Origin of the sequence: Streptomyces sp. PKU-EA00015, from assembly GCF_013387495.1 — a bacterium.
Lineage (GTDB): Bacteria > Actinomycetota > Actinomycetes > Streptomycetales > Streptomycetaceae > Streptomyces.
In genome coordinates, this window is record NZ_JABZEE010000004.1 from 57,672 (window position 1) to 172,168 (window position 114,497).

A 114,497-nucleotide genomic window follows, 5' to 3' on the forward strand; every position below is an offset into this window, starting at 1 on the left:
CCAGCCGCAGAGTGGTGTCCCACGTGGCCTCGGTGTCGTGGATGACGATGTACTCCACCGACTGCGACGCCGGCCGATCCGCCTTGTCGTGGTTGCCGTAGTCGCCCTGGCCGAACTCCTCGTACGGCGCCGGGATCCATTCGCAGGCCACCGAGCTCGGGCACTCCGTCCGGGCGGCGTCGGCGGTGCGCAGACCGAGGCCCGCCACCTGCGCACGGTCCGGCGCCACGCCGGGATCGGCCGCGAGCACCATGCGCTGACCGCTGTCCGTCGTGCGGGCCTGGCCCGTGCGGATCACGTCGAACACGTCGTCGGCGTACGTCGTCGCCGTCGCCACGTCGTCCGCACCCGAGAACCGCGCCACCGCGCCGTACCACTGTGCCGGATCGTCGCTCGGCGGACGGCCCAGCGACTTCTGCGCGTCGGCGAGCAGCGCCGCGCCGCCGCGCACGTTCGCCGCCGGGCTGTCGCGCAGTTCTCCGGGGTCGATGCCCGACACCTGCGCCGCCTGCTCCAGCGTGCGCAGCCGCGGCGGAAGCGACGCCGTCTCCGGCGGTGCCGCCTCGTCCACCGCGCGCACCGCACGCGCGTCGTCACCCCGCGCGTCCTCCGCGCCGTGCGAATGGTGCGGCGCCTCGGCCAGCGCGGTCCGCGCGTCGGTCAGATGCATGGGGCCGTAGCCCCCGGTCACGCTGGCGGCCCCGCCGTGCGCGTCCCAGCGGGACTGCAGGTACGACACACCGAGGAGCACGCTCTGCGGCACGTCGAACTCATCGGCCGCCGCGGCGAATTCACGCTGCAGCGCGGAGGGGGAAGGGCGCACGTCGGCCGTCGCCGACGGCCCGGAGGAGAGCAGGGGCAGGAGCAGCGCGGCAGTGGCCACCGCCGCGCCCGCTGTCCACGCCTGCCGGCGGGTGCTTCTGGAACGCGCGAGGGCGAATCCTTGCAAGGCAGCCTCCCAGGACGGATGGTGCGCGGGACCGTTAAGGGGTATCGGCTTCCGGACGATCCGTCAATCATGCTCCAGAGTGGGGAATTTGCACGTCATCCCATGTGTCGGCGAGTTTCGCGACGGCAGTACGCGGGCCTGCGGCGTGTCAGTGGCATGGACCAATGTCCGGGCTCGCCCGCCACCCGGACCACCACGCGACACACGTCCCCCGAGGGGCCCACGACAGCGCGAACGGAGCAGAGCGGTGGACCCGATGGGCCCACGACAGCGCGCTGCGCTCCCGGTGTTCGACACCGGGCGCGCAGCGCGCTTCCCCCTCGTCCGGCGGTCAGCGGGTGCCGACCGCCGCGCGCACGGCCCTGCGGGCCAGTGCGCAGTCGTCGTGCAGTCGGCGCAGCAGCAGCCGCTGTTCCTCCCCGGCCGCGAGCCCCGCCGGGGGCGCCTGGCCCCCGACGACGGGCGGCGCCTCCCGCATCGTGCGCTGCACGGCCGTCTCGTACGTACGGATCTCCCGCGTCAGCACGAGCATCAGATTCACCAGGAACGCGTCCCGTGCCGCCGTCCCGGCCTGCTGGGCCAGCTGGCTGATCTGACGGCGTGCCACCGGGGCGTCCCCGAGGACCGCCCACAGCGTGGCCAGGTCGTATCCGGGCAGGTACCAGCCCGCGTGCTCCCAGTCCACGAGGACCGGACCGGTGGGGGAGAGCAGGATGTTCGACAGCAGCGCGTCACCGTGGCAGAACTGGCCCATGCCCTGCCGGCCGCCCGCCTGGGCGAGACCGTGGAGCAGCTTCTGCAGGTCGCCGAGGTCCCGGTCCGTGAACAGCCCCAGCTCGTGGTAGCGGGAGATCCGCGAGCCGTAGTCGAGCGGCGCGTCGAACATCCCGGCGGGCGGTCGCCACGAGTTGAGTCTGGCGACGGCGCCGAGCGCCGCCCGCACGTCCGCCCTCGGCGGCGCCTCGAGAGGATGCCGGGCGAGAGCCGCGGGCCGGCCGGGCATCCGCTCGATCACCAGCGTGCAGTTCTCCGGGTCTGCGGCGATGAGCCGGGGCACCCGGACCGGCGGCCGGTGCCGCACGAACGCACGGTAGGAAGCTATTTCGTGGCGCAGCGACTCCGCCCAGGCGGGAGAGTGGTCCAGTAAGCACTTGGCGACCGCGGTGGTACGCCCTGTCGTTCCGACGATGAGCACGGAACGTCCGCTGCGGCGCAGCACCTGCACCGGATTGAACTCCGGGCAGATCCGGTGCACCGACGCGACAGCCTTGCGCAGCTGTGCGCCCTGAGGGCCGGACAAGTCGATTCTCCCGCTGACGGGGTGGCCGACCGCACCGGCGGGCATGCGTGCCCGGCCGGCGTGGGCGGGGGCGAGATACGGTCCGGAGCCGGCCGGGACAGCCGGACGCTGCGGCCGGGACGGGGCGGACACGGAGGACGATGCTGTGTACATGGGAGATACAGATCCCTTCGTGTGCCGACAAGTTGCGTGCGCTGCCCCGCTCCGGACGTACCGGAGGCAACACCCTGGGGAATGTGCCCCTGGCAGCCGGAGCGAGGTGGCGCGTTCCTACCTGACACCGGACCGCGGGTGGCACACCATCTGGCGGACCCTGGCGAACCCTGGCGAATGGTCGCCGGCCCCATGACAGCGGGTTACTGTCAACTCAGCCGAGAACCTGGGGGCTTGACGTGAGCGGAGAACCCAACACCCGCCTGAGCGACCTGTTCGGCCTGGCCGGCTGGTCCAAGGGCGAGCTCGCGAGACTCGTGAACCGGCAGGCGGCGGCCATGGGCCACCCCCAGCTGGCGACCGACACCTCGCGCGTACGGCGCTGGATCGACATGGGCGAGTCCCCGCGCGATCCCGTGCCGAAGGTGCTGGCGGCCCTGTTCACCGAGCGACTCGGTCGTGTCGTGACCATCGAGGACCTCGGGTTCGTACGGAGCGGGCGAGCGGGGAAGCGGCGGGACGTCCAGGGCACTGACAACCCTGACGGTCTGCCGTGGGCGCCCGACCGTACGGCTGCGGTCCTCACCGAATTCACGGGAATGGACCTCATGCTCAACCGACGCGGCCTGGTGGGCGCCGGCGCGGCACTCGCCGCGGGCTCAGCACTCAGCAGCGCCATGCACGACTGGCTCAAGACCGAACCCGGCACCTCCCAGGATCCCGCCTTCACCTACGATCCGCTGCACGCCGACCCCGTTGGGTACGACCGTTACGAGGCCGCCCCCATCGGGTCGCAGGAGATCGAGGCACTGGAGCGCTCTGTCGAGGTGTTCCGCGCCTGGGACGCCGCCCGCGGCGGCGGACTGCAGCGCAAGGCGGTCGTGGGCCAGCTGAACGAGGTGGGCGGCATGCTCGCCTACCGCCACCCCGACCACCTCCAGCGGCGCCTGTGGGGCGTCGCCGCCAATCTCGCCGTCCTCGCGGGCTGGATGTCCCACGACATCGGCCTGGAGCCCACCGCTCAGAAGTACTTCGTCATCGCCGCACATGCGGCGCGCGAGGGCGGCGACCGCCCCCGTGCCGGCGAAGCGCTGTCCCGTGCCGCCCGCCAGATGGTGCACCTGGGCCGGCCCGACGACGCCCTGGACCTGATGAAGCTCGCCAAGGCGGGCTCGGGGGAGCAGACCCTGCCCCGTACCCAGGCCATGCTGCACACCATCGAGGCGTGGGCGCAGGCGTCCATGGGCCGCGGGCAGGCCATGCGCCGCACCCTCGGTGAGGCCGAGGATCTCTTCGTCTCCGACAAGGGCGATGTGCCGCCGCCGAGTTGGATGCAGATGTTCGACGAGGCGGACATGCACGGCATGCAGGCGCTGGCGTACCGCACGCTGGCCGAGCACGACCCGTCGGCCGCGAGTATCGCCCAGCGGCACGCCAAGCAGGCGCTCCAGCTGCGCGAGGGCGGGCGTCAGCGCTCCAAGATCTTCGACTACATCTCGCTGGCATCGGCGTGCTTCATCGCCGACGACCCGGAGCAGGCCGACCGTTACGCCAGGCTCGCGCTGGTGTCGATGGGGGAGACCTCCTCGCACCGGACGTGGGACCGGCTGCGCGAGATGTACCGGCTCACCGGGCAGTACGCGGGCTACGCGAAGATCGAGGACCTGCGCGAGGAGATCCAAGTGGCGCTTCCCGCCGCCCCGTCGACGAAGCGCAGAAGCACGCGGATCTGACACGAGGGAGCGCGCAACCAGCGGGCCCGACGGCGGGCGCGCGGAAGCTTTCCACGTGACGGTGCTCGTGGCCGACGGCGGTTGTGCCGAAGCCTCCGCCCCTGACGGCGGGTGCGACGTCTCCGGAAAGGCGGTCGGGCCCAGGGGGCATCCGCCTCGCCCGTCCTACGCGTTCACCTTCGCCACCAGCACACAGGCGTCGCCCTGGCGCTCACCCTGACCGAATTCCTCCACCACGACCCTGACGCCTTCCTGTGCGTCACGCGTCCCGGTGAGCCGCGCTGCCAGTGCCGTCAGCCGGTCCGCCGCAACTTCGGCGTCCTGGGGTCCCGAGCTCGTACGCGTCAGCCCGTCCGTGTGCATGACCAGCACGTCGCCCGGCTGCAGGGTCAGTTCGCCCTGCTCGTACGATGCACCGCTGGTGGCTCCCAGCAGCACCCCGTCGAGCCTCGACAGCGCGCGCCCCGTCCCGTCGCGGAACAGCAGCGGGGCGGGGTGTCCGGCCTGTGCCCAGGTCACCACGCGGGTGGTGGGGTCGTAGCGGCAGCACACCGCGCTGCCGAGGGCGGACTGGGTGGAGGTGTCCAGCAGCCGGTTCAGATGGGCCATGAGCTGCCCCGGGCGGACGCCCGCCACGGCCATGCCCCGCAGCGCCCCCAGCAGCATGGCCATCGACGACGTCGCCGCCACTCCGTGACCGGTGAGGTCGCCGACGCCCAACAGCGATGCCCCGTCGGGCAGTTGCAGCGCGTCGTACCACTCACCGCCGATGAGGGCGCCGTCGGGCGAGGGAAGATAGTGCGCGGCGACGTCCAAGGACGTGGGGCTGCCGGGCGGGAACTGGAGCGAGCCGCGCCACGACGGCAGCACGGCCTCCTGCATCTCGACGGCGAGCCGGCGCTCGGTCCGCTCGATGTGCTGGTGCCGTTGCAGCGAGTCCCGGGTCTCACGAACAGCCCGCTGACTGCGCCGCAGCTCGCTGACGTCGCGGAGGACGGCCCACATGGAGGCCGTCGAGCCGTCGGAGTCGAGGACCGGCTCGCCCATCATGTGCACCGTGCGGACGCGCCCGTCGGGCCGCACCATGCGGAACTCGCCGTCGATGGGCCGGCCGTCGACCAGACAGTCCGTCACCATCGCCGTGAGAAGGGGCTGGTCCTCGGCGAACACGACCGAGGGCAGCTCGTCCAGGGACATGGGTCCGGCCGCGGGGTCGCGGCCGAGGATCTGGTACAGCTCGTCGGACCAGCTCACCTCGTCGGTGAGCAGGTTCCACTCCGCGCTGCCGACCCGGCTGAGCAGCGAGCCGCTGCCGGCCGCGCTGTCCGCCTCGTACGCGGCGAGCTCGTCGGCGAACGCGTCGGCCGTCGCGGGCGGCAGGCCCTCCTTGAGCTGGTCCAGGTGCGCGCCCAGGTCGTCCAGGTGATGGACCGCGAGATCGCAGAGCGCGCGCTGCCATCGTCCCTGCGGGTCGTCGTCGGCGTCGCCCACCGTGTCCTGGCGCACCGCGTCCACGTCGCCGCGCAGCCTGCGGGTGCGGGTGATGAGGGCGTCGACGGCGCCACGCTCGGGCGGCTGGGCGGGACGGTCCGCGAACACATGGGGCGGCATGTCGAACTCCGATACAGGCGCGGCCACAAGCCAGGACTGATACAGGGACCGGGTACGACTGTTGCACAGGCGGCGACAGGCCGTAAGCCGTTTGGCAACACTCGATCCGGTGGTGCCTTTGGCATGTGCCAGCGGCTCTCCGCTCCTTCGTCCTCCAGTTCGGACGGCTTCTGTCGCAGCGTACCCGCATGGGCGCGCGGTATCCGTGGCTGATGTGATGCGTGTGACGGAAGCCGCCTCGCGTGGTCATGGCATATGCCCGTGGCCGGACACGCGTGCGCCGGAAGCGGTCGGGCGTGCGACGCCGAGCAGCGACCGGGAAGAGGAAGGGGACACGATGAGCGTGGTTCTGCGGACCGGTGCCACAGCGACCGCGGCGCCGCTCGTGCTGCGGCCCTGGCGCGAAGAGGACGTCACCGCCCTCGTGGAGGTGTACCGGGGTGACGAACTCCTTCGGCGCTACACCAGAGTTCCCGTGAACAGCGTCGAGGACGGACTCCGCCGGCTCGACGTGCGGCGGCGTGGCTGGGAGACCGGAACCTACCTCGGATTCGCCGCGTTCGAGGAACTGTGCGGCGCCGCCGAAGGGCGGCTCGTCGCGAATGTCGCGCTCAAGCGCCCGGAGGCCGGCGCGCCTGCCGCCGAAGTCGGGTACTGGACCGCGCCGGCCGCCCGAGGGCGGGGCGTCGCGCCCATGGCGATCGAGGCGCTGACGAACTGGGCCTTCCGCACGTACGGGCCCGAGGGCCTGAGCCGACTGGAGCTGCTGCACCAGGTCGACAACACCGCGTCCTGCCGGGTGGCGGCGAAATGCCGATTCCTCTACGAGTCGACTCTTCCGGCCCGGCCGCCCTTCCCGAAGGACGGGCATCTGCACGTCCGTCTGGCCCCCGGCGCCGTGCCGGGGGCGTTGTCAGTGGTGGGCGGCAGTATGTGAGACATGACGACATCACCTGCCGTTTCCGCTGCTCCTGCCGCTGCTACCGCTTCTGCCGCGGCCATCGCCGGCCCCGCTCCCGCCGCGGCCGTCGCCGGCCCCGCTCCCGCCGCGGCCGTCGCCGACGCCGCGGCGTATGCCGAAGCGGTCGAGACAGCGGCCAAGGCCGCCGCCGCGTACTACGGGACGGGGGAGAGCACTCTCGACGACGACACGTACGACCGCCTGGTGCGCGGCATCGCGGCCTGGGAGGCCGGCCACCCCGACGAGATCGCGGCCGGCTCTCCGACCGGCAAGGTCGCGGGCGGAGCCGTCACCGGAGATGTGCCGCATACGGTTCCCATGCTGTCCCTGGACAACGTGTTCTCGGCCGAGCAGCTCGTGGCCTGGACGGCATCGGTCGAGCGGCGGATCGGCAGGCCCGTCGAGGAGTGGAGCGTCGAGCCCAAGCTCGACGGCCTCGCCGTCGCCGCGCGGTACGAGGAGGGCAGGCTCATCCGGCTCGTCACCCGAGGTGACGGCACCGCCGGTGAGGACGTCTCGCACGCGATCGGCACCGTCGTCGGCCTCCCCGACCGGCTCTCCGAAGCCGTGACGCTGGAGATCCGCGGCGAGGTCCTCATGACGAACGACCAGTTCGAGCAGGCCAACACGGCCCGTACGGAGCACGGCGGAGCGCCCTTCGCCAACCCGCGCAACGGCGCGGCGGGGACCCTGCGCGCCAAGGACCGCCAGTACACGGTGGAGATGACGTTCTTCGGCTACGGGGCCCTGGCACTGCCCGCCACAGGACCGGAGTTCGCGGGCCGCCTGGCGCAGTGGTCGCACAGCCGGATCATGGGCTACGTCGCGGACCTCGGCGTGCACACCGCCGCCGGCACCGTGGTCGCGCCGCGGACGCTGAGGACGACCGAGGAGATCCAGGCCCGTATCGAGGAGATCGCCGCGGCGCGTCCGGACCTGCCCTTCGGCATCGACGGCATCGTCGTCAAGGCGGACCGCGCGGCCGACCAGGCCGCCGCGGGCTCCGGATCACGGGCGCCCCGCTGGGCCATCGCCTACAAGCTGCCCGCGGTGGAGAAGGTGACCACGCTGCTCGGCGTCGAGTGGAACGTCGGCCGCACCGGCATCATCGCGCCCCGCGCCGTGCTGGAGCCGGTGGAGATCGACGGCTCCACCGTCACGTACGCGACCCTGCACAACCCCGCCGACATCACCCGGCGTGACCTGCGCATCGGCGACCGCGTCATGGTCTACAAGGCGGGCGACATCATCCCCCGCATCGAAGCGCCCGTCGCCCATCTGCGCACAGGGGACGAGAAGGCCATCGCGTTCCCCGAGGTCTGCCCGCAGTGCGGGTCGGACATCGACACGTCCGAGCAGCGCTGGCGGTGCGTGCGCGGCAGGAACTGCCGGGTCGTCGCCTCCGTCTCCTACGCCGCCGGGCGCGACCAGCTCGACATCGAGGGACTCGGCGGCACCCGCGTCGTCCAGCTCGTCGACGCCGGTCTCGTCACCGACTTCGCGGACCTCTTCTCGCTCACCCGTGATCAGCTGCTGGAGCTGGACCGCATGGGCGAGACCAGCACCGACAATCTGCTCGCGGCCATCGCGACGGCCAAGTCCCGCCCTCTGTCACGGGTGTTCTGTGCCCTGGGCGTGCGGGGCACGGGCCGCTCCATGTCCCGGCGCATAGCCCGCCACTTCGCGACGATGGAGCACATACGGGCCGCAGACGCCGACGCCCTGCAACAGGTCGAGGGCATCGGCGTGGAGAAGGCGCGCACCGTCGTCGCCGAACTCGCCGAGCTGGCCCCGCTGATCGACCGGCTCACCGCCGCCGGCGTCAACATGACCGAGCCCGGCGCGACCCCGCCCACCGCACGGGCGGAGGCGGACGCGGAGGGCGGCGAGAGCGACGGCGCGGACCTCGGCGCCGCCGTGGAGGCGGGGCCCCTGGAGGGGCTGACGGTCGTCGTCACCGGCGCGATGACGGGCCCCCTGGAGGGGCTGACGGTCGTCGTCACCGGCGCGATGACGGGCCCCCTGGAGAAGCTGTCGCGCAACCAGATGAACGAGCTCGTCGAGCGCGCCGGAGGCAAGTCGTCCTCCAGTGTCTCCCCGCGCACCTCGCTCCTGGTCGCCGGGGCGGGCGCGGGCTCCAAGCGGGACAAGGCGGAGCAGCTCGGCACCCGGATCGCCACGCCGGACGAGTTCGCCGCCATGGTCGCCGGGTTCCTCGACGCGTGAGCCCGGGGGCTGCCAGGGGGCGTGTCATACTCGTACTATGAATGAGCCCCTTACCGTCACGGCTCGTGGTCCGGGCGGCAGGCGGTGCCGTGAGGTGGTACGGATCGTCCGGGCGACCGCGCGGGACGCCGGGCGGCTGACCCGTATGGTGCGCGGTTCCCGTGCCTACGAGGGGCATTACGCGGCCATGGTGGCCGGATACCGCGTCGGCCCCGACTACATCGAGTCGCACGAGGTTCATCTCGCGGTCGGTGACGAGGGTCGGCTGCTCGGCTTCTACGCCCTCGTCCTGTCGCCGCCCGAGCTGGACCTGATGTTCGTCGCCGACCACGCCCAGGGCCTCGGTATCGGACGGCTGCTCATCGCCCACATGAAGGACCGGGCCCGCGCGGCCGGCGTCCGATCCGTCCGCGTGGTGTCCCATCCGCCCGCCGAGGGCTTCTACCTGAGTGTGGGCGCCCGCCGGGCGGGCACGGTGCCGGCCGCGCCGCCGGCGGTGCTGTGGGACCGGCCGGAGCTGCTGTTCACGGTGGAGTGACCGCGTGCGCGGCCCGGATCACTCCAGGAGCCGCTCGCGCAGTCGCGTGATCACCTCCTCCTCGAGGCCGACGTGTCCGGTGACGTAGGAGCGCAGTGAGCCGTACGTGCCGGTCAGATCCGCGAGGAACAGCCGGATGACGTCCTCGGGAGCCCGGCCGTAACCGGGCCAGCGCAGCTCCCGCCCCGGGTGGGCGGCCCGCCAGTCCGCGATCAGCCGCCCGGTGGCCAGCTCGGTGAGCGCGAAGTCCGACGCGATGTCGTCGTCGCCGACGCCCAGCAGCCCGAGCAGCACGGCGGCGAGCAGTCCCGTGCGGTCCTTGCCGGAGGCGCAGTGGAAGACGAGCGGGCCCTCGTCGTCGGCGATGATCTCCAGTGCCCGGCGCAGTTCGTCCGTGCCGTCGAGGGCGACTTCGGCGAACCGGTCCGCCAGGTAGCGCCAGGGGTCCACCGCGGGGGAGATGTCCGCCTGGTCGTAGGGCCGGTGCTCCACGCTCAGGTTGTGGTAGGCGCCGACATCGCCGTGCGGGACGCGGCCCTTGGCGTCGATCTCCCACGGGTAGCGCAGATCGATCACGGTGCGTATGCCCAGGGAGCGGAAGCGTTCGCGGTCCGCGCCCGCCAACTTGCCGAGCGAGTCGGAGCGGTAGAGCAGGCGCCACTTGACGGTTCGGCCGTCGGCGGCCCGATAGCTGCCCAAGTCCCGGAAGTTGTGCAGCCGTTCGAAGGTCACATGTCTGTCCACGCCGTCACCTTATGATCACCGGCCGCCGCTCCGGGGGCGGACTGTGCAGGATGGGAGCGCTCCCGTACCAGGGGGCGGGTGCGGCTGTCCTCCCCGCTTCGTGAGGCCCGGCGTCATGATCCGGGCGTAATGTGACAAAAAGCGGGCCGGTCCCGCCGGCGCGCAGCAGTCAGGCCCGGTGGAAGGGAGCGGCCATGCCGAGCACCGAGACACAGCCTGTGACGGACCCGGCGAAGCAGGAGGCGTTCGCCGCGGAAGTGGTCGACGTGCTGAACAAGGGCGCACTCGCGCTTTTGGCCAGCGTCGGTCATCAGACGGGGCTCTTCGACACCCTGGCGGGGTTGCCTCCCTCGACCAGCGACGAGATCGCCGAGGCGGCGGGTCTCGACGAGCGGTACGTGCGCGAATGGCTCGGCGGCATGGTCGTCGGGGGCTTCGTCGAGTACGACCCCGGCGGGCACACGTACCGGCTGCCGCCCGAGCACGCGGCCTCGCTGGTCAGCGCGGCCGGACCGGACAACCTCGCCGGCATGATGCAGTACATCGCCCTGATGGGCGAGGTCGAGCAGCAGGTCGTGCGCTCCTTCCGCGAGGGCGGCGGCGTGCCGTACTCGGCGTACCCGCGCTTCCAGGCCCTCCAGGCGGAGGAGACCGCCCGCGTCTACGACCACGGCCTCGTCGACACCATCCTCCCGCTCGTTCCCGGCCTCACCGACCGGCTGACCTCCGGGATCGACGCGCTCGACGTGGGCACCGGTCAGGGGCACGCGCCGATCGTGATGGCCCGGGCGTTCCCGGCGAGCAGGTTCCACGGCCTCGACCTGTCCGAGGCCGGCATCGCCGCCGGACGCGCCGAGGCCGCCGAGCTGGGGCTCGGGAACGTGGAGTTCGTGCTCGGCGACTCGACGGAGGTCACCGGGCAGTACGACCTGATCACCGCGTTCGACGTGATCCACGATCTGGCGAAGCCCGCCCGCACGCTGGCGGTGATCGCGAAGTCGCTGCGCGAGGGCGGTACGTTCCTCATGGCGGACATCGCCGCTTCCAGCAGGCTGGAGAAGAACGTCGGCCATCCGTTCGGGCCCGCGCTCTTCGGCTTCAGCGTCTTCTACTGCATGACGACCTCGCTCGGCACCGGCGGAGCGGGCCTGGGCACGGTCTGGGGACAGGAGACGGCCGAACGCATGCTGACCGATGCCGGCTTCCGGTCCGTCGACGTGCGGTTCGTCGACGGCGATCCGCTGAACGTCTACTACATCGCCAGGACGAGCTGAACGGCAGGAGCCGAAGGGGCCGTTGTGGCCGCGAGGAACGGCTGCGGCGCGCGCCGCAGCCGTACGCGAAACCGGCTTCTGAGAGGCCGTCGAGGTGGCGGCCGGCGGTTCAGGCGCGGTCGACGAGTGCGGGCACGCCCGGCGACAGGGGCTGCTCCGTCCAGATCACCTTGCCGTCCGCGGTGTACCGCGTACCCCAGCGCTTCGCGAACTGGGCCACGAGAAACAGCCCCCGGCCCCCCTCGTCCGTGATCGCCGCCTGCCGCAGATGGGGCGAGGTGCTGCTGCGGTCCGCCACCTCGCAGATGAGGCTGCGGTCCCGGATCAGCCGTACCTGGATGGGGCCGTCGGCGTAGCGGATCGCGTTGGTCACCAGCTCACTGAGGATCAGTTCCGTGGTGAAGGCCTCCTCGCCGAGGTCCCATTCGGCCAGTTTCCGCGAGACCGCGGCCCGGACCCTCCGCACGGCGGCGGGCTCCGGCGGCACGTCCCACTGGGCCACCCGGTCCGACGTCAGGACGCGGGTACGCCCCACGAGCAGCGCGATGTCGTCGCGGGGGCGCTCGGGAACCAGCGCCGCGAGGACCACCTCGCAGGTCTCCTCGGGTGTCCGGCCGCCGTCCTGGTCCAGGGTGCGGCGCAGCAGCTCCAGGCCCTCGTCGATCTCACGCTCGCGGTCCTCGACGAGCCCGTCGGTGTAGAGGACCAGCCGGCTGCCCTCGGGCAGCCGCAGTTCCAGGGTCTCGAACGGCATGCCGCCCAGCCCCAGCGGCGGACCGCCCGGCACGTCGGCGAACTCGGCCGTTCCGTCCGGGAGGACGATCGCGGGCTGGAGATGGCCGGCCCGCGCGATGCTGCAGTTCCCGGAGACGGGATCGTAGATCGCGTAGATGCAGGTGGCCCCGGTGACCGAGGCGTCCACCCCGTCGTCCGTCTCGTCCTGGTCGATACGGGCCACCAGTTCGTCGAGGTGCCACAGCAGTTCGTCCGGCGGCAGGTCCAGACTGGAGAAGTTGTGCACCGCGGTGCGCAGCCGCCCCATCGTCGCCGCCGCGTGCAGTCCGTGGCCGACCACGTCCCCCACCACGAGCGCCACGCGCGCTCCCGGCAGCGGGATGATGTCGAACCAGTCGCCGCCCACCCCGCCGAGGCCACCGAGCCCGGCCTGTGCCGGCCGGTAGCGGTAGGCCATGTCCAGCGCGGTCTGTTCCGGCAGGCCCCGGGGGAGCAGGCTGCGCTGCAGCGTCACCGCCATGGTGTGCTCGCGCGAGTAGCGGCGTGCGTTGTCGACGCTCACCGCGGCACGCGCCACCAGCTCCTCCGCGAGCGACAGGTCCTCCTCCTCGAAGGGCTCCGGCGTCCCTGCCCGCCAGAACATCGCGACACCCAGCACCACACCCCGGGCCCGAAGCGGCACCGCGATCATCGAGTGCATCCCGTAGCCGACGAGTTGCGGCGCCCGCACCGGGTCCTGGCGCTGCCAGCCGGTGAAGGCGGACAGATCCGTCTCCAGGACCGCGTCGCCCTTGGAGAGTCCCGAACCCAGCGGCGTCGTGGGCAGGAAGCGGATCGCATGACCGAGCGGGTACAGAGCCGTCTCGTCGGGGCCGCTGAACGCCGTGCGCCGCATGTCCACGTCCACACCGGTGGCGGTCGGCTCCTCGCCGCGCAGCACGGCCTCCACCAGGTCGACGGTGGCGAAGTCGGCGAACCGGGCGGCGGCGAACTCGCACAACTCCTCACAGGTGCGCACCACGTCGAGCGTCGTGCCGATCTCCGTGCCCGCGTCGTACAGCAGCTTCAGCCGGCCCCGGGCCACATCGACCCGTCCGGTCAGCGCCTGGAGTTCCGTGGTGTCCCTGAACGTCGCGACCGTGCCCGGCGGCCCGCCCGCCTGGTCCGTCGAACGCTGGTTGACGGCGAGGAGGCGGTCGCCCACCGGGACGATCTCGTCGGTGGCGATGCGGCCGGACGCCAGGAGACGTGCGGTGCGCGGCTCGAGACCCAGGTCGCGGACCGGGGAGCCGTCCACGTCGGCCGGCAGGCCGAGCAGCCGGCGTGCCTCGTCGTTGGCCAGCAGCAGCCGGCCGTCCCCGCCCACGATGACGACCCCCTCGCGGACGGCGTGCAGGACGGCGTCGTGGTGTTCGTACATCCGGGTCATCTCGGCGGGCCCGAGGCCGTGGGTCTGGCGGCGCAGTCTGCGGGTGACCAGGGCGGTGCCGCCGGTCGTGAGCATCAGAACCCCCGCCGCGGAGCCGAACAGCAGGGGGAACTGGTCCTCCACGACGCCGCTGACGCGTGCGATCGTGATACCCGCGGACACCATGCCGACGACCTCGCCGTCACTCGACCTGATCGGGACGACGGCCTGGACGAGCGGGCCGATCGTCCCGGTGATCTTCTCGGTGACGACACCGCCGGCCAGGGCCGGAGCGTAGTTGCCGACGAATCTCTTGCCGATGCGGTCGGTGAAGGGGTGCGTGTAGCGGATGCCCTCGGTGTCGAGGACGACGATGAAGTCGACCTCCGAGCGTTTGCGGGCCTCCTCGGCCCGCGGCTGGAGCACGGCCGTCGGGTCCGGTCCGGTGAGGGCCTCGACGATGCCGGGCGCGTTCGCGAAGGTTTCGGCCACGGCGACGGACCGGTTGCGGGCCTCCCGTTCGCTGTCGGCGCGGGACTGGAGCACGAGAGCCGCCATGGCCGCGGCGACGAGCAACACCACGATCGCCACCTGCAGGAGAAAGACCTGACCTGCGACAGTTCGCATCCGCAGAACCGAGCGCGGGCGGCCGTAGCGTCCGGCCATATGCTCTTTCTACACCTCCCGCACAAGGTGGGCGAACCGCGCAGAGCAGAGTGAAGCGCCCGCGTTCAGGCGGCTGTGCCGCGGGTCGCTCAAGCATGCCAACCCGGCCGGTTGTGACCAAGGTCTTCGCACAACTCCGTGTGCAGGGGCCACCGCAGGGCCTGTTGGGGAGCGTCGTTGTGGGTGGTCGTGTCACGGTACGGAGTGCTTCGTCACTCCCGCTCCGTGACGAGGCGTGCCGCGGCCTGCCGGGCGTTCAGGGCGGCGTGCGGGTCACCGGTGATCCCGGCGGTCACCATCGCGCCTTCGGCGAGCAGCCGCAGATGCTCCGCGGTGTCGCCCGGCAGGCCGGCATCGCTCACCAGGCCCGTCAGGTAGTCCTTGAACGCCTGCTTGTGCGCCTTGACCCGGGCGGCGACCGAGGGTGACGTCGCGCCGAGTTCCCCGTAGCCGTTGATCCAGGCACAGCCGCGGAAGCCGGGCTCGCGGAACCATGCGTACAGCCAGTCGAAGACCGCCAGGATCCGCTCCCGGGGGTCCGCCGAGCGCTCGACGTGGGAGGCGAGCCCTTCCCGCCAGCGGAGGTCGCGACGCTCCAGGTAGGCGTCGACGAGCTGTTCCTTGTTGGGGAAGAGCTGGTAGAGGCGCTTGAGGGAGACGCAGGAGGCCGTGCGGATCGCGTCCATGCCGACCGCCTGTACGCCCCGGGAGTAGAACAGCTCCTCGGCCGCGTCCAGCGCCTGCTTCCTGGCCGTCGCGCTGTCCATGACGACTACCCCTCCTTGACCCGAGAACCATCGTTCTCTACGGTAGCAGCGCCGAGGGAGAACGCTCGTTCTCCGCCTGTGGGGCACCTGCTCGCACCGGCGCCGTGCCGATGGAGGAACCATGACCACCCGCCCCCCGCTGCCGCCCTTCACCGCCCAGACAGCGGCCATGAAGGTCCAGGCGGCCGAGGACGCCTGGAACACCCGCGACCCGCACCGCGTCGTGCTCGCCTACACACAGGACTCGGTCTGGCGCAACAGGGACGCCTTCGTCACCGGACGCGCGGCCATCACCGAGCTGCTGGCACAGAAGTGGGACCGCGAACGTGACTACGCGCTGCGCAAGGAGCTGTGGGCGTACGACGGCAACCGGATCGCCGTCCGCTTCCAGTACGAGAGCCGCGACGCCGGCGGCCAGTGGTGGCGGTCCTACGGAAACGAACTGTGGGAGTTCGACGCCGCCGGTCTGATGGCGCGCCGGGAGGCGAGCATCAACGACGTCGCCATCACCGAGGGGCAGCGGCGCATCTTCGGGCCGAGGCCGCCCGCCGAACACGGCGTGCCGTTCCCGCCGGCCTGAAAACCAGCGGACGCAGAGCCCCTACGCCAGCAGAATCTGCGGACTCGCCTCCTTCAGCTTCGCCTGAGCCCAGCGCGCCTGGCGCAGTGTGTCCGGGCGGCATGTGGCGGCGAGCCGCAGCAGATCCTGGTCGTCGAGCGCCTGCGCCGCCTGTGCGAGCATCTCCCAGTCGGCGGCCACCCCCGTCGCCTGAGTGCACACCTTCCGCAGGTCGCGCAGCATCAGCAGCTCGGCCTGCCCGTGGCGGCCCGCCAGTTCGCTCGCCCGCTCCCGTATCTTCGCCGCCGGCGAGATCTCACCCCGCCCGACGGGATCGAGCCGGGCGCCGTACGCCGGGGCCGTCTCGGCCAGTGCCCGTATGTGCCGGTGCGACCAGCCCGCCAGGTCACGGGCCATGTAGTAGACCTCATGGTCCGTGCGGTGACGCTCGGAGACCACCATCAGATGGTGCGCCAGGGCGTTCTCGTCGTGGTGGAGTTCGCGCAGCAGCAGTCCGATCCTCATGGCGTGGCCTCCTGGTCGTCGTCGCCGGCGGGAGGGCGTGCCTCCTCCGCCTCGGCCGCGGGCCCGCCGCGGGTGGGCGCGATGCCCTCGGTCAACGGGGCGGAGGCGGTGTTCGTCGGAACGGTCTGCGCACCGTCGCCCGCGCCGATGCGCCGGATCCTGGCCGCGGCCGTCTTGAACAGCGGTTGTTTGGACGCCGGGTCCCAGTCGGTCGGGGTCAGTTCGTTCGCCGCCCGTGGCGGCCGGCCGGCGCCGTGCCCGTCGCCGTCGTCCCAGTAGCCGTAGTGGAAGGGCAGGAACAGCACCCCCTCCCGGATCGCCGTGATCCGCGCCGTTGCCCGCACACTGCCGTGCGGGGTCGTCGCCTCCACGAGGTCGCCCTCGGCGACACCGGCGGCCTCCGCGTCGTGCCGGGACAGCTCGATCCACATCTTGGGCGCGGCCGCCTGGAGTTGGGGCGCGCGGGCGGTCTTGGTGCGGGTGTGGAAGTGGTACAGGGTCCGGCCCGTCGTCAGGAGGAGCGGATAGCCGTCCGAGGTCTGCTCGTGCGGCGGCAGGTACTCGGCCGCCTTGACCATGGCCTTGCCGGACGGATTGAGCGCGCGGTACTCGGGCTCCTCCAGCGGTGCGCCGGTGACGAGATCCCGGCCGTAGCTCTCGCAGGACGCGGGGTCGCTGAAGAACCGGCCGTCGGCGTAGAGCCGTTCGGTGCCGTCGGGACGCTCGTCGTCGCACGGCCACTGGATGCCACCGTGCTCGCGGAGCCGGTCGTAGGTGATGCCCGTGTAGTCGCACGGCCGCCCCCGGCTGCACTCCTGCCACGCCGCGAACGCCGACTCGGGACCGTCCCAGGGGATCAGGGGCCCGCCGTCCTTGTCCCGCAGATCCAGGCGGGCGGCGTAGTCGAGGAAGATGTCCAGGTCGGAGCGGGCGTCGCCGGGCGGATCGACCGCCTTCTCGGACAGATGCACCGTACGGTCGGCGTTGGTGAACGTGCCCGTCTTCTCGCCCCACGCGGCGGCCGGCAGCACGACGTCCGCCAGCTGGGCCGTCTCGGTCAGGAAGATGTCCTGCACGACCAGGAACAGCCGCTTGCGGCCCAGCACCCCGCGGATGCGGTGCAGTTCGGGCAGTGACACCGCCGGATTGGTGCCCGACACCCACAGCATGCGGATCGAGCCGTCCTCCACGTAACGCATGATCTGCATGGCGTGCGTGGGCGGCCCGTAGTGGGGGATGCGCTCCGGTGCGACGTTCCATATCCGGGCCAGCTCGGCGACGTGCTCGTCGTTGTTCCAGTTGCGGAAACCGGGCAGGTCGCCGTCGGCGCCGCACTCACGGGTGTTCTGGGCCGTCGGCTGGCCGTTCATCTGCAGCACCCCGCAGCCGCGCCGCCCGAGCATGCCGCGGATCAGATGCAGATTGTTGACCTGGACCGCGGCGGCCGTCGCCTGGTGGGACTGGTAGAACCCCTGCAGAACGGTGGACATCAGCCGCTCCGCACCGCCCAGCAGTTGTGCGGCACGCCGGATGTCGTCGGCCGGTACCCCGCAGATCTCGGCCGCCCGCTCGGGGGGATACTCCGCGACGCACCGCTGGAGGTCGTCGAAGCCGACCACGTGCGCGTCGATGTAGTCGCGGTCGATCCGGCCCGTCCGCACGATCACATGGAGCAGGGCGTTCATCAGGGCGACATTGGTGCCCGGCTTCGGCGCCAGGTGGATCGTCGCCGCCCGCGCGACCGGGGTCGGCCGGGGATCGACACAGACCAGCGCGGGCGGATGCGGCCCCGCCAGCCGGTCGAGGACCCGGCTCCACAGGACGGCCTGGCTCTCGGCCATGTTGTGTCCGAACAACGCGATCACGTCCGCGTGGTCGATGTCCGTGTACGAGCCGGGCTGGCCGTCGCAGCCGAACGACGACTTGAGCGCCTCGGCCGCCGTCGCCGTGCACAACCGGGTGTTGCCGTCCAGGTGGTTGGTGCCGATCCCGCCGCGGGCGATCAGGGAGAGCGCGTAGTACTCCTCCAGGAAGAGCTGCCCGCTGGTGTAGAACCCGATGGCCGAGGCGCCCTGTTCGTCCATGAGCCGGCGGGTGCGCGTGACGACACGCGACATCGCCGTCTCCCAGTCGCTCTCCACCAGCTCGCCGCCCTCCCGCACCAGCGGGCGGGTCAGCCGGTCCCGTGAGGCGTTCGCCTGCCAGGCGAAGAGGTCCTTGGGATCGAGCCGCCCGTGGTTGACCCGGTCGTCGGGCCGGCCGCGCACGCCCACGATCTCGCCCTCGCGGACGGCGAGGTACAGGGCGTCGCCGTTGGAGTGCATCACCGAGGCGCTGGGCACCCAGCGTTCCACGTCGTCGGCGCCGATCCCCTCGGCGAGGTGCGAGTCGACCCGCACCGGCCAGGTACCGCCGCGGTCGTAGGGCGTGCGGGTGCCCCAGGGCTCGGCGATGCGGTCCGTTCGTTTCATGAGCGCCTCCTCCGGCTCACGCCGCGAAAAACCCCTCCATGGCATCGGCCGGGGGCGGACGGCCGCCGGCCTCGGTCGCTCCGGCCGTCACCGTGCGGACGCCGGCGGACCCGCGGACGCCGCGGCCCGCAGGATGCCGATCACTTCCTCGTCGCCTACCTGGCCGAAGTCCTCGTACCACTGGCCGACCGAGTGGAACGCCTCCGGCGTGTACAGGCACACGAGGTCGTCGACCTCGGCCCTGAGCACGGCGGCGGGCTCCGTCGCGCAGACCGGCACCGCGAGCACGATCTCCGCGGGGTCCATGCCCCGCACGGCGCGCACCGCGGCCCGCGCGGTCACGCCCGTGGCCAGTCCGTCGTCGACGACGACTGCCGTGCGGTTGTGCAGGGCGGGTGCGGGCCGCTTGCCCCGGTAGAGATCCTCGCGCCGGTGCAGCTCCGTACGTTCCGCCGCGACCTGCGCGCCCAGGCGGTCGGCGGTCAGATCGAGCATGGCCATGGTCCGCGCGTCGTACAGCGGAGGGTCCTCGCCCGCCAGCGCACCGACCCCGAGCTCCGGATTGAACGGCGCACCGATCTTGCGGGCCACGACGACGTCGAGCGGTGCGCCGAGCGCCCGGGCGACCTCGTCCGCCACCGGCACCCCGCCGCGCGGCAGCGCCAGGACGAAGGGGGCGCGCAGCCGCTCCTCCCGCAGTCTCTCGACCAGCAGCGCCGCCAGTTCCCGTCCGGCTGCCCTGCGATCATGGAAACGCATGAGTGTGCCTCACTCCCGCCCGGCTCCCGGCTCGTCACCGGCTCCCGGTTCCTCGTCGGCGCCCAGCCGGTCGTCGGACGTGACGTGCATGGCCGCCTCCTCGGCGGAGGCCGCACCGCCGTCGATACCGACGTCACGGGCGACCACGTCGCTGGGCCTGCGCGGCGAGGGATCCTCGGCGGGAGCCAGCCGTCCGGCCCGTTCCTCACCGGCCAGTTCGTCCACCGGTTCACCGTCGCCGCCCACCTGGTCGCCGATGCCGTTGCCCTCGGGCGGAGCCACGTCCGGCGTCTCCTGGGCGAGGCGCTGGTCCAGCGTCTCGCCGGCCTGCTGCTCCTCGCCCGTGGTGCCGTACCGGCCGACGGCGAGGGGTCGCTCCGGCGGGGAGTAGCCCTCGGCCATCATGTCGTCCAGGTCGCGCTCGCCGATCACGTTCTGCATGTCGAGCTCATCGCTCGGGCGGTTCTGCGCGTCCGAGTGCGTGGGCTGGTACACGTCGTCGCCGCGGGCCTCGTCGTCCCGGGCCCGGTCGCCCTGTTCGGTGCTTTCGGACATGGCGCACTCCCTTCTCGGCCGGTCCCGGGCGCCGTCGTTCCCGTGCCCGGGACTCTCGGACGGATACGCGGGTCTTCGGAGGTCCCGCTGCCGGTCATGCCCTCACAGCAGCATGACGAGCGCGAACGCGAGGAAGAACGCCGCGCACAGGACCACCACGATGCCGATGATGAACAGCGGTCCCTTCGTCCAGCCGCGTGTGAGGTCTTCCCGCGGCCCGGCGCCGGAGCCGGCGCTCGTCTCCGCGGGCGGGGTCTCGCCCGGGGGCACTCCGCCTCCGGGTTCGAGACCTGGGGTGGTGCGTGGATCGGGGTCTGGGCTGTTGCTCTTCATACGGGGCGAGTGCCCGCAATCGCCCGGATCAACAGCCCGGATTCGGATCGCTCGCCGGAATCCTCGCCGCCTGTCGGTACCGGGTGTCCGCGCGAGTACGGCGGGTCCGGAGGGGTAACCGGGCGACAAGGACCACGAACCCCGCACGGCGGGAGGCGAGAGCGGTGACCACCAGTGAAGAGCAGAGGCCGGGGGAGGGCTACGACGCCGAGCCGTTCGTGCCGCGGCGCGGCGGTCTGCCGACGCTGCGGCGTGCCGCCGCCGGCTGCGAGGGCTGCCCCCTTTTCCGCAACGCGACCGGCACCGTGTTCGGCGCGGGGACCTCTTCGGCCAGGGTCGTGATCGTCGGAGAACAGCCGGGCGACCAGGAGGACCGGCTCGGGGAGCCGTTCGTCGGCCCGGCGGGCAGGCTGCTGCGCAAGGCCCTGGAGGAAGTGGGCATCGACGAGAGGACGGCGTACTTCACGAACGCCGTCAAGCACTTCAAGTTCGAGCCCGCACAGCGCGGCAAACGCCGGATCCACAAGGCTCCCAGCCTGCGGGAGATGACCGCGTGCCGCCCCTGGCTCGCCGCCGAACTGCGCGTGGTGGACCCCGACCTCGTGATGGCCCTCGGCGCGACCGCGGGCAAGGCACTGCTCGGCGGCACGTTCCGGGTGAGCGAGCAGCGCGGCCTGCTGCTGCCCATGCCGCCCTGGGACGGGCTGGGGCAGGTCGACGTGTCCGGGGAGAAGGTGATGCCGCCCGAGCGGGCGGCCGCCGAGGGCTGCGTCATCGCCACCGTCCATCCTTCGGCGGTCCTGCGGGCGGACGACCGGGAAACGGCGTACAAGGGGCTCCTCGCCGATCTGCGCGTGGCCGCCGACGTACTGGCCTGAGACACCGGCCGGGCCCGGGGGCCGAGGCCCCGACGGCGGGGCTTACGACGGCCCAGGGGCGTGCTCGTCGCCATGATCGCCCCCTGTGGGCCATGACCGTCGTCGTGTTGACCGTGCACACCGTCTGGAAGATCGGCGTGGACTCGGCGGTCGCCTCCGCGGTCGTGGCGCCGGCGGCCGCCGTCCACGCGCCGTGGTGGCCGGCCTGCCCGACGGCCCTCGCCGTGTGCCGGTCGCGCGTCGCCCTCGGTCACCACACGACCCCGCAGACAGCGGCCGGAGCGGCACTCGGCGCGGCCACCGGGGCGGCGGTCCTGATGGGACAGCCGCGCCCGGGCCCGGACCGAGCAGTCCGGGCCCCGCGACACCGGCGGTCAGGCGGGCAGGCGCCGGACCCTCAGCACGTTGTCGGTCCGCGTGGCGGGCCGGCCCTCGGGGTCGTTCTGCGCGCGCTCGAACTCCTCGCAGCGCTGCACCTCCCAGCCGCCCGGGGGCAGGTCCAGCGCGTCGAGAACCTCCTGCGGCGTCGGCAGCGGCACCCCCTCGTGCGCGGTGGGCTCCCACGGGGCGGGCCCCGCGTGTCCGACGATCAGCAGCACACCTCCGGCAGCGACCGTCGAGGCCGCCCTGCGCAGGATCTCCTCGCGCGGCAGGTCGCCGGGGGAGTGCAGGTAGTGGGCCGAGACCAGGTCGAACTCCCCGTCCGGGAACGACACGGAGAGGTCCGCCCGCTGCCACTCGACGGCGTCGGCGACCCCCGCCTCCTCTGCGTGACGGGTCGCGCGTTCCAGCGCGACGGCGGAGATGTCGGTCGCCGTCACCCGCCAGCCGCGCTGCGCGAGCCAGATCGTGTCGGCGCCCTCGCCGCATCCCAGGTCGAGCGCGGTGCCGGGCCGCAGACCGGCGACTTCACGGACGAGCGCGGTGTTCGGATCGCCGCTCCAGATCCGCTCGCTCTCGCTGTAGCGGGCGTCCCAGAACTCCGCGCCCCCCTCATCGCTCTCGATCACCGGTGTGTGCTCCTCGTCCTCGCGCTGTGCCGTGCCGGAAGACCCAGCGGTCCCGTCTCTTCTGCGCATGCCGTCATGCCTCGTACCTCCGTTCCACCGGCGATACTCCGCCCGCGCCGAGCGGGGGGCAAAGAAGCTTGCCGACTCCGCAAAAACCGGTGGCCGGCCCGCTCCCGGAGAGCCGAGCCGCTTCCGGCTCAGCCCGAGTCGTCGTCGGACGCCACCACCCAACGGCCCTGCCCGTAGTCGTAGTCGTGGACGGGGCGTCCCCGCACGCCGCTCGTACGGAACGGCCTGCCGCCGTCGTCGATCCGTACCGTGCCGCCGCGTTCACCGCTGCTCCACCGCAGTTCCAGGTACCAGTCGCAGTCGCACCCGGCCGTACGGCCGCTGACGAGCAGCGACTCCGGATCGGAGGAGGAGACGGTGTACGGGAACGACACGGCCGGAATCGGCTCCCCGGAGTCGTTGCCGGGCACCGGGCGCGCCACGGGGCGGGACGCGTCGAGATCGACGTCGAACAGACGCGGCGTCAGTGCTCCTCCGCATCCGGAACTCGTGCGGAACGCGCCCTGCTCGGGCGGGGCCCGGCGTTCCACCACGCGCACGTGCAGCGACTCCAGCACGACGGCTTCGGCGCCCCTGCCTCGTACCGTGATGCGCACCTGCGTCTCGCCCCCGTGAACCGCGCCCAGCGACGTGGCCCATGACGCCGCGTCGGCCTGCACGGGCGGCGGCGGCGCGGTGGCGGGGTCGCGGTCCAGCAGATACGTGTGGTCGCAGCCGTTGCGCCAGACGTGGTCGTCGACGGTCCAGGCGAACGGCGTCCCGGTGGTGGGCGCACCGCCCGTGCGCCCGGGAGCCGCCGCGCCGGGCCGACCGCTCGCGTCGCCGGAGCGAGGACGCGGACCGGCGGTCTGGGACTCCGTGGCCGACGGAGGACCGGGCGGGGAGGTACGGGGGCGGACCGACGGCGGGGAGACGGCCGGTTCCCCGCCCGGCCCGCGGGAGGCCGTGGGGGCGTCGTCGCCGGAGCCGGGGGTGAGGTCGCGGAAGCCGACCAGCACGGTGAGCACGGCGAGCAGGAAGAGCGCTGCGGCGGACGCGCCGACGAGGACGGGGCGACGGGAGCGCCGCGGCACTCGCGTCGCCCCGGCGGGCCGTGGCACCTCCGGGGCCTCCTGCTCGCCGGGAGCGGCGCCGGCCAGGGGCGCAGCGGGGACGGCGGTGGCCTCCGGCGATGCGCCGTCGACGGGAGCGGCGCCGGCCGGGCGTTCCGCGGACGCGTCAGGGACGCGAGCCGCCTCAGGGGGTGCGCCGGCGGCCGCGCACACTTCGGCCCCGACGGACGGCTCACGTGACGTGCCCGTCGCACGGGCGGCGCTCGCCACCGCCCCCGGGCCCCCGTCGGCGGCCGCCTCCGGCTCCGTTGCGCCGGCCTCCCCGCGTACCCCGCGGTCAGCATCCGCCAGGACCCACAGCCGGTGCAGCTCCGCCAGTTCGTCACGTCCGCAACCGCACAGCCGCGCCAGCCGTTCCACCGGCGCGAAGTCCAACGGGACCGTCTGCCCCGAGCAGTAGCGGTACAGCGTCGCCGTGCCGACACCCACGCGCCGTGCCAACGCCCCGTACGAGCGCCCCGACCCGCCGCGCAGCTCGTGCAGCCGCCGTGCGAAAGCCTCGGTCGACGCTCCTCTCGGTGTGTCCGTCACTCTCGGTCCTCCAGTCGGTCCGCCCGGGAGGCGTTTCACCCCACTACGGAAGCCCCACGTCAGCCGGGGTGGAACGGTTCCCCGTGTGCGCCGGGCAGGTGACGCTCCGGAACTTATTCGACGGCTCGCCGAGCAGGACCCGCTGATCGGCCTGCGCCGGGACGAACGGCGCCAGGAGATCTCGGTGTCGCTCTACGGCGAGGTGCAGAAGGAGGTCGTCCAGGCCACCCTGGCCGACGACTTCGGCCTCGACGTCGACTTCCGCGAGACGACGACGATCCATGTGGAACGCCTCGTGGGGGCGGGCGCCGCCGCGGAGTTCCTGAAGGTCGACCCGAATCCCTTCCTCGCCACGGTCGGTCTGCGGGCCGAACCGGCGCCCGCGGGCTCGGGCGTGGAGTTCAGGCTGGAGGTCGAACTGGGCTCGATGCCGTACGCGTTCATCAAGGCTGTCGAGGAGACGGCCAGGGAGACCCTGCGCCAGGGGCTCCACGGCTGCGAGGTCCCGGACTGCGTCCTGACCCTGACGCACTCGGGCTACGCGCCGCGCCAGAGCCATGCACACGCCGTCTTCGACAAGAGCATGTCCAGCACGGCCGGTGACTTCCGCAACCTCACCCCGCTGGTCCTGACGAGCGCGCTCCGGCAGGCGGGCACCGAGGTCCACGAGCCGATGCACGACTTCCGCCTGGAGATCCCCGCGGACGTGTTCGGCGCCGTACTGCCTGTGCTGACGCGGCTGCGCGCCGTCCCGCGGACGTCGGCCCTCAAGGGCTCCTGGTACGTGATCGAGGGCGAACTGCCCGCCGCGTCCGTGCACGGAGTGGAGCGCCGACTGCCGTGGCTGACCAGTTGCGAGGGCGTGCTGGAGAGCTCTTTCGCCCGCTACCGCCCGCTCCAGGGCCCGCCTCCCCGCCGGCCCCGCTCCGACCACGCCCCGCTGGACCGCCGGAAGTACCTCCTGCGCGTGGTGCGCCGCACCGGAGCCCGCGACGACCACCGGTGACGGCGCGCGCTGTGCCGCATCCGCGCCGTCCTCCACGGTGCCCGACCGGACACCGCGTCACCCCGCACCGGCCGCGTCAGCCGCCGCCCCGGGCGACGCCTGCGGCACGGCGGGCACCGTCGCGGTCGTGGGACCGCGCACCGCCGCGATCACCGCGTCGTGCAGGTCGCGGCTCGCGGCCTCCGACGGGCACGGCGCCGGACTTCCCGACACCGTGAACCAGTCGGCCGCGCCGGTGTACTGCACGGTCACGGACGCCTCGCCGTCGACCCAGGTGGTGTGCACGGTGAGGTCGCCCGAGACGACACCGACCTCCTCGGTGAGCACGCCGCCACGGCCCGAGTACACGCCAGGAGTAGTCCAGGATGCCCAGCTCATGCCTCCAACGTCACACTGTTCCCGCTTGATCGCTACTGGCGCGGCAGGACTGTTTTTCCGCACAGGATGTGGAGCGCTCCCGGCTGCACCCTCGCCGTCACCGGCAGCACCGCGTCGACCTCCCCGTCCGCGCCGTACGGGAGCGGGCGGTCCGCCTCGATGCGGATCTCCTTGCCCCGCAGGATCTCCACCTGGGGCCGCGCCACGTGCGCCCCGGTCTTCAGCTCGTTCATCATCGTGAAGAACAACCGTTTCGGGGCGTCCTGGATCACCACCACGTCCAGCACGCCGTCGTCCAGCCGAGCACCCGGCGCGATCTGTCTGCCGAAGCCGTAGAAGCCGGAGTTGGCCGCCACCACCGTGTAGCCGCGGCGCTCGTGCACGACTTTGTCGATCGTGATCCGGTACGAGGCGGGCCGCCATGCCATGACCGCCCGCAGCCCGCCCGCGTAGTACGACGCCGCTCCGCGCAGCAGCCGGGAGGTGTTGGCGTGCCGGTTGGCGACGGCGTCGACCCCGGCGTACACGCTGCCCAGGACGGAGATCCCGGCGTGCACGGCCGATTCGACCTCGATGGTGTCCACGGCCCGGACCTCGCCCCGCAGCAGCACCTCCGCGAGCCGCGGGGCGTCGGCGGGCAGGCCCAGGGCGCGGGCGAAGTCGTTGCCGCGGCCGGCCGGGACCAGGCCGAACACGGTGTCCGTGCCGCTGAGCGCCCCTCCGATGCAGCCCGCCATCCCGTCACCGCCGACGGCGAGGACCACATGGCCCTGCGCACCGGCCTGCCGGGCGAGTTCCCGGGCGTGGTCGAGGCTGCGGCTGTACAGGGTGTCGAGCCGCGCGCCCGCCTCCCGCAGGAGCCGGGACAGGGGAAGCAGGGCGGCCGTACCGCTGGAACCGCCTGCGGTCGGGTTGACGACGGCGGTGAACTGTCGCATGGATGGCGCCTCCGGACGGCGGGAACGGGTCAGCGGACGGGGATGAGGACGCCGGGGCTGAGGACTCCGGCCGGGTCGATCTCGGCCTTGACGGCCTGGAGCATGCGGACGCCCACCGGCCCGATCTCCGAGGTGTACCAGTCGCGGTGGTCGGTGCCCACGCCGTGGTGGTGGCTGATGGTGCCGCCCGCCGCCAGGATCGCGTCGTTGGCCGCCCGCTTCGCCCGCTCCCAGTGGGCGACCGGTTCGTCACCCTGTGCGGAGACGACGGTGAAGTAGAGCGAGGCGCCGTTCTCGTACACGTGCGAGATGTGGCACATGACCAGCGGCGGGGTGCCCGCCTCGGTCAGTGTGCCGGTGACGGCCTGGCGCACCGCCGCGTACAGCCCGGGCACGGCTGACCAGAACGCGGCCGTCTCCAGCGTCTCGGCGAACGCCCCGGCGTCCAGCAGCGCGTCGCGCAGGTACGGGGCGTTGTACCGGCCGTGCTCCCAGCGCTCGCCCGGCTCCTCGCCGGCGAACTCGCCGCCGCAGGCGAGCAGGACCTCCCGGGCCGCCGCGCGTCGCGCCGCGGTGTCCTCCTCGGTGCCCTCGTAGCCGGCGATCGCCATGCAGCCCGCCCCCTGCGGGGCCTCGGCGGTGCCGATGGCGTCCGGCTGGGCCAGGCCGATGAACGTCTCGGTCTCGTCCGACAGGCGCAGCACGGTGGGCCGCGGCCCGTCCTGCGCGAGCCGGCGCAGTGCGGCCGCTCCCGCCTCGAACGTGGCGAAGCGCCAGCCCTCGTAGACGCGCCTTTGCGGCAGGGGCCGGATGCGGACCGCCACCGCGGTGATCACGCCGAACGCGCCCTCGGAGCCGAGGACCAGCTGCCGCAGGTCCGGGCCGGCCGCCGAGCGGGGCGCACGGCCGGTCTCCAGCGTGCCCTGCGGAGTGGCGAGCGTGAGGCCGAGGACCATCTCGTCGAAGCGGCCGTATCCGGCCGACGCCTGGCCGCTGGAGCGCGCAGCGGCGAAGCCGCCGACGGTCGCCCACTCGAACGACTGCGGGAAGTGGCCGAGGGTCCAGCCCCGCTCGTTGAGCAGCGCCTCGCACTGCGGGCCGCGCAGACCCGGCTGGACGGTGGCGGTGCGGGAGACCTCGTCGAGGGCGACGAGCCCGTCGAGCCGGCGCAGGTCGAGCGCGACGAACGGCCGCTTCGCCTCGGGCGCGAGTCCGCCGACGACGGACGTGCCGCCGCCGAACGGCACCGCGGACAGACCGTGTTCGGCGCAGGCGCGCAGCACGGCCAGCACCTCGTCGTGGCTGCCCGGCAGCAGGACCGCGGCCGGTGTGTCGTCGGCCTCGCCGGCGCGGATGCGCAGGAGGTCGGGGGTGGACTTGCCCCGGGTGTGCCGGATGCGGCTCTCGGCGTCCTGGCGCACGTACGCGTCGCCGCCGACGCAGGCGGCCAGCGCCTCGCGGGCGCCGTCCGGGAGCGGGGAGACCGGCACCTCGATGGCGTCGAGCGACGCGGGGCCGTTCTCGCGGGGCGTGACGCCGAGCAGATCGCGCAGCAGTCCGATCACCGTGCCGGGCAGCGGGGCCGCCTTGGCCGGGTCGCCCCAGCCGCTCCACAACATGTCCACTTCGGTCTTCCTCACCGTCGGTTTCGCAGGGGTGCACTGCCGCGCGGCCGGCACTGCATTACACTGTGACAGATGACGCCCATTCGTCACAACCATGCGGACGCGGACGCCGTGCTGGACGCCGCACGCGACTGTGTCCTCGCCGTCGGCGTACGCCGCACGACCCTGACCGACGTGGCCCGGCGCGCCGGGGTGTCCCGGATGACGCTGTACCGCCGCTGGCCGGACGTGCGCACGCTCGTCGGCGACCTGATGACCCGTGAGTGGATCGCCCTCGCCGTCGGCGCCATGCCCGACCCCGTGGCGGACACGCCCGTGCGGGCGCGCATCGTCGACGGGCTCGTGGCGGGGGTCGCCGCGTTCCGCGCACACCCTCTGTTCCACAAGATCCTCGACGTGGACCCGGAACTGCTGCTGCCCTACGTCATCGACCGCCGCGGAGCCAGCCAGGACGCCCTGCTCGGCCTCCTCACGACGGCGCTCGCCCAGGGCCACGAGGACGGATCCGTCCGCCGCGTGCACACCGACCTGCAGGCCCGCTCACTGCTGCTCGTCGTCCAGTCCTTCGTGCTCTCACTGCGCACGATGACCGAGGAGGGCGACCCCGAACTGAGCGACACCGCCTTCCTCGGCGAGCTGCGGACCGTACTGGAGAGGACCCTCACCCCATGACCCGCCCCAGCAGCCCCGCCCTGCCCGCCTCGTCCCTCAACGCCGCACGGCGGCACAGGGAGCTCGCGGAACTCGCCGACGGCGCCGAGGTCGACGTCCTCGTCGTCGGCCTCGGCGCCACCGGAGCCGGAGCCGCCCTCGACGCCGCCTCGCGCGGCCTCACCGTGGCCGCCGTCGACGCGCACGACCTCGCCTTCGGCACGTCGCGCTGGAGTTCCAAGCTCATCCACGGCGGGTTGCGGTACCTCGCCAGCGGTCAGCTCGACGTCGCGCACGAGAGCGCCGTCGAACGCGGCGTCCTCATGGAACGCACCGCCCCCCACCTGGTCCGCGCCCAGCCCTTCGTCCTGCCGCTCACCCCCCTGGTCAGCCGCGGCCAGGCCGCGCTCGCCTGGGCCGGCTTCCGGGCCGGCGACCTGCTGCGCGCCTCCGCCCGCACCGCACGCGCCACCCTGCCCGCACCGCGCGTCCTGTCGACGGTGGAGACCCGGCACATGGCACCCGCCCTGCGCGCCACCGGCCTGCGCGGCGGACTGCTGTCCTGGGACGGTCAACTCACCGACGACGCCCGCCTGGTGAGCGCGATCGCCCGCACCGCCGCCGCCCACGGCGCCCGTGTCCTCACCCGCGTGCGCGCGCTCGCGCTCACCGGCAACGGCGCGCTCGTCCGCGACGAGACCACCGGCGAGGACCTGCGCGTCCGCGCGCGCACCGTGATCAACGCGGCCGGGGTCTGGGCCGGGGGACTCGTCGACGACATCCGGCTGCGCCCCTCCCGCGGCACCCACCTCGTGCTGCGCTCGGACGACCTGGGCGGCCTCGCCGCCGGCATGCACATCCCGATCCCCGGCGAGACCAACCGCTTCGTCCTCGTCCTGCCGCAGGGCGACGGCCGGGTGTACGTCGGCCTCACCGACGAACCGGTGGAGGGCAGCGTCCCCGACGTGCCCAAGGTGCCCGAGACGGACATCGGCTTCCTCCTTGACGTCCTCGGCTCCGCCCTCGACGTCACCGTCGGCCGCGACGACGTCGTGGGCGCGTTCGCCGGCCTGCGCCCCCTGCTCGACACGGACGGCGGGCCGGGCCGGACCGCCGACATCTCCCGCAAGCACGCGGTCCTCACCTCGCCCGACGGCGTCGTCACCGTCGTCGGCGGCAAACTCACCACGTACCGGCGCATGGCGCAGGACGCCGTCGACGCGGCCGTCCTCGCGCGCGGGCTGCGATGCGGCCCCTGCCGCACCACCGCCGTCCCGCTCGTCGGAGCCGACCACCCCAGCGCCCTCGCGCAGCTGGACGCGCCCCGCCGCCTCGTCCGCCGGTACGGCTCCGAGGCGCCGGCCGTCCACGCCCTCGGCCTGGAGGACCCGTCCCTGGCGCGGCCGGTGATCCCCGGCCACCCCGTCACCGGCGCCGAACTCGTCTGGGCGGTCCGCCACGAAGGGGCCCTCGACGCATCCGATCTCCTCGACCGCCGGACCCGCATCGGCCTGGTGGCCGAAGACCGGCACGCCGCGCAGGAGGCCGCCCGCGACGCGCTGGCCCGCAGCTCCTGACCGCGTGCCTCCGCCGAACACGTGTGGTGGGGCGCCGCAAGGGCGCCCCACCACGCTCACGCCCCGTCCCCGGGGCCCTGTGCCGCTACGGGAGCTGCGTGAACGGGGCCAGGAAGGCCCGGGCTCCCGGGGTGTCCAGACGGTACGTCACGTTCGTCGCGTAGCACGGCGAGTCGCCCGTGATCGTCGTGGAGACGAGAGTCCACTTCCCGCCCAGCGTGGCGAAGTTCGGTCCGCCCGAATCGCCGTAGCACGCACCGCCGTTGCCCTGCGGCGCGGTCATGGCCAGGCGCACCCAGGCGTCGTTCAGCGCGTCGAAGGTGACCGGGGCCTTCATGCGGACGCCGCCGCCCGGGTGGGTGTGGCCGCCGGGACCGCGCCGGGACTCCTCGGTGCCGTAACCGGCGACGACGAACGGGGTGTCGTTCAGGCCCTGCGGGCCGGCCGCGTCGAGCGCACCGGCCGCCGGCAGCGAGGCCGGAGTGAACGACCAGCGCGCCTTGACCTGGGCGGCGGACAGCTGGATCACCGATATGTCGCGGGTGTCGGAGGCCGGCCCCGGATACTCCGGGTGGTTGTGGGCGGTGCCCTGGACTCCGACGGCACGCGCCACGGCGGCGGGGTCGCCCGGGTGCTGGGCGGCGGCCCTGTCGAGGCCGGCCTGCACGTCCTGGTCGAGGGAGACGTAGAACTTCACGTTCCCTGGCCAGTCGGTGGTGCAGTGGGCGGCGGTCAGGAACGTGTCCTTGTCGATCATGGTGCCGGAGCAGACCCAGTCGACGCGGTCCGGGGTCGCCGGATCGTCGTCGGCGTCCCAGGTGGCGACCAGCGCACCGACCTCGGTGCGCTCGGGCGCGGGCGTCGCGTTGTACGAGTTGATCGCCGACGACGGCAGGGCCGCGGCGAGCACGACGGCGCAGGCCGCAGCGGTGACGGCCATCGGACGTAGGGGCAGGGCAGTCAAGTCGGACCCTTCGGTGTGGGTGAACGGGGATTCTCCTGTGGGGTGATCGACAGTGAAGCGTGCCCAGGGCGCCGCGGCAAGAGGCCGGTGCCACCGGGGAACGGCCGCCCCGGACGGCTCCGAGATGCGCTCGGTCACGAGCACTGATTCGCTGAGGACACCCGCTCAATCGGAACACGAGGAGTGATCATGAGCGTTTCGGACGAGTCCCGCGGCCGGATCCGGCAGATGCGGGAGAAGGCGAAGGAACTGAACGCGGCCGCGGAGCGCAGCAGCGATCCCAAGGAGCGTGAGCGGCTGAAGGAGAAGGCCCAGCGGCTGCAGGCCCAGTCGGAGCAGGAGTCCGGCATGAGCACCGGGGACATATACCCCGACGTGTGACGGACAGCGCCGCACGCCGCGGCGGCACCCGTCGTACGAGGGGCCGGGGCGCCCGAGAGCGCCCCGGCCCCTCCGCGCGCCCGCCCGCCCAGCCGTACGGCGCCGTCACCGCCGAAGGCGGGACAGGACGAGCGCGCCCACCCGAGCACCGACTGGCGGTCAGTCGACCGGCCAGGTGTGGACGGGAGCGTTGAGGTGCATGTAGTCGATGTACTGCCGCGTCATCAGCCGCAGCGCCTCGTGGTGGTCGACCCTGCTGGTCCGGTCGATGTGGTGGAACGTCTCCGCCTGCCACACGGCACCGTTGCGGCCGGTCACGCAGCGCTGCTCGATGATGCCGAGCAGCGGCTCCCGCCACGGCGCGTCCATGCCCGAAGCCTCCAGACCACGGTGCGCGAGCGGCAGCAGCCTGCGCAACACCAGCTCGGCGACCGGCACTTCACCCATGCCCGGCCAGTACAGCCGGGCGTCGATCCCGTGCCGGGCCGCCGCGTGCAGATTGTCCTCCGCGGCCTGGAACGACATCCGCGACCACACCGGCCGCTCCTCGTCCACGAGTGCGCGCGTCAGCCCGTAGTAGAAGGCGCCGTTGGCGAGGATGTCGGCCACCGTCGGTCCCGCGGGCAGCACCCGGTTCTCGATCCGCAGGTGCGGCTTGCCGTGGTCGACGGCGTAGATGGGGCGGTTCCACCGGTAGATCGTGCCGTTGTGCAGGGTCAGCTCGGACAGCTCCGGGATGTCGCCGCCCTCGAGCGTCTCCCGCGGGTCCTCTTCGTCGCACACCGGCAGCAGGGCGGGGAAGTAGCGCACGTTCTCCTCGAAGAGGTCGAAGACGCTGTTGATCCAGCGCTCGCCGAACCACACCCGGGGCCGTACGCCCTGCACCTTGATCTCCTCCGGGCGGGTGTCCGTCGCCTGCTCGAACAGCGGGATGCGGGTCTCGCGCCAGAGCTCCTTGCCGAACAGGAACGGGGAGTTCGCGGCCAGCCCCACCTGCACACCGGCGATGGCCTGCGCCGCGTTCCAGTAGGCCGGGAACTCCTCCGGGGCGACCTGCAGGTGGAACTGGGTACTCGTGCACGCCGCCTCGGGAGTGATCGTGTCCGCGTAGGTGCGCAGCCGCTCGATGCCGTCCACCTCGATGCGCAGATCCTCGCCGCGCGCGGCGAAGACCTGCTCGTTGAGCAGCCGGTAGCGGGGGTTCTCGGACAGGGCCGCCTCGCCGACGTCCTTGCGGCGCAGCGTCGGCAGGATGCCGATCATGGCCAGGTGCGCCCCGACCTCCGAGGCGCGCTGTTCGGCGTGGTTCAGGGCCCCCCGGATTTCCTGCTCCCAGGAGTCCGGCCCGCCGGCCGTCAGCCTGCGGGGCGAGATGTTGATCTCCAGATTGAAGCGGCCCAGCTCGCTCGACCACGCCGGATCCGCGATGGCCTCCAGGACGTCGGTGCTGCGCATCGCGGGTTCCCCGGTCTCGTCGACCAGGTTCAGCTCGATCTCCAGACCCACCTGCGGCCGCTCGAACTCGAAGTTCGCCGCGCGCAGCATCTGCGCGAACGTGTCCAGACACGCCTGCATCTTGTTCCGGTAGCGGCGGCGGTCCTCGCGGGTGAAGACCAGCGCCGGGACGTCACGCCCCATCGGCCCTCCCGGGATCGTCGGGCACAGACCACGGTCCCAGCGTGACACCTGTGGGCGGCGGCGACCAGTGAGGCGGCCGCCGCCCACGGTGGACACGACGCGAGGGGACGGAGCGTGACCACGGCGACGGAACCGCAGCGGCGCTCGATCTCGTCGGTCCAGCGCTGATCGGCCCGGGCGATCTGGCGGTAGAACGCGGCCCGGCCCGCGTCGCCGGTCCACGGCTCGACCAGCCGGCCGAGGGTGGCCGGATGCGGCCCCGGGGAGCCGGCGGACGCCACGTACTCGCGGACCAGGGCCCGGCGCAGCGGGGGCGGCAGCCGCTCGAAGACGCTCGCGCGCCCGCCGACCAGGCGGAAGAACGGCGATCCCCAGGGCGCCGCCGCACCACGCGGCGCCGTCAGGTGCGGCACCGGCCGAGACTGCCGCGGACGAACGCCGCCTGCCCGGCGTGCTGGAGGTCGTCGGAGATCACACTGACGAGGCGCACGCCCAGCGTGACGGGCGGGTTCCATGAGGTGTCGACCACCCGGTCGAGCTCCGCGTCGTCGAGGGTGCGCACGAAACGCAGGGTCTCCTCGTGGACCGCGTCGTAGTAGCCCAGCAGCAGGCCGGCGGAGTCGGGGCGTACGGCGGCGACGTCCTTTGCGGTGTGCCCGTACCCCGTGGCGGCATCGGGGAACGGCAGGGCGAATCTGCCCGCCCAGTCCTGCGACGTCCACACCTGCTCCCGGTCGGCGGCGTCGGCCACGTGGTCGTCCTGGATGCGCGCCAGGTGCCACACGAGCCAGGCGACGGAGTTGCCCCCCTCGTCCAGGCGGGCGGCCAGGTCCTCGGCCACGAGTCCCTCCACGGCCTCGTGGACCACCTCGCGCACGCGCCCGAACGCGTCTGCCAGCAGGTCGGCGGTTCTCATCGTCTGTCTCCTCCGGTCGACTGCCCCTCTGCCCATCGTGGGGCCCGGCCGGACGTCCGACACGTTCCCGCACCGGTGTCGGTCGAGGTTGACACCTGCCCCCTGACCGGGGCTGGTCCTGGCGGGACATCGCAGCGGAGCGGGGCGCGCCCCCGCGCGGTCGCGAAGGCGCCGGCGGATCACGGGGCGGCGTACGCGTTCGCACATCACGCGATCTACCGCACGACGAATGGCGGTTCGGCCATGGAGGGTTGACAAATGGTCAGGAGCCCCGCTGTTGAGGGAAGGCTGCGACGCGCCTCTCTCAACCGCGCGGCCCTTACGGTACTTTGGGCCTATTGCCGTGTCATCTGCGTCACGTCATGGCCAAAACTTGAAACCCCTGAGGCGAGTGACGCGTCTGTCTGAATGCTTCCGGCGGGGACATGTCGCCGCCGGTCGCGTTCGGATCCGAAGGTTTTTCGGTGAAGAACATTCACAATGTCACTCTATGTGTTGAGACCATGACGGCTTCGCCACGTACTGTCACATGAGCAGCCCGGCGGCACCGCGCGGGCAGGGGAGGAAGCAGCACATGAAACCGTTCGCGTGGAACTACGCACGCCCCGCCGAACCGGCCCCGGCCCTGGCCGCCTACTCGTACGACTCCGCACTCCAGCTGAACGTCCTGCCCGACGGGCGCCCGGCCATCTCGGACCGGGCCCTGCTCGCCGCCGCCGGGACGACGACGTCCAAGGCGGGCTCCGCGACCCACTTCGACGACTGAGCCGGACTGCGCGCCGTGACGGTGTTGGTGCTGACGTGCGAGCAGGACGTCACCGCGGACCTGGTGGTGGCGGAACTTCACGAACAGGGCGTGCCGCTCGTGCGGTTCGACCCGGGAGACCTGCCCGGTGACGTCGCCCTGTCCGCGGAGTACGTACGGGGGGAGTTCCGCGGCTACCTGTCCACCGGGGGACGTGTGGCCAGCGTCGACGGGCTGCGGTCGGTGTGGGTCCGCAGGCCGGGCGAACCGGCCGCGCACGCGGGTGAGCCCTCGGCCTGGCTCTCCGACGAGAGCGGCCACGCGCTGTACGGCATGCTCGACTCCACGGCCGCGCGCTGGATGAACCACCCGAGCGCGGCCGCCAAGGCCCGGCGCAAGCCGTGGCAGATGCGTGTCGCCCACCGGTGCGGCTTTCCGGTGCCCGCGACCCTCGTGACCACCTACCCCTCCATGGCCAGGCGGTTCGCCGAGCAGTACCGGCAGGTGGTGGTGAAGTCCGTCTCCGGCAAGTCACCGGGCGATCCGCCCATGGCGCTGCCCACGACGCTGGTGCCGCCGGACGCCGACTTCTCCGGCGTCGCCGCCGCTCCCACCCTGCTGCAGCGCTACATCCCCAAACGTGCCGACATCCGACTGACCAGCGTGGGGGAGAAGCACTTCGCCGCGCGCAAGGTCGCCGACGCCGACCAGGTCGACGGCCGGTTCGGCGACACCGGCCACACCTGGGAGCCCGTGGAGGTGCCCGTACAGATCGCTCGAGCCGTCGAGACGTACAAGAAGCACGCGGAACTCGCCTACGGGGCCTTCGACTTCGCGGAGGACGCGGACGGCACCTGGTGGTTCCTGGAATGCAACCAGGGCGGTCAGTTCGGCTTCGTCGAGCTGGAGACCGGGCAGCCGATAGCCCGCGCCGTCGCCTCGTGGCTGGGCGCCGAGCCGGTCTGACCACGGGCGCGGGACCGGCCCCGCTCACGCGGCCGTCCGGGCCCGCGCGCGTGCCCTCAGGAGCGGCCCCGCCGCCACTCAGCCACGACCGCGTCCGCGTCGTACGGCTTCAGGCCGAGCGGCGGTCCCGGCGGCGGACGCAACAGCATCGCCCTGATCTTCTCGTTGATCTCGGCGACGACACGCCGCACCGCCGCCTCCGACGGCGCCCGCGAGGCCTTCTCCAGCGCGTCCTCGGCCTCCTTGCGCAGAGCCAGGGAGGGCGGGAGGACGGACAGGCCCTCGCGGTGCATCTTGCGCTTGATCCACCACAGCTCGTCGTAGCCGGCGTCCCCGTCCGGCAGGGGCTTGCCGAAACCGGGCAGCTCCGTGAACTCGCCGCGCTCGGCGGCGTCGCGGATCTGCTTGTCGACGAAAGACTCGAAACTCACGCCCGGCGGCTTGCGCTCCGTCATGGCACCAGCCTACGGCCCCCGCCCGACCCCACGACAGGCCGCCCGGTCCGCCCCGCGGGTGGGCCTCCCGCGTCAGCCGACGCTGAACGGCCTCGTCGCCCCGGTGAACGCCGTGACCTTGCCGAACAGGCTCCTCCAGTCGCCGTGGTGCACGATCCGGTACGTCCCTGCCCCGGTCCCGGCCGGCGGCTTCCAGGTGATCACGGCCTTCGAGGTGCCGGTCACCCCGTTGATCCGCACCCAGCGGTACGTGGTGTCCCAGTCGCCGTCGTCCCGCACGCGGTCCCACTGCCCGTCCACCAGCCGCTGCACCTCCAGGAACGTCCCGCCCCGGCGCAGATTGTTCTTGGGATGCCCGGTCACGAACTCCGCCGTCACCGTGGCCCCCGGCGTGTACGAAGCCGCGGGCTCGCTCAGGACGTCCCCGAACGCCCTGCCCGACGGCGGGTTGTCCATCACCACACCGGTCTGCAAGGTGATCTGTCGGTCCGACAGATCAGGGGGCGTCGGTCCGCGCCCGGTGTCCGTGCCGTCCCTCAGCGACGCCGCCAGCCTGCTGAACTCCTGCTGGTAGGCGGGCAGCGTGTAGCGGCCGTAGAGCGTCGAACCCCCCTCGTACTGCTGGAGGTCGTACTCCTCCGGCGTCGTCACGTACTGGCTGTAGGCGTTCGCGTAGCCCTGCATCAGGACGTTCTCCACCGGTACGCCGAGCTCCTCGGCGACCGACCGGCGGATGCGCAGCCCGGACACGATCGTGTACTCCGCCGGTCCGGCCAGCAGGTAGAGCTGCCCGATCTTGACGATCTGCACGGGCAGGACCTTCGGAGTCGCCGGTACGGCCGCGGAGATCAGACCCGTGGGCACCAGGTCGGCCTTCGGGTACTGGCAGCCCACCAGCCACTCGGGCGGTTCGATGCGCAGCGGCTCCAGCAGCGCGGCGACGGGACTGTTCATGCCCTCGGTGAACCCGGGGATCGCGGGGCCGTCCTCCACACTTCCCGCCAGGGTCGAGGCGCCGACCATCGCCGGGCAGGTGCGGTGCTCCCTGCCGTCCGGGGTGTACTTGCCCGAGACGGTCACCTCCTCCATGTTCACGTACCGCAACCGCGCGTCCACGCTGCCGGTCAGCGGGGTGCGGGCGGCGTCGTGGATCTGCCGCGCCCGGGTGAACTGGCGGTCGCCGATGATCCGGGTGTTCTCGAACTCGTCCTCCGTCGGGCCCGAGCCGGGTTTCAGATGCAGATTCGGCGACATGTCACCGGCATTGGTGTTGGGGAACGCGGCGACGAACCCCTTCGTCTCCTCCAGGTAGCGCACGCCCTTCTCGTCGTGCTCCCACTCGTAGGACGCGTAGCCCTTGTTGTCCGGGCTGAGCAGGGTGTTCTTGTTGGTCAGCGAGGTGTTGTGGGTGGCGAACCAGCTGATCGCGCCGATGTCGCCGCCGCCCTGCCGGAACCGCAGCACCGTCATCGCCGGGTCGATCGCGCCGGGGAACGCCGCCCTGTCGGCCGCGGGATTCCTGTCGAACGCCACCTTGGAGCGGTTGACGCTCGCGTTCGTCAGCTCGCCCCGGCCCAGCGTGATCGACCCCGGCCGCAGGTCCTCGTGGGCCTCGGCCACCGACTCGACGATGCCGTCCACGATCGCCTGGTACGTGTCCTTCTGGAAGCCGAGCGACGCCAGGTTGTACGCGATGTGGTGGGAGTGCCCGCCGGAACCGGCGTGGGTGTGCGTGGCCGACAGCAGCACGTTGCGCTCGGTGTAGAGAGAGCCGTACCGCTGCTTCAGACGCGCGAGCACCCCTTGGTGCACCGACTGGAAGATCATGCCGAGATCGGCGTTGACGTAGACGATCCGGCTGCCGCTCGCCGGGTCGGCGACGACGAACGCCCGTGAGCGCTGCCGCTGATGGATCCCGGTCGCCTTCTGCTCGAAGCTGGAGTAGCCCATCATGCCCACTTCGGCGGCCTCGCCGGTCACATCGGCGATCCCGCGGCCGACGAGGTAGCCGCCGCCGTCCTGGGCCGTCCTGTCCGGCCCCGGGACCGCACCGGCGGGCACGGCGCCCGGCACCGCCGCCAGGGTCAGAGCGCCGAGTGATCCGGCGAGCAGCAGGGACACCGCCCTGCAGCGCGTCGTGGGGAACCGCATGCCTACTCCCTCGCAGATGGGTAACGGTGCGTGTGATCACGGGTGTGACCGACGGTAAGGGGCGCGGCGGCCCGGGGGACAGGACCCGACCGGCCAGTAACGGGACTTCGTCGGCCACGGACCCTGTCCCCGACCCGCCGCGGTCCCTACAGTGACGGCCCGGAGGTGCGACCGCATGAAGCGTCAGGCTGCGCAGGCCCGGTTCCTGACCGACCCGCGGTACGGATCGGCGACGATCACGCCGCACCTGCTGCGCTACCTCACCCTCGTCGCCGCCGAACGCGGCCACGACCTCGGCCCGCCCCTGCGCCGCGCCGGCCTCAGCGAGGCCGCCCTCAGCGCCGTCGGCCAGCGCATCTCCTACCGGCAGGGCAGCTCGGTCATACGCGAGGCCATGCGGGACCTCGACGACCCCGCTCTGGGCCTCGCCGTCGGCCGCCGCCAGCGCGCCACCGCCTGGGGCCTCGTCGGTCTCGGGCTGCAAGCCAGCCCCACCCTCCACGACGCCCTCGAACTGGGCGTCCGCCACCACGGCGTCACCGGGTCCATGCTCGACTACCGCACGCGGACCGTGCCCGACGGCGCCGCGATCCTGGCCACGGCCCGCTACACGGACTCCGAACTGCGGGCGTTCCTGCTGGAGAAGGCCTTCGCCGGCATCGTCGCCCTCGTCCGGGACTCCCTGGACGAGACCTTCGCACCGCACACCGTCGCCGTACACCACCCCCGCCCGCCGTACGGCGACGCGTACGAGGACTACTTCCGCTGCCCCGTCGTCTTCGACGCCCCCGACGACCGGATCGTCTTCGGCGGCGACTGGCTGCGCACGCCGCTGCCGGGTGCCGACGCCTACACCCTCGCCCAGGTGATCGCCCTCCTCGACGCGGCCCGTGCGCAGGGCCGCGACCGCCAGGACCTGGTGCAGGGCCTCGAGGTCTCCGTGGCCCGCGGCCTGCCCCATGTGCCGCCGCTCGCGCAGCAGGCGCTCGCCAGGGGCATGAGCGAACGGACCCTGCGACGCCGCCTCGCCGAGCACGGCACGTCGTACGAGGCGCTGGTCGACTCCGTACGCCTCGTCCGCGCCGAGGAGTTGATCACGGGAAGCGACCTCCCGCTGCACAACATCGCGGGCCTGCTCGGCTTCAGCGACGCCCGGACGCTGCGCCGCGCGGTGGCACGCTGGTTCGGCACCAGCCCCTCCGCGCTGCGCGGCACACGCTGCCCGCAGCGCAGGTCGTGACGGCCCCGGCACGCGCGCATGCGGGTACTTCCGGTCCGGCACCCGGGCCGCCGGATTCACCGGACGGACCGGCGGGCGGCTGTCAGGACTCCCCGGCCCGGCGCGACAGCCTCCCCCAAAAGTCACGGGAAGCGCGGCAAGCGCACTCCGCGTGACTTTTCGTCGCATACCGTATGAAACGCCTCCGTGGCAGGAGACGGAGAACACCGCGGAGAACAGCAGCGAGCGTGGGGAGCGGGCGACCATGAGCACAGGCCGAGGCAGCGCGGACCACGACGGACCCGACCCCATGCACCTGCGCCCGCCGGGTATCGGCGACACGACGGTGGAGGCACTCGGCGTCCTGTCGAAGTCGCTGGAGACCACGGAACGGGCCCGGGGCCACCTCTACGCGTTCCACCAGCTGACCGGCCGGGCGGACCTCGGCCTCGACGACGCTGTACGGCTGCTCCGCGAAGCCGGGCACGACCGCGAGGCCGACCTGGTCGAGCGGGAGATCCTGGGCCGCAACGTGATCCCCGGCCACTGGACGTACCAGATCGTCGAGGCGTACAACGCCACGTACTACCGCCCCTTCGCCGAGGTCGAACTCCAGGTGCGCAACCGGCTCGCGGAAGGCCGCGACCACCTGTACGAGGCGGAGATGAAGGAACGCCGCAGGACTCCTCATCACCCCGACCACACCGCACTGCCCGACTGACCACGCCGGCGTGCCGGCCCCCGTCGGACCCGCGTGCGTGGCGGCGTCCGACCTGGGTACCCGGGGTGGTGCCCACGAAGTGGACGGTGCCACGAGCCGGAAGGCGGTGAGGATCCGTGAGCCAGACCTATCGGACCAGGGCCGAAGAGCCGATAGGCGCACTGGTCTCCGACGCGTCCCAGCAGATCTCGCAGCTGGTGCGCGCGGAGATGCGCCTCGCACAGGCGGAGATGACACAGAAGGGCAAGCGCCTCGGGAAGGCCGGCAGGCTGTTCGGCGGCGCCGGACTCGTCGCCGTGCTCGGCCTGCAGGCTCTGGTCGCGGCAGCGATCATCGCGCTTGCGTTCGTGCTGCCCTGGTGGGCGTCCGCGCTCATCGTGGCCGCTGTCCTCTTCCTCGTCGCAGCGGTCCTCGCGGCCGCGGGCAGGAAGAACATCAAGCAGGCGACTCCGCCGGCGCCGCGGCAGACGATCGACAGCATGCGGGCCGACATGCAGGAGATCAAGGGAAGGGCACACCGATGAGCGGCACACGCGCCTCCCACGACGGGGGCAGGCCCGGGCTGCAGGAACTGCGGGCCGAGGTGGAACACTCCCGTGAGGAACTGGGCCGGACCGTGGAGGAACTGGCCGCCAGGACGGACGTGAAGGCACGGGCCCGCCGGTCCGCGACCGAGGCGAAGCAACACATGGCGGAGAAGACCGGGCACGCCAAGGAGCAGGTCGCCGCCACCGTCGGATCGCCGCGTGGCAAGGCGGCGTCGCTCGCCGTCGGCGCGGCCGCGGTTCTGGTGCTGCTGATGCTGGCGCGGCGAAGGTGGCACGGGTGATGTCGCGCCTGACCCACCGCCGCCGTGGGGCCCACGGGCACCCGCCCCCCGCCGCCGCACCGCGCGGCGACGCGGACCCCACGGCCGCGGCAACCCGGCCCGACCGGCCCGGCGACGACGGCACGCGCCCCGCCGCCGAGGGCACGCGCCCCGGCGCCGAGGGGACGCAGGAGACCGGGCCGAGCGCTCCCGATACGCCCACCCAGCTGCCGAAGCGCTCCTGGGGGCAAGTGCTGCGCCGGACGCTGAAGGAGTTCAAGGACGACGAACTCGCGGACCGCGCGGCGGCACTGACCTATTACGGGGTGCTCGCCCTCTTCCCGGCCCTTCTCGTCCTCGTCTCCCTGCTCGGGATCGCCGGAGCGAGCGCCACGCAGAAGGTTGTGGACAACCTGCAGCAGCTCGCTCCGGGTGCCGCCCGCGACGTGATCACCAACGCGGTCACACAACTGCAGGGCAGCGGCGGCACCGGGTCGGTGCTGGCCGTCGTCGGTCTGCTGGGAGCCCTCTGGTCCGCCTCCGGTTACGTGGCCGCCTTCATCCGCTCCTCCAACGCGGTCTACGACATGCCCGAGGGCCGCCCGGCCTGGAAGATCCTTCCCGTGCGCGTGGGGGTGACGGTCGCACTGATGGTCCTGGCGTGCGTGAGCGCGCTGATCGTGATCCTCAGCGGAGGCATCGCCCGCCAGGTGGGGGCGGCGTTCGGGATCGGTGACACCGCCATGACGGTGTGGTCGATCGCGAAATGGCCGGTCCTGGTCGTGCTGGTCTCCCTGATGATCGCCCTGCTGTACTGGGCCGCACCGAACGCGCGGGGCCGCGGCTTCTTCTGGGTCACCCCCGGCAGCTTCCTCGCCGTGGTGATCTGGATACTCGCCTCGGCGGGCTTCGCCGTCTACGTCGCCAACTTCGGCTCGTACAACAAGACCTACGGCACCCTCGCCGGGGTGATCGTCTTCCTGGTGTGGCTGTGGATCACCAACCTCGCGATTCTGCTGGGCCTGGAGTTCGACGCGGAGATGAGCAGGCAACGGGCCATCGCGGGCGGGCATCCGCCCGCCGACGAGCCGTATGTCGAGCCGCGCGACACCCGCAAGTGGAGCGACGAGGACCGACGGCGCGCGACCTGACCGGCCCTGTGCCGCGTGCGACGGCCACCCGTGCCCGCGACGGTACGCCAGCGACGGAGAGTGCCATGAGCACCCACCAGGAACAGCACCCCACCCCGGTCGCCATCGTGACGGGCGCCGACTCCGGCATCGGCCGTGCCACCGCCGTCCGTCTCGCCGCGGCCGGCATGGACATCGGCATCACCTTCCACACCGACCGCGAAGGCGGCGAGTCGACCGCGGACGAGGTGCGCGCACACGGCCGCAAGGCGGCCGTGGCCCGCATGGACCTGACTCGACTGCCCGAGGCCGCCGGGGTGGTGGACGACCTGGCCGAGGAACTCGGCCGCGTGGACGTCCTCGTCAACAACGCCGGAACGGGAACCGCCACTCCCTTCCTGGAACTCGACCTGGAAACCGTGCGCCAGGTCGTCGACGTCGACCTCATCGGACCGTTCCTGTGCGGTCAGCACGCCGCGCGCCGGATGATCACGCAGGGCGACGGCGGCCGGATCGTGAACGTCACCTCCGTCCACGAGCACCAGCCGCGCGTCGGAGCCGCCCCCTACTGCGCCGCCAAGGGCGGACTCGGCCTGCTGACACAGGTCATGGCGCTCGAACTCGCCGAGCACGGCATCACGGTGAACGCCGTGGCCCCCGGGGAGATCGCGACCCCCATGACCGGCCAGGAGGACGCCGACGTGCGGCGGGCCGAACGGCCGGGCATCCCCCTGCGCCGCCCGGGCGACGCCCGCGAGGTGGCGGCGGTCATCGCCTTCCTGGCCGGCCCGGACGCGTCCTACGTCACCGGTGCGTCGTGGTCGGTCGACGGCGGGATGCTGCGCATGGGCCCGATGGCCGGCTCCCACCTGCGCGAGGACGACTGGCGGCGGCCCTGAACCCGTCCGGTGCACGAGGCCGTGTGCGCCGCGCGGGAGCGTCAGGCGTCCCGCACCTCGTCGGAGGCGTTGCGCACCGGCGTGTGCTCGACACGGGAACCCGGCGCCGCCCGGTTGTCGGCGGCGGGACTGTGCGCGGGGCGCGCCGGCAGCGGCTCCTCGTCGCCCGCCCCCTCTCCCGCGGCCGGCAGGCGCAGGGCGAGCAGGGCGACGTCGTCGCCGCTCGGTTCGATGCGGTCGAGCAACTCGTCGCAGAAGTCCTCCACATCGAGGTGCGCGAGCGTGGAGGCGTGCCGCCGCAGCAGCGCGAGTCCGGTGTCGATGGGCCGCGAGCGGCTCTCGACCAGCCCGTCGGTGTAGAGCAACAGGGTGGACAGCGGCGGGAGTTCCACGCGCGCGTCGGGCCAGCCGAGGCCGAGGTGCAGTGCGGAACTCATCCCCAGCAGCGGCCCGTGGCCCTCCTCGAGGAAACGGGCCCGGCCGTCGGCGGTCACCAGCAACGGCGGCGGGTGCCCCGCGTTGACCCAGTGCATCCGCCACGGCCCGCCCGACGACCCCTCGATGCGGGCGAAGATCGCCGTGGCCATCGGGGCGTCACTGGTGTGGGTCATGGCCTCGTCCAGTCGGCGCATGATGAGGCTGGGCGGCTCCTGCCGGTCCCAGGCCAGGGCGCGCAGCATGTTGCGGACCTCGGCCATGTGCGCGGCCGCCTTGAGGTCGTGCCCGGCGACGTCGCCGATGACCATCGTGGTCACGCCGTCGGCGAGGAGGAACGAGTCGTACCAGTCGCCGCCGATCTCCGCGGCGCTCTGCGCCGGCCAGTAGCGGGCCGCCATCCGCAGGCGGTTGATCTGCGGCAGCGGGGTGAGCAGTTGACGCTGCATGGTCTCGGCGACATGGCGCTGCTGGTCGAACAGGAGGGCGTTGTCCATGACCAGCCCGGCCCTGCGGCCGATGTCGGCCAGCACCATCAGATCCGCTTCCGTGTACGCCGGTGAGCCGGCGGTCCGGGCGACGGTGAGCGCACCGTAGACCTTGCGGCGCGAGTACAGCGGCACGACGGCGGCCGAGTGGCCGCCGAGGCGGTGGAAAAGCTCACGGTGGGCCCGCCCGAAGGCGGAGTCCGGTTCGCCGCTCAGATCGCCGGCGTCGAGGAGAACGTACTCCGCGTGGCGCAGGACCCGCGTCAGAGCCCCGGCCGACGTCTGCGGCAGCGGCGGCAGGGGGCCCTCCAGGGAGCGCGCGCTCTCGGGGTCGTGCCGGCTGTGGACGGCGAGGCGCCGCGCCACCTGGGTCTCTTCGCCGGTGAGCAGGTCGGCCGCTGCCCAGTCGCCGAGTTCGGGCACGATCAGTCGTACGAGCCGGTGCAGCATCTCGTCGAAGTCCAGCGTGGAGATGAGCACGGTCGAGATGCCTGCCACGGTGCTCAGCCGGCCCGTCAGCTCCTCCAGCGCGGCCAGATGCGCCGCGGTCCGTTCGGCCGCCTCCCTGTGGAGGGTGAAGTCGTGGAAGACGATCACGGCACCGTCCACCCGGTCCTCGTGCATCAGGGCGGTCGCCGCCCAGATGATCGGTGTCACCGTGCCGTCCGCGCGGAGGTAGTGGTCGTCGCTCCCCTCGGCCGGCCGGCCGTCGGCCAGCACGTCGAGGATCCGGCACGTCTCACGGGGGGTAGGCCTGCCGTCGGCGTCGCGGTGGAGCAGGTCGTGCAGGTCGTGCCCGACCGTCTCCTCCTCGGAGCGCCCCACGATCCGCTCTGCCCAGGGGTTGGCCGCCGTGATGCGGCCCTCGGCGTCCGTGACGTAGATCCCCGCGCCCAGGGCGTCGAACACCGCCTTGAGGAACGAGGGCGCCGGAAGCCGGTCCGGGCTGTTCATCGCCCTGCCGGTGCCGTCGGCGGGTGTGAATTGCACGCGTCACCGCTTTCGGTGCCCGTCGCCGGGCGGCTTGCAGGCTGACGTCTCCATGCTTCACCGGAGCACCTCGTTGTGCATGTCCAGTGCCTGCGGACGGACCGGCGCTCCGCTCAGTGCGCCCGAACGGGCGCACGAAGGTGGTGCCCGCCGGTGTCCGGGCAGGGACCGGCCGTGCCGTCCCGAGCCAGCGCCTCCAGACCGCTGTGCCGCAGGTGTGCGGCCAGCACCTGTGCCGACCGTCCGACGGCCTCTTCGAGATCGCGCGCCTGGTCCAGGGTGTCGGCCGCGGCCGACAGGGCACGGGCCAGCCGGTGGACGGCGGCGGCCGGCGGGCGCGATCCGTAGGCCAGGTGGACCGCGTACGCCGTGGTCGCGTCCACGATGCGTTCCGTGGTCGTGAGCAGTGGCTGCCAGTCGCAGCCGGGGACCCCGCGCGGCGGGAGTTCGGCGGACGCGGTGCCGGCGGCCGAGCGGGCCCCGGCCAGCGCCGTGTACGCGGCGCGCCGCAGCACCGGACGCTGCCCGGCGGGCTGCCCGGGGACGGTGGCCAGTACATGGCGCAGGTAACGCTCGGTGCGGCGCACCGCCGCGGCGGTGCGGTGGCGTACGCGCCGGCGGGGATCTCCCAGACGGGGCAGATGGCCGACCAGCAGCACGATGCCGCAGGCGATGGACGTGTCGAGCAGCCGCAGCCCGGCGACCTCGGTGTCCCCGCCGACGTGCACGAACGACAGGACCAGCACGGTCACGACCGAGGTCTGGAAGGCGAAGTGCCGGGTGGCCACGGGCAGCAGAGCGCCGGCGAACCCCGCGGTGGCCACGGGCCACCACACTCCGGCGAAGACGGACGAGGCGGCGCCGAACGCCGCCACCCCGGCCGCCGTTCCGGCGAAACGGTTCACCGTACGGGAGAACAGCGGGCCGAGATCGGGCTTGACCAGGAACGCGGCGGTCGCGGGCAGCCAGTACCAGTGATCGGCGCGCAGGGCGAGCGCCACGGCGGCGCTCGCGGTGACGCACAGGGCCACCCGCAGTCCGTAGTCCCGCCCGGCGGGCCCGAGCACACGGCGCCGGTACCCGCGCCCCGGCCGTACCGGCGTGCGGGCAGGAAGCCCGGGCGCCGGTCCGGCGCCCGCGACGGCCACGGCCGTGTCCAGGAGCGCCTGGTGGAACGCCGCACACGCCGGGGTGACCGAGGCGGGCGCGGGCAGGACGCCCGGCCGGCCGGCCGTGCGCACGGCCCGCGCCAGCCGCCGGGGGCCTTCGCAGATCCGCACGGGCAGCGGCCGGCGCTCCCACAGCAGGGCCACGGCGGCCTCGCAGAGCGCGGTGGCCGCGGCGAACCCCTCGAGAAGCGCGGCCCCGTCGCGGCGGCGCCCCACACGCAGCCGCCGCAGCAGGAGCACTTCCTCGTCGGCACGGTCGAGCGCGGCGGTGAGCTGCCGTCGCGCTGCCTCCGCCCCCGGACGCCCCACTTCGGCGAGCGCGTCGGCCAGCGCGTCGAACACGGCTGCCACCGCCTCGCGCTCGCCGCTCAGCGGCCCGGTGGCCGAGCGCCCGCGTGACGACAGCAGGAGACGCAGCAACAGCAGCCAGCCCGCGCCGCCGAGGAAGTACAGGGCCTTGGCCCCCGGCGTCCCCGGCAGAGGCATGCCGAGACCGACGATCGCGGCGACCAGCATCTGCATCCCCGCGGCCGAACTGACGGGGCCGGCCGCGCTGACCGCGCCCGAGACCAGCGAGACCGCGCACACCACGGGCACGGCCCACCAGCCGGAACCGAGCGGCGCGAGCCCCGAGCCGAGGAGCATCCCGAACGCCCCGGCCAGCGCGGGCAGACCGATGTGGACCACGCCCCTGCGCCGCGTTCCGGGGCGGTCGTTGACCCCGGCGAGCATCGCGCCGAGGGCGGCGGGGACGGCCAGGTGCGCACGGCCCGTGGCGAGACCCGCGGCGAGCAGCGGTCCGCAGGCGATCGCGCCGCGCACGACGGCGGCCCACGGTATGGGCAGCCGCTGCCGCTGGAAGAGATGGGCGAGCCAGGGAGGAGCGTCGAGCAGCATGGGCCTCGTTCGAAGGTGCGGGAGGGGCCCGTGGGACGGCGTCGGCCGACGGTGTGTCGCCGACGAGCGTAAACACGGCGCCCGCACAGGGCGGCTACGGCCGCGTTGCCGCCGTGTGAACCCGTCGCCGTGCAGCGTGTCCGCTCGCGTGCACCGGGAAACCGGAGCGCCTTCCCGTCCGCGGCGTGACAGGATGCCGGTCCGATGACGGACACGACGCACTGCGTGCGATGCGGCGGAACGGTCGCCCCCGACGGATGGTGCTGGGACTGCGGCGCACAGCAGCCTGCGTTCCGCGCCCATGTGGAGATCACGGTGGCGGGTGTCGCGGCCGGGGTCAGCGACCGGGGCAGCCGTCGCGGCGTCAACGCGGACGCGATGGCGCTGGCGACGACGGGCGCCTGGACCGTCGCCGCCGTGGCCGACGGTGTCTCCATGGCGCCGCGCGCGGAGCGCGCCGCTCGCGTGGCCGCCGAGGCGGGCGTGACAGCGCTGGCCGCGCTGCTGCGGGCGGGCACCCTGCCGGAAACCGCCCTCGCGGACGCCGCCCGCCGCGCCCATCACGCCGTCACCGCGCTGGCCGAGTCGCCGGACACCGCCCCCGCCTGCACGTTCGTCGCGGGAGCCGTCGGCCCGGAGGGCATCTGGAGCACCGGCGTCGGCGACAGCCGTGCCTACTGGCTGCCCGACGAGGGTCCGGGCATGGCGCTGACCGAGGACGACACCGGCGAACACGAGGCGCTCTCCGCCTGGTTGGGGGCCGGCGCCGACGAACCGTCACCGTACGTCCGCAGCCACCGGCCCCGGGGGCCGGGCCGCCTTCTGCTCTGCACCGACGGCCTGTGGCGCTGCCTGCCCGGAGCGGGGGACCTGCGGGCGGCGCCGGCCCGCCGCCCGCGCGCGTCGGACTCCGGCGACGAACTCCTGGACGACGCGCGCTTCCTGGTCCGCCGCGCCCTCGACGCGGGCGGCCACGACGACATCACGGCACTCCTCGTCCGTCACGGCGGGGCTGCCTAGCCGCCCGTGTCCGGCGGTGTCCGCACCGTCATGTCCCGGCGTACGCCGGGAGAGGCCCGGCAGCCGTGCGGCAGCGCCTGGACGGCCGTGCACAGGCCCGCGATCACGGTGCCCGCAACGACAACATCGGTGATCCACCGCCCGCCGCCGGCCCGACCTGTCTGTACGCCGCGTACGACCCTGTCTCGGGACGCTGCGCGCCGGCCACGGCCCCTCACCCCGAGCCCGTCCTCGTCCGTCCCGACTCATCGGCCGTGCTCCTCGACGTGCCGGCGGGACCGCCGCTGGGCGTGACGATCCGGGCCGAGCGGACCCTGCCGGACGCATGACGGCCACCGTGCCGCGGCCGCCCGAGAACATGCCCGTCGCCCGAGCAGTGCGCAGAATGGGCATGCGGGCTGCCGTCGGAAAGGTTGTGGCATGGGCAGAGCCGACCCCTCAGAGCTCGTGCGCCACGTGCTGCGTGTCCTGCGCTGCCGTGAACCACAGGCCATGGTCGATGCCCTGACCGCCGCGGGCGAAGGGCTCTGGAGTCTCCCGGCCGGACACACACGGCTGTACGTCGGACGGGGGACCTTCCTCGACGTGTTCCCCGACCCGCCCGGCGACGAAGCAGTCGAAGAGGCCGCGCGCGAGGTGGTGCACACCGGACGGCCCAGGACGGTCCACGGTACGGCCGGCCGGACGTCGGTTCTCCCGCTGGCGACGGACGGGCAGGTGCTCGGTGCGCTCGCCGTGGGCACGGAGGACGGGGCCGGGCCGGACGGCGACCGGCCGGACCCCGGCCTCTGGTCCCTGCTCGCCGAGGGGTGCGCCCTCGCGCTCAGGGCCCGCGCCGAGGCGGGGCTCCTCGCCTCGGCGATGGACGCGGCGGAGGCGGGCGTCTTCGCCTGGGACTTCGCCGCGGACGACGTCTACTGGGACGACCGCGCGTGCGCCATCTACGGCGTCGACCCGGCCGAGTTCGACGGCAGGGGCGAGACGTTCTTCGCCCTGCTGCATCCCGAGGACGTGCCGGTGCTGCAGGCCGCGATCGCCCAGGTCACCGAGGCCGCCGTCGCCGCGGCCGAGTCCGGTGACCTGGCCGGTTCCGACCGGTACCACCTGGCCTACCGGGTCGTCCACCGCGACGGCAGCGTGCACCATCTGGCCGAATGCGGCCGCGTCCTGGTCGACCACACGGGCCGCCCGTCCCGGGCGCTCGGGTTCGTCTACGAGACCGGGGCCGGCTCCGCCGCGTCGTCCGCCGCCCAGGTCTCGCCGGACACCTCCCGCGACGCCTTCCTGTTCACGCTCACCCGTGCCCTGTCCAAGGCGGTCACGGTGCGCGACGTCACCCAGGTCATGACGGATCTGGCGCGCCCCGCCCTCGGCGCCGAGAACCTGGTCCTCGGCATCGCTGAGGATGGCCGCCTGGACATCGTGGGGGAGACCCGTGTCGCTCCCGCACTGGAGCGCCTGCGCGGACCGGCCCACGCGATGATGGCCTTCGCGGCGACCCAGGACGAGCCGCTGTTCATCGAGGACCTCACGCAGCACTCCCTGCCGCACATCCCCGGCCTCGGCGTCGCCGGTCCGCTGCCGCCGAGGTCCTGGGTGGTGCTGTCCCTCGGATCGGCCGACCACGTCACCGGGGCGTGCCTCATCGCCTTCGCCGGACCTCGCCACTTCGACGCCGGCGAACGCACCTTCTACACGGCGGTCGCCGTCATCCTCAGCCAGAGCCTGGAGCGCGCGCAGCTGTTCGACGACGAGCACCAGCGCGCCACCGACCTGCAGGAGGCCATGCTCCCGCGCCACCTGCCCACGCTCTCCGCGCTCAGCGTGCAGTCCCGCTACCTTCCCGGAACCCGCGGCATGCACATCGGCGGGGACTGGTACGACGTCCTGCCCCTCAGCGACGGATCCGCGGCCCTGGTGATCGGTGACGTCCAGGGCCACGACGCCCATGCCTCCGCCGTCATGGGGCAGTTGCGCGTCGCTCTGCGGACCTGTGCCGAAGCGGGCCTCGCCCCCGGAACGATCCTGTCCCGGGTCAACCGCGTGCTGTGCGACCTGGAAACCGATCGGTTCGCCACCTGCGCCTACCTCGTCCTCGACCCCGTCGACGGCACGCTGAACGGCGCCCGGGCCGGACACCCCCATCCGATGCGTGTGCGCCCGGGCGACGTCGACGAGATCCGTCTCGCGGGGGGTCCGCCCCTCGGCGTGGACCCGCGGGCCCACTACCCGACGACGGCGGCGACGCTCGGCGCCGACGAGGCCCTGGTGCTGTTCACCGACGGACTCGTCGAGCGCCGGGACGCCGACATCGACACGTGCGTGCGCCGCATGGCCGACGACATCCGGGGCTGGCTGCGGACGACGGCCCGCGGCGGCGACATGGATCTCGCGGCCCTGGCGGAGTTCCTCACCGGCCAGGACGACCCGGGCCGCATCGACGACGTCGCCCTGCTCGCCGTCCGGCGGACCGCCTAACCGGCGTGGCCGTAGTGCCGGGCCGGGACCGGGACGGGGGCCTGGGACGGCGGAGCGGGCGGGCGCGGGGCGACGAAGTACTCGGCGTCCTTGGGCCGGCTGTCCGGGGAGAGCGGCGGCCGCTGGGCGGGTTCCAGGTGCGGGATGTGCTTGGAGCAGTGCACGTACGCCTCTTCGACGACGAGGTGCACCCACAGGTCGGGGCGGCGCCCGGGCGCCGTGTCGACGGGGAGCCGCGGATACGTCCGCCGCTGTTCCTCGTCGGTGCGCAGCAGCGCCCTGCCGTTGACGTGCAGCCCGATGTGATGGTGGGTGAAGTCGATGAACAGCAGCCCCATATGCGGATTTTCCGTGACGTTCCCGGCGCTGGCGAGGACACCGTTGCCGCGGTACTCGGGATACGTCAGGGTGCGTTGGTCCAGATCGACGACGAAACCCGGCGGGCCGGCCCGGAAGCTCGCGTCGCACTCTCCGCCGGCGTCGGCCGTGGAGATGAAGACCATGTTCTGCTGGCGTATGAATTCCCGCATCTGGGGCGTGAGCTGGGGTTGTACCTGGCGGCCGTAGAATCCGGCGGCCCGTTCCGCGCTGCCGAGGTGGTTCTGCAGCAGACGCTCGCCGGCGGATCCGAAAGTGCCGCTGTGAGGTGTCACGGGGGTCGTCCTCTTCCTTGGGGCCTGGTGGAACTGATGGTGCGTGCCGTCGGGTTCATCGCCCGGCGGCGGCCGGGCGATGGGGCCACTATGGTGCCCGGCCGAGGCCGTGGGAAGGCGTCGAAGCCGTCGTGCAGTTGTGAAGATCCACTGATCACGCGCCGCGCAGAATGCGGCGCAGGCGTGTCGTCGGCGCTCCGACCGACGACAGACCCGGCCGCACACCGTACCGCGGGCACCGTACGCGTCCGGCGCGCGGCGCCGCTGCCGGGGACGGACGGCGGTGGGGGCCCGGAGCGGCTGCGCGGCGTGGGGTCTCGGGACGGGCCCGGCGTCGTGATGATGCAGTGGGCCGAGACGGCCGTCGCCGCAGGCACGGCCGCGCACGCGGCGGTCAGCCGAGTTCGAGGCTGGTGACGCCGAAGATTCCCGACCGGTCGCTCTCGGGGGCCGGACCGGTGTACATGCGGGCCGTCTCGAAGCCCGGCGCGAGCCCGAGCTGCGGCATCAGGTCCAGGGCCGCGGTGTTGTGGTCGGGGACGTCGACGGCCACGGCCGCGCCGGGAGCGGTCGCCGCGAGCGCGTGGACCAGGGCGGCCGCCACGTCCGCGTCGGCCGCGTAGAGCGGGCCGATGCGCGAGGCGCCGCTGCAGGGGCGGATGACGCCGAGCCCCCGCAACGCCCCGTCCCGCAGCGCGGCCACCGCCGTGCGCCCGGGCAGACCGACCCAGGCCGCCAGGAACGCGTGCCGCGCCTCGGGGAAGAACCGACGGTCGTACGCGGCGAGCCGGCCGAAGGGAAGGGAACGGGCGTCGACCAGTTCCACCCTCGCCCGCGTCGCCGCGTCGCCCTGGGGCGGTACACCTTCGAAGCGGACGTTGTTCCAGGCGTGGCGGAACCCGGACCGGCGGTAGTTGTCCTGCTGGTCGACGACACCGTCGAGCCCGACGACCCGTTCGGCCAGGCGTGCCGTCCCGGCGCGCCAGAGCTGGATGCCGTAACCCTGACCACGCACCGGAGGACGGGTGATGTAGAAGCCGATGAATCCGAACCCGGAGCCGTAGCGCACGGCCGAGATGCACCCCACCGGCTCACCGTCGAGGTGCCCGACCAGGAATCCGTGCGGATCGGCGACGGTGAACGCCCAGGGGTCGGAGTCGCCCGGATTCCAGCCCTCCTCATCGGCCCAGTCCCTCATCAGCGCGATGTCGAGAGCGCTCGCGTTGCGGATCTCGAATTCCGCCATGGTCCGTCCCTCCGCCGAGCGGCACCGCAGCCGCCGCCCGAGTACCTCGTCCTCGGTGTCCGACGAGGCGTTTCTAGCAGCCGTGTCGCACGGAACCGATCAGGACAAGCCACTGCGGGCGGCGACTCCCGGCGGAGCCGGGCCTAGCCGGCCAGTTCGCCGTCGCGCGCCACGACGCGTCCGCCGTGGACGACCATGTCGCGCCGCGGTGTGTCCACCACCACCTGGGGCAGGCACGCGACCGTGATGAGCGCGACCGCCCTGCCGACGAGGGCTTCGGCACGCAGGGTCACTCTTACGCGCCGCCGTTTCGGCGGGCGTCACCTCGTGGACTCGGGGTAGTCAGGAGACCGGCACGCCGTGTCCGGCCGACCGCCCGGTGCGCCGTGCTCCGCCCCGCCCGACACGGAAGGGTTTCCATGGCGACGCCGACCGAGCAGACCGTCACACCGGTTCCGGTTCCCCACCGCGGACGAGGCCAGGCGGTGATCTCGTGGATCACCACCACCGACCACAAGAAGATCGGGCACCTGTACCTGATCGCGTCGTTCCTCTTCTTCGTCATCGGCGGTGTGATGGCGCTGCTGCTCCGTGCGGAGCTGGCACGGCCGGGCCTCCAGATCGTCAGCAGCGAGCAGTACAACCAGACGTTCACCCTGCACGGCACGATCATGCTGCTGCTCTTCGCCACCCCCACGTTCGCGGGATTCGCCAACGCCGTCATGCCGCTGCAGATCGGCTCGCCCGACGTCGCGTTCCCCCGGCTGAACATGCTGTCCTTCTGGCTGTTCCTCTTCGGCGGTCTCATCGTGGTGAGCAGCCTGCTGACACCGCAGGGGGCGGCGGATTTCGGCTGGACCGCCTATACGCCGCTCAGCGGCGGCGAGCGCACCCCGTTCGTCGGCGGGGACCTGTGGATCATGGGGCTCGCGCTCGCCGGGTTCGGCACGATCCTCGGCGCGGTCAACTTCGTGACCACGATCATCTGCCTGCGGGGCCCGGGCATGACGATGTTCCGGATGCCGATCTTCACCTGGAACGTGCTGTTCACCTCGGTGCTGGTCCTGATGGCGTTCCCGGTCCTCGCGGCCGCCCTGCTGGTCCTGGAGGCGGACCGCCGCTTCGGCGCCCAGGTGTTCAACCCGGGGAACGGCGGGGCGCTGCTGTGGCAGCACCTGTTCTGGTTCTTCGGCCATCCGGAGGTCTACATCATCGCGCTGCCGTTCTTCGGCATCATCACCGAGATCATCCCGGTGTTCTCGCGCAAACCGATCTTCGGCTACGTCGGGCTCGTCGGCGCCACCATCGCCATCACCGGTCTGTCCGTGGTGGTGTGGGCGCACCACATGTTCGCGACCGGTGCAGTGCTGCTGCCGTTCTTCTCCTTCATGACGTTCCTCATCGCCGTGCCGACCGGTGTGAAGTTCTTCAACTGGATCGGCACGATGTGGACCGGGTCGCTGTCCTTCGAGACGCCGATGCTGTGGTCGATGGGCTTTCTCGTGACCTTCCTCTTCGGCGGCCTGACGGGCATCGTCCTCGCGTCGCCGCCGATGGACTTCCATGTCACCGACACCTATTTCGTCGTGGCCCACTTCCACTACGTCGTCTTCGGCACGGTCGTCTTCGCGATGTTCGCCGGCTTCTACTTCTGGTGGCCCAAGATGACCGGCACCCTGCTCGACGAGCGCCTCGGGAAGATCCATTTCTGGACGCTGTTCGTCGGCTTCCACACCACGTTTCTCGTGCAGCACTGGCTCGGCGCCGAGGGTATGCCTCGCCGCTACGCCGACTACCTCGCGGCCGACGGCTTCACCGCGCTCAACACCGTCTCCTCCATCGGCGCCTTTCTGCTGGGCATCTCGACACTGCCGTTCTTCTACAACGTGTGGAAGACCGCGAAGGCGAACGAGCGTGTGGACGTCGACGACCCCTGGGGCTACGGGCGCTCACTCGAATGGGCCACGTCCTGCCCACCTCCCCGCCACAACTTCACCACACTGCCGAAGATCCGCTCGGAATCGCCCGCCTTCGACCTGCACCACCCTGGGCTCGCGCAGCTCGACGAAGCCCGCTCACGCGGCCGCCGCGACGCCGTGGAGCCGGGCAAGGGCGTCGCGAGGCCGAGGGGGGAGGAGGACCAGGGCTGACAGGGGCCCTGCCCGCCCGGACCGGCGCGGGTCGCCGCCGCCAAGGGGCGGTCCTAGACTGAAACGCGGGTGTCCTGCGACGTCATGGGAGGCTCGCGTGACTGCCGGAGCCACGAGTGCGCGCCCCAGCAAGGCGGGCGCGCCGCGATACCTCCCCATCGCCGAGCACGGGCTCATCGGCGACCTGCGCAGCGCGGCGCTCATCGGCACGAACGGCACCATCGACTGGTACTGCTGTACACGCTTCGACGCGCCCAGTGTCTTCGCGTCGATCCTGGACGCCGACCGCGGCGGCTCGTTCGCCCTCGCCCCGGACGTGCCGGTCCGCACCAAGCAGTTCTACTTCCCCGACACCAACATCCTCATCACCCGCTTCTACGCGGACGACGGCGTCGGGGAGATCCAGGACTTCATGCCCGTCGTCGACGACTCGCGCGAGGCCGACCGGCACCGGCTGATCCGCCGCGTGCTCGTCGTCCGCGGATCGCTGCCCTTCACCGCGCGGGTGGCGCCACGGTTCGACTACGGCCGGCAGAGCCACTCGGTCAGCACCCGGCAGGGCCAGACGGTCTTCGACTGCGCGGACCTCTCGCTCGCCCTGACGTCCACCGTGCCGGTCGAGATCGACGGCCCGGACGTCCGCTCCTCGTTCAAACTCCTCGAAGGCGAGTCCGCGGTCTTCGCGCTCGACCGGATCGGCGGCACGGTCGAGCCGCGGTCCTGCGCCCTCACCGAGGCGGAGGAGCTGTTCGACGCCACCGTCCGGTACTGGCGCCGCTGGCTGTCCCGGTCCCTCTACCGCGGCCGCTGGCGGGAGATGGTGCACCGCTCCGCGCTCACCCTCAAGCTGCTCACCTACGCACCGACCGGCGCCATCGTGGCCGCGCCGACGACCAGCCTGCCGGAACAGATCGGCGGCGAGCGCAACTGGGACTACCGGTACGTGTGGGTCCGCGACGCCGCCTTCTGCATCTACGCCCTCCTCAGACTGGGCTTCACCGACGAGGCCGAAGCGTTCGTCAACTTCCTCTCCGACAAGGCCCTCGCCCCGGCCGGACCGGACTGCCTGCTGCAGATCATGTACGGCATCGACGGCCGCCGCGAGCTCCCCGAGGAGGAACTCCCCCACCTCGAGGGCCACTTGGGCTCGGCCCCGGTCCGTATCGGCAACGGCGCCGTCGGCCAGCTCCAACTGGACATCTACGGCGCGCTCATCGACTGCCTGTACCTCTACGACAAGTGGGGACAGCCGCTCTCCAGCGGACACTGGGACACCGTCGTGGAGCTGGTCGACTGGGTCTGCGAGAACTGGGACCAGCCCGACGAGGGGGTGTGGGAGACCCGCGGCGGCCGCAAGAGGTTCCTGTACTCGCAGCTGATGTGCTGGGTCGCGATCGAACGCGCGATGAGGATCGCCAGGCGCCGCGGCCTGCCGGCCGACATGATCCGCTGGGGCGGCGTACGCGACACGATCTACCGGCGGATCATGCAGCGCGGCTGGTCCGCCGAGCGCAAGGCGTTCGTCCAGCACGAGGACGAGGACGTCCTCGACGCGGCCGTCCTGATGATGCCGCTGGCCAAGTTCATCTCCCCGACGGACCCCAAATGGCTGTCCACCCTCGACGCGCTCGGCGAGGGCCTGGTGTCCGACTCCCTGGTGTACCGCTACGACCCGCAGGCCAGCCCGGACGGACTGCGGGGCGAGGAAGGCACGTTCTCGATCTGTTCCTTCTGGTACGTCGAGGCGCTCGCCCGCGCCGGGCGCCTGGACGAGGCCCGGCTCGCCTTCGAGAAGATGCTCACCTACGCCAACCACCTCGGCCTGTATGCCGAGGAGATCGGCCGCACCGGCGAGCAGACCGGCAACTTCCCCCAGGCGTTCACCCATCTGGCGCTCATCAGCGCCGCGTTCAACCTCGACCGGGCCCTGGGCTGATGCGCACGGCTCGCGGCAACGACGATCCACTCGACGCGGGGAACACGGCCGGACTCGTGGTGGACGGCACCGGAACCGTCCTCGGCTGCACACCGGCGGCCGAAACCCTCCTGAACCGCCCGGCCGATGACCTGTCGGGCCGTCGGGTCCACGAGCTGCTGGCCGACCCCGCCTGCTGGCCGGACGTCCTCGCCCAGCGCGACGGCCCGGTCTGGGAAGGCAGCGCCGTGGTGCGCCAGGGCGGGGGAGAGGAGGCGGAGGTGCTGTTCCGCGTGCTTCCTCTCGCCCCGGGACGGACCGGCAGCCGCGACGCCCGCCTCCTTGTCCTCGGCGCGCCCAGATCCATGCTGGCGAAATGGCGCCAGGCCCACGCCTTCCTGGAGGAGCTGTTCCTCCAGGACCGTGTCGGGCTCGCGATGTTCGACAAGGATCTGCGGCTGGAGAGGACGAACACGCACCTCCTCCCGTACACGGGCGTGCCCGACGACCTGGGCGGACTGCGGCTCGCCGCCTTCCTCCGGGACGAGGACGCGCGGAGCATCGACGGCGTGCTGCGGCAGGTGCTCACCACCGGGACCCCTCAGGTCGGGACGGAGATCCTCGTCCGGACCCGTGTGGACCCGGGGGCGGGCCGCATCGTGGCCCTGTCCGCGTTCCGCCTCCAGGACCCGCAGGGGCGGGTCATGGGCGTCACGGCCCTGTTCGTCGACGTGACGGAGCAGCGGCGGGGACGTGAACGGCTCGACCTGCTGCACCGCGCCACCGCCGTCCTCGGCAACTCCCTCTCGCTCGCGGAGACGACCGGCGACCTGGTGGACGTCCTCGTTCCCGCCCTGGCCGACGCGGCGGCCGTCGACATCGCCGAGTCCGTGTTCGCGCACGAGGAACCGGAGGCGCACGAGGACGGGCGGCACCTGCTGCGCCGGGCGGCCGTGGCCGGGCCGGGAGGAGAGCCACTGCCGGTCGGCGCCCCCGTGTCCGTCGACGCCACCGGCCGGCCCGCCCGCCGGATGTGGTCCGCCGACAGGCCCCGGGCGGCCGCCCGCGGAGCCGCCGCGGGCGCGCGGACCGGGCCCGCGGCCGACGCGCCGCCGTCCGGTCCCGCGGGCGCCCACTCCGGGATGAGTGCACTGCTCAGGGCCAGAGGGCGGCTCTTGGGGCAGGTCACGGTGTGGCGTACCGGCCCGCGCATCCCCTTCGAGAAGGACGACCTGGCCCTGCTCGAGGAGATCGCCTCCCGTGCCGCGCTCGTCGTGGACAACGCACGCCGCTACGCGCGCGAGCGTCACGCGGCCGTGAGCCTCCAGCGCAGCCTGCTGCCGCCGACGACAGCCGACACCGTCGCCGTCCAGAGCGCCAGCGTCTACCTGCCCACGGACACCGCGACCGGCGTCAGCGGCGACTGGTTCGACGTCATCCCGTTGTCCTCGGCACGGGTCGCCCTCGTCGTCGGGGACGTGGTCGGCCACGGTCTGCAGGCCACGGCCACGATGGGACGCCTGCGCACCGCCGTACGCACGCTGGCCGACCTCGATCTCGAACCCGACGAACTGCTCGCCCACCTCGACGACCTCGTCTCCCAGCTCACGGACGAGACCGCCTACGCGGCCGGCGCGCACGACCACGGTCCGCGCACGGCTTACGACTCGTACGGCGCGACCTGCCTGTACATGACGTACGACCCCGTGACCCGGCACTGCGTCGCGGCCAGCGCCGGACACCCCCCGCCCGCCCTGCTGCGCCCCGACGGGAGCGTCGGTTATCTGGACGTCAGCCCGGGACCGCCTCTGGGAGTCGGCGGCCTGCCGTTCGAGCCCCTGGAGACAGAGGTCGAGGAGAACAGCCTCCTCGCCCTGTACACCGACGGCCTGGTCGAGCGGGGCCGGGCCGACCTCGACGAGGGGATGGCGACCCTCGCCTCCCTGCTGACACGCGCGGGCGCCCCCGGCCGCCCGCTCCAGGAAGCCGGCCGGCAGATCGTGTCCGGTCTCGCCCCGCGCCCTCTGTCGGACGACGTGACGCTGCTGCTGGCCCGTACGCGCGTGATCGCCCCGGACGACTGTGCGACATGGCGGCTGGATGCCGATCCCGCGGTGGTCGCGCACGCGCGCACCCTGGTGGTGCGGCAGCTGTCCCACTGGGGCCTGGACGAACTCTCCTTCACCGCCGAACTCGTGGCGAGCGAACTGGTCACCAACGCCATCCGCTATGCGGGCGGCGGCTCTGTCGAGCTCCGGCTCATCCGGGCGGGGGCACTGATCTGCGAGGTCTCCGACGCGAGCAGCACCCAGCCCAGGATGCGGCGGGCACGGGCCACCGAGGAAGGCGGACGCGGCCTCTTCCTGATCGCGCAGCTCACCGAGCGCTGGGGGAGCCGGTACACACGCCACGGGAAGACCATCTGGACCCAGCAGCCGCTGCCCGGTCCGTGAGGGCGGCGCGGCGCGGGTCCGCTACATGTTGATCATGTGGCCGGCCAGGCCGTGGACCGCTTCCTTCACCGCCTCCCCCAGGGTCGGGTGGGCATGCACGTTTCGGGCCACCTCATGCACCGTCAGGTCCCACTGCTGCGCCAGGGTCAGTTCCGGCAGCAGTTCGGTGACCTCGGGGCCGATGAGGTGGGCCCCCAGCAGTTCGCCGTGCCGGCCGTCGCTGAGGATCTTCACGAAACCGGCGGGGTCGCCGAGGCCGTGGGCCTTGCCGTTGGCGGTGAAGGGGAACTTCTGCACCCGCACGTCGAAGCCGCGTTCGCGCGCCTGCGTCTCTGTCCAGCCGAAACTGGCGATCTGCGGCTGGCAGTAGGTGGCGCGGGGGATCATCGTGTAGTCGAGTTCCATGGTCTCCGTGTCCGCGATGGTCTCGGCGGCGACGATGCCCATGGCCTCGGCGGCGTGCGCGAGCATCAGCTTCGCCGTGACGTCACCGATCGAGAAGATGTGGGGAACGCTCGTGCGGCAGCGGCCGTCCACATCGACCGCCCCGCGATCGGTCAGCCGCACACCGGTGTTCTCCAGGCCGTAACCGGTCACCCGCGGCTGGAACCCGATGGCCTGGAGCACCTTGTCGGCCTCGAGCACCTGGCGCTGCCCGCCCGTCGTCACATGCACCCGCACCTGCGGCCCCGAATCGTCGATCGCCTCGACCCGCGTCGATGTCAGGACGTTGACACCCAGCTTGCGGTACCGGCGGGCCAGTTCCGCCGAGACCTCCTCGTCCTCCAGCGGGACCACCCGGTCGAGGAACTCCACGAGCGTCACCTGCACGCCGTAGTTGTGCAGCACGTACGCGAACTCGACGCCGATCGCACCGGCTCCGGCGATGATGACGCTGCCGGGCAGCCGGTCGCTGAGGATCTGCTCCTCGTACGTCACGACGCGTTCGCTCAGGCTCGTGCCCGGCAGCAGGCGCGTCGTGGCCCCGGTGGCGAGGATGCAGTGGTCGAAGCCGATGCTCTGTTCCGTGCCGTCGGAGGCCCGGACCAGCAGGGTGTGCGCGTCGGTGAAGACGCCCGTCCCGTCGTACTCGGTGACGGCGTTCTTCTTCATCAGGTAGTGCACACCGCGGACGCGTCCCTCGGCCACCTTCCGGCTGCGCAGGAACGCCTCCCGGTACTCGAAGCCGACCCGACCCTCGATACGGATCCCGAAGGTCTTCGCCTCGTGCGTGAACAGATGGGCCAACTCGGCATTGCGCAGCAGCGCCTTGGAGGGGATGCACCCCACGTTCAGGCACACGCCTCCCCAGTAGCGCTCCTCGACCACCGCCACCGACATTCCGAGCTGGGCGCATCGGACCGCAGCGGTGTAGCCGCCGGGGCCGGCCCCGAGGACCACGACATCGAAGTGTGCACTCATGCCGGCACGATAGGCGTCCGGCCCTTCGCGAGCGGGGCAATCCCCGGACGACATGGGCGGAATGCACCGGGCGGACCAGAGGCGCGGACCGCACGGCCCCGCCGAGCGGAGGGGTCCCGGTGCGGAGACCGGGACCCCGTGCTGTCACCGGCCGCAGGCCGGTGGCGTATGCCGGATGTCGAGCACGAAGCGCTCCGGCGAGTGGAGGACGCGGGTCGTGTAGGTGGGCTTGGTGGTGAACGCGGCTCCCAAGGTGACCACGCCTTCGAAGTCGCCGGTGAGGGCGAGGCCCTTCAGAGAGGGAAGCCAGATCTTGGTGAGCTTGGGGCCCTTGTAGACGGACCTGCCGTTGTCGTCGTGTGCGGCGGCCGGCGAGAGCCTGATCTCCAGGAAGTGCTTTCCGGCGAGCGGGACCTCGGTCCCGAGGCCGTCGTAGTGCAGCTTCTTCACCGCCTGCACGGTGACGGGCGGCACCTTGCCGCGGATGTCGATGACGATCCGGTCGAAGGAGCTGTGGCCGCCCCAGCGTGCGTTGGTGACGAGGGCGGTCGCCGGAGGCTGGGAGGGTGCGGCGGACTGAGAGGCGGACGCGGGGATCGTCGATCCGATCCCGGCGGTGAGGAGGATGGCCGCGGCGGCGGCCGCGAGCCGTGACTGGTGGTGCATGGTGTCCCCCGTTTCTTCCTGTGCGGGGACTGCGGTGTCACTGACGGAGACACGCCTCGAATAGGAATGGTTGCAGCATTATCGCCCCATTCCTTGATATTTACCGATGGCATCGGGCAATGTCCCCGCACCTCCCGCGCGAGCGCCGTTCACGGCCACCCACCGGGCCCTCAAGGGGCCGTCCACCATGACCACCGCGCGGTCTATGGGCTCCGGGCCCATAGTGATGGTCGCCGTCCTGCTCTACCTTCCTGGTCCGCGGTGCGCGTGACGCGCCTGGGCTGTGCGGTGTGAGGAGATGGCGGATGGCTGTGACGAGGACAGGGCGGACCACGGACGACACGCGCGAGAACGTCCTCGCCCGCATCGCCCTGCGATTCACCGCCGCCACGGAGCGCTGGCTGCCGGACGCCTTCGGCTTCGTCCTCGTCGGCACCTTCGTGGTCCTCGCACTCGGCCTGCTGACCGGTGCGCCGGTCACGGGGGCGCCCGACGATCCCACGGCGACCAGCGGATACGGGCTCGTGGACGCCTGGGGCAAGGGCTTCTGGTCGCTCATCCAGTTCACGCTCCAGATGGCGATGATCATCATCGGGGGCTACGCGGTCGCGGTGTCCCGGCCCGTCGCCCGGCTGATCTCCCGCCTCGCCAGAGTCCCCCGGAGCCCGCGCGCGGCCGTCGCGTTCACCGCCGCCGTGTCCATGGTGTCGTCGTACCTCAACTGGGCGTTCAGCCTGATCTTCACCGCGATCCTCGCCAAGGAGATCTCCCGGCTGGTGCGCGGTGTCGACTACCGGGCGATCGGCGCGATGGCCTTCCTCGGACTCGGTACCGTCTGGGCGCAGGGCCTCTCCGGCTCGGCCGCCCTCCAGGTCGCCAGCGCCGGTGCGAGCCCCGAGGCGGTGCAGAAGGTCATCGAGGAAGGCCGCGGCTCGGGCCTGATCCCGCTCACCGAGACCGTCTTCCTGTGGCAGGGCATGGCCGCCACCGCCGTCGTGTTCCTCGTCGCGGTGGTTCTCGCCTGGTTCCTCGCCCCCTCGCCCGAGGCCGCCAGGACGGCCGAGGACCTGGGCATCCGCCTGCGGCCACTGCTGGAGGAGAAGCGCGAGGACACCGGTACCGGCGAGCCGCGCCGGCCCGGCGACTGGCTGGAGCACAGCCCGGCGTTCGCCGTCCTGATCTTCCTGCTGGGCGTGTGGTACCTGTACCGCTACTTCGCCTCGGCGACGGGCAATCCCCTGGGCGCCCTGGATCTGAACACGGTCAACCTGATCCTCATCCTGCTCGCCCTGATCCTGCACTGGAGGCCGGCGCGGCTCGTGGCGGCCGTACGCGAGGGAGTGTCCGCCGCGTCCGGTGTGCTGATCCAGTTTCCGCTGTACGGCGGCATCTTCGGCATGATCGCCTTCACCGGCCTGTCCTCCACCATCGCCGGCTGGCTGACGGACATCTCCAACGCCTTCTTCTATCCGGCCCTCATCGCGGTCTACTCCTGCGTCCTCGGTGTGTTCGTGCCGAGCGGCGGCAGCAAGTGGGTGATCGAGGCTCCGTACGTGATGGACGCGGCCAACCAACTCGAGGTGCACCAGGGCTGGATGGTGGTGGTGTACGACCTGGGCGAGGCGAGCGCCAACCTGCTCCAGCCCTTCTGGATGCTCCCGACCCTGGCGATCCTGGGTCTGAAGGCCCGGGACATCATGGGCTACACCTTCGCGATGTTCCTGGTCTGCTTCCCCGTCGTCCTCGTGGTCGTCACCCTGTTCGCGCAGACGCTCACCTTCCCGTGACGGTCCCCGCCGCCCGGGCAGGCCGGGCGGCGGGGCAGGGCCCGTCAGGGCAGCAGGGCACCCGTCGGTTCGCTGTGGCGGATCCGCACGGGCTCGGTCTGCGGGTGGTTGTGCCGGTGCGCCCAGCTCTCCAGGGCCACCCGGCGGGCGTGGTCCAGGTGGCGCAGGCGCGCGAGGTCGAGCTCGGTCGGCTGGTCCTGCGGCAGCTCTTCCAGCTGTTCGACCAGGACTTTACCGTCGCATTACCTGGTGATGACAGATCACGAATACGCCGTCCCGGTAGATCCGCGGACTCATTCTTTGCGCTGGCCAATACGGGATCCGCCCGCGACACCAGCGCGGCCCCTTCCGCCGATGCGGCGCCTCGGCCATCATGATCGGGCGTCAGAGACCCTTCAGCGAAGAGGTGACGCCCATGGCCGGGTTCCGGATGGGGCACGGAGTTCTGCGCCGCAAACCCATCGAGCAGATCGAGGAAGCCGACGTCCACCAACGGCTGACGCGCACCCTCGGGCTGTGGCAGCTCACCGCGATCGGTGTCGGTGGCATCATCGGCGCGGGCATCTTCAGCCTTGCGGGCGCCGTCGCCAACGGCACCGCGGGCCCGGCCGTGCTGGTCTCGTTCCTGATCGCGGGCGTCGCCAGCGCGGCGGCCGCCTTCTCGTACGCCGAGTTCGCGGGAATGATCCCGAAGGCCGGGTCGGCCTACACCTACGGCTATGCGGTCCTCGGCGAACTGGCCGGCTGGTTCATCGGCTGGGACCTCCTGCTGGAGTACACCGCCATCGTGGCCGTCGTGGCGATCGGCATCTCCGGGTACTTCAACTTCCTCGTCGAGGCGGTGGGGGCGGAACTGCCGGCCTGGATGCTGGGCGCGCCCGGCACCGGGGAGGGGCACAAGGTCGACCTGTTCGCCATGCTGCTCTGCCTGCTCATCGCCTACCTCCTCACCCTCGGCATCAAGAACGCGGCCCGCTTCGAGACAGGCGTCGTGGTGCTGAAGGTGCTCGTCGTCCTCCTTGTCATCGCCGTCGGCATGGTGCACATCGACACCGCCAACTACGACCCGTTCTTCCCCTACGGCCTGGGCGGGGCGTTCACGGGAGCGGCGACGGTGTTCTTCGCCGTCTTCGGCTACGACGCGATGTCGACGGCCGCCGAGGAGTCCAAGGACGCCCAGCGCCACATGCCCAAGGCGATCGTGTACTCGCTGGCCATCTCGATGGTGCTCTACGTGCTGGCCTGCCTCGTCCTGACGGGCATGCAGGACTACCGGGACATCGACCCGGAGAGCGGCTTCTCCACGGCCTTCAAGTCGGTGGGCCTCCCCGGGCTCGCCAACGTGATCGCGGTCGGGGCCATCATCGGCATCCTCACCGTCATGTTCACGTTCATGCTGGGCGTGACACGGGTCTGGTTCTCGATGAGCCGCGACGGACTGCTGCCGAAATGGTTCGCGAAGACGCACGAGACCCGGCACGTGCCGACCCGGGTGACGTGGATCGCCGGCTTCGCCTCGGCGGCCATCGCCGGATTCCTGCCGATCGGCGAGGCGGCCGAACTGACCAACATCGGCATCCTGCTGGCCTTCGTCGTGGTGTGCATCGCCGTGATCGTGCTGCGCTACCGGCGCCCCGAGCTGCCGCGCACGTTCCGGTGCCCGGGCATGCCCGTGGTGCCCGCCCTCGGCGTGGTCTTCTCGATCTGGCTGATCACCTTCCTCCAGTGGCAGACGTGGGCGCGGTTCGCGGTCTGGTTCCTCATCGGACTGGTCGTCTACTTCGCCTACTCGTACCGGAATTCGGAGCTGGGCAAGGCCGAGGCGGCGGCGGAGGCCGGTTCCGCGGCGCCGCCGCGCGAGCCCGGAAGCTGACCGAGGCGCGGGCCCGGCCTTCACAGCGGCCGGGCCCGCGTGTCCGCGCGTACCGCCCGGGAGACACCGTCCCCGCCCGCCCGCAGCGGACGTGAGGCCATGCGGCCGTGCCCCGGTGGAGTGAGTACGCGGGCCGGGTGACAGAGGCGGCAGCGGACGGGGTACCCATGCGGCGTTGTTTTCCCGAGCGCCGGAGGATGCTGTCCCCATGCCCCTCAGTCTCAGCAACGGCGCCGCAAGGTGGCTGGTCGGAGCCCTGTGTGCTGCCCCGCTGCTCGCCGCGTGCACGCAGACACCGTCCGCACCCCCCTCGCCGCCCTCCTCTGCGGGATCCCACGCGGCGTCCGCGACCGTCGACGGGCCGTTCGGCCGGCACGACGCCGCGGGGCAGGACGCCCGCCCGGGCGCCCGGTTCCGGCTGCCACCCCCTGCTCACCTTCCCGGGGTCGGACCGGCCACCCGCGCCGATGTCCCGGCCGGTACGCGCCAGGCCCTGGTGGTCGTCGGCGAGACGCGGGACACCAGCGACGCCACCGCGGTGCTCTACGAACAGGACGTGACACAGCAGTGGAGGCGCGCCGCCGGGCCGTGGCCCGCGCACAACGCCCTGCGCGGCTGGACGCTCGACCACCGCGAGGGCGATCTGCGCACACCGATCGGAGTCTTCGGGCTCGGCGACGCCGGCGGGCTGCTGCCGGATCCCGGGGCCCGGCTTCCGTACGACCAGGACGACGAGTTCGTCGCCACGGGCACCGGCTTCCTCGGCGAATCCCTCGACGGCTCCTTCGACTACGTGGTCGCCATCGACTACAACCGCGTCCGGGGAACGACTCCGCTGGACAAGGAACGGCCGCTCGGCTCCGACAGGGGCGGCGGCGTGTGGATCCACGTCGACCACGACGGCCCCACCCAGGCGTGCATCTCGCTTCCCCGGAACGCCATGCGGGAGCTGCTGCGCGCCCTGGACCCGGCAAAGCAGCCCGTGATCGTCATGGGCCCCGCCGCCGAACTCGCCCGGTGACCGCCCGGCGGACGGGGAGGCGGCGGCGTGCCGGCGCGGCTTGTGCGCGTATGTGCCGGGGTGGATTCTGGAGGAGATGAACGGTGCCGGTTCAGCCGCCATGAGTCCGTGGAACGCGGCGAACACATGGACCGCATGGAGCGTGCCGGAGAGCGCTGATCCGCGTGGCCCTCTCGACCTCGCCAAGGCGGCCACGGTGGTCCTCGATGCCCGGAACACGGTCATCGGGTGGAGCCCCGCGGCCGAGTCACTGCTCGGCCACCCGGGCGAAGCGGTCATCGGCCGGCCCGTCGACGTGCTCCTCGGCTCCCATCCGGCCGACTCCGGGCGCCGCACGGCGCACGACCTCCCGCCCAGCGGCACAGACACCCGCATGGCACGGCACCGTGACGGCCACGCCGTGCAGGTGGTCGTCGTCGTGTGCCCGCTCACAGGCGGCGGCCCGGCGGCACGCATCCTGCTGATCGCCGAGTTGGAGAGCCTGCGTCTGTCCGAGACCCGGCGGGCCATGCTGCACGGGCTGACCACCCAGTCGGCGATCGGACTGGCCGTCTACGACACCGATCTGAGACTGACGTGGGCCAACACCGCGCACGACCGCGAGGTGGGCCGCCCGCTGGCCGAGTACCGCGGCCGGACGGCCGACGAGCTGTACCCCGACGGCGCCCTGCTGACCGTCGACTGCCGGACGCTCAACGAGGTCATGCACCAGGTGATCGACACCGGCGAGCCCGTGATCGACCTGCACTTCCGCGGAAAACTCCCCAGCGATCCGGAGAAGGACCACGTCTGGTCCTGTTCGTACTACCGGCTGCTGGACGCCGACGGGCGCGTGCTGGGCGTCTGCGAGGACGCGTTCGACATCACGGACCGTTACGAGGCCCAGAACCGCCTGGCCCTGCTCGTCGAGGCGGGCCGCCGTATCGGCACCACGCTGGACATGTCCGTCACGGCGCAGGAGATCGCGGACGTCGCCGTCCCGGACTTCGCGAGCGCGGTCACGGTCGACCTGGAGCGTGCCGTGCTGGAGGGCGGCGAGCCCGGCACCGAGGGGGCGGCGGACTCGGTGTACGTCCGTGTCGCGGCCCGGTGCGACCCGCGGACCGCCGCGGAGACCGCGCTGCCGGTGCCGTGCCCGGACGAGGGCGAACCGCTGCCCGGGCACGAGGGCGAGCCGGTCCGCCGTGTGCGGTACCCGCGGGGTTCGCTTCAGCTGCGGAGCCTGGCGTCGGGCGGCCGGGTGGTCGACGAGAACACTCTGGTCGTGCCGTTGCGGACCCGGGCCGGCACGATGGGCCTCGTGACCTTCGTGCGCACCGGCCGTCCCACCGTCTTCGACAACGGCGAGGTCGCGCTCGCGGACGAGTTGACCGCCCGCGCCGCCGTGTCCATCGACAACGCCCGCCGCTTCACCCGCGAACGCGTCGCCTCCCGCACCCTTCAGCGCCAGTTGCTGCCCCAGCACCTGCTGCAGCAGCCCGCCGTGGACGTAGCCCACCGCTACCTCCCCACGGACGACGTGACCGGGGTCGGCGGCGACTGGGCGGACGTCATCCCGCTCTCCGGTGCACGGGTCGGCCTCGTCGTCGGGGACGTCGTCGGGCACGGGCTGCAGGCGGCGGCCACCATGGGACGGCTGCGCACGACCGTGGAGGCGCTCGCCAGGCTGGACATGGCCCCCGACGAACTGCTGACCCGCCTGGACGACTTGGTCGGCCGGTCGCCGGAACGACATCCCGGTCTCCTGGAGGACACCGCGGACGGCGGGCCGTCCGGAGCCGGCGGCCTGCACCCCGACGTGGCCATGGGCGCGACCTGCCTCTACGCCGTCTACGACCCGGTCTCCCGCCGCTGCGCGATGGCCAGAGCCGGCCACCTGCCGCCCGCGATCGTGAAGCCCGACGGCTCGTGCGCCTTCCTCGAGCTGCCGGCCGGGCCGCCGCTGGGACTGGGCGGCATGCCGTTCGAGGCGGTGGAGACGGAGCTGCCCGAGGGCAGCCTGATCGCCCTGTTCACCAACGGCCTCGTCGAGGCGCGCGACCGCGACATCGACGACGGACTCGGCTCACTGAGCCGTCTGCTCTCCGACGGCCACGGCAGGCCGCTGGAGGAACTGTGCGACCGGGCGGTGGCCGAACTGCGCCCCGACGGGGCCGCGACGGACGACACCGCGCTGCTCCTCGTCCGTACGCGTCAACTGGGCGCGGCCCAGGTCTGTGTCTGGGAGCTCCCGGCGGAACCCGTCGTGGTCGGCCGCGCCCGCGAACTCGTCACCGGACAGCTGGGCGAATGGGGCCTGGACGAGCTGGCGTTCTCGACCGAGCTCGTCGTCAGCGAACTGGTCACGAACGCCGTCCGCTACGCCGGGGGACCACTGCACCTGCGCCTCATCCGGGACCGGGCCCTGCTGTGCGAGGTCGCCGACGCCGGGCACACGTCACCGCACCTGCGCAACAGCACGGTCGAGGACGAAGGCGGCCGCGGCCTGTTCATCGTCGCCCAGCTCGTGCAGCGGTGGGGCACGCGGTACACGAGCTCCGGCAAGATCATCTGGACGGAACAGGAGTTCCCCGACGGCGCCGAAGGCACCGACGGCGTCTGAGGCGTCCGCGGGTCACGCCGTGTGGTGCGCGAGCGCGGCGTGCGGATCGGCCCTCCCGGGAAGGGGCGCCGGGTCGGCATGGACCAGGGCGGCCGTCAGCCGGGGCAGCGCGTGGAGCAGCGCGTGCTCGGCGTCCACGGCCACCCGGTGTGCCTCGAACACGGTCAGCCTGCCGTCGACGACCACGGCGACCTCCGCCCGCAGACGGTGCCCGATCCAGCGCAGCCGCAGCTCGCCCACCGCGCGCACGCCCCTCACTCCACGCAGCGACTGCTCCGCCGCGTCCACCAGGGCGGGGTCGACGGCGTCCATCACCCGGTGGAAGACCTCCCGGGCGGCGTCGCGCAGCACCAGCAGGATCGCGGCCGTGATGGCGAGACCGACGATCGGGTCGGCCAGGCGCCAGCCCACGGCCGCGCCGCCCGCGCCGAGCAGAACCGCCAGCGAGGTGAAGCCGTCGGTGCGGGCGTGCAGCCCGTCGGCGACCAACGCCGCCGAGCCGATCCTGCGGCCGGTGCGGATGCGGTAGCGCGCGACCCACTCGTTGCCCGCGAAGCCGATCACGGCCGCGGCGGCGACGGCCGGGAGGTGGCTCACCTCCCGCGGGTTCAGCAGCCGGTCCACCGCCGACCACGCGGCGAAGGCGGCCGATGCGGCGATGGTCAGCACGATCACCATGCCGGCCAGGTCCTCGGCCCGCCCGTAGCCGTAGGTGAACCGCCGGGTGGCCGCCCGCCGGCCGAGGACGAACGCGACGGCCAGCGGCACCGCGGTCAGCGCGTCGGCCGCGTTGTGCACGGTGTCGCCCAGCAGCGCCACCGAGTCCGACAGCACCACCACGACGGTCTGCGCCGCCGCCGTGGCGCCGAGGACGGCCAGGGAGATCCACAGCGCCCGCATGCCCTGGGCGGACGTCTCCAGTGCCCGGTCGACCTTGGCGGCCGACTCGTGGGAGTGCGGGCGGAGCAGGTGCGCCGCCCGGTGACGCATACGGGCCCACCGGGCGTCCGGCCCGTGCCCGCGAGGGTGGTCGTGCCGGTGCGCGTGGTCGTCGTGTGTGTGCTCTGTCCCCGTCATGCGGCCTACCGTCGCACGCACAATCCATTGCGGCTACAGCCGTCGTACACCCTCTGACCAGGTGCGACACGCTCGCAGGTGCGTCCGGTTCGGTCCTGGGCGACAGGCGGGGGACGCAGGCCTGTTCAGCCGGGGTGCGGGGCCTCGCCGATGTGATGGCCCGCCACCGCGAGGCCCTTTGACACGGCCTCGGTGAAGGCGGAGATCGCCTCGTTGTGACGGCTCGGCACCCGGACGACCGGCGTGAGCCAGGCGAGCGCCGCACCGTCGACGGGCCGCCGGACGAGACCGTCGGGCAGGGGGCGCCGGGGCCTCGTTGAGGTGGATCCCACGGCCCGCCGGCACCAGGCCTTGCAGGGATGCGGATTGGGGTATGCCCTCACGCTCTTCGGGCACGGCGTCACCAACGCCGCCCGTCCGGGCCGCACCCGATGGGCGCAACAGCGGATGCTGCCTTTCTCACATGAGCCTATGGTCATGGACAGCCTGCCCCACTGTCGTGGCAGGTCCGCCGAGAGAAGGGCGTCTGATGCATCGTCACCACAACGGCCGCGCCGCGGGAATCCGCATCGGAGCGGGTCTGTGCGCGGCTGTCTCCGCCTCACTTGTCCTGCTGTGCGCCGCTCCGGGCGCCCAGGCGGACCCCGCGCGCGGCACGGCTCCGACGGCCCCACGGGTCGACTGGAACGCCATCGCCCAATGCGAGTCCAGCGGCAACTGGCAGGCCAACACGGGCAACGGGCACTACGGCGGCCTGCAGTTCACCCAGTCGAGCTGGCGGGCGGCGGGCGGCCTGAGGTACGCGCCGCGGGCGGATCTGGCGACGAGGTCGGAACAGATCGCGACGGCGAAGAGACTCGCCCGGATCCAGGGCATGGGCGCCTGGACCTGCGCCGGCCGCTGAGGCGCGAGGCCGGCCGAGGCCGGGGGAGTGCCGGTGGTCCTGCCCGGACCGCCGGCACTCCACCCCTCGACCGTGATCAGCCCTGGAGAACGCCCGACTTGGCGATCGTGACCTTGGACTTGACCGCACCGCTGCGCGAGCCCAGCGACTCGATCTGCTTCACGACGTCCATGCCCTCGACGACCTCGCCGAAGACGACGTGCTTGTTGTCCAGCCAGTCGGTGACGATCGTGGTGATGAAGAACTGCGAGCCGTTGGTGTTGGGGCCCGCGTTGGCCATGGAGAGCTGGCCCGGCTTGGTGTGCTTGATCTGGAAGTTCTCGTCGGCGAACTTCTCGCCGTAGATGCTCCGGCCGCCCGTGCCGTCGCCGCGGGTGAAGTCTCCGCCCTGGAGCATGAAGTCCGGGATGACGCGGTGGAAGGACGAGCCCTCGTAACCGTAGCCGTGCTCGCCCGTGGCCAGCTCGCGGAAGTTCTTGGCGGTCTTGGGGACCACGTCGTCGAACAGGGTGAAGACGATCCGGCCGGCGGGCCGGTCGTCGATGGTGATGTCGAAGTACACGTTGTTGCTCATGACTGCATCCTGACATCTGTCGTCACCACCGCGCACACCAGGCACACCCTTCGCCCCGCTTCGGGCGGGAGCGTCACGTACCGAGCAGGGCCTCCAGCGGGATGTGACTGTCCGTCAGGGACTGCTCCGTCCAGATCACCTTGCCCGTCGGTGTGTACCTCGTTCCCCACCGCGTGGCGAGCTGGGCCACGAGGAACAGGCCGCGGCCTCCCTCGTCGGTGAGGGCCGCGCGGCGCAGATGGGGCGAGGTACTGCTGCCGTCGGAGACCTCGCACACGAGAGCACGCTCGTACAGGAGCCGTACGTGGATCGGCTCGGAGCCGTAGCGGATCGCGTTGGTGATCAGCTCGCTCAGCACGAGTTCCGTGGTGAATCCCACCTCGTCCAGCCCCCACTCCTCCAGCTTGCGGCTGCAGGCGTTGCGGACCGGGGCGACGGCGGCGGGGTCGCGGGGCACGTCCCACGTGGCGACCCGCCCCGGATCCAGCAGCCGGGTACGCGCCACCAGCAGGGCGATGTCGTCGCGGCGCGGCGTGGGCAGCATGGTGTCCATCACCGCCTCGCAGATCTCCTCGGGGGCGCCGTCGGCATGCTCGGACAGCACCCCGCGCAGCGCCTCCAGCCCGGCGTCGATGTCGCGGCCGCGGTGTTCGACGAGCCCGTCGGTGTACAGGACGAGCCTGCTGTCCTCGGGCAGGCGCACCTCCGTGGCCTCCATCGGCAGGCCGCCCAGGCCCAGCGGGGGTGAGACGGGTACGTCCACGAACCGCACCGTCCCGTCCGGGTGCACCAGGGCGGGCGCCAGGTGTCCGGCCGTCGACATGCAGCACAGGCCGGAGACGGGATCGTAGATCGCGTACAGGCACGTCGCTCCGGTCGTGCCCTCGCCGTCATCGTCCGGCTCGTCCTGGTCGAGACGGCTGACCAGGTCGTCGAGGCGGGTCATCAGGTCGTCCGGAGGCAGGTCCAGCGTGGAGAAGTTGTGCACCGCGGTCCGCAGGCGGCCCATGGTCGCCGCGGCGTGCAGTCCGTGGCCGACCACGTCGCCGACGACGAGCGCGACCCGCGCCCCGGGCAGCGGGATCACGTCGAACCAGTCGCCGCCCACCCGCGCCTGCGCGGGCAGGTAGCGGTACGCGATGTCGAGGGCGTTCTGGCTGGGCAGCCCGTGGGGCAGCAGGCTGCGCTGGAGCGTTTCGGCCATCCGGTGCTCGCGCGTGAAGCGCCGGGCGTTGTCCACGGCGACGGCGGCACGGGCGGCCAGCTCCTCGGCGAAGGACAGGTCCTCCTCCTCGAACGGGTCGGGCTGCTCCGACCGCCAGAAGTTCACCATGCCCAGCAGCACGCCGCTGCCCTGCAGCGGCGCCGTGATGAGCGAGTGGACCCCGTAGGCCAGGGCGACGTCCGCGCCGTGGCGGTCCTGTGCCCGCCAGGCGTCCGCGACCGTCAGATCGGCCTCCAGGGCGGCGTGACCGCTGGCCATGGCCGCCGCCATGGGCGTGGCGTGCGCAACGAAGTGGATCACATCGCCCACCGGCTGGAAGGGGTGGTCGGGCCGGATACCGCACAGCGCCGCCCGGCGCATCGCCGACGGCGCGCCCGAGGGCTCGTCGCCGTGCAGCACCGCGTCGGGCAGTTCGACCGTGACGAAGTCCGCGAAGCGGGGGACCGCCACGCGCGACAGCTCCTCCGCGGTCCGCACCACGTCCAGCGTGGTCCCGATTCGCACCCCCGCCTCGTAGAGGATCTTCAGGCGCTCCCGGGCCACCTCCGCCGTGCCGGCCAGGGCCCGCAGCTCCGTGGTGTCGCGGAGCGTCGCCACGTTGCCCGAGTTCCCGCCGTAGGGCGCGGTCGGCCGGGTGCTGACGGCCAGCAGCCGGTCCCCCGCCAGGTGCACCTCGTCGGTGACGGCACGGTCGGAGACCAGCAGCCCGGCGATGTCGAGGTCCAGGCCCAGATCGGCGACCGGCTGCCCGTCGGCGTCCGGCGGCAGCTCCAGGAGGCGGCGGGCCTCGTCGTTGGCCAGCATCAGGCGGTCGTCGCCGCCGACGATCAGGACCCCTTCGCGCACAGCGTGCAGGACCGCGTCGTGGTGCTCGTACATCCGGGTCATCTCTTCGGGGCCGATGCCGTGGGTCTGGCGTCGCAGGCGCCGGCTCACCAGGGCGGCGCTGGCCGTGGCCAGGGCGAGGGCTGCGGCAGCGGAGGCCAGGAGCACCGGCAGCTGCCGGTCCACGGCGTTGCCGACGTTCTCGATCTGGACGCCGGCGCCGACCAGACCGATGACGGTTCCGTCGGGCGCCATGACCGGAACGATCGCGCGGGCCGCGTCGCTCGGAGCTCCTTCGAAGATCTCCGCGAACGCCTCCCCGGCCTCGGCCCGCTCCACCCCCACGGCGACCCGGCCGACGAGGTCGGGGTAGGTGTCGGCGTAGCGCATGCCGTCGGGGGCCATCACGGTGATGAAGTCGACCCCCGACGCGCGCGCGGCGTCCGTCACGAGCGGCTGGAGCACGGCGCTGGGATCGGACGAGCGCAGGGCGGCCGCGGTCCCCGGGGCGTGGGCGAAGGCGGCGGCGCTGGCCATCGACCGGTTCTGCGCGTCCTGCTCGCTGTTGTGCTGCGCCTGCAGTACGAGGGCGATCACGGCGGCCACGATGAGCAGCACCGCGACCACGGTCTGGAGGAAGAGGACCTGTCCGGCGACGCTGCGTGAACTCAGCAGGGACATCGGGCCGCGCAGGACGCGCCGCAAGGCGTCGAACCTGTCGAGCCTGTGCCGGTTCATAGCGTTCCACTCCCGGGGACCTGGGCGTCCGTTGCGGGCGGACCTCCGGTGAGGCGGCGGGCGGCCGAAGGCCGGGGGGCCGTGACGACGGCCCGATCATGACCCTTCTAGCATCAATGTACTTTTCGCCCCTCCGGGCTGCGCCCCGGGGCGCAGCGATCCGCGCCGCCCCGGACACGGCGGCGATCCGCCGGCGTGGACGAATCGCCGGTGGCGGCGAGGCGGCGATCCGCCGGCGGGGAGGGTCGCCGGTGGCCAGGACGGCCCCTGGCGCACGGTGGCCCGGTCGCCCCCTCAGGTGTCAGGCACGCCGGTCCGTCCGGGCCGCCAACCCTTGCCGCAGGCATTCCACGAGACGGCTCGCCATCGTTCCCCCGGGATCGAGCCGGGGATTGAAAATGGTGACGTCCAGCCCCCGGGCCCGCTCGTCGGCCAGTGCCGTCGCCAGCACCGTCTCCAGTTCCGTCCACGACAGGCCGCCCGGGATCCGGTAGTCGACGGCAGGCATGATCGCGTCGTCGAGGACGTCGACGTCGAGGTGCACCCAGAAGCCGGCCGTCTCCCCCCGCGTGAGGTGGTCGACCGCCTGGCGCGCGGCCGCGGCGGCCCCCGCCGCCCGGACACGCTCGAGCCCCATCGCGTGCAGGCGCGGCGGGAGCGGCTGCATCCCCGCCAGCGCCGACTCGGCCGCGTCACGGAAACCGAAGGCGACGACGTCCTCGTCCCGCAGCAGCGGCCCGCGCCCCTCCAGGTCGGTGAGGAGCCGGGGGCCACGGCCCGTCGCCAGGGCCAGTTCCATCGACGCCGCCTCGCCGGCCGGCTCCGCGGACGGCTGGTAGAAGTCCGTGTGGCCGTCGAGGAACAGCAGTCCGTGGCGTCCGCGGCGGTGCAGGGCGAGCAGGTTGCCCAGCAGGATGCTGCAGTCGCCGCCGAGCACGACGGGAAAGTGGCCGCGGCGGAGCACGCCGCCGACGGCGTCGGCCAGGTCGACCGAGTACCGCGCGATACCCGCCGGGTTGAGAACCCCCGTCTCATCGTCACGCCTCGGGTCGTACGCCGGCGCTTCGACCCGGCCCGCCCGCACGGCCCCGGGAAGACCCGTCAGCCCGGCGTCCAGCAGCGCCCGCGGGAGGTCCTGGACACCGGACGGCCGCAGACCGAGCACGGACGGCGCCTCGATGAACTCCAGTACCTGCACGTGCCCACCCCTTCGCCGGCGAGGCGGCCGCGGGAACCGCGCGACGGGGGCCGACAGCGCGGGGCCGCGGACCGGACCCTACGCCGGGCCGCCCGGGGGCGGCGCGGGGACATCGCCGCAGGGTCCGTTCTCGTGAACGGGGCCACCCAGCCGGGCGCGCCGTCGGGCGGCTCAGCCGAGGGCCGGGCTCACGGCCTCGGTCAGGACGTGCGGGTGGGCGAGATTGTCGGGATGCAGGACGAGCTGGAGCTCGCTCTCGGTCAGCAGCCCCTTGGCCAGGACGAGTTCGCGCACACTCCGGCCGGTCGCCAGAGCCTCCTGGGCGACGGCGGTGGCCTGCTCGTACCCGATGTGCGGGTTGAGCGCGGTCGCCAGGCCGATGGAGTGGGTGACGAGGTGGGCGAGGTGCTCGCGGTTCGCGGTGATGCCGGCGACGCAGCGCTCGGCGAGGGTCAGGCAGCCGGCGCGCAGGTGCGACAGGCTCTTGAGGAGGCTGTGGGCGATGACCGGTTCGAAGGCGTTCAGCTGGAGCTGACCCGCTTCGGCGGCCATGGTCACGGCCATGTCGTTGCCGATGACCTCGAAGGCGATCTGGTTGACGACCTCGGGGACGACGGGGTTCACCTTGCCGGGCATGATGCTGGATCCCGCCTGCACCGCGGGCAGGTTGATCTCGGCGAAGCCCGCGCGGGGTCCGCAGGACAGCAGCCGCAGGTCGTTGCAGACCTTGGAGAGCTTGACGGCGATCCGCTTCAGCACACCCGACAGCTGCACGAACGCGCCCGCGTCCTGGGTGGCCTCGACGAGGTCGTCGGCGACCGTCAGCGGCAGTCCGGTGACGGTGCGCAGGTGACGGCAGGCCAGCGCCGCGTACTCGGGGTGGGCGTTGAGCCCGGTGCCGATGGCGGTGCCGCCGAGATTGATCTCGCGGATCAGCTCCCGTGCCTCGGTGAGCCGCTTGTGGTCCTCGGCCAGCATGACGGCGTAGGTGGCGAACTCCTGACCCAGCGTCATGGGTACCGCGTCCTGGAGCTGGGTGCGGCCCATCTTCAGGACGTCCGCGAACTCCTCGGCCTTCGACGCGAACGCCGAGCGCAGCACCTCCATGGCGTCCAGCAGCCGCTGGGCCGTGAAGTCGAGCGCGATCTTGACGGCGGTCGGGTAGACGTCGTTGGTGCTCTGGCCCGCGTTGACGTCCTCCAGCGGGTGCAGGTGCGCGTACTCGCCCTTGCGGTGACCGAGGAGTTCCAGGGCGCGGTTGGCCACGACCTCGTTGGCGTTCATGTTGGTCGAGGTGCCGGCGCCGCCCTGGATCACGTCGACGACGAACGCGTCGTGGAGCCGCCCGGCCCGGATTTCCTCGCACGCCGCCACGACCGCGTCCGCCTTGGGTCCCTCCAGCAGGCCGAGGTCGCGGTTGGCGAGGGCCGCGGCCTGCTTGACGCAGGCGAGGGCGGTGACGAGGTCCGGATAGGCCGAGACGGGGGTGCCGGTGATGGGGAAGTTCTCCACCGCCCGCAGGGTGTGGATGCCGTAGTACGCGTCGGCGGGGACGTCGCGGTCACCGAGCAGGTCGTGCTCGGTACGCGTCCCTGGGTGGACGTGGTCCTGGTGCGTGGCCATGGAGGTTCGGAATCTCCTGTCGCGTGGGTACGCGGGGTCGGGGCGTGGTGAGGGGTGAAGGGGGCTCGGGGCACGGGTGGCGCCGGGCGCGCGGCTTTCGCGGTGACGGCCGCAGGTCCGCGCGGTGCGCGGCATGATCCAAACGAGAGGCCCTAGGCCCGGGCGAGTTCGGCCGGCGACGCGGCGTCGGCCGGCACGGGGACGGCGAGGGTGTGGCGCAGTACCTCGTCGCGCTCGCGCGGGTCGGTGGTGGCGAGCAGCGCGCTGAGCACGGCGATGCGGGTCTGGCCGGCGCGCAGCGTGCCCGCCGGCACGGCTCCGGCGGCGACGAGGTCGACCGCACCGCCGTGGGTGTAGATCTCGGTGACGGGTCCGGCCTGGACACGGGTGGTCAGGGCGACGAGCACGCCGCGGGACACCGCGGTGGCGACGGCCTCGACGGTCTCGGGAGTGGCGTTGCCGGCGCCGGTGGCCACCAGGACGATGCCCTGCGCGCCGGCGCCGACGGCCGCGTTCAGCAGATACGGGTCGGCGTCGCAGTGGTGCATCACCATGTCGACGCGCGGCGGGCTGTCGGGCAGGGCCGGGAGCGGCAGGCCCGCAGGACGCCGGGGGTGGCGCAGGACCGAGACGCGACCGAAGCCCACGTTGCCGATGCGGGCGCCGGAGGGGTCGGCGAAGGCGTCCGCCGCGAGTGTCTGGGTCTTGACGGTGCCGCGTGCGGCGTGCACCTTGCCGTCGAAGGCGACCAGCACGCCGAGGCCGCGGGTCGTCGAGGCGGTCAGCAGCGCGTCGTGGAGGTTGCCGGGGCCGTCGCCGTCGGCGGCGTCGAGCGGCAGCTGGGCGCCGGTGAAGACGACCGGACGCGGGTCGTCGTGGTGGAGGTCGACGAGGAACGCCGACTCCTCCAGGGTGTCGGTGCCGTGCGTGACGACGATGCCGTCCACGTCCGGGTCGGCGAGGACCTCGTGGACGGTGCGCAGCAGGGTCAGCTGGTGGGCCGTGGTGAGACGGGGGCTGTTCACGCTGAACAGGTCGACGATCTCGATGGTGACGTCCGCGGGGACCGCCGCGGTCGCCATGACCTCCCGGCCGTGGGCCTCGGCGGCGAATCCGGATCCCTGCCAGCGGCTGGCTATGGTTCCGCCGGTGCTGATGACGACGATCCGTCCCATCTGCGTTCTCCTCGTCGGTGCCCCGGTGGGGGCGGTGGCTCGAGTGCGACGCAATGATAGGCGGATTGTCCCGCAATATGATTGTCTCTTCGACCCGCCCGTCCCAGGAGGACGTGGTGGATAATTGCGCAATGGACGCCATCGATCGTGCAATCTTGCGTGAGCTTCAGAAGGACGGACGGCTCAGCAACCAGGACCTGGCGCAGCGCGTGGGCCTGACGCCCTCGCCCTGCATGCGCCGGGTCCGGCAACTGGAACAGGACGGCGTGATCCAGGGGTACCGCGCGGTGATCGACCCCGAGGCAGTCGGGCGCAGCTTCGAGGTGCTCGTCTCCATCGAGGTGCGGCGTGACCGCGAGGCGGTCGAGGCGTTCGAGGCGGCGCTCCAGGACATCCCGGACGTCATCGAGGCGTACCGGTTGTTCGGCAGCCCGGGGTGTCTGCTGCGCATCGCGGTGGCAGACCTGCGGGCGTACGAGCAACTGTGGATCGAGAAGCTGACGGCCCTGTCCGGTGTCACCGAGGTCAACTCGCAGATCATCATGAAGCGGATCAAGGACCCCGCCGGCCTGCCGGTGGACGGCTGACGGGCCCCGTCGTCTTAGTTCGTCTCGACGAGCCTCGCGAGGTTGTCCAGGGCCATGCGCGTGCCGGTCTCGTTGTCGGCGGCCGGCACGCTGTCGGGGATCCCCTCGTGCACGACGAGGACATCGGTGCCGCCGTCCGCGTCGGTGAGCGTCGTCGTCATCGTCATCTCGCCGCGCAGCGCGGGATCGGCCGTCTCGAACTCGAACACCTCGACGACCCGCTCGTCGGGCACCAGCCGCACGAAGCGTCCGTGGTACGTGTCCGTACGGGCGCCCGACTTCCCGACGCCGCCCGGTCCCTCGTAGGTCAGAGAGATGCGGAACGCGCCGCCCTCGCGGGCGTCGAACTCGTGCACCTGGCTGCTCATGCCGGCAGGCACCCGCCATGTGGCGAGTGCCTCCGCATCGAGGAGCGCCCGGTAGACGACGGAACGCGGCGCCCTGATGTGCCGGGAGACCTGCGTCGCATACACGCCCGGCAGCATACGGCTCTCAGGTGGTCCGGATCGCCGGGTCGCTCACCCCCGGCGCGCCGGTCTCCACGTGACCGGCGAAGCGGCGCAGGAACACGCTGTTCGTGTCGCAGACCACCGACACGTCGTACCAGCGCCCGGTGCCGCTCAGGTCCACCGTGTGCGTCACCGTGGCTCCGGAGCGCAGGGAGAGGGTCCGGGGGGCGCCGCCGTAGGCGTTGGTGACGGTGAGATTCGCGGCCGTGGCGCCGGGGTTGGTCAGGGTCAGGTCGAGGTTTCCCGTGGCGGCGTTGTGACGGGCCCTCGCTTCGACGGTCACGGTCTTCCCCGGGCTCCTGAAGGTGCGCAGGAAGCCGTTCGGTCCGTGCACGGTGAGGTGGTGCGTGCCCTTGGAGTAGGCGGAGTTCCAGGTGTCGGTGACGGTCTTGCCCGCCTCCGCCGTGTACGTCCACGGAGCGTCGGTGCGGTTCGGAGACGTCACGTAGAACTGCGCTCCGGCCGCCGATCCCGGACCGAAGGTGAGGGCGATGCGGCCGTCCGCCGTGTTGACGGCGCTGTCGACGTAGGGCGCGTAGGGCAGCGGCCGGGTGGGGCGTGCGCCGGGCTCCTGCGCCGGCATGCTGCCGACGGCGGGCGGGGTGGGCCGGTAGTCGGGGTGGCGCTCGCGGTCCGGCGGCTCGTAGGCCGAGGTGTCGGGCAGCGTGACCGGAGTGGTGTCGGTGGCGCCGAAGTCGAAGGCCGAGGTGAGGTCGCCGCAGATCGCGCGGCGCCAGGGGGAGATGTTGGGTTCGGTCACACCGAAGCGGCGTTCCATGAAGCGGATGATCGAGGTGTGGTCGAAGACCTCGGAGCACACGTAGCCGCCGGTGCTCCACGGGGAGACGACGAGCATCGGCACACGCGGGCCCAGGCCGTAGTTGCCCGCGGCGTACGACGTGCCGCCCGCGTAGAACTCGGTGGAGGTGTCCGCGGTGGACCTGCCCTGCGCGGACGACGCCGGCGGGTACGGGGGCACGATGTGGTCGAAGAAGCCGTCGTTCTCGTCGTAGGTGATGAACAGGGCCGTCCTGCTCCACACCGCCGGGTCGGCCGTCAGTGCGTCGAGGACGCGCGCGATGTACCAGGCGCCGTAGTTCGAGGGGAAGTTGGAGTGCTCGGTGAACGCCTCGGGGGCGGCGATCCAGGAGATCTGGGGGAGCCTGCCGGCCTGTACGTCGGCCTTGAGGTCGTCGACGTACCCGTCGCCGTTCTTGACGTCGGTGCCGGTGCGTGCCTTGTCGTACAGCGGGTTGCCCGGCTGGGCGTTGCGGTACTGGTTGAAGTAGAGGAGCGAGTTGTCGCCGTAGTTGCCGCGGTAGGCGTCGCTGATCCAGCCCCAGTGGCCGGCGGCGTCCAGACCGTCGCCCGTGTCCTGGTAGATCTTCCAGGAGATCCCCGCCTGCTCCAGCCGCTCGGGATACGTCCTCCAGCCGTACCCCGCCTCCTCGTTGCCGAGCACGGGCCCGCCGCCCGCGCCGTCGTTCCCGGTGTAACCCGTCCACATGTAGTAGCGGTTGGGGTCCGTGGCCCCGATGAACGAGCAGTGGTAGGCGTCGCAGACGGTGAACCTGTCGGCGAGGGCGTAGTGGAAGGGGATGTCGTCCCGGTCGAGGTACGCCATCGTCGTCGGCGTCTTGGCGGGCACCCACTGGTCGTACCTGCCGTTGTTGAACGCCTTGTGGCCGCCCGCCCAGTCGTGGTTGAGGCCCTGGAGGAACTGCATTCCGAGATCGTCGGCCGTCGGGTGGAAGGGGAGGGTCACCTTCTTGCCGTCCGACTGGTGCCAGACCGGCAGGCCGCTGGGCAGCGTCACGGGGCGCGGGTCGCCGAAGCCCCGTACGCCCTTCAGCGCGCCGAAGTAGTGGTCGAACGAACGGTTCTCCTGCATCAGGACCACGATGTGCTCGACGTCCTGGATGGTGCCGGTGCTGCGGGCCGCGGGGATGGCCGCGGCGCGGTCGATGCTGCTCGACAGCGCCGCGAAGCCCGCTGTCGCGCCCGCGATCTGCAGAAAGCGGCGCCGGTTGATGTCAGGCATGGGCGAGGCCTCTTGGGGAGTAGGGGAACAGGAGCGACCGGAATCCTCCAAGGGGGCCGAGGGGAAGGGAAGGGGCCCGGGCTGCTGTTCCGGTGAACTGTGGCTGTACGGGGTCTTGACGCGGAACGCCGGGCGGTCAACCCGGCGTGTTCCAGTTCTGGTTGGCGCCGCCGGTGCACGGATAGGTGATCAGCCGCGTACCGTTCGCGCTGCTTCCGGCCGTCGATCCCGGTGATCGCACGGGACGCGGAGTTGCCGATCGCGTCCTCCTGCACGCTGCCGCCCGGCACCTCGGGGACCCTCGCGTAGGCGCTGCTGGTGCTGCTCGTCGAGGTGCCGCCGACCGAGGCCGTGACGGCGGTGCCCGGACGTCTCGACGCACAGGGATCCGATGCGGTGCACGAGTGCCTCCGGGAGAGGAGCTGTGGGGGAGTGGGGAGGGTGGGGCACGTACACACCAAAGAATGGGAGCGGCGGCTCGGCGAGGGCATGGACTTACGGGGAGGCCGGTTGGACTCTTGTCGGCCTGCCCCTGGGCAGCGGCGGCCGACGGGCAGGGGCGAGCAGCGTCCGGCGTGGTTTTTCAGTGACCGTACTCGCCGGTAAATGGGGTATCAGCGACAATCTCCATCAACGTTTTTCTGAAGAATGTGCTTCCGACTGAATGGCTATTCACTGTGACGTGCATCACAGCGGGCTTTCCTGGACACGGCCGTGCGCATCCCGTTTCGATAGACCCCGCGGGGCCGACGATCTTGGCCTCGGATTACGGGGGAATTCCCGAATCTTGTCGTTGGTAATGGTGCTGAACGAGAAGTGGGGGCGTGTCAGGGATCCTGACGTGCACAAAATCAGGGGGCCGGTGTCACCATCGGGGCCCCGGTCGGACGTCCGGTCGTCGGGGGCGCGGTACGGCAGGACCATGCTGAGCCGCTTCTTTCCGGCCCGGGGACCGGCGCGCACCCTCACCGGCATCACGCTGGTGCACACCATGGGGCAGGGCCTGTGGATGGCGCTCAACGCCATCTACGCCACCACCGTCCTCCACCTGACGCCCGGCCAGTTCGGCGTCGGCCTCGGCGTCGCTGCCGGAGTCGCCCTCGCGGTGAGCACCCCGACCGGCCACCTGGCCGACCGGATCGGCCCGCGGGCCGTGCAGGTCTGGTCCTTCGTCGCCCTCGGGCCCCTCACCGCCGCGCTCCTCGCCGTGCAGGGTTTCGGCATGTACGTCCTCGTGGTGTGCGTGCAGGCGGTCGCCTACAGCGCCAGCCGCAGTGCGCGGATGGCCATGGTCGCCGGCCTGATCCCGCCCGAGGACCGGGTCGTTGTCCGGGCCCACCTCCGGGCCACCAGCAACATCAGCGTCTCCGTGGGCGCCGCCCTCGCCGGCATGCTGCTCGCCTTCGACTCGGCCTGGGCCTACAAGGCCGCCGTGGTCTTCAACGCCTCCACGTACCTGATCACCGGCCTGCTCTCGCTGCTCCTCCCGGCCGTCGAGCCGCAGCCCGCCCGCCAGGGGCCGGCGCTGATCGTGCTGCGGGACCGGCCCTACCTGACCTTCGTCGTGCTGGACGGGCTGCTGTCCATGCACAACCTGCTGCTCGACGTCGTCCTGCCGCTGTGGATCCTGCACCACACGAACGCGCCGCGCTGGATGATCGCCGCCATCCTGCTCACCAACACCGTCGCCGTGGTCCTGCTGCAGGTCAGGGCGGCCCGCGGCACCGACGAACCACCTGCGGCGGCGAGGGCGTCCCGGTCCGGGTCGCTGTGCCTCGCGCTCGCCTGCGTCGTCTTCGCCCTCACCGGCGACGCCTCCGCGGTGCTCGCCTGCGTGCTGCTGCTCGGCGGGGCGCTGGCCCACGTCCTCGGCGAGATCCGGCAGTCGGCCGGGAGCTGGGGCATGTCGTTCGGACTGGCGCCCGAGCACGCGCAGGGCCAGTACCAGGGCACGTACGCGATGGGTTCCGACCTGGGCAAGATGATCGCTCCCGCCCTGCTGACCTGGCTCGCCATCGAGCACGGCACCGTCGGCTGGATGGCCATGGCCGTCGGCTTCGCCCTGGTGGGCTGCACCATGCCGTTCCTCGTGAACTGGGCGAGGCGGAGCGCCGAGCCCGCGCCCGACCCCGTCGCGGCGTGAGCGGGCGGCCGTCAAGCCGCGGAGGACGGACATAGTTCGGCCGCGGCACCCGGAACACGGAATTCCACAGCACCGATTCGCCTGATGCATTTCCTCGGAAAGGCCGACCTGCCGACCGGTGGAAACGCATGCGGGCAAGGCGAATAAGAACCGCTGCCCCGATGCGCAACTGCGGCGGGAATCGCAGAAGGCATTTCGCCGGATGCGTATTCGGCATGCGTGCACGACGGATGCTGCGCATCCGGCACGGCAGGACAGCGAAAAGCGAAATCCGACGAGGGGGATCATGACAGTGGGCGACATCTCCGCCGCCTCATCCGCCGCAGTACCGTCCGGCGCGGCACCGGCTCTGCAACTGCCCGTCAGGGACGTGGGCAGCGGTGCGGCCGAAGCGGCGGGCACGGGCACGTACTCCTGGTCCGGCGACCGCCTCGTGCCGGTGACGGAGGCCCAGTCCGGCACGCCCGCGGTCTCGGACCTGCTCCACGCCGCGTTCACGGTGCTCCTGCACCGCTACAGCGGCCAGGACGACATCGTGGGAGCACGGGCGGGCGGCGCCGGCGGTGCGCCCCTCGGCCGGCCCGTCGCCGTGCGCTCGCGGATCGCCGAGGACGTGACACTCTCCGCGCTGGCGGCCGGCCTCGGCGCCCGCTACCGCGACGCCGCCCGGAACGCGGCGCCCGACGCCCCCGCCGACCTCGGCACGGGACTGCGCGCGGGCTACGTCGAGCACGACGGCGCCGAGGCGGCCGCCGCCGACGGCTTCGCGTTGCTCCTGGAGGCCGAACTCACCGCCTCAGCCGTACGGTTGACCCTCCACTACGACCGCGGCCTCTTCACCGGCGAACTGATCACCCGGATGGCCGCCAACCTGGGCACCCTCCTCCGCGACGCCGCCGCACGACCCGAGGCGCCCGTGGGCGAACTGACCGTGCTGTCCGCGGCAGAGACCCACCACCTGCTGTCCGGGCTCAACGACACCGCCCGCCCGTACGCCTCCACCCCGCTGCACGCCCTCGTCGAGGCCCAGGCGGCCCGCACTCCGGACGCGCCCGCAGTCGAGTGGCAGGGCGCCGTACTGACCTACCGCCAACTGGACGAGCAGGCCAACCGCTTGGCGCGTGCGCTGGCCTCCGGCGGGATCACGCCGGGGTCCCGCGTCGGCCTGTGCCTGGCGCGCACCCATCGCACCGTCGTCCTGCTCCTCGCCGTGCATAAGGCGGGGTGCGCGTACGTGCCGCTCGACCCGGCCTATCCCGCGGACCGGCTGAGCGCCATCGCCGCCACGGCAGACATGGCCGCTGTCGTCCACGACGGCGACGACGCGCCGGGCCGGCTCGACGGCGTGGGAGCGGCCGCTGTGCCGTGGGCGGAACTGTGGGAGAAGGCGTCCGCCGAGGACGGCGGCCCCCTGGACACCGGTGTCGACCCGGGCGCCACGACGCACCTCGTCTACACCTCCGGCTCGACCGGCCTGCCCAAGGGCGTCGTCATCAGCCACCGCAACGTGGTCGCCTTCCTCGCCTGGGCCGAGGACACCTACGGCTCCGACGAGCTCGCCCGGGTCCTGTTCTCCACCTCGCTCAACTTCGACCTGTCGGTCTTCGAGCTGTGGGCGCCGCTCACCCGCGGAGGCTGCGTCGTCGTCGTGGACAACGTCCTCGCGCTCACCGAGGACGAGGAGCTGCGGCCGACCCTGGTCAACACCGTGCCGAGTGCGCTGAACGTACTGCTCCAGCGCGCGGCCGTGCCCGCCTCGACCCGTGTCCTGAACGTGGCGGGCGAGCCGCTGTCCAAGGAGCTCGTCAACGCCGCCTTCGACGGCACCGGCATCGAGCGGCTCTACAACCTGTACGGCCCCTCCGAGGACACCACGTACTCGACCTGGAAGTGCTTCACCGGCCCCACGGCCGCCGCCCCGACCGTCGGCGTACCGATCCACAACACCGTCGCCCACTGCTGGACGCGCACGGACGGCTGGTGCCGCACGGCGCCACCGGCGAACTCCACCTGGGCGGCGACGGCCTGGCCCAGGGCTACATCAACGACCCCGAGCGCACAGCCGCCGCGTTCGTGCCCGCCCCGGCCCAACTCGCCGTGCCCGGGGGCCGGCTCTACCGCACGGGCGACCTGGCCCGCTGGACCGAGGACGGCGAACTGCGCTTCCTCGGCCGCAAGGACAACCAGGTGAAGGTGCGGGACTTCCGGATCGAACTGGGCGAGATCGAATCCGTCATGCGCGAGACCGCCGGTCTGCGCGACGTCGCCGCCCTGGCGGTCCGCACCGACGGCGACACCAGGCTGGTCTGCTACGTCGGCCAGGACGGCGGCGGCACCGTCTCCGTCGAGGCGATGGGCGCCCACCTGCGGGCCAAGCTGCCGCACTACATGCAGCCCGCGAAGATCATCGTCGAGGAACGGCTGCCGCGGCTGCCCAACGGCAAGGTCGACCGCACGTCCCTCGCCGCCCGCGACATCGACTGGGGGCAGGCCGCCGCGGCCGCCTTCGCGGGCGACGACCCGGACGAGATCGCGGTCGCCCGCGTCTGGTCCGACCTGCTGGGCCTGGTGACCCTCTCCTCGGACCTCGACTTCTTCTCGGTCGGCGGGCACTCCCTGCTGGCCAACCTGCTGGCCGCCCGCCTCTCGGACACCGCCGCCCGACCCGTGCGCGTCGCCGAGATCCACGAGCACCGCACCCTCGCCGACCAGGCGGCGCTGCTGCGCCGCAAGCGCGCACAACTGCCCGACGCGCAGGCCGCGGCCGGCACCACCGGGCGGCTGCGCGCCGTCGCCGAGACACTGCGCGAATCGGGCCGCGGCCACGGCGTTCCCGGTGTTGGGAGCGGCGGTTTTCGTGGACGGCGCACTGGAGTTCACGTACGACGGCGTCGCCGACACCGGCACGGGGGCCGCGTACGGAGCCGGGACCCCGCAGCGCGTCACGTGCATCACCAAGCCCATGCGTTCATGCTGAGCGAGCACATCGCGCGGCTGCGCACCTCGGCGCGCATCCTCGACTTCGACCTCGAACACAGCGACGACACCTTGCACGCGGCCACCCTCGCCGTCGTGGCCGAGGCGCGCATCACCGAGGGCTACATCCGCATGAACGCCTGGCGCGGCTCGGAGATCATCCAGACCGCCGCCCTCAGGACGTCCGTGCACACCTCGGTGGCCGCGTGGGAACTCCCGGAGGGCTACTACGCGGCGGCGGACGCCCTCGACAAGGGGATCTCCCTGGTCACCGGCCGCTACCGCCGACCGGCGCCCGAGTACGCGCCGGTCAAGAGCAAGGCCGCCGGCAACTACATGATCGGCACGGTGAGCAAGAACGAGGCCCTGCGGGCCGGATTCAACGACGCGTTGCTGCTCGACGACCGCGGCAACTTCGTGGAGGCCACCGGCGCCCACCTGTTCTTCACCAAGGACGGGGCGCTGTACACCCCGACGACCCGGTGCATGATCGACGGCATCACGCGGGCCTGCGTGCTCGCGATCGCCGCACGCGCGGGCATCGCGTGTGCCGTCGGCGATCTGGCGCCCCGGTTCGCCGGTGAGGCCGACGGCGCGTTCATCTGCGGTACCGCCTGCGAGATCCTGCCCGTCGCGCGGATCGACGACCACCACTACGACCTGAGCGGCAACGACGTCCTCCGGACGCTGATCACCGGCTACCGGGAGCTGATTGAGGGCCGCAGCGACGTGGAAGTGCCGAATGCGTGGGCCCAGTAGCCGACCGGCGCGGTAGAGGAACAGGCCCCTTCACGGGAGCCGCAAGAGCAAGGGCGCGTGCATGGGAGCGGTAGAGGCTCTGCAGAAACTGGCACCGGTGGTGCTGGCCTTCGGATGCGGGGTCCTCCTCGCGAGACGGAAGGTGGTGCCGGCCGAGAGCTCCAAGGTCTTCGCCGACTACGCCTTCCTCTTCGCGGTCCCGTGCTTCCTGTTCGGCAACATCTACCGGACCGACCTGGGCGCCCTCTTCGACTGGCGGGCGATCACCGGCTACGCGGCGGCGGCGGGCGTCGCGGTCGTGCTGACGGGCGCCCTGGCCCGGATGTCCGGCGTACGCGACCCCCGCGGTGTGGCCCTGCGCATCATGGCGGCCGTCCAGGTGAACACGGCCTACTTCGCCGTGCCGGTGTTCATCATGCTGTTCGGGAACGCGGCGCCGATCTTCCCGGTGCTGCTGTTCCAGGTCTGCGTCCTGTCCCTGGTCATCATCTCGATCATGGAACTGGGCCGTCCGGACCGCACCGGAGGCCCCGGCAGACGACTCGGCGCTGCCGTCGTCGCCTCCCTGGTGACCCCGGTCGTGATCGCCTGCAACGCGGGCATCGTGCTCAACCTGCTGCCAGTGCGGCTGCCCCAGGTGGTCCTCGACAGCTTCGCGTTCGTGGGCGACAGCGCCTCGCCGGTGGCGCTGTTCGCCCTCGGGCTGCACCTCGGCGGGACCGGGCTGAAGGTACGCGGCACCACGGTGGAGGAGATGTGGCTCATCGCCTTCAAATGCGTGGTCTTTCCGCTGCTGGCCTTCGCCGTGTGCCGCTACGGCTTCGGGGTCCGGGGCGACTGGCTGAACTACCTCGTCCTGATCGCCGCGATGCCCGCCCCGCAGAACCTGTTCATCTTCGCCCAGCGCTACGACGTGAGCGTCGACATGTCCGCTGCTCTCGTCGTCAAGAGCTCGGTCGTCGCGCTCCTTCTGCTCCCGCTGTGGATGCAATGGGTGGCGCACGCCGGCTGACCCGGCCCGAGACGGCCGTTCGTTGTGAACCCGCCGTGAACCGTTCGTCGTGAACCGTCCGTTGTCGTGAACTGTTCGATGTGAACCGCTCGTGTGACACCTCGTGTGAAACCGCTCGTGAAAGGCAGAACCGTGACCCAGACCGCGCAGCCCACCCAAATCACCGTCCAGCAGGTGGCAGGCCGCATCGGAGCCGAGATCTCCGGCGTCGACCGCGCGAGGAACTCGACGACGTCACGGTGGCCGAGATCCGCCAGGCCGTCCTCGCGCACCGCGTCGTCTTCTTCCGCGGCCAGGACATCGACCACGCCCGGCACATAGCCTTCGGCCGCCGATTCGGCTCCCTCACCCGCCGTCCGGGCAGGAAGCACGGCGTCCACCCCGAGGGCCACTCGGAGATCCTCACCGTCGACCCGAAGGCCGACACCGAGCGCTACGGCGCCGACTTCGAGGAGCACTACCGCCGCAAGTGGGTCTCCCCGCTCGCCGGGTGGCACAGCGACCTCACCCAGTCCGTCAACCCGCCCGACCTGTCGATCCTCCGCGCCGAGAGGACCCCGGCCTTCGGCGGCGACACCCAGTGGACCAACACGGTCGCCGCGTACGAGGGCCTCTCCGCGCCACTGCGCGAGTTCGTGGACCGGCTGACCGCCGAGCACGCCTTCTTCACCGCGGTGCACCTGCGCCACTCCGACGAGCGCGACCGCGAGATCCTCAAGATCTACTGCGAGGACCCGCAGGTCGCCGTCCACCCCGTGGTCCGCGTCCACCCCGAGACCGGGGAGCAGGCCCTGTTCGTCAGCCCCGGCTCGACCACCTGCATCACCGGATTCACCGAGCTCGAGAGCCGCCACCTCCTGGAGCTGCTCTTCCAGCACATGACGAGCGCCGAGTACACCGTCCGCTTCCGCTGGGAGCCGGGCAGCATCGCCTTCTGGGACAACCGCAGCACCTGCCACTTCGCCCCCACCGACTTCGCCCACCTGGACGTCGACCGGGTCATGCACCGCGTGACGGTCCTGGGCGAGCCGGCGAAGGGACCGACCGGCTTCGTCTCCGAGCTCGTCGCGGGGGAGCCGATGCGCGCCTGGTAGGACCCGCCTTGCCAGGCCCCGACCACGAAGAAGGCTCCGGCCGCAGGACCGGCCGGAGCCTTCGGGCTCGCCGGACGACGAGATCCGCCTGCCGGCGCCCCCGTCAGGTGGCGAGCAGCCGGTTGAAGAACGAGCGGTATTCGCGCAGCGCCACGCGCAGGCTCTCGGTGTCGGCCTGCTCGCCGCGGTTCCACTGCTGCTCGAGGCCCTCCCTGCGCTCCGCGAAGGTCGCGGCAAGCGTCTGCATGACGTCCGCGACCAGCGAGTCCGCCGAGTGCACGGCCTCCCGTGGGTCGTCGACGAAATCGTTCTGGATCGCCTGCCAGCGGGTACGGAAACTCTCCTTGTCGTCGGGTGCCAGCAGTTCCTCGTCCGCCGTGTCCCCCGCCTGCGCCGCGGAGTTCTTCTCCGTGTCGTCCTCGGCCCCGGCGGGTGCGCCCGCCTCCGCCGCGGTATCCGTGTCCGCGGTGCCGGAAGCCCCGGCGGCGCGGGTGTCGGCCTCGCCGATGCCGCCGGTCTCCTCGCCGGGGAAGACGGGCGGCGGCCCGGCCTCCTGGCCCTCGCCCGCCGCGCCGCCGGCGCCCCGGGCGATGTCGTCGGTCGTCAGCCCGCTCCCGGCGGACCGTGTCGTGTCGTTGTCCCGCATGATCTCTCCCGCGCGACTGTGTACGGATCAGGCACGGGCGGGCCCGGCCTGATGTCCGTCGGAGAGCAGCTCGTCGAACAGGGCCCGGTAGTGCACCATGGCCCCGCGCAGCTGCTCGGTGGTGGCACGCTGCGCCGTGCTCAGCGTGTTGACCTCATGGGCGGCCCGGTAGTGCTCCAGCGTGCGGCCGTGCTCGACGGAGAGGTCTCGCATCTGCTGTTCGTACCCCTCCGTGGGGTAGCCGCGCTCGTGCATCAAAGAGGTCACGAGCCGGTCGGCGTCGTGCACGGCGTCCACCGGCCGGTCCACGAACTCCTGCTGCACGTCGACCCATTCCCGGGCGTAGCGGTCCCTGGCGCTGTCGGGCAGGGGCCGGATCTCGAGCGACGCGTGGCGCTTCTCGCGGGTGCTGAGTTCCTGCTCGGCGGCCCGCCGGCTCCCGGCGTCCTCGACGGTGCGGTCGTACTCGGGGCCGAAGCGCTCACGCAGACGACGGCGTCGCCGCATGGTCATCGCCACGGCCAGGGCGATCAGGGCGACCACAACCACGGCAGAAATGATGATCGCCAGAAGTGTGCCTGTTGACATCGGGCCGGACCCCCTTGTCCGTATCGGGTGCCTCTCTGTTGAGCGCAGGTGCCCACGGGCACCCGGCCGAAACCGGTCCCGTCCCGGTCAGTGGACGGCGCCCGCCGGACGTGCGTGTCGGAGTCGCCCGCCCCGAACACCTGCTGCTTCCCGGCCGGCTGTCACAACTGGACGATGACCAGCGCGGTGTCGTCGGGGCCGCCGCCGGCCAGGCCGAGGCGGGCCAGCAACGTGTCGGCCATGTGTTCCGGGGGGAGGTGGCTGATGTGGCTGAGGGTGTCGGTCAGCCGGGCCAGGCCGGTGTAGATGTCTTCCCCGCGACGTTCGATCAGGCCGTCGGTGTAGAGGACCAGGGTGTCGCCGGGGGTGTACGTGGCGGTCGCCTGGGGGCGGGGGACGTGCAGAGGGCGAACCCCCAGGGGCGGGTCGGTGGCCTGGTCCAGCAGCTCGCAGGTGCCGTTGCGTACCAGGACCGGGGGAGGATGGCCGGCATTGCTGTAGATGATCAGGCAGCTTGTGGGGTCGACCAGTACTTTGACAGCGGTGGTGTTCAGCGCGCCGTCGACCGAGCGGGCGTACAGTCCGAGTACCTCCAGCGCCTGGGCGGGCCGCTCCAGGGCGCGAATGGCGGCGTTCAACGCGCTCCGAAGCATTCCCATGACGGCAGCGGCTTCCAGGCCGTGGCCGACGACGTCGCCGACCGCGACCGAGAAGCGGCCGTCGGTCAGGTCGGCAAGGTCGTACCAGTCACCGCACACGTTCAGTGACCCGGCCGCGGGCAGATAGCGGACGGCGACGTTCTCGTGCCGGGCCAGATCCGGCGACTGGAGCATGGCCTCCTGGAGGGTGACGGCCACCTGCCGCTCGCGGGCGTGGGCCTGCCGCAGCTCCTCGTTCAGCCGCTGCAGCTCCCGGGCCCGCGCGTACAGCTCGGCCTCCAGGGCTTCCCGCTGGGTGAGCTTCCCGTCCGGCGGCCGGGCACCGGAGCCGCGGGCCTGGACGAACGCGGTCACGTCCTCCACCCGGTGGATGATCCACACCACCCTGTCGTCCGCTCCGAGGATGGGGGTGTTGATCGGAGACCACCACCGCTCCTCGAACGCTCCCGGCCGGCCCATGATGGGGATGTCGTACTTCTGCAGCGCCATCGTGTCGGGCTCCCCAGTGGCCAGGACCCGGTGCAACGAGGCACTGAGATTCCGCACCCCGTCGGCGTCGGGGTCGGAAGGGTTGTCGGGGAAGGCATCGAAGACGTACTTCCCGACCAGGTCTTGTCTGGTCCGTCTCGTCGCGTCGAGGTACGCCTGGTTGACCTCCACGATCACCAGGTCCCGGCCCAGCACCAAATACGGGCTCGGCGTCGCGGCGAACAACGCCGCGTAATCGATCCCTGCGACGGCCACTGCCTGTTCCTCACCCTTCCGTCCGGCACCCCTGTCCCTGCCTTCTCACGCTACGGTCCGCCCCACCGACCCGCCCGCTCCGACAGCGCCGGTCGCTCCATTGCCGATGCGCAGCCGACGGGTCCTCGGAGCGCCGCCCGCATTGCCGGTGCTGCCGTCAGATGCCCGGGCCGGGCTGCGAGATGCGGACGCAGGGCGAGTGCGCCGGTCCGACTCGCCCGGCCCCGGCGGTCAGGTCCCCAGCGGTCGCCGCCTGCAGGACGAGGAGCGCGATGTCGTCCGTGCGCTGCCGGGTGGGGCCTGCCGGCCCGATCAGGCTGTCGATCAGCAGGTCCAGGTCGTGGTCGTCGGCGTCGGCGAGACGGTGCGCGAGTTCGGCGATGGAGTCGTCCAGGTCGGCTCCCGGTGTCTCGACCAGCCCGTCGGTGTAGAGGGCGAGCAGCAGTCCCGGGACGAGCGGGATCTCGGTGACGGGGTAGCTCGCGCCGGGGTCGATGCCCAGAAGCGGGCCGGGCACGACGTCGACCGGAGCCGTCCGGCGGTCGGGGAGGCGGAGCAGCGGCGGCGGATGTCCCGCACTGGCGAGCCGTGCCCGCCGCCGGGCGAGGTCGAGGTGGACGTAGAGACAGCTCGTGAACAGGCCGGGGTCGAGATCGGCGAGCAGCCGGTTGGTACGGGACAGGACGTCGTCGGGCGAGGCGCCGACGTGCGCGTGGGCGTGGACGCCGGTGCGCACCTGTCCCATCAGAGCGGCGGCGGCGACGTTGTGCCCCTGGACGTCGCCGATGACGGCCGCGGCGGCGGTGTCGCCGAGCCGGATCACGTCGTAGAAGTCACCGCCGATGTCCATGCCGCGGGTGGCGGGCAGATAGCGGGCCGCGACGTTCAGGCCGGCGACGTCGGGCAGGGTGTGCGGCAGCAGCGCCTGCTGGAGGCCGTGGGCGAGCTGGTGCTTGGTGTCGTACAGGTGGGCCCGGTCCAGGGCCTGGGCGACGAGTCCGGCGAGTGAGGTCATGACGGCGCGTTCCTCGGCCGAGAACGTATGGGGACGCTCATAGGACAGGACGCAGCAGCCGACGGGGCGACCGGAGATGATCAGCGGCAGGAAGGCCCACGCCTGCTTGCCGCTGACCAGCGGAGCCTCGGGATAGAGACGCTGCATCTCCTGCGGGTTCGCGAAGAACGACGGAATGCCGCTGCTGAGCGCCTGCCCGGCGGGGGTGAAGTCGGTGTCGAGCGGCAGTCCGTCGAGGCGTTCGACCACGTGGCCGGGATAGCCGCGGTGCCCTGTGATGCGCAGCCGGCCGGCGTCGGCGGTGGACAGCACCAGTCCCTGGGCTCCGAAGGCGGGCATGATCTGGTCGGCGGCGAGGTCGACGACGTCCTGGACGCCGACGACCTCGGTCAGGGCGGCGGCCAGGTGCATGAGCTGGTAGAGCTGTCCAGCGCGGGCGGGCGGCGCGGCGGGCGGCGAACCCCGGGGCGCGGGGGAGGGCGGGGGTGCCGAGCCGGTGGGGACGATACGGATGCTGATGCCGCTGGCGTCCGGGTAGAGGTGGAAGTCCAGCCACTGGTCCGGCGGACGGCAGGCGGTGAAGGACACGGGTTCGCGGCTGATCAGCGCGGCCCGGTAGCGGTCCTCGTACGTGGGGTCGTCGAGCCACGGCAGCGACTGCCACGGCTGCGTCCCCAGCAGGTGGGCCGCGTCGCGCCCCAGGAGTTCGGCGCCCCCGGTGCTGAGAAAGGCGATGCGCCCTTCCAGGTCCAGCGCGCAGGAGCCGCCGGGCAGGCGCTCGGCGAAGTCGGCGGCGGCCAGGGCGGGGCCCGCGGTCCGGCGGCCGGTCTCCACCGGCAGGACACGGGGCTGTTCGCACGGGGCCGGTGGCTGCCCCGACGCGGCGGCCTCCTCCAGCAGCCGGGCCACCCTCCGGCAGTTGGCGGCGATGTTGCTCTGCTCTCGTGGACTCATTCGGGGCGGGCGGACAGCCGGCCACATCAGCAGCAGCGTCCCCCAGGGCCGTACGCCGGTGACCGGCGCGGCGGCGAGCGCGCAGGGGTAGGGCAGCGCCATCGCCGTACGGGGATAGGTCTGGACCATTTCGTCGTGGGTGCCCACCCAGACCAGGCGGTCCTCGCGGAGGGCGTCGGTCACCGGGGCCGGCGACGCCACGGGCACTCTGGCCCACGGGGCGGCGAGGTCGTTCGGCACCCCGCACAGCACTTCCAGACACAGCACGTCCTCGTCGGGTGCGCGCAGGTACAGTGCGCCGATGGTGGCACCGGTTCTGCGCACCGTCTCCGCGACCGCCGCACCCACGGGGTCGGGGCCGGTGGCCGGGCCACCCGTGCTGGTCACGAGGCACCTCCGGCGTCACAGGGCGCTGTGGACCGTACCGGCGCGCTCACCGCCCAGGAGCGTGACGCACCCACCCGCGGTACGGGCCGTATCACTGGGGACGTTACGCCGCCCCGGACACGACGGCACGCCGTCGCACCGGCCCCGCCCCGGCGAAGGCCCCCGCCGGGGCCCGCCGGTCGTCGGTGGCGCCCGTTCGCCGGCTCCTCCCTGCGGACCTGAGGCGCCACGCTCATCCGCGGCGGCTCCCAGATGTGCCACGCGTCCTGCTGGAACCGGTACCGGGTCCGCGCCCGCACGGTGTGGGAGGTGGACGGCTTCAGCGGCCACACGGGCTTCCGGTGCGTCCGCGACGTGGAGAGGACCCAACGGGCGTGGCACCGCCGCCTTTCGGGCGACGCCACCGTGCTCCTGCGCCGCTCGCACGCTCCGCCCCGTGACACTCGATCATGGCTGCCGGTGCTCCGGGCGCCACATGCGTCAGGGCGCGAGCGTCCTGGCTTCCGACGATGCGACGCTGCGAGGGCTGTGTGGAGCCGGTCACCCTGGGGTTGGAAGAGGAGTACCTGCTGCTCGACCCGGACACGGGCCTGCCCGTGCCGCTGGCGGAACAGGTGAGGTCGGCCGCCGGACTCGCCCCGCTCGTGGACGCCAAGGAGCTGCAGTCCGAGCTGCTGCAGGTACAGGTCGAGGTCGCGACCAGGATCTGCACCGAGCTGAAAGAGGCCGGGGGACACCTTCTGCGCCTGCGACATGCGCTGGGGGCCGCCGCGGAGGCGAACGGATGCCGGCTTGCCGCCTGCGGCACACCGCCCCTGAGGGGAGCCGAGTCGGCCCGGGTGACCGAGCAGTCGCGATACCGCGCCATGCAGGTGCAGGCGCCACAGCTCGTCGCCGAGCAACTCGTCAACGGCCTGCACATCCACACTGCCGTGCCGTCCCCGGAGGTCGGCGTCGCCGTCCTGAACCGGTTGCGCGCCTGGCTGCCCGTCCTCGTCGCCATGTCCGCGAACTCGCCGTTGTGGGACGGCCACGACACGGGATTCGCCAGCTGGCGCACCGTGGTCTTCGGCCGCTGGCCGGTCAGCGGGCCCCCGCCCGCCTTCAAGGACCTCGCGGACCACGAGGCGCGCGTCGAGACACTGCTCGACAGCGGGATCATCCGCGACACCGGGCAGTTGTACTGGCAGGCCCGCCTGTCGGACCGCTTCCCGACCGTCGAAGTACGGTGTCCCGACGTGCAGTTGCGCGCCGACGAAGCGGTCATGTTCGCGGGCATCGTGCGGGCCCTCGTCACCACGGCGATCAGCGATGCCGAAGCGGACATGCCCCTGCCCTCCATCGCCCCCGAGGTGCTGCAGGCGGCGAACTGGCAGGCCGCCCGCCACGGCCTCGGCGGCAGCCTGATCACCGCGGCAGGCGAGCGCCGCAGCGCCGGTGACTTCGTCGCACTGCTGATGGAACACATCACGCCCGCGCTGGACGCCGCGGGCGACACCCGGGAGGTCGTCTCACTCGTCCACCGGCTGCTCCAGCAGGGCACACCGGCCGACCGGCAGCGGCGGGCCCTGGCCGAAGGCGGCCTGAAGGCGGTGACGGACCTGATCGTCTCCGAGACCTTGGCGTTGTGAACGGGGAGCCGGGCGTACGGGAAGGGGCTCCGGCCGTTGTGGCCGGAGCCCCGCCGGGCTCACCCGCGGCCCGGGGCGGCGGACCGCTGCTCGGACGTCGGAGCGGCCCGCGCCCGCGCAGCGCGGCGACTTCCCCGCAACGCCGCTGTCAGGTCCTCAGCAGTTCCTGATGTGCCAGACAGGCGTCCAATAGTAGCTGCGGGAGTAGCTGAACGGTGCGGGCGTGACGTAGTGGACGCCGCCACTGCTGTTGTAGAAGGTCGCCCGGGTGCCGGGCGTCTGGTCGTTGATCCATGATCCGTAGCCACCCCACGGCATGGACCGCTTGCCGCAGTAGTACCAGCGCAGGGCGTCGCCCTGGTAGGTCTCGCCGCTGTAGGCGCAGAACCAGCCGCTGTAGACGGAGCCCTCGAGACACGGGTCCGCCGCGATCCGGCTGCCGTCGCCCGAGGCGAAGTCCCTCGGGTGCCGCTCGCCGGGTACGGTGACCAGGAGTTCGCCCCGGCCGTTGAGGTCGATCTTGTTGAGCGCGACCTGCTTCCCCCCGGTCCTCGTCACATAGCGGTCCACCTTCGCCTGCAGCGAGGCGGTCTGAGCCGTGGTCAGGTTCGCGGTCGCCGCCTGTGCCGCGAACGGGCGGGCGGCGAGCTCGCTCTGAGCTGTCTTGCTGTGGCTGTCCGGGCCGGCCGCGGCGGCGGCCGGCACCACTGTGCCCAGCAGCGCGGCTGCGGTCGCGGCAACGACCGCGAGCATACGGATGCGCATCGATTCTCCCCCAGTTCCGGATGACCCCGCTGATGACGGCGGGGCCAGGACGACGCCAGAGTACGGGTGCGGCACACAGGGCGAACAAGGCGGAAATCGGCCCGTCCGGTTGAAAACACAACAGGCGCGCACGAAAGCCCCGCACGGCTCAGGAATCCCGTCTACCCGCGAGGAACCCCCTGAAGGACAGCGCGTGCCGGGGCCCGGCCACGGCCCGCGACCGCGGCGGTGAGGCGGAGAAGAGGCAGGTGTGAGAGGGGAGTTGCGCTCGAAATGCAGGGAGTCGACGCTCGCTCGCGGCCTCGGACGGGGCCGCGACCCGCACCTTCACTCAAGGACCCGGACGTTCCCGTTCCCGCGAGCCCACCGCCCGGCCTCCGCAGAGGCCGAACCGTGCCTCGCGTCGAGGACCTGACCTGCGCAACCCCCGTCGCCCGGCCGTTCGTCGTGCGACGCTGCGGCACGGGCGTCCGGGCGACAACGGGCTCAGTGCAGCTTGTTCACGGCTGTGACCGTGGTCTTCTTGAAGTCGGCGACCTGGGCGTGCTCGAAGGTGCCCATCTGGGCCCAGCGTACGAGCGTCACCGTCCTGTCGTCCCGGCCGACCGAGAAGAGGGAGATGTCGGACGCACCCCACGTGTGCCGGGTGTGGATGCCGAGGACGTGCGCACCGTCCTCGACGTCGAGCCGGCCGTAGTTCCTGGCCGTCGCGGTGACGTCCGGGTCCTGTTCCATGAGTTCGGCCGCGCAATCGGTCAGGTTCTTCTGCCACAGCGTCGCGAGCTGCTTCGCGCGGGTGGCGCTGCGCTCGACGACGGTCACCTGGAGTGCGTTGGTGTCGAACTCGGTCCAGTACTGCCGGTGCCGGGAGATGGAGGGCAGTGCCGGGCCCACGCACATGGGGAGCGGATCGGGCTGTCCGGCCGTGACCGGACCGGCGTACCAGGCCGAAGTCGGGTGCGGCGGCAGCTTCTTGGGCGGGAGGAACCGCGGTGCGGCCGAGGACGCCGCTGCGGCCGGCAGCGAGGCCGCGACGAGGCCCGCGACGGCGGCGACTGCCGCGACCGCGGCCGCAGTGGTACGGGACGGACGGGTACGGGCGTTCATGGTTCCCCCATGGTGTGAAAAAGCACGGTGAGACGTGCGGGCATGCGAGCGCATGCGGTCAGGATCCGGAGCCGGTGGACATGCGGGCGGTGCGGCCACCGCGGCGACCGGCGTCGCGGTCCCCTCAGCATCTGCGGCGGCACCGCACGATGCAACGGTCACGGCCCCGAGCGGTGGGGTGAAACGGTTCCACCCCGGCCGGCCTGGCGGAACGCACCGGGGTGAAATGCCTCGCGCCACACGGCGGAGCCGTCCTGGCGGTCGCGAGAGGTGCGCCATGGTGCGAAGACGGAGCCCCGCCACGTGTGCGTGTTCCCCGGCTCCTGCCGCGCCGCCGCCGGCGGTCCGCCGCCCGCCCCCCGTACTCGGGCGCCGCGGAAAACCGGATGCGCCGCCGACAGGGCGCCGGTTACGGTCGCCGCATGTCTACGCCCCGCATTTCCTAGCCGAGGACCCGCTTCCGCGCCAGAAGTGTGTCCTTTCGCTGTTTCGGAGCGTAACTTCATGATTACTGTTCGCGGTGTCGAGCTGCGTGCGGGTGCCCGCCTGCTCCTCTCCGACATCTCCTTCACCGTGTCTCCCGGCGACCGCATCGGCCTGGTCGGCCGCAACGGCGCCGGCAAGACGACCCTGATGACCGCCCTCGCCGGGCACGCCGAACCCGCCGGCGGCACGGTCACCGTCACCGGCCCGGTCGGCTACCTCGCACAGGACTCCCGCACCGCCGACCCGGCGGTCACCGTCACCGACCGGATCCTGTCGGCCCGCGGCCTCGACCGGGCCCTGCGGCGGCTCCGCGCGGCCGAAGCCGCGATGGCCCGGGCAGGCGGACCCTCCGAGCTGGAGCGGGCGATGCGCGCCTATGCCCGCGCCGAGGCCGCTTTCCAGGCCGGCGGCGGGTATGCCGCCGAGGCCGAGGCCGCTCGGGTGGCGGCCGGGCTCGGCCTGCCCGACCGGGTCATGGGCGACCCGGTGGGCACGCTGTCCGGCGGGCAGCGGCGCCGGGTCGAACTGGCGCGGATCCTGTTCTCCGGCCACGACGGCACCCTGCTCCTCGACGAGCCGACCAACCATCTCGATGCCGACTCCGTCGGCTGGCTGCGCTCCTTCCTCCAGGGCCGCAAGGGCGGACTCGTGGTCGTCAGCCACGACACCGCCCTGCTCGCCGACGTCGTCAACCGGGTGTTCCACCTGGACGCGGACCGCGCCACCATCGACGTCCACAACACCGGCTGGAACGCGTACCTCGCACAGCGCGCGGCGGACGAGCGGCGCCGCACCCGCGAGCGGGCCAATGCCGAACGCAAGGCCGCGGCACTCCACGCCCAGGCGGACAGGATGAAGGCCCGGGTGGCCACCGCGGTGGTGGCGAAGAACATGGCGCGGCGCGCCGACCGCATGCTGGCCGGGCTCGAACCGGTCCGGCGGGCGGAGAAGGTCGCGAGGATCCGGCTGCCGGAGCCGGAACCGTGCGGACGGATGCCGCTGGGAGCCGTCGGCCTGACCAAGTCGTACGGCGACCACCGGGTGCTCACCGGTGTGGACCTGGCCGTGGACCGGGGCAGCCGCCTGGTGGTCCTCGGCCTCAACGGCGCCGGCAAGACCACCCTCCTGCGCATCCTGGCCGGCGCGGAGGAGCCGGACGCGGGCCGCGTGGTGCACGGGCACGGTCTGCGGCTCGGCTACTTCGCCCAGGAGCACGACACCCTCGCCCGGGACCGCACGGTGCGGGAGAACCTGGCCGGCGCCGCCGCCCATCTGACCGACGGTGAACTGCGGCGCGTGCTGGGGGCGTTCCTGTTCTCCGGAGACGACGCCGACAAGCCCGCCGCGGTGCTGTCCGGCGGGGAGAAGACCCGCCTGGCCCTGGCCGGGCTCGTCCACTCCGGCGCGAACGTGCTGCTGCTCGACGAGCCGACCAACAACCTCGACCCGGCCTCCCGCGGCGAGGTACTGGCCGCGGTCGGCTCCTATCCCGGAGCCATCGTGATGGTCACCCACGACGAGGGCGCCATCGACGCTCTGCGGCCCGACCGCGTACTGCTGCTGCCGGACGCGGACGAGGACCTGTGGACCGAGGAGTACCGGGGCCTGGTCTCCCTGGCCTGACCCGCCGCCCCGCGGCACCGGGTGTGGGGGCCGGGGTTCCGTGGCACATGCACCGGCATGGTGCGACGACTGCGTGTGGCGGAAGCAGTGCGGCAGGAGGCCCGGTCGGCGGGGCGCGCGGTGCGCCTCGCCCGGGAGCGGCCGGGACGTGAGCGCGATCTGGCGCTCCAGTCGCTCAAGGCGGGCCTCGCCGCACTCATCGCCTGGATGATCGCCGGCCGGCTGCTGCAGGCCCCGCTGCCGTTCATCGCACCCTGGGTGGCGATCGTCCTGGTGCGCTCGACGGTGTACCAGTCCGTCGCCCAGGCCCTGCAACAGCTGGGTGCCATCGCGGTGGGCACGGTCCTGGCCACCGCCGGTGGGACGACGCTGGGCAGCCCGACGTCGGCCATGGCCCTCGTGCTGCCCGTCACCCTGCTGCTGGGCAACTGGCCGAGGCTGGGCGACCAGGGCATCTACGGCGCCACCGCGGCGCTGTTCGTGCTGACCTCCGGCGACCCGAGCGTCGAGGCGGCGACCGCGCGGCTGCTGGAGTCGCTGCTCGGAGCGGCGGTGGGTGTGGGCGTGAACATGCTCATCCTGCCCCCGGTGCATCTGCGGAGCACCCAGGCGGCCGTATGGGCGGTGATCGACGAGGCGAGGCAGACGCTGACCGCTGTCGCCGACGGGCTGAACGGCTCCTGGAGCCACCGGGAGGCCCGCGACTGGGACGAGCGGGCACGCCGTCTCTTCTCCCTGATCAGGCAGGCGCGATCCGCCCTCGACCGTGGCAGGGAGAGCACCTGGCTCAACCCGGACCGCCGCAACCGCGCGGAACTGCGGCGCCGGCACGGCTCGTTCACCCATACCGTCCATGTGCTGGAACAGCTCAGCGACTACCTCAGCGACCTGACGCGCACCCTGGTGGAGGCGTCGGACGACCGCACCGGCAGGCCGCGGCCGGAAGAAGGGGTGACGGCGCTGTACACGCGGTTCCTGCACGACGTCGCGGCCGCGGTCGAGGTCTACGGGGAACTCGTCACCGGCGACGACAGGTCGGCACGGCGGCGTCTGCGCCAGGCGGTCGACGAGGTCCACGCGGCACAGCGGCGTCTGCGCGAACTGCTGGCGACGAAAGGCGCCGGCGGTCCCGAGTCGATGGCCCTGTACGGATCGCTCCTGGTGGACGCACGAAGAGTGGCCGATCAACTGCTCGAGGAACCGCCGGAGGACACCATGTGAGCGGTTCCCGCGGACTCAGCGCGTCGGGCGCCGGGCGGAGCGCCGCCAGTGCAGGGCAAGGTGGACGAGAGCGCCCACAAACACCACGATCCCGATGACGAGCAGGTACAACAGTCCTTCGGCTACGGCGCCGACGATGCCCAGCACGATCGCCGCGATGACGAGTGCCAGGAAGAGCGTCATGACGAGGACGCCTGGTGCTCAGCGGCGGGCGAGCTGGCGCTCACCGTTGGCGCCCGGCCGGTAGGTGAGGCCGTAGTGCGCGAACACCGCGGGCTCGTCCGCGGCGGGCAGCACGTCGTCCGTGCCGATGGCGGGGCACTTCTTCACCAGCGCCCTGTCGTAGCCGACCTTGACGTAATCAGGTCCCACGACCGCGCCGTCGAGGGGGACGAAGACCAGGCGCTGCCGGGTGGGCAGACCGATCTGCACGGTGGCCATGGCGGGCTCGTCCGTGCTGGTGTCGACGTAGATCGCTTCCAGCGCGCCGATCCTGCGACCGCCCGGGTCGACGACGTTGTGGCTGCGCCACTCACGGATATCGGCGATCTGGATCATCCCGAGTTCCCTTCACGCGAGCGTGGTGCCCGTATCCGGTGCAGTTACCAGCGTGCCCCGCGGGGCCGGTCTCCACCAGCCTGAGCAGCCCCTTCGTGTCCGTCGGAAGTTGCACGGTCCGCCTGCACGCGCACGGGGAATCCGCTACCGGCGTCCCGCCCGCCGGTGCAGCAGTCTGCGGAGCCGGCGCCGCACGAGCAGGGTGGGCGACGGGCCGGGCTGCGGGGGCCGCCCGGGGCCGAGCAGGGGGACGAGCGGCATCAGGTAGCGCGCTCCGGCGCTCTCCATCATGCACAGGGGCGTCTCTTCGGGACCTTCCACAGGGGCGATCAGGACGCGGAACGGCCGGGGCGGGTCCCCGGGCAGTTCGGCCTCGAGCGCCGTGGTGGCCTTGATTTGTCCCCTGCGGTAGGCGACCACCTTGCCGTCCACCAGCACCTCGGCCTCGGGGCGTGCGCCCCGGAGCTGCACCGTGACGGAGTGGCCGTCCTGATCGAGGTGGAAACGCCGGCCGCCTGTCATGACTGCCTCCTGTCACTGGCGCCCCGTGGTCCCAGCGTAGCGAGGACACGGGCGCGGAGGGGCGACGCGTCTTCGGGCAGGAGGAGCCGTGCGGTGGCTGCCCGATCCCGGTCCGGATTTCGGTGGTAGAAAGAGTTCATGGGTGCCTTTGGCCGAAATGCGGCAGGGATCCGGCCATCGGCCTCCCGGTCGTCGGTCTCCCGGCCGGGACGGCGCTCACGTTCCCTGTTCGGCGTGCACACGGTCGCCGGGCAGGTGTTTCTTCTGCAGTTGGCGATCGTGGTGCTGCTCGTCACCGCGGCGGCGGTGTCGCTCGTGCTGCAGGGCCGGCGCGCCGGTACGCAGGACGCGCGGACACGCTCGCTCAGCGTCGCCGAGGCGTTCGCCCACTCCCCGGGCATCGTCGCGGCGCTGGAGAGCCCCGATCCCACCGCGATTCTGCAGCCGCTCGCGGAGGAGGCCCGGAAGAGCACCGGCGTCGAATACGTCGTCGTCACCGACCGCAACGGCATCCGCTACACCCATCCCGACCCGTCGTTGATCGGGAAACACATCATCGGTCCGTACAAGGAGGCGGTCGAGGGCCGTGGCTTCACGAGCACGTTCACCGGGAGCCGTGGCCCTTCCGTGAACTCCGTCGTGCCCGTCCAGCGGCCCGACGGCACCGTCGTCGGACTCGTCTCCGCGGGGATCACGATCGAGAACGTCAACGCGCTGGCCAACCGTGACGTGCCCGTGCTGCTGGGCGCCGCCGCGGCCGCGCTCGTCCTCACCGCCGCCGGCGCGGCGCTGGTCAGCCGGCGTCTGCGGCGTCAGACGCACGGTCTCGGCCCGGCCGAGATGACGCGGCTGTACGAGCACCACGACGCGGTGCTCCACTCCGTGCGCGAAGGTGTGCTGATCATCGGCAGTGACGGGAGGCTGCTGCTCGCCAACGACGAGGCGCGCCGGCTGCTCGACCTGCCCCCGGACGCGGAAGGCAGGACGGTGACGGACCTGGGACTGGACGCCGCGACCGCGGAGCTGCTCGCCTCCGGCAGGGAGGCGTCGGACGAGGTACGGGCGGCGGGGGACCGGCTGCTGGCCGTCAACCTGCGGCCCACGGACGCGGGAGGGCAGGCTGCCGGAACGGTGGCCACTTTGCGGGACACCACGGAGCTGACCGCCCTGGCGGGCCGCGCCGAAGAGGTACGCGAGCGGCTGCTCCTGCTCTACGAGGCCAGTGCACGCATCGGCACGACGCTGGACGTGACCCACACCGCGGAGGAACTGACGGAAGTGGCGACCCCGCGCTTCGCCGACGTCGTGACGGTCGACCTCGCCGCGCCGGTACTGGGCGGGGAGGAGCCGGGACCGGAGGAGGAGACCGGTCCGGTGATCGACATGCGCCGCACGGCCATCGCGGGGGCGGGTGCGGACCACCCCTTCCATCCCGCCGGCCGGGACATGGGATTCGTCCCCGCGGATTCCCGGGTCCTGGGGATGAGCAGCGGCCGTTCCCTGCTGGTTCCCGACGTGACCACCACGCGGGGCTGGCGGGAGCAGGACCCCGAGCAGGCGGCGAGGATCCTCGAGTACGGCGCCCACTCCCTGATCTGCGTACCCCTGCATGCCCGCGGTGTCGTCCTCGGGATGGCGAACTTCTGGCGCGTGCGGAATCCGCTCCCGTTCGACCGGGACGATCTGTCGTTCGCGGAGGAACTGGTGGCACGGGCGGCGGTGTGCGTCGACAACGCCCGCCGCTACACGCGCGAGCACGGCCTCGCCGTGACGCTGCAGCGCAGTCTGCTGCCCGGCGCCCTGCCCGAGCAGAGCGCGCTGGACGTGGCGTCCCGGTATCTGCCCGCCCGGGCCGGGGTCGGCGGCGACTGGTTCGATGTGATCCCGCTGCCCGGTGCGCGCGTGGCGCTCGTCGTGGGGGACGTGGTCGGACACGGCCTGCACGCGGCCGCGACGATGGGACGCCTGCGCACCGCCGTGCACAACTTCGCCGGCCTGGATCTGCCGCCCGACGAACTGCTCGCGCGCCTGGACGAGCTGGTGTCGAGGATCGACCAGGGAGAGTCCGCCGAAGGGGCCGGTACGGCCGTCACGGGCGCCACCTGCCTGTACGCGATCTACGATCCGGCGGCGGGGACCTGCACGGTGGCCAAGGCAGGGCACCCGGGGCCCGTGCTGGCGCTGCCCGACGGCACCGTGGAGGCGCCGGACGTGCCCACCGGGCCGCCGCTCGGTCTCGGAGGGCTGCTGTTCCAGGCGCAGGAGCTGAGGGTTCCCGAGGGGAGTCGGCTGGTGCTGTTCACGGACGGTCTGGTCGAGTCCCGGGAGCGGGAATTCGACGTCGGTCTCGCGATGATGCGCCGCGTGCTCGCGAGCGGCGAACGGTCCGCGGAGGAGACGTGCGCGGACCTGATCGCGGCGATGCTGGTCACCCCGCCGGGGGACGACGTGGCCCTGCTCGTGGCCACCACTCGCAGGCTGGACCCGGCGCACGTGGGGGAGTGGGAGGTGGAACCCGATCCCGCCGCGGTCTCCGTCGTCCGCAGGGACGTGGGCCGCTGGCTCGCGGCCCAGGGCCTCGACGAGGAGGCCTTCGCCGCGGAGCTGATCCTCAGCGAACTGGTCACCAATGCCATCCGCTACGGCGGCCCGCCGATCCGGGTCCGTCTGCTGCTCGACCGGACGCTCATCTGCGAGGTGTCCGACGCGGGCCGCAGCGCACCCCATCTGCGCTACGCGGCGACGACCGACGAGGGCGGCCGCGGCCTGTACCTCGTCGCCCAGTACGCCGAGCGCTGGGGGACCCGTTACACCGCCGGCGGCAAGGTCATCTGGTCCGAGCAGAAGCTCGGAGCGGGGGACCAGACGGTCTTCGCGTGGGACCCGGAGCTCCTGGGGCTGTGACGGCTGCGAGGCGTCCGGTCTCAGGCGGGCCGGCGCGCCGCTTGATCAGAGACGCAACGCTCTGTCAGCCGATGGTTGACATCGCTCTTGTCGTCGTTTGGACGACATGTAAAAATGTGGGCGCGGTGAAGCGCTCGGCACCACCGACTCGACCGACCGTGTTCGTCACGCAGCCCGCACCGTTGCTCCGCGGTGTCCGGACTGCCTGTCAAGAAAGGACCACCAACGTGCACTGGCAGCAACTCGTCCAGCAGGTGCGGTACTCGGGCCGGTATGCCACCGGCGCCGAAGCCGAACGCGTTCTGCGCGCGGTGCTGACTGTCCTGGGCGGACACGTCAGCAGTGACGAACGCTGCGAACTCGCGGGCCTGCTGCCCGAGGAAGCGGCTGCGGTGATCAGCCGTCAGATCCCGCTGACCCAGCCGCTCAGCGCACCCGGCTTCGTCGACGCGGTCGCCGCGCGCCTCGCCCTCGGCCGTCCCGAGGCCCGCTGGGCCACCGGCACGGTCCTGACACTCCTCGCCCAGCACGCCGGCGAAGACCTCACCCGCCGCATCCTCGCCGAACTGCCCCGCGGCTACGCCCTCCTGTTCGGCCTGGCCGAACTCGCCCCGGCTCCCGCCGCGGCCGCGTGAACGACCGGCACCGCGCCGCGCCTCCCGGAGCCGGGGCGTCACCACACCGAGGTACGCCAGGCGGCGCGTGCACCCCCTGGGGTGCACGCGCCGGCCGGACCGGCCGATGCGCCGTTCCGCGGCGTCACGCGTCGGCCGGTGCCCCGGGCCGGGGGACCGTACGGCTGCCGGTCGGGGCGTACTGGGCCGCCTGGGTGCGGAACATGGCGGCGTAGCGCCCGTTCGCGGCCATCAACTCGTCATGGCTGCCGTGTTCGATCATGCGGCCCTGGCCGAGGACGTAGATCGTGTCGGCGTGCCGCACGCCGGACATGCGGTGGGTGACCAGGACGACGGCTCGCCGGGGGCCCGCGAGACGGCGGATGCGCTCGAACGCCTCGATCTCAGCCTCCGGGTCCAGCGCGGAGGTCGGTTCGTCGACGATCAGGACGCTGTCGGCGCCGCTGGTCCCGGCCCGCCAGTGCGTGCGGGCCAGGCCGATCTTCTGCCATTCGCCGCCGCTGATCTCCGAGGCGCCGCGGAACACCCGGGCCAGCAGCGTGCGCAGGCCGTGGGGAAGCCTCGCGACGACCGGCGACGCGCCGGCATAGCCGACCGACGGCTCCAACTCCTCGTCGGTGGCGTCGTGCTGCGGGCGCCCGATCCGGATGTTCATCGCGGCCGTCACCGGCCAGCGCTGGAAGTCCTGCGTCAGCAGGCAGACCCGCTCGAAGACCTGCGCGCGATCGAGCCCGGCCAGCTCCGCACCACCCCAGCGAACGGACCCGGAGTGCGGCAGCAGCAGCCCCGCGAGGATCTTCATCAAGGTGCTCTTGCCGGACCCGTTCTCGCCCACCACCGCGATCACGGACCCCATCGGGACGGACAGCGACACGTCCTCCAGCGCCGGTTCGTCCCGGTCGGGGTAGCGGTAGCAGACCTTGTGCAGGACGATGCCGTCCACCCGCGCGGGTACACACGCTCCGCCCCGGGGGATGGCGTGCCGAGCCGCCTCGACGAGGAACCGGTCGTGGTCCTGGACGTACAAGGACTCCTCGTGCAGCTGGTTGACGTTCATGACGAGCGCACCCAGGCTCGCCGAGCCCGACCGGACGGCGATCACGGCGGTGCCCGCGACCGCGAGTTCCATGTGCCCGGTCACGATGAGCCACCCCATCACGGCGTAGGTACCGGCCATGGCCACGCCGGAGAGCGCCGCGGCCACCAGTTCGGTGACCGCCTTGTCGTCGGCGAGCCGCCTCTGTTCGGCCTCGGCGCTCTCGGCCATGTCGCGGTAGCGGTCCAGGAGGAACGCGCCGACGGCATGGATCCGCACCTCCTGGGCCGCGGTGCGCTCGGTCAGGAGACTGCCGATCAGGCGGCCGGCCCGTACGTGCTCGACCCACGTCATCACCGACACGTACCGCTCCTGGGCCACCCGCATGGCGCCCCACCCGCGGGGCGCCGCGATCAGCAGCAGCATCGGCAGCAGGGCGGGGTGCAGGACCGTCAGGACGCCGGCCGTGGCGATCAGGGCGATCGTGCCGTTGAGCGCGGCGACGCAGGCCCCGATCATGCGCCGGGCGGAGGCGGCCCCGTACTGCGCCACGTCGATCAGGCGGCGGAACGCCGGGTCCTCGATCGCCTCCAGCTCCACGGCGGTGGCCGCCGCCAGGTACTCGGTGGTGGCCATCCGCTCCACGAGCGGCTCCAGGCGCCCGGCCCGGGACGTGGACCAGCCCGCCAGGCCGGCGTTGACCACGGCGACGGCCGCCGCGGTGATCAGGGCGGGCAGCGCCGCGCGCAGCCGGTCGACCGGGTCGCCGGAGCCGAGCAGGGCGTGCATCACCGCGTTGACCGCCAGCAGGGTCACCGCCGCGGCGACACCCTGCCCGACCTCGCTGATCCCGACACCCAGCAGTGACGGCCGGTCCGCGCGCCAGGCCCGGCGCAGCGTCCCGAACACCAGCCGCGGCATGGCCCGGATGGCCGTGACCATGGTCAGGTCCAGCGCGGCGCGCTCGTGTTCGGACCAGCCCATGTCGTACCGGAGCGGCCCCCCGAACAGCTCCTCCTCGGCTGCCGAGACCTTCGGCTCGGCCATCCGCACGCGTCCGAGATACCTCTTCACGCGGCATCACCCCGCGGGGCGGCGGGAGGTGGTAACAGGTCGTTCCCCGGGCTTCTTCGATCGGTCATGAGGAAGGAGATGCCCACAGAACGCGCTCGGGCAACTGCCTCTGCTACCGGCGGTCGTGGCGCAGTTGTCCGGGCCCCGCGCGTCAGCGCTCGTGGTGCACGGCGTCCTCACTGATGGGCGGACGGTACGTGTGCAGCCGGCGCTCCGTCTCGATGTCCGCGGCGGCGGTCCTGACGATCCTGCCCACCATGGTGCTCTTCGCCTTCGCCGGCCGGCACATCGTCCAGGGCCTGACTGCGGGTGCTGTGAAGGGATGACCGGCGTGAGGCGCCGGCCCCGTACCGGGCCCGGTCACGACATAGGTGTACCGCCGGGCGGTTTCCCCGCCGGCGGTACACCTCACGCGACGCTCTCACGGGGGCACAGCCCCGGGACGTCAGACCGTGCCGCGCCAGGCCCCGTCGGCCACGCCGCGCGACTCGATGAACTGCTTGAAGCGGCTCAGGTCACCGGACGTCCGGTGCTTGACGAACCCCAGCTTGTCGCCGACGTTCTCCGTGATGCCCGCCGGGTCGAAGTCCATCTGCAGCATCACCTTCGTGCGCGCGTCGTCGAGACGGTGGAAAGTGACCACACCGGCCTGTCGCACGTCGCCGTCGACGGTGGTCCACGCCACGCGTTCGTCCGGGATCTGCTCGGTGATCCGCGCGTCGAACTCCCGCTTGACGCCCGCGATTTCGGTCACCCAGTGGGTGAGCGTGTCGGTCCGCTGCTCGATCCGCTCGACACCCTCCATGAAGCGCGGGAACGTCTCGAACTGGGTCCATTGGTTGTAGGCCGTGCTGACCGGTACACCGACCTCGATCGACTGCTCGACCTTCGACATCGAATGCCGTCCTTCCGTGGTGACTTGGTGCCCGCGGCGTCAGGGATGCCACGGGCGTGGGTTCCACGTCGCCCCGGGTACCCGAGGCGACGGCCCGTATGCCTGCCGCGGCTTCTTCGGCCGCCGGATCGGCCCCTCCTGCACCATCGGCGCCGACCAGAGTCCTCCCAACGACTAGAGTTCCGGAGGGAATAGGACGGAGGGGGCGGAGTGGCCGAGGTCAACATCAGTCTCGATGCCGAGCTGGTCGTGGAAGTGATGGTCCTGGCGGGGATCGGATCCCCGCAGGACGCCGTCGAGGCAGTCGTACGCGACTACATCGCCCGCGGGCATCGCACCGAGACCCGTACCGGGTTCACGGACCGGAAGCTGCGGGAGGCCGCGAGCCGGCCGGAGGAGCCGCAGGGCTGATCGCCTTCCGCGGTGCGCCGGGCGGCCGTCGGGTGAACAGCGGCCGCGTGTCGGTGAGCGGGGGCTGGACGGCGTAGTTGTTCGCGATCGCCGTACCGGCCGTGCAGGCGAGGAGGAACGTGCCGCCGCGGGAGAGGGTCACGGCCTCTCGCCCCGGGCGAGGACGACGGCGTAACGACACGCGCCGCCACTGGTATTGGCGAAGACGCACGGGACGGGATCGCCCAGTTCGATGGTGTCGCCCGCCTCCAGTTCGTGAACCGTGTCGCCCTCGTGGAAGGTCAGCCGGCCGTCGAGCACCCAGACGACCTGGCGGACGAAGGCGAACGCGGCAGCCGGATACGGCACCCGGCCCCCGACGGGCAGATCGATCTCCGCGATCTCCGCGGGGAAGTGCGGCCCGGTGATCTGGCGTCGGCGGTAGCCCGTCGCCGGATCGCGCCATTGAGCGGCGTCGGTCTTCCGGCGCACACCCGCGGCCGTGCCCGTGCCGTGCCCGCCCCGCTCGGCAGCCTCGCCGTCGCCGGTGCCGGTCGAGCCTTCGGCGAGGGCGAGCAGGGAGGAGACACTGAGCTGGAAGGCGGCCGAGAGTTTGCCCAGCACGACGGCGGTGGGGCTGCTCTCGCCGCGCTCGATCCGGTGGATCATGGCGCGGGAGACGCCCGAGGCGTCGGCGAGCTGCGCCAGCGTCCACCGGCGCCGCTCCCGCTCGGTGCGGACGCGTGCGGCGATCTGCCCGACCAGAGGATCTACTATATTGGACATGGTTCCAATATACGAGAAGCCCGGCGCGGTGAAGGTCCGCCCGGCGGCCCCCGGCGACCTGGACGCCGTGCTCGCCATCCGCAACCACGCGATCGAGCACTCGACCGCCCTGTGGACGGAGACGAAGCAGACGCCTGCCGAGGGCGCCGCCTGGCTCGCCGTGCACCTGGACCGCGGCTCGGCCTTGGTGGCCGAAGCCGGTGGCGAGGTCGCCGGCTTCGCGGTCTACGCCCCGTGGCGGGAGCTGGAAGGCTTCCGGCACACGGTCGAGGACTCGGTCTACGTCCGCGAGGACCGGCACGGGCTGGGTGTGGGCTCGGCGTTGTTGGCCGGGCTCATTTCGTCGGCACGCAGGGCCGGGCACCACACCGTCATCGCCGACATCGAGGCGGGCAACGTCGCGTCGGTCCGGCTGCACGAGCGCTTCGGATTCGAGCACGTCGGCACGGTGCGGGAGGCCGGCATCAAGTTCGGGCGGTGGCTGGATCTGACGATCATGAGGCTGCCTTTGACCTGACGGCCGGTCGGATGCTTCGTTGATGGCCGTGGCCGTGGCCGTGACCGGCCGGGTGCGGGATGTGCGGTGGGGCCGCCGTCCGCGGACGGCGGCCCCGCACCGGAACCTGCGGTACCCGACGGAGCGCGTCACAGACTCGCGTCGCGGTGCGTGGGACGGCCGTCGAGGACCGTGAGGAGGGCGGGCAGGTCCGGCAGATCGGTGGCCGCGGTGGTGAGCGGGTTGTCGGCGAGGACCGTCAGGTCGGCGCGGAAGCCCACGGCGATCCGGCCGGCCTCGTGCTCCTCGCCCGCCGCGTAGGCGGCGTCGATGGTCATGCCCTGGAGGGCCTCCAGCGCGGTCAGCGCCTGCTCCGGACGGTGCGGGGGCTGGGTGAGGTCGCGGCTCGGCCTGCGGTGGCGGGCACCGGCCATGACGCCCAGCGGCGGGTAGGGCGCGATCGGCCAGTCCGAGCCCAGGACCACGGTGGCGCCGGAGTCCCGCAGGTCGCGGCAGCGCCACGCGCGCGAGGCGCGCTCCTCGCCGAGGCGGCGCGACCAGTTGTCGGTGTGGTCGGCGCGGGTGAAGTCGCAGCAGTGGGTGGGCTGCATGGACGCGATGACGCCGAGTTCGGCGAAGCGGCTCAGAGTGTCGTCGGGCACGGTCTCGATGTGCTCGATCCGGTGCCGTGGCCCGCGCTCCCCGGCGGCCCTCGCCTTCTCGACCGCGTCGAGGGCATGCCGTACGGCGGCGTCACCGATGGCGTGCGTGGCGGTGGGCACGCCGGCCCGGTGGAACTCGCCCACGGCGGCGGTGTAGGCCTCGGGGTCCGGCCAGAAGGCGTGGGCGGACTCGCCGTGGCAGTCGGGGCGTTCCAGCCAGGCGGTGCCGTTGTCGACGGTGCCGTCCATGAACAGCTTGACCCCGTCGGTCCGCCACAGCGCACCGCCGGCGCCCTGCTGCTCGATGAGCGCGCGCAGGCCGTCGGCGTCGGTGCCGGGCTGGCACCAGGGCGCGACCCGCAGCCGCAGCGGCAGCTCTCCGGCCGCGTCGAGGTCGGAGTAGAGGGCCACGCTGTCGCCGTTGGCGTCCATGGCGTGGCCGCCCGTGAGTCCCGCCGCGGCCATGCCGCGCAGGGCGGCGGCGAGCCGGGCGCGGCGCTCCTCGCGCGTCGGCCGGGGGGCGGCACGCTCGACGAGTTCGCAGGCGGCGTCCTCCAGGAGCAGGCCGGTGGGGCGGCCCTTGTCGTCACAGACGACCTCGGCGGCCTGGTCGAAGGTCCGCGGCCCGTCGACGCCGGCGAGTTCGAGCGCGCGCGGGCTCGCCAGCATGGAGTGCGCGTCGAAGAGCTGGAGAAGCGCCGGGACGCCGTCGAGCACGGGTGCCAGGGCCGCGGCTTCGACGGGCCTGCCCCCGAAGACGTTCGGGTCCAGGCCCCAGCCGTGCAGCCACGCGCCGGGGGCGAGGTTCCGCACCGCGCCGGCCAGTGCCTCGCGCACCTGGGCCAGGTCGGTGCAGCCCGACAGGTCGAGACCGTGCGTCAACTCCGCGCCCGAGACGGGATGGAGGTGCCCGTCGACCAGGCCGGGGGTCACCACGGCCCCCTTGAGGTCGACCACCGTCGTCGAGGAGTCCGCGAGCGCCCGTATCCGGCGGTCGTCTCCCAGTGCCGAGATCCGTCCTGCGGACACCGACAGGGCGGTCTCCGGCAGGAACTCGCCGGTGACCGGGTCGAGCAGGCGGCCGGAGAGCAGGACGAGAGGGGTGCGCACAGCGGCTCCTCGAAGAAGGGGGTGGGGGAGAGGGGAGGTTGGGGGTACCGGACGGCGCGGCGGACGGGGCCGTGACCGCCGGCTGCCCAGGCCGGTGTCGATGGCTCGGCCGAGCGGGCGGCGGGCACGGCGTCCGTGTCCGGTTGAGGAGTGGGTCGCAGACCGGGGATCGGTGTCCGGCGGCAGGGCCTGCGGCAGTGTCCGGGCCGGAGCCGGCGACAGGCCCGAATCGGTGTCCGGTTCCTGAGTCGGGGGCGGTGCCGCGGCGGTGTCCGGGCCGGAGTGGGCGGAAGGCCCGAGGTCCGTGTCCGGTTCAGGATCCGGCGGCAGGCCCGGCCTCCGTGTCCGTGTCCGTGTCCGTGCCAGGGCCGGCGGAGTCGGTGGGCGGAGGGGCCAACATGCCGGCAGGCAGGCCCAGTTCGCGCTCCGCCGTCGTGACGGCCATGCGCGTCACGGCCTCGGGCCGGTTGCTGGTGTCGGTGTTGGCATGGGCGCCGAGGCCGTCGAGTACCACCAGGATCTGAATGGTCGTCACATACGGGTCACCAGTGCGGAATTCGTCGCGCTCGACGCCCTCGCGGATGAGGTCTGCCAGCCGCTCGCGCCAGGCGGCCTCCTGCGCGGCGACCCGGTCGCGCAGAACGGGCCGGTAGCGGCTGAGGTGCCGTGCGTTGATCCAGAGCCGGCTGATGTTGTCGTACGCCTCGCCCGTCGCGTGCGCGAAGAACCGCGCCAGGCGCTGGGTGGGGGTGGTCCCGTCCGGTCCCCCGGCCGGCAGGAGCGTGTCGAGCTCGGCGCTCGCGGCGCTGCCGAACGCCTCCGCCACGAGGTCCTCCGCCGACGGGAAGTAGTGACTGATCAGCCCCGGCCGGACGTCGAGCTCTTCGGCGATCCGCCGCAGCGTGACGCACTCCAGTCCTTCGATCAGGGCGACGGCCGCGGCCGCTTCGACGATTTCCGCACGTCGGGCCTCCGGAGATTTGCGAACTCGTTTGCGCTGAACGCTTGACGACATACCCCGGATACTATTGAGTGTGCGACCAATAAGCAAGCAGGTGGGTAGACCAGCACCCGGAGGGCCCCATGGCGTCCACGATTCCCGACCCGCTCCCAGGCGCGCCCGCCGCGCACGAGGCGACCGCGCCGCCCGAGCACCGCGCGGGCCGTATCGAGGCCCACGGCATCGACCACATCCCCGACGCGGAACGGCGCGGCCGCCCCCGGGAGCTCTTCTCCGTCTGGGCCGCGGCGAACGTCAACTACCTCAGCCTCGTGATCGGAGGCGCGCTGGTCCTCATGGGCCTGAACCTCTGGCAGGCCGTCGCCGTGATCATCGCGGGCAACCTCCTGTGGGTGTTCACCGGACTGGTCGCCACCTCCGGCCCGGCCTCCGGCACCCCCAGTGAGGTGATCACCCGGGCCCTCTTCGGCGTGATCGGCAACCGGGTGCAGAACGCCCTCGTCGGCTGGACGGTCTCCGTCTGCTACTTCGCCCTCAACCTGGCCGCCGCAGCGGTCGCCGCCTTCGCCCTTGTCGAGAGGGCCGGCATCCCCGCGAGCGCGGGAGTCAAGGTCGCCGTCGTCGTGGTCATCGCCGCGATCACCCTGACCATCAGCGTCGTCGGACACGGACTGATCGTGAAGCTCTACCTTCCGATCACCCTGGGACTGGCCGCCGCCTTCGCCGTCGTCGCCTACAGCGTGATCGGGCACACCGACTTCTCGTACACCCCCGCCGAGCCGCTGACCGGCCTCGACCTGTGGGCGACCGTCATCGCCGCCCTCACGATGATGGCCTCGGGCCCGCTGTCCTACACCACCAGCGCCGACTTCGCCCGCTACCTGCCCCGTTCGACGTCCCGGAAGGCGGTCGCCGGCTGGACCGCGCTCGGCGCCTTCGTGCCCAGCGTCATCGTCTGCTCCCTGGGCGCGTTCGCCGCGACCGCCGTCGACATGACCGACCCGCAGCGCGGTCTCGAGACGATCCTGCCCGGCTGGTTCACCCCCGTGTTCCTGCTCGCCCTGGTGCTCGGCACCATCTCCATCAACGCCCTCACGGCCTACAGCGCGGGCCTGGCCCTCCAGGCCGTCGGCCTGCGCATCCGCCGCTCCGTCAGCGTGATCTTCGACGGAATCGCCGCCGTCTCCATGACTCTGTACGGACTGCTCGTCTCCAACTTCCTCGACACCGTCAGCAACGCCCTCCAGATGATCGTCGTCCTGATAGGCCCCGGCATGGCCGTCTACGCCACCGACGTCGTGCTGCGCAAGGGCCGTTACGACGGCCTGGCGCTCACGGACGAGACTCCCCGGAGCCCGTTCTGGTACACCGCCGGCGTCAACTGGGCCGGCGTCGTCGGCCTCATGGCGGGCGTGACCGCGGCCGCCCTCTGCGTCAACACCCTCTACACCGGTCCGATCGCCGCTGCCCTGGGCGGCCTGGACCTCTCCCTGCCCGCCGGCATGACCGTCTCCGCGCTCGTCTACGCCGTCCTGATGCGCAACGACCGCACTGTGCTCGCCGCGAGGGCCGGGGCATGAGCGGCCGTACGGTCCTGCGGATCGCCGGGGACAGTCCGTGGAAGCGTGGCCACGAACGCGGCCGCCGGGTCCGTGACGAAATCGCCCGAGCGTGGGGCGTCTACGCGAAGCTCTTCGAGACCGTCGCGGCGGGGAGCGGCAGGACGCTCGACGTTCCCGCGCTCGCCCGGCGCACGGCCGACGCGACCCGCGCGTGGGCGCCGGAGCCGGTCGAGGAGATGGAAGGGGTCGCCGAGGGCGCCGGAGTGCCGTTCTGGACGATCGCCGCGCTCAACGCACGCACCGAGATCCTCGCCGAGGCG

The 114,497-nt window shown here is 72.3% G+C and carries 95 protein-coding genes and 3 pseudogenes (2 of these 98 cut by a window edge); 46 read left to right on the top strand and 52 right to left on the bottom strand.

Annotation, left to right across the window (positions count from 1 at the left end):
- Both HW130_RS04065 and HW130_RS04070 read right to left on the bottom strand, forming a co-directional pair.
- On the bottom strand, nt 1–949 hold the beginning of the coding sequence (locus HW130_RS04065; protein WP_177147995.1) for a peptidoglycan recognition family protein. The gene continues 1,067 nt to the left of window position 1, outside the view; the window shows 949 of its 2,016 coding nt (coding positions 1–949); its start codon is at nt 947–949; the stop codon falls past the left edge of the window.
- Between the two features lie 331 nt (nt 950–1,280).
- Entirely contained in the window at nt 1,281–2,402 is a 1,122-nt protein-coding gene (locus tag HW130_RS04070) for an aminoglycoside phosphotransferase family protein (RefSeq protein ID WP_177147996.1), read from the bottom strand.
- Nucleotides 2,403–2,641: 239 nt separating this feature from the next.
- Here HW130_RS04070 and HW130_RS04075 point away from each other — a divergent pair, with 239 nt between their 5' ends.
- Nucleotides 2,642–4,135, top strand: a complete 1,494-nt coding sequence (locus HW130_RS04075; protein ID WP_177147997.1) for a hypothetical protein — start codon at nt 2,642–2,644, stop codon at nt 4,133–4,135.
- 165 nt (nt 4,136–4,300) lie between these two features.
- Here HW130_RS04075 and HW130_RS04080 read toward each other — a convergent pair whose 3' ends face one another.
- A complete protein-coding gene (locus HW130_RS04080) occupies nt 4,301–5,746 on the bottom strand; it encodes a PP2C family protein-serine/threonine phosphatase (RefSeq protein WP_177147998.1) in 1,446 nt (481 codons plus the stop codon).
- Between the two features lie 337 nt (nt 5,747–6,083).
- On the opposite strand from HW130_RS04080, the gene HW130_RS04085 reads away from it, so the two are divergent.
- The 3 genes from HW130_RS04085 to HW130_RS04095 are packed head-to-tail and all read left to right on the top strand — an operon-like array spanning nt 6,084 to nt 9,471.
- Nucleotides 6,084–6,683, top strand: coding sequence for a GNAT family N-acetyltransferase (locus tag HW130_RS04085; protein WP_177147999.1), 600 nt, complete (start codon nt 6,084–6,086; stop codon nt 6,681–6,683).
- A 3-nt stretch (nt 6,684–6,686) separates the two neighbouring features.
- On the top strand, nt 6,687–8,933 hold the full coding sequence (ligA, locus tag HW130_RS04090; RefSeq protein ID WP_177148000.1) for an NAD-dependent DNA ligase LigA: 2,247 nt from the start codon (nt 6,687–6,689) through the stop codon (nt 8,931–8,933).
- 37 nt (nt 8,934–8,970) lie between these two features.
- On the top strand, nt 8,971–9,471 hold the full coding sequence (locus HW130_RS04095) for a GNAT family N-acetyltransferase (RefSeq protein WP_177148001.1): 501 nt from the start codon (nt 8,971–8,973) through the stop codon (nt 9,469–9,471).
- Nucleotides 9,472–9,489: 18 nt separating this feature from the next.
- On the opposite strand, the gene HW130_RS04100 is transcribed toward HW130_RS04095, so the two are convergent.
- Nucleotides 9,490–10,215 (bottom strand): tyrosine-protein phosphatase, encoded by a 726-nt coding sequence (locus HW130_RS04100; RefSeq protein WP_177148002.1) that lies wholly within the window; start codon nt 10,213–10,215, stop codon nt 9,490–9,492.
- A gap of 194 nt (nt 10,216–10,409) precedes the next feature.
- On the opposite strand from HW130_RS04100, the gene HW130_RS04105 reads away from it, so the two are divergent.
- Nucleotides 10,410–11,489 (top strand): class I SAM-dependent methyltransferase, encoded by a 1,080-nt coding sequence (locus HW130_RS04105; protein WP_177148003.1) that lies wholly within the window; start codon nt 10,410–10,412, stop codon nt 11,487–11,489.
- Nucleotides 11,490–11,598: 109 nt separating this feature from the next.
- Here the strand turns inward: HW130_RS04105 and HW130_RS04110 are convergent, their stop codons facing one another.
- Nucleotides 11,599–14,298 (bottom strand): SpoIIE family protein phosphatase/ATP-binding protein, encoded by a 2,700-nt coding sequence (locus HW130_RS04110; protein WP_177148004.1) that lies wholly within the window; start codon nt 14,296–14,298, stop codon nt 11,599–11,601.
- A 212-nt stretch (nt 14,299–14,510) separates the two neighbouring features.
- The gene (locus HW130_RS04115) at nt 14,511–15,065 is read right to left on the bottom strand and encodes a TetR/AcrR family transcriptional regulator (protein ID WP_177148005.1); all 555 of its coding nucleotides are present in this window, start codon (nt 15,063–15,065) and stop codon (nt 14,511–14,513) included.
- 121 nt (nt 15,066–15,186) lie between these two features.
- On the opposite strand from HW130_RS04115, the gene HW130_RS04120 reads away from it, so the two are divergent.
- On the top strand, nt 15,187–15,645 hold the full coding sequence (locus tag HW130_RS04120) for a nuclear transport factor 2 family protein (RefSeq protein WP_177148006.1): 459 nt from the start codon (nt 15,187–15,189) through the stop codon (nt 15,643–15,645).
- Between the two features lie 21 nt (nt 15,646–15,666).
- On the opposite strand, the gene HW130_RS04125 is transcribed toward HW130_RS04120, so the two are convergent.
- The 5 genes from HW130_RS04125 to HW130_RS04145 all read right to left on the bottom strand — a co-directional run bounded on the left by HW130_RS04125 (nt 15,667) and on the right by HW130_RS04145 (nt 20,267).
- Entirely contained in the window at nt 15,667–16,149 is a 483-nt protein-coding gene (locus HW130_RS04125; protein WP_177148007.1) for a hypothetical protein, read from the bottom strand.
- Nucleotides 16,146–18,620: a molybdopterin oxidoreductase family protein gene (locus tag HW130_RS04130; protein ID WP_177148008.1), complete on the bottom strand. Its 2,475-nt coding sequence runs from the start codon at nt 18,618–18,620 to the stop codon at nt 16,146–16,148. The genes HW130_RS04125 and HW130_RS04130 overlap by 4 nt, the downstream gene beginning before the upstream one ends.
- Nucleotides 18,621–18,707: 87 nt before the next feature.
- Nucleotides 18,708–19,379: a phosphoribosyltransferase gene (locus tag HW130_RS04135; protein ID WP_177148009.1), complete on the bottom strand. Its 672-nt coding sequence runs from the start codon at nt 19,377–19,379 to the stop codon at nt 18,708–18,710.
- A gap of 9 nt (nt 19,380–19,388) precedes the next feature.
- The gene (locus HW130_RS04140) at nt 19,389–19,934 is read right to left on the bottom strand and encodes a DUF5709 domain-containing protein (protein ID WP_177148010.1); all 546 of its coding nucleotides are present in this window, start codon (nt 19,932–19,934) and stop codon (nt 19,389–19,391) included.
- Nucleotides 19,935–20,036: 102 nt separating this feature from the next.
- A complete protein-coding gene (locus HW130_RS04145) occupies nt 20,037–20,267 on the bottom strand; it encodes a DUF6480 family protein (RefSeq protein ID WP_177148011.1) in 231 nt (76 codons plus the stop codon).
- 164 nt (nt 20,268–20,431) lie between these two features.
- On the opposite strand from HW130_RS04145, the gene HW130_RS04150 reads away from it, so the two are divergent.
- Both HW130_RS04150 and HW130_RS35625 read left to right on the top strand, forming a co-directional pair.
- On the top strand, nt 20,432–21,145 hold the full coding sequence (locus HW130_RS04150) for a UdgX family uracil-DNA binding protein (protein ID WP_375256506.1): 714 nt from the start codon (nt 20,432–20,434) through the stop codon (nt 21,143–21,145).
- Nucleotides 21,146–21,196: 51 nt separating this feature from the next.
- Nucleotides 21,197–21,468 (top strand): annotated as a pseudogene (locus tag HW130_RS35625) (hypothetical protein); the annotation flags it as partial.
- Between the two features lie 51 nt (nt 21,469–21,519).
- On the opposite strand, the gene HW130_RS04155 reads toward HW130_RS35625, so the two are convergent.
- Complete coding sequence (locus tag HW130_RS04155) at nt 21,520–22,155, bottom strand: class I SAM-dependent methyltransferase (protein ID WP_309140315.1); 636 nt, start codon at nt 22,153–22,155, stop codon at nt 21,520–21,522.
- Nucleotides 22,156–22,352: 197 nt separating this feature from the next.
- Nucleotides 22,353–23,867 (bottom strand): helix-turn-helix transcriptional regulator, encoded by a 1,515-nt coding sequence (locus tag HW130_RS04160; RefSeq protein WP_177148014.1) that lies wholly within the window; start codon nt 23,865–23,867, stop codon nt 22,353–22,355.
- A gap of 118 nt (nt 23,868–23,985) precedes the next feature.
- Between HW130_RS04160 and HW130_RS04165 the strand changes: the two are divergent.
- A pseudogene (locus HW130_RS04165) lies at nt 23,986–24,873 on the top strand (GTP-binding protein); the annotation flags it as partial.
- A gap of 57 nt (nt 24,874–24,930) precedes the next feature.
- Here the strand turns inward: HW130_RS04165 and HW130_RS04170 are convergent.
- The 3 genes from HW130_RS04170 to HW130_RS04180 are packed head-to-tail and all read right to left on the bottom strand — an operon-like array spanning nt 24,931 to nt 27,814.
- Nucleotides 24,931–25,251, bottom strand: coding sequence for a hypothetical protein (locus tag HW130_RS04170; RefSeq protein ID WP_177148016.1), 321 nt, complete (start codon nt 25,249–25,251; stop codon nt 24,931–24,933).
- 32 nt (nt 25,252–25,283) lie between these two features.
- Nucleotides 25,284–26,189, bottom strand: coding sequence for a diacylglycerol kinase family protein (locus tag HW130_RS04175; protein WP_177148017.1), 906 nt, complete (start codon nt 26,187–26,189; stop codon nt 25,284–25,286).
- A 29-nt stretch (nt 26,190–26,218) separates the two neighbouring features.
- Nucleotides 26,219–27,814, bottom strand: a complete 1,596-nt coding sequence (locus HW130_RS04180; protein ID WP_177148018.1) for an FAD-binding oxidoreductase — start codon at nt 27,812–27,814, stop codon at nt 26,219–26,221.
- Between the two features lie 72 nt (nt 27,815–27,886).
- Here HW130_RS04180 and HW130_RS04185 point away from each other — a divergent pair, with 72 nt between their 5' ends.
- Nucleotides 27,887–28,486 carry a TetR/AcrR family transcriptional regulator gene (locus tag HW130_RS04185; RefSeq protein ID WP_177148019.1) on the top strand — a complete coding sequence of 200 codons (600 nt, stop codon included), beginning with the start codon at nt 27,887–27,889 and terminating at the stop codon, nt 28,484–28,486.
- Nucleotides 28,483–30,042, top strand: a complete 1,560-nt coding sequence (locus tag HW130_RS04190; protein WP_177148020.1) for a glycerol-3-phosphate dehydrogenase/oxidase — start codon at nt 28,483–28,485, stop codon at nt 30,040–30,042. The genes HW130_RS04185 and HW130_RS04190 overlap by 4 nt, the downstream gene beginning before the upstream one ends.
- An 85-nt stretch (nt 30,043–30,127) precedes the next feature.
- Here the strand turns inward: HW130_RS04190 and HW130_RS04195 are convergent, their stop codons facing one another.
- Complete coding sequence (locus HW130_RS04195) at nt 30,128–30,982, bottom strand: trypsin-like serine protease (RefSeq protein ID WP_177148021.1); 855 nt, start codon at nt 30,980–30,982, stop codon at nt 30,128–30,130.
- Between the two features lie 213 nt (nt 30,983–31,195).
- Between HW130_RS04195 and HW130_RS04200 the strand changes: the two genes are divergently transcribed.
- Nucleotides 31,196–31,387, top strand: coding sequence for a DUF6381 family protein (locus tag HW130_RS04200; protein ID WP_177148022.1), 192 nt, complete (start codon nt 31,196–31,198; stop codon nt 31,385–31,387).
- A 159-nt stretch (nt 31,388–31,546) separates the two neighbouring features.
- Here HW130_RS04200 and HW130_RS04205 read toward each other — a convergent pair whose 3' ends face one another.
- The 3 genes and pseudogenes from HW130_RS04205 to HW130_RS04210 form a co-directional block, all read right to left on the bottom strand.
- Nucleotides 31,547–33,025 carry a glutamate--cysteine ligase gene (locus HW130_RS04205; protein ID WP_177148023.1) on the bottom strand — a complete coding sequence of 493 codons (1,479 nt, stop codon included), beginning with the start codon at nt 33,023–33,025 and terminating at the stop codon, nt 31,547–31,549.
- Nucleotides 33,026–33,135: 110 nt separating this feature from the next.
- Nucleotides 33,136–33,411, bottom strand: a pseudogene (locus HW130_RS35630) (alpha/beta hydrolase); the annotation flags it as partial.
- A gap of 14 nt (nt 33,412–33,425) precedes the next feature.
- Nucleotides 33,426–33,941: a DUF664 domain-containing protein gene (locus HW130_RS04210; RefSeq protein ID WP_177148024.1), complete on the bottom strand. Its 516-nt coding sequence runs from the start codon at nt 33,939–33,941 to the stop codon at nt 33,426–33,428.
- 574 nt (nt 33,942–34,515) lie between these two features.
- Between HW130_RS04210 and tgmA the strand changes: the two genes are divergently transcribed.
- Together tgmA and tgmB are read left to right on the top strand one after the other, a co-directional pair.
- Nucleotides 34,516–34,707, top strand: a complete 192-nt coding sequence (tgmA, locus tag HW130_RS04215) for a putative ATP-grasp-modified RiPP (protein ID WP_177148025.1) — start codon at nt 34,516–34,518, stop codon at nt 34,705–34,707.
- Between the two features lie 15 nt (nt 34,708–34,722).
- Nucleotides 34,723–35,652: an ATP-grasp ribosomal peptide maturase gene (gene tgmB / locus HW130_RS04220; protein WP_177148026.1), complete on the top strand. Its 930-nt coding sequence runs from the start codon at nt 34,723–34,725 to the stop codon at nt 35,650–35,652.
- Nucleotides 35,653–35,708: 56 nt separating this feature from the next.
- On the opposite strand, the gene HW130_RS04225 is transcribed toward tgmB, so the two are convergent.
- Together HW130_RS04225 and HW130_RS04230 are read right to left on the bottom strand one after the other, a co-directional pair.
- Nucleotides 35,709–36,107: a DUF1992 domain-containing protein gene (locus HW130_RS04225; RefSeq protein WP_177148027.1), complete on the bottom strand. Its 399-nt coding sequence runs from the start codon at nt 36,105–36,107 to the stop codon at nt 35,709–35,711.
- 72 nt (nt 36,108–36,179) lie between these two features.
- On the bottom strand, nt 36,180–38,258 hold the full coding sequence (locus HW130_RS04230) for a neutral/alkaline ceramidase (protein ID WP_177148028.1): 2,079 nt from the start codon (nt 38,256–38,258) through the stop codon (nt 36,180–36,182).
- Between the two features lie 175 nt (nt 38,259–38,433).
- On the opposite strand from HW130_RS04230, the gene HW130_RS04235 reads away from it, so the two are divergent.
- The 6 genes from HW130_RS04235 (at nt 38,434) to HW130_RS04260 (ending at nt 43,035) form a co-directional block, all read left to right on the top strand.
- On the top strand, nt 38,434–39,498 hold the full coding sequence (locus tag HW130_RS04235) for an AraC family transcriptional regulator (RefSeq protein WP_177148029.1): 1,065 nt from the start codon (nt 38,434–38,436) through the stop codon (nt 39,496–39,498).
- A 244-nt stretch (nt 39,499–39,742) separates the two neighbouring features.
- A complete protein-coding gene (locus HW130_RS04240) occupies nt 39,743–40,198 on the top strand; it encodes a hypothetical protein (protein WP_177148030.1) in 456 nt (151 codons plus the stop codon).
- A 116-nt stretch (nt 40,199–40,314) separates the two neighbouring features.
- Nucleotides 40,315–40,722 (top strand): phage holin family protein, encoded by a 408-nt coding sequence (locus HW130_RS04245; protein WP_177148031.1) that lies wholly within the window; start codon nt 40,315–40,317, stop codon nt 40,720–40,722.
- The gene (locus HW130_RS04250; RefSeq protein ID WP_177148032.1) at nt 40,719–41,027 is read left to right on the top strand and encodes a DUF3618 domain-containing protein; all 309 of its coding nucleotides are present in this window, start codon (nt 40,719–40,721) and stop codon (nt 41,025–41,027) included. Before HW130_RS04245 ends, HW130_RS04250 begins: the two co-directional genes overlap by 4 nt.
- Nucleotides 41,027–42,157: a YihY/virulence factor BrkB family protein gene (locus tag HW130_RS04255; protein WP_256355840.1), complete on the top strand. Its 1,131-nt coding sequence runs from the start codon at nt 41,027–41,029 to the stop codon at nt 42,155–42,157. The genes HW130_RS04250 and HW130_RS04255 overlap by 1 nt, the downstream gene beginning before the upstream one ends.
- A gap of 65 nt (nt 42,158–42,222) precedes the next feature.
- On the top strand, nt 42,223–43,035 hold the full coding sequence (locus HW130_RS04260; RefSeq protein WP_177148033.1) for an SDR family oxidoreductase: 813 nt from the start codon (nt 42,223–42,225) through the stop codon (nt 43,033–43,035).
- Nucleotides 43,036–43,076: 41 nt separating this feature from the next.
- Here the strand turns inward: HW130_RS04260 and HW130_RS04265 are convergent, their stop codons facing one another.
- Together HW130_RS04265 and HW130_RS04270 are read right to left on the bottom strand one after the other, a co-directional pair.
- On the bottom strand, nt 43,077–44,912 hold the full coding sequence (locus HW130_RS04265; RefSeq protein WP_177148141.1) for a SpoIIE family protein phosphatase: 1,836 nt from the start codon (nt 44,910–44,912) through the stop codon (nt 43,077–43,079).
- A 149-nt stretch (nt 44,913–45,061) separates the two neighbouring features.
- Nucleotides 45,062–47,014: an FUSC family protein gene (locus HW130_RS04270; RefSeq protein ID WP_177148034.1), complete on the bottom strand. Its 1,953-nt coding sequence runs from the start codon at nt 47,012–47,014 to the stop codon at nt 45,062–45,064.
- A 204-nt stretch (nt 47,015–47,218) separates the two neighbouring features.
- On the opposite strand from HW130_RS04270, the gene HW130_RS04275 reads away from it, so the two are divergent.
- The 3 genes from HW130_RS04275 (at nt 47,219) to HW130_RS04285 (ending at nt 50,512) form a co-directional block, all read left to right on the top strand.
- Nucleotides 47,219–48,034 (top strand): PP2C family serine/threonine-protein phosphatase, encoded by an 816-nt coding sequence (locus HW130_RS04275; protein WP_177148035.1) that lies wholly within the window; start codon nt 47,219–47,221, stop codon nt 48,032–48,034.
- Between the two features lie 65 nt (nt 48,035–48,099).
- A complete protein-coding gene (locus HW130_RS04280) occupies nt 48,100–48,363 on the top strand; it encodes a SpoIIE family protein phosphatase (protein ID WP_177148036.1) in 264 nt (87 codons plus the stop codon).
- 91 nt (nt 48,364–48,454) lie between these two features.
- Nucleotides 48,455–50,512, top strand: a complete 2,058-nt coding sequence (locus HW130_RS04285; RefSeq protein ID WP_177148037.1) for a SpoIIE family protein phosphatase — start codon at nt 48,455–48,457, stop codon at nt 50,510–50,512.
- Here HW130_RS04285 and HW130_RS04290 read toward each other — a convergent pair.
- The 3 genes from HW130_RS04290 to HW130_RS04300 form a co-directional block, all read right to left on the bottom strand.
- Entirely contained in the window at nt 50,509–51,165 is a 657-nt protein-coding gene (locus HW130_RS04290) for a pyridoxamine 5'-phosphate oxidase family protein (protein WP_177148038.1), read from the bottom strand. The two genes, HW130_RS04285 and HW130_RS04290, sit on opposite strands and share 4 nt — an antisense overlap.
- 394 nt (nt 51,166–51,559) lie before the next feature.
- Nucleotides 51,560–52,411: a GNAT family N-acetyltransferase gene (locus HW130_RS04295; protein ID WP_177148039.1), complete on the bottom strand. Its 852-nt coding sequence runs from the start codon at nt 52,409–52,411 to the stop codon at nt 51,560–51,562.
- Between the two features lie 143 nt (nt 52,412–52,554).
- Nucleotides 52,555–52,704 carry a hypothetical protein gene (locus HW130_RS04300; RefSeq protein WP_177147954.1) on the bottom strand — a complete coding sequence of 50 codons (150 nt, stop codon included), beginning with the start codon at nt 52,702–52,704 and terminating at the stop codon, nt 52,555–52,557.
- Nucleotides 52,705–52,830: 126 nt separating this feature from the next.
- On the opposite strand from HW130_RS04300, the gene ctaD reads away from it, so the two are divergent.
- The 3 genes from ctaD to HW130_RS04315 all read left to right on the top strand — a co-directional run bounded on the left by ctaD (nt 52,831) and on the right by HW130_RS04315 (nt 58,929).
- Nucleotides 52,831–54,561, top strand: a complete 1,731-nt coding sequence (gene ctaD, locus HW130_RS04305) for a cytochrome c oxidase subunit I (protein ID WP_177148040.1) — start codon at nt 52,831–52,833, stop codon at nt 54,559–54,561.
- 97 nt (nt 54,562–54,658) lie between these two features.
- On the top strand, nt 54,659–56,497 hold the full coding sequence (locus tag HW130_RS04310; protein WP_177148041.1) for a glycoside hydrolase family 15 protein: 1,839 nt from the start codon (nt 54,659–54,661) through the stop codon (nt 56,495–56,497).
- Nucleotides 56,497–58,929: a SpoIIE family protein phosphatase gene (locus HW130_RS04315; RefSeq protein ID WP_177148042.1), complete on the top strand. Its 2,433-nt coding sequence runs from the start codon at nt 56,497–56,499 to the stop codon at nt 58,927–58,929. Before HW130_RS04310 ends, HW130_RS04315 begins: the two co-directional genes overlap by 1 nt.
- Before the next feature lie 21 nt (nt 58,930–58,950).
- Here the strand turns inward: HW130_RS04315 and lpdA are convergent, their stop codons facing one another.
- Nucleotides 58,951–60,351: a dihydrolipoyl dehydrogenase gene (gene lpdA / locus HW130_RS04320; RefSeq protein WP_177148043.1), complete on the bottom strand. Its 1,401-nt coding sequence runs from the start codon at nt 60,349–60,351 to the stop codon at nt 58,951–58,953.
- A 144-nt stretch (nt 60,352–60,495) separates the two neighbouring features.
- Nucleotides 60,496–61,017: a hypothetical protein gene (locus HW130_RS04325; protein WP_177148044.1), complete on the bottom strand. Its 522-nt coding sequence runs from the start codon at nt 61,015–61,017 to the stop codon at nt 60,496–60,498.
- Nucleotides 61,018–61,322: 305 nt separating this feature from the next.
- Here HW130_RS04325 and HW130_RS04330 point away from each other — a divergent pair, with 305 nt between their 5' ends.
- The 4 genes from HW130_RS04330 to HW130_RS04350 all read left to right on the top strand — a co-directional run bounded on the left by HW130_RS04330 (nt 61,323) and on the right by HW130_RS04350 (nt 68,300).
- Complete coding sequence (locus HW130_RS04330) at nt 61,323–62,804, top strand: short-chain fatty acid transporter (RefSeq protein WP_177148045.1); 1,482 nt, start codon at nt 61,323–61,325, stop codon at nt 62,802–62,804.
- Between the two features lie 415 nt (nt 62,805–63,219).
- Nucleotides 63,220–64,677, top strand: a complete 1,458-nt coding sequence (locus HW130_RS04340; RefSeq protein ID WP_177148046.1) for an amino acid permease — start codon at nt 63,220–63,222, stop codon at nt 64,675–64,677.
- Between the two features lie 208 nt (nt 64,678–64,885).
- The gene (locus HW130_RS04345) at nt 64,886–65,698 is read left to right on the top strand and encodes a hypothetical protein (protein ID WP_177148047.1); all 813 of its coding nucleotides are present in this window, start codon (nt 64,886–64,888) and stop codon (nt 65,696–65,698) included.
- 100 nt (nt 65,699–65,798) lie between these two features.
- Nucleotides 65,799–68,300, top strand: coding sequence for a SpoIIE family protein phosphatase (locus HW130_RS04350; protein ID WP_256355845.1), 2,502 nt, complete (start codon nt 65,799–65,801; stop codon nt 68,298–68,300).
- A 12-nt stretch (nt 68,301–68,312) separates the two neighbouring features.
- On the opposite strand, the gene HW130_RS04355 is transcribed toward HW130_RS04350, so the two are convergent.
- Together HW130_RS04355 and HW130_RS04360 are read right to left on the bottom strand one after the other, a co-directional pair.
- Nucleotides 68,313–69,377 (bottom strand): cation diffusion facilitator family transporter, encoded by a 1,065-nt coding sequence (locus tag HW130_RS04355; protein ID WP_177148049.1) that lies wholly within the window; start codon nt 69,375–69,377, stop codon nt 68,313–68,315.
- 125 nt (nt 69,378–69,502) lie between these two features.
- On the bottom strand, nt 69,503–69,709 hold the full coding sequence (locus tag HW130_RS04360) for a hypothetical protein (RefSeq protein WP_256355846.1): 207 nt from the start codon (nt 69,707–69,709) through the stop codon (nt 69,503–69,505).
- Nucleotides 69,710–69,906: 197 nt separating this feature from the next.
- On the opposite strand from HW130_RS04360, the gene HW130_RS04365 reads away from it, so the two are divergent.
- Complete coding sequence (locus HW130_RS04365; protein ID WP_177148050.1) at nt 69,907–70,281, top strand: transglycosylase family protein; 375 nt, start codon at nt 69,907–69,909, stop codon at nt 70,279–70,281.
- Nucleotides 70,282–70,357: 76 nt separating this feature from the next.
- On the opposite strand, the gene HW130_RS04370 is transcribed toward HW130_RS04365, so the two are convergent.
- The 5 genes from HW130_RS04370 to HW130_RS04390 all read right to left on the bottom strand — a co-directional run bounded on the left by HW130_RS04370 (nt 70,358) and on the right by HW130_RS04390 (nt 77,639).
- The gene (locus HW130_RS04370; protein ID WP_177148051.1) at nt 70,358–70,855 is read right to left on the bottom strand and encodes a peptidylprolyl isomerase; all 498 of its coding nucleotides are present in this window, start codon (nt 70,853–70,855) and stop codon (nt 70,358–70,360) included.
- Between the two features lie 73 nt (nt 70,856–70,928).
- Nucleotides 70,929–73,643 carry a SpoIIE family protein phosphatase/ATP-binding protein gene (locus HW130_RS04375; RefSeq protein ID WP_177148052.1) on the bottom strand — a complete coding sequence of 905 codons (2,715 nt, stop codon included), beginning with the start codon at nt 73,641–73,643 and terminating at the stop codon, nt 70,929–70,931.
- 301 nt (nt 73,644–73,944) lie between these two features.
- Nucleotides 73,945–74,841 carry an arginase family protein gene (locus tag HW130_RS04380; RefSeq protein ID WP_177148053.1) on the bottom strand — a complete coding sequence of 299 codons (897 nt, stop codon included), beginning with the start codon at nt 74,839–74,841 and terminating at the stop codon, nt 73,945–73,947.
- 171 nt (nt 74,842–75,012) lie between these two features.
- Nucleotides 75,013–76,464 (bottom strand): aspartate ammonia-lyase, encoded by a 1,452-nt coding sequence (aspA, locus tag HW130_RS04385; RefSeq protein ID WP_177148054.1) that lies wholly within the window; start codon nt 76,462–76,464, stop codon nt 75,013–75,015.
- A 152-nt stretch (nt 76,465–76,616) separates the two neighbouring features.
- Entirely contained in the window at nt 76,617–77,639 is a 1,023-nt protein-coding gene (locus tag HW130_RS04390) for an asparaginase (protein ID WP_177148055.1), read from the bottom strand.
- Between the two features lie 131 nt (nt 77,640–77,770).
- Between HW130_RS04390 and HW130_RS04395 the strand changes: the two genes are divergently transcribed.
- Nucleotides 77,771–78,226 carry an Lrp/AsnC family transcriptional regulator gene (locus HW130_RS04395; RefSeq protein ID WP_177148056.1) on the top strand — a complete coding sequence of 152 codons (456 nt, stop codon included), beginning with the start codon at nt 77,771–77,773 and terminating at the stop codon, nt 78,224–78,226.
- A 14-nt stretch (nt 78,227–78,240) separates the two neighbouring features.
- Here HW130_RS04395 and HW130_RS04400 read toward each other — a convergent pair whose 3' ends face one another.
- Nucleotides 78,241–78,699, bottom strand: coding sequence for an SRPBCC family protein (locus HW130_RS04400; RefSeq protein WP_177148057.1), 459 nt, complete (start codon nt 78,697–78,699; stop codon nt 78,241–78,243).
- A 19-nt stretch (nt 78,700–78,718) separates the two neighbouring features.
- Nucleotides 78,719–80,776 (bottom strand): phosphocholine-specific phospholipase C, encoded by a 2,058-nt coding sequence (locus tag HW130_RS04405; RefSeq protein WP_177148058.1) that lies wholly within the window; start codon nt 80,774–80,776, stop codon nt 78,719–78,721.
- A gap of 922 nt (nt 80,777–81,698) precedes the next feature.
- Between HW130_RS04405 and HW130_RS04410 the strand changes: the two genes are divergently transcribed.
- From HW130_RS04410 to HW130_RS04425, 5 genes are all read left to right on the top strand, one after another.
- Nucleotides 81,699–82,919, top strand: a complete 1,221-nt coding sequence (locus tag HW130_RS04410) for an MFS transporter (RefSeq protein ID WP_177148059.1) — start codon at nt 81,699–81,701, stop codon at nt 82,917–82,919.
- 286 nt (nt 82,920–83,205) lie between these two features.
- Nucleotides 83,206–85,110 carry an AMP-binding protein gene (locus tag HW130_RS36940; protein WP_375256507.1) on the top strand — a complete coding sequence of 635 codons (1,905 nt, stop codon included), beginning with the start codon at nt 83,206–83,208 and terminating at the stop codon, nt 85,108–85,110.
- Between the two features lie 44 nt (nt 85,111–85,154).
- Complete coding sequence (locus HW130_RS04415) at nt 85,155–86,654, top strand: aminotransferase class IV (RefSeq protein WP_375256508.1); 1,500 nt, start codon at nt 85,155–85,157, stop codon at nt 86,652–86,654.
- A gap of 61 nt (nt 86,655–86,715) precedes the next feature.
- Entirely contained in the window at nt 86,716–87,666 is a 951-nt protein-coding gene (locus tag HW130_RS04420; protein WP_177148061.1) for an AEC family transporter, read from the top strand.
- Between the two features lie 239 nt (nt 87,667–87,905).
- Nucleotides 87,906–88,760 (top strand): TauD/TfdA family dioxygenase, encoded by an 855-nt coding sequence (locus HW130_RS04425; RefSeq protein ID WP_309140318.1) that lies wholly within the window; start codon nt 87,906–87,908, stop codon nt 88,758–88,760.
- A gap of 103 nt (nt 88,761–88,863) precedes the next feature.
- Here the strand turns inward: HW130_RS04425 and HW130_RS04430 are convergent, their stop codons facing one another.
- The 4 genes from HW130_RS04430 to HW130_RS04445 all read right to left on the bottom strand — a co-directional run bounded on the left by HW130_RS04430 (nt 88,864) and on the right by HW130_RS04445 (nt 93,753).
- The gene (locus HW130_RS04430; RefSeq protein ID WP_177148062.1) at nt 88,864–89,406 is read right to left on the bottom strand and encodes a hypothetical protein; all 543 of its coding nucleotides are present in this window, start codon (nt 89,404–89,406) and stop codon (nt 88,864–88,866) included.
- A 27-nt stretch (nt 89,407–89,433) separates the two neighbouring features.
- The gene (locus HW130_RS04435; RefSeq protein ID WP_177148063.1) at nt 89,434–89,994 is read right to left on the bottom strand and encodes a hypothetical protein; all 561 of its coding nucleotides are present in this window, start codon (nt 89,992–89,994) and stop codon (nt 89,434–89,436) included.
- A gap of 161 nt (nt 89,995–90,155) precedes the next feature.
- On the bottom strand, nt 90,156–91,397 hold the full coding sequence (locus tag HW130_RS04440) for a SpoIIE family protein phosphatase (protein ID WP_177148064.1): 1,242 nt from the start codon (nt 91,395–91,397) through the stop codon (nt 90,156–90,158).
- A gap of 157 nt (nt 91,398–91,554) precedes the next feature.
- Nucleotides 91,555–93,753 (bottom strand): SpoIIE family protein phosphatase, encoded by a 2,199-nt coding sequence (locus HW130_RS04445; protein WP_177148065.1) that lies wholly within the window; start codon nt 93,751–93,753, stop codon nt 91,555–91,557.
- Nucleotides 93,754–94,262: 509 nt separating this feature from the next.
- On the opposite strand from HW130_RS04445, the gene HW130_RS04450 reads away from it, so the two are divergent.
- Nucleotides 94,263–95,384, top strand: a complete 1,122-nt coding sequence (locus HW130_RS04450) for a glutamate--cysteine ligase (protein WP_177148066.1) — start codon at nt 94,263–94,265, stop codon at nt 95,382–95,384.
- Between the two features lie 156 nt (nt 95,385–95,540).
- Here the strand turns inward: HW130_RS04450 and HW130_RS04455 are convergent, their stop codons facing one another.
- The gene (locus tag HW130_RS04455) at nt 95,541–96,149 is read right to left on the bottom strand and encodes a hypothetical protein (protein ID WP_177148067.1); all 609 of its coding nucleotides are present in this window, start codon (nt 96,147–96,149) and stop codon (nt 95,541–95,543) included.
- A gap of 486 nt (nt 96,150–96,635) precedes the next feature.
- Nucleotides 96,636–97,256: a hypothetical protein gene (locus HW130_RS04460; RefSeq protein WP_177148068.1), complete on the bottom strand. Its 621-nt coding sequence runs from the start codon at nt 97,254–97,256 to the stop codon at nt 96,636–96,638.
- A gap of 504 nt (nt 97,257–97,760) precedes the next feature.
- On the opposite strand from HW130_RS04460, the gene HW130_RS04465 reads away from it, so the two are divergent.
- Both HW130_RS04465 and HW130_RS04470 read left to right on the top strand, forming a co-directional pair.
- Entirely contained in the window at nt 97,761–99,365 is a 1,605-nt protein-coding gene (locus HW130_RS04465; protein WP_177148069.1) for an ABC-F family ATP-binding cassette domain-containing protein, read from the top strand.
- Between the two features lie 57 nt (nt 99,366–99,422).
- A complete protein-coding gene (locus tag HW130_RS04470; protein ID WP_177148070.1) occupies nt 99,423–100,586 on the top strand; it encodes an aromatic acid exporter family protein in 1,164 nt (387 codons plus the stop codon).
- Between the two features lie 15 nt (nt 100,587–100,601).
- On the opposite strand, the gene HW130_RS04475 is transcribed toward HW130_RS04470, so the two are convergent.
- The 3 genes from HW130_RS04475 to HW130_RS04485 form a co-directional block, all read right to left on the bottom strand.
- Nucleotides 100,602–100,769: a hypothetical protein gene (locus tag HW130_RS04475; protein WP_177148071.1), complete on the bottom strand. Its 168-nt coding sequence runs from the start codon at nt 100,767–100,769 to the stop codon at nt 100,602–100,604.
- 18 nt (nt 100,770–100,787) lie between these two features.
- Nucleotides 100,788–101,144 (bottom strand): PRC-barrel domain-containing protein, encoded by a 357-nt coding sequence (locus tag HW130_RS04480; RefSeq protein ID WP_177148072.1) that lies wholly within the window; start codon nt 101,142–101,144, stop codon nt 100,788–100,790.
- A gap of 144 nt (nt 101,145–101,288) precedes the next feature.
- Nucleotides 101,289–101,666, bottom strand: coding sequence for a hypothetical protein (locus tag HW130_RS04485; RefSeq protein WP_177148073.1), 378 nt, complete (start codon nt 101,664–101,666; stop codon nt 101,289–101,291).
- A 225-nt stretch (nt 101,667–101,891) separates the two neighbouring features.
- On the opposite strand from HW130_RS04485, the gene HW130_RS04490 reads away from it, so the two are divergent.
- Together HW130_RS04490 and HW130_RS04495 are read left to right on the top strand one after the other, a co-directional pair.
- Entirely contained in the window at nt 101,892–104,570 is a 2,679-nt protein-coding gene (locus HW130_RS04490) for a SpoIIE family protein phosphatase/ATP-binding protein (RefSeq protein WP_256355862.1), read from the top strand.
- 227 nt (nt 104,571–104,797) lie between these two features.
- Nucleotides 104,798–105,205 (top strand): DUF2267 domain-containing protein, encoded by a 408-nt coding sequence (locus HW130_RS04495; RefSeq protein ID WP_177148075.1) that lies wholly within the window; start codon nt 104,798–104,800, stop codon nt 105,203–105,205.
- A 124-nt stretch (nt 105,206–105,329) separates the two neighbouring features.
- Here the strand turns inward: HW130_RS04495 and HW130_RS04500 are convergent, their stop codons facing one another.
- Nucleotides 105,330–107,288, bottom strand: a complete 1,959-nt coding sequence (locus tag HW130_RS04500; protein ID WP_177148142.1) for an ABC transporter ATP-binding protein — start codon at nt 107,286–107,288, stop codon at nt 105,330–105,332.
- Between the two features lie 472 nt (nt 107,289–107,760).
- Nucleotides 107,761–108,210 carry an SRPBCC family protein gene (locus HW130_RS04505; RefSeq protein WP_177148076.1) on the bottom strand — a complete coding sequence of 150 codons (450 nt, stop codon included), beginning with the start codon at nt 108,208–108,210 and terminating at the stop codon, nt 107,761–107,763.
- Nucleotides 108,211–108,420: 210 nt separating this feature from the next.
- Between HW130_RS04505 and HW130_RS04510 the strand changes: the two genes are divergently transcribed.
- Nucleotides 108,421–108,621, top strand: a complete 201-nt coding sequence (locus tag HW130_RS04510; RefSeq protein WP_177148077.1) for a type II toxin-antitoxin system VapB family antitoxin — start codon at nt 108,421–108,423, stop codon at nt 108,619–108,621.
- A 138-nt stretch (nt 108,622–108,759) separates the two neighbouring features.
- On the opposite strand, the gene HW130_RS04515 is transcribed toward HW130_RS04510, so the two are convergent.
- Entirely contained in the window at nt 108,760–109,386 is a 627-nt protein-coding gene (locus HW130_RS04515) for an XRE family transcriptional regulator (RefSeq protein WP_177148078.1), read from the bottom strand.
- On the opposite strand from HW130_RS04515, the gene HW130_RS04520 reads away from it, so the two are divergent.
- Nucleotides 109,385–109,903, top strand: coding sequence for a GNAT family N-acetyltransferase (locus tag HW130_RS04520; protein ID WP_177148079.1), 519 nt, complete (start codon nt 109,385–109,387; stop codon nt 109,901–109,903). The two genes, HW130_RS04515 and HW130_RS04520, sit on opposite strands and share 2 nt — an antisense overlap.
- A gap of 128 nt (nt 109,904–110,031) precedes the next feature.
- Here HW130_RS04520 and HW130_RS04525 read toward each other — a convergent pair whose 3' ends face one another.
- The gene (locus tag HW130_RS04525; protein ID WP_177148080.1) at nt 110,032–111,654 is read right to left on the bottom strand and encodes an amidohydrolase; all 1,623 of its coding nucleotides are present in this window, start codon (nt 111,652–111,654) and stop codon (nt 110,032–110,034) included.
- Between the two features lie 313 nt (nt 111,655–111,967).
- Nucleotides 111,968–112,669 carry a TetR/AcrR family transcriptional regulator gene (locus HW130_RS04530; protein ID WP_177148081.1) on the bottom strand — a complete coding sequence of 234 codons (702 nt, stop codon included), beginning with the start codon at nt 112,667–112,669 and terminating at the stop codon, nt 111,968–111,970.
- Nucleotides 112,670–112,737: 68 nt separating this feature from the next.
- On the opposite strand from HW130_RS04530, the gene HW130_RS04535 reads away from it, so the two are divergent.
- Together HW130_RS04535 and HW130_RS04540 are read left to right on the top strand one after the other, a co-directional pair.
- Nucleotides 112,738–114,195, top strand: coding sequence for a cytosine permease (locus tag HW130_RS04535; protein ID WP_177148082.1), 1,458 nt, complete (start codon nt 112,738–112,740; stop codon nt 114,193–114,195).
- Nucleotides 114,192–114,497, top strand: the 5' end (the start) of a protein-coding gene (locus HW130_RS04540) for a C45 family peptidase (RefSeq protein WP_177148083.1). It continues 777 nt past the right edge of the window; the window shows 306 of its 1,083 coding nt (coding positions 1–306); its start codon is at nt 114,192–114,194; its stop codon lies off the right edge, out of view. The genes HW130_RS04535 and HW130_RS04540 overlap by 4 nt, the downstream gene beginning before the upstream one ends.

Bases quoted from the DNA above. Each gene is read 5' to 3' on its own strand.
- HW130_RS04070 (WP_177147996.1), bottom strand. From the start codon at position 2,402: ATGTACACAGCATCGTCCTCCGTGTCCGCCCCGTCCCGGCCGCAGCGT.
- HW130_RS04080 (WP_177147998.1), bottom strand. From the start codon at position 5,746: ATGCCGCCCCATGTGTTCGCGGACCGTCCCGCCCAGCCGCCCGAGCGT.
- HW130_RS04085 (WP_177147999.1), top strand. From the start codon at position 6,084: ATGAGCGTGGTTCTGCGGACCGGTGCCACAGCGACCGCGGCGCCGCTC.
- ligA (WP_177148000.1), top strand. From the start codon at position 6,687: ATGACGACATCACCTGCCGTTTCCGCTGCTCCTGCCGCTGCTACCGCT.
- HW130_RS04095 (WP_177148001.1), top strand. From the start codon at position 8,971: ATGAATGAGCCCCTTACCGTCACGGCTCGTGGTCCGGGCGGCAGGCGG.
- HW130_RS04105 (WP_177148003.1), top strand. From the start codon at position 10,410: ATGCCGAGCACCGAGACACAGCCTGTGACGGACCCGGCGAAGCAGGAG.
- HW130_RS04110 (WP_177148004.1), bottom strand. From the start codon at position 14,298: ATGGCCGGACGCTACGGCCGCCCGCGCTCGGTTCTGCGGATGCGAACT.
- HW130_RS04115 (WP_177148005.1), bottom strand. From the start codon at position 15,065: ATGGACAGCGCGACGGCCAGGAAGCAGGCGCTGGACGCGGCCGAGGAG.
- HW130_RS04120 (WP_177148006.1), top strand. From the start codon at position 15,187: ATGACCACCCGCCCCCCGCTGCCGCCCTTCACCGCCCAGACAGCGGCC.
- HW130_RS04125 (WP_177148007.1), bottom strand. From the start codon at position 16,149: ATGAGGATCGGACTGCTGCTGCGCGAACTCCACCACGACGAGAACGCC.
- HW130_RS04130 (WP_177148008.1), bottom strand. From the start codon at position 18,620: ATGAAACGAACGGACCGCATCGCCGAGCCCTGGGGCACCCGCACGCCC.
- HW130_RS04135 (WP_177148009.1), bottom strand. From the start codon at position 19,379: ATGCGTTTCCATGATCGCAGGGCAGCCGGACGGGAACTGGCGGCGCTG.
- HW130_RS04140 (WP_177148010.1), bottom strand. From the start codon at position 19,934: ATGTCCGAAAGCACCGAACAGGGCGACCGGGCCCGGGACGACGAGGCC.
- HW130_RS04145 (WP_177148011.1), bottom strand. From the start codon at position 20,267: ATGAAGAGCAACAGCCCAGACCCCGATCCACGCACCACCCCAGGTCTC.
- HW130_RS04170 (WP_177148016.1), bottom strand. From the start codon at position 25,251: ATGAGCTGGGCATCCTGGACTACTCCTGGCGTGTACTCGGGCCGTGGC.
- HW130_RS04175 (WP_177148017.1), bottom strand. From the start codon at position 26,189: ATGCGACAGTTCACCGCCGTCGTCAACCCGACCGCAGGCGGTTCCAGC.
- HW130_RS04185 (WP_177148019.1), top strand. From the start codon at position 27,887: ATGACGCCCATTCGTCACAACCATGCGGACGCGGACGCCGTGCTGGAC.
- HW130_RS04190 (WP_177148020.1), top strand. From the start codon at position 28,483: ATGACCCGCCCCAGCAGCCCCGCCCTGCCCGCCTCGTCCCTCAACGCC.
- HW130_RS04195 (WP_177148021.1), bottom strand. From the start codon at position 30,982: ATGGCCGTCACCGCTGCGGCCTGCGCCGTCGTGCTCGCCGCGGCCCTG.
- HW130_RS04200 (WP_177148022.1), top strand. From the start codon at position 31,196: ATGAGCGTTTCGGACGAGTCCCGCGGCCGGATCCGGCAGATGCGGGAG.
- HW130_RS04205 (WP_177148023.1), bottom strand. From the start codon at position 33,025: ATGGGGCGTGACGTCCCGGCGCTGGTCTTCACCCGCGAGGACCGCCGC.
- HW130_RS04210 (WP_177148024.1), bottom strand. From the start codon at position 33,941: ATGAGAACCGCCGACCTGCTGGCAGACGCGTTCGGGCGCGTGCGCGAG.
- tgmA (WP_177148025.1), top strand. From the start codon at position 34,516: ATGAAACCGTTCGCGTGGAACTACGCACGCCCCGCCGAACCGGCCCCG.
- HW130_RS04225 (WP_177148027.1), bottom strand. From the start codon at position 36,107: ATGACGGAGCGCAAGCCGCCGGGCGTGAGTTTCGAGTCTTTCGTCGAC.
- HW130_RS04230 (WP_177148028.1), bottom strand. From the start codon at position 38,258: ATGCGGTTCCCCACGACGCGCTGCAGGGCGGTGTCCCTGCTGCTCGCC.
- HW130_RS04235 (WP_177148029.1), top strand. From the start codon at position 38,434: ATGAAGCGTCAGGCTGCGCAGGCCCGGTTCCTGACCGACCCGCGGTAC.
- HW130_RS04240 (WP_177148030.1), top strand. From the start codon at position 39,743: ATGAGCACAGGCCGAGGCAGCGCGGACCACGACGGACCCGACCCCATG.
- HW130_RS04250 (WP_177148032.1), top strand. From the start codon at position 40,719: ATGAGCGGCACACGCGCCTCCCACGACGGGGGCAGGCCCGGGCTGCAG.
- HW130_RS04255 (WP_256355840.1), top strand. From the start codon at position 41,027: ATGTCGCGCCTGACCCACCGCCGCCGTGGGGCCCACGGGCACCCGCCC.
- HW130_RS04260 (WP_177148033.1), top strand. From the start codon at position 42,223: ATGAGCACCCACCAGGAACAGCACCCCACCCCGGTCGCCATCGTGACG.
- HW130_RS04265 (WP_177148141.1), bottom strand. From the start codon at position 44,912: ATGAACAGCCCGGACCGGCTTCCGGCGCCCTCGTTCCTCAAGGCGGTG.
- HW130_RS04270 (WP_177148034.1), bottom strand. From the start codon at position 47,014: ATGCTGCTCGACGCTCCTCCCTGGCTCGCCCATCTCTTCCAGCGGCAG.
- HW130_RS04275 (WP_177148035.1), top strand. From the start codon at position 47,219: ATGACGGACACGACGCACTGCGTGCGATGCGGCGGAACGGTCGCCCCC.
- HW130_RS04285 (WP_177148037.1), top strand. From the start codon at position 48,455: ATGGGCAGAGCCGACCCCTCAGAGCTCGTGCGCCACGTGCTGCGTGTC.
- HW130_RS04295 (WP_177148039.1), bottom strand. From the start codon at position 52,411: ATGGCGGAATTCGAGATCCGCAACGCGAGCGCTCTCGACATCGCGCTG.
- ctaD (WP_177148040.1), top strand. From the start codon at position 52,831: ATGGCGACGCCGACCGAGCAGACCGTCACACCGGTTCCGGTTCCCCAC.
- HW130_RS04315 (WP_177148042.1), top strand. From the start codon at position 56,497: ATGCGCACGGCTCGCGGCAACGACGATCCACTCGACGCGGGGAACACG.
- lpdA (WP_177148043.1), bottom strand. From the start codon at position 60,351: ATGAGTGCACACTTCGATGTCGTGGTCCTCGGGGCCGGCCCCGGCGGC.
- HW130_RS04325 (WP_177148044.1), bottom strand. From the start codon at position 61,017: ATGCACCACCAGTCACGGCTCGCGGCCGCCGCCGCGGCCATCCTCCTC.
- HW130_RS04330 (WP_177148045.1), top strand. From the start codon at position 61,323: ATGGCTGTGACGAGGACAGGGCGGACCACGGACGACACGCGCGAGAAC.
- HW130_RS04340 (WP_177148046.1), top strand. From the start codon at position 63,220: ATGGCCGGGTTCCGGATGGGGCACGGAGTTCTGCGCCGCAAACCCATC.
- HW130_RS04345 (WP_177148047.1), top strand. From the start codon at position 64,886: ATGCCCCTCAGTCTCAGCAACGGCGCCGCAAGGTGGCTGGTCGGAGCC.
- HW130_RS04350 (WP_256355845.1), top strand. From the start codon at position 65,799: ATGAGTCCGTGGAACGCGGCGAACACATGGACCGCATGGAGCGTGCCG.
- HW130_RS04355 (WP_177148049.1), bottom strand. From the start codon at position 69,377: ATGACGGGGACAGAGCACACACACGACGACCACGCGCACCGGCACGAC.
- HW130_RS04365 (WP_177148050.1), top strand. From the start codon at position 69,907: ATGCATCGTCACCACAACGGCCGCGCCGCGGGAATCCGCATCGGAGCG.
- HW130_RS04370 (WP_177148051.1), bottom strand. From the start codon at position 70,855: ATGAGCAACAACGTGTACTTCGACATCACCATCGACGACCGGCCCGCC.
- HW130_RS04375 (WP_177148052.1), bottom strand. From the start codon at position 73,643: ATGAACCGGCACAGGCTCGACAGGTTCGACGCCTTGCGGCGCGTCCTG.
- aspA (WP_177148054.1), bottom strand. From the start codon at position 76,464: ATGGCCACGCACCAGGACCACGTCCACCCAGGGACGCGTACCGAGCAC.
- HW130_RS04390 (WP_177148055.1), bottom strand. From the start codon at position 77,639: ATGGGACGGATCGTCGTCATCAGCACCGGCGGAACCATAGCCAGCCGC.
- HW130_RS04395 (WP_177148056.1), top strand. From the start codon at position 77,771: ATGGACGCCATCGATCGTGCAATCTTGCGTGAGCTTCAGAAGGACGGA.
- HW130_RS04405 (WP_177148058.1), bottom strand. From the start codon at position 80,776: ATGCCTGACATCAACCGGCGCCGCTTTCTGCAGATCGCGGGCGCGACA.
- HW130_RS04410 (WP_177148059.1), top strand. From the start codon at position 81,699: ATGCTGAGCCGCTTCTTTCCGGCCCGGGGACCGGCGCGCACCCTCACC.
- HW130_RS36940 (WP_375256507.1), top strand. From the start codon at position 83,206: ATGACAGTGGGCGACATCTCCGCCGCCTCATCCGCCGCAGTACCGTCC.
- HW130_RS04415 (WP_375256508.1), top strand. From the start codon at position 85,155: ATGCGCGAGACCGCCGGTCTGCGCGACGTCGCCGCCCTGGCGGTCCGC.
- HW130_RS04420 (WP_177148061.1), top strand. From the start codon at position 86,716: ATGGGAGCGGTAGAGGCTCTGCAGAAACTGGCACCGGTGGTGCTGGCC.
- HW130_RS04430 (WP_177148062.1), bottom strand. From the start codon at position 89,406: ATGCGGGACAACGACACGACACGGTCCGCCGGGAGCGGGCTGACGACC.
- HW130_RS04435 (WP_177148063.1), bottom strand. From the start codon at position 89,994: ATGTCAACAGGCACACTTCTGGCGATCATCATTTCTGCCGTGGTTGTG.
- HW130_RS04450 (WP_177148066.1), top strand. From the start codon at position 94,263: ATGCGACGCTGCGAGGGCTGTGTGGAGCCGGTCACCCTGGGGTTGGAA.
- HW130_RS04455 (WP_177148067.1), bottom strand. From the start codon at position 96,149: ATGCGCATCCGTATGCTCGCGGTCGTTGCCGCGACCGCAGCCGCGCTG.
- HW130_RS04460 (WP_177148068.1), bottom strand. From the start codon at position 97,256: ATGAACGCCCGTACCCGTCCGTCCCGTACCACTGCGGCCGCGGTCGCG.
- HW130_RS04465 (WP_177148069.1), top strand. From the start codon at position 97,761: ATGATTACTGTTCGCGGTGTCGAGCTGCGTGCGGGTGCCCGCCTGCTC.
- HW130_RS04470 (WP_177148070.1), top strand. From the start codon at position 99,423: ATGGTGCGACGACTGCGTGTGGCGGAAGCAGTGCGGCAGGAGGCCCGG.
- HW130_RS04475 (WP_177148071.1), bottom strand. From the start codon at position 100,769: ATGACGCTCTTCCTGGCACTCGTCATCGCGGCGATCGTGCTGGGCATC.
- HW130_RS04480 (WP_177148072.1), bottom strand. From the start codon at position 101,144: ATGATCCAGATCGCCGATATCCGTGAGTGGCGCAGCCACAACGTCGTC.
- HW130_RS04485 (WP_177148073.1), bottom strand. From the start codon at position 101,666: ATGACAGGCGGCCGGCGTTTCCACCTCGATCAGGACGGCCACTCCGTC.
- HW130_RS04500 (WP_177148142.1), bottom strand. From the start codon at position 107,288: ATGGCCGAGCCGAAGGTCTCGGCAGCCGAGGAGGAGCTGTTCGGGGGG.
- HW130_RS04505 (WP_177148076.1), bottom strand. From the start codon at position 108,210: ATGTCGAAGGTCGAGCAGTCGATCGAGGTCGGTGTACCGGTCAGCACG.
- HW130_RS04520 (WP_177148079.1), top strand. From the start codon at position 109,385: ATGGTTCCAATATACGAGAAGCCCGGCGCGGTGAAGGTCCGCCCGGCG.
- HW130_RS04515 (WP_177148078.1), bottom strand. From the start codon at position 109,386: ATGTCCAATATAGTAGATCCTCTGGTCGGGCAGATCGCCGCACGCGTC.
- HW130_RS04530 (WP_177148081.1), bottom strand. From the start codon at position 112,669: ATGTCGTCAAGCGTTCAGCGCAAACGAGTTCGCAAATCTCCGGAGGCC.
- HW130_RS04535 (WP_177148082.1), top strand. From the start codon at position 112,738: ATGGCGTCCACGATTCCCGACCCGCTCCCAGGCGCGCCCGCCGCGCAC.